Here is a 112,607-nt window from a genome sequence, read left to right on the forward strand (position 1 = left end):
CGGGGGTAGGACCACAGGTGTAACCGGGAACAACCCGGCTTTCCCTGCGCGATGGGTTACGGCTTACTTCGTGCTCTCCCCGGCGAGACTTGGCTTGTTTGTCACCGTCTCCGCAATGCGCACCGCGCAATTCGAGAGACACCTGCCACTGGGGCGTCAGGACCACACGACTTCACCGTCCGCTTCTTGCGCATTCGTCGACTGCGCAATCCACGTCCACCGCATCTCGACCCACGTTCGTGACGACCGCGAAGCGCCCCTCGTGTCGGGCGAGACGGGTCATTCATACACTGAGTTGGGCTACTGATAAACCGAAGTATTTTTCCACCGGGGGATTGACGCGTTTCGCTGAGTTGCCCGTCGTGTCGATTGAGCAACACGTGTCGAGCGGAAGATGCCGAGCGTCCCCGTCCAGCCTCGCTTGACGGCCGAGGTATATTTCGATATTCGTTGAAATATGAAAATAACAGATGCTGTCGCTGCGCTGGCCGCGCTCGCACAGGACAATCGGCTCGATGTATTCCGCCTGCTGGTGCAGGCGGGCCCCGGCGGGATGCCAGCCGGCGCCATAGCCGAGGCGCTCGACCTTGCACCCAACACGCTGACCTTTCACTTCGATCGGCTACGAACTGCCGGCCTGGTGACGGTACGTCGCGAAGGCCGTTCGATGATTTACGCCGCGCGGTTCGAGACCATGAACGATCTGCTCGCCTTCTTGACCGAGAATTGTTGCGGCGGCGCTCCCTGCGCGCCCGCCAGTACCTGTAAACCTGCGCGCAAGCGCGTCAAAACGCCGGCTTGAAAGGAAATGCCATGAAGCGCCTGCACGTTCACGTCTCCGTCGAGGATATCTCGAAGTCGGTTGGCTTCTATTCGGCGCTGTTTGCATCCAAGCCTTCGGTACTCAAGACCGACTATGCGAAATGGATGCTGGAGGATCCACGGGTGAATTTCGCGATCTCGACCCGTGGCCGACAGCCCGGTCTCGATCATCTCGGCATTCAGGTTGAGAACACGGAAGAGCTGCATGAAGTCTACGCGCGGTTGCGGGACGCCGGCGGCGACATCATTGAGCAGGGCGAGACTGCCTGCTGCTATGCCAACTCGGAGAAATCCTGGATCGACGATCCGGCCGGCATCGCCTGGGAGACGTTCCATACCACCGGCGAGAGCACGACCTATGGCGACGGGACGGGTGAGAACCGCGCACGCGTCGCGCATGAGAAGGCGGTCGCTTGCTGCGCGCCGAAGCCGGAAGCCAAATCCTCCGCCTGCTGCTGACGGACAGGCATGATGGACGTCATCATCTATCACAATCCGGAGTGCGGCACGTCGCGCAACACACTGGGCATGATCCGCAATGCCGGCATCGAACCGCACGTGATCGAGTACCTGAAGACACCGCCGTCGCGGGCGCTGCTTCAGCAATTGATTGTGCGGATGGGAATCCCGATACGCATGTTGCTGCGTGAAAAGGGCACGCCGTTCCCAGAGCTTCGGCTCGGAAATCCGGAGCTTTCGGATGACGATCTGCTGGACGCCATGATGGCGCATCCGATCCTGATCAACCGCCCGATCGTCGTGACGCCGCACGGCGTGAGGCTGTGCCGACCATCGGAGCAGGTCATCGCCCTCCTCCCACCGCAGCGCTCCGACTTCGTCAAGGAGGACGGCGCGCGGATTGCCGCGGCGGACCGTCAGGCAAGCTGATGCCGTCGCGTGGCCGCCAGCTCGTCGCCGAATCGCTCGGCACGATGCTGCTGCTCACGGCCGTCGTCGGCTCCGGAATCATGGCCGACAAGCTCGCGGACGGAAACATCGCGCTCGCTTTGCTATGCAACACGATTCCGACGGGCGCCATCCTCGTCGTCCTCGTCCTGATCTTTGGACCAATCTCCGGAGCACACTTCAACCCGGCCGTGACGCTCGCATTTGCCTGGCGCGGCGAGGTATCCCGGACCACAGCCTGCACCTACGTCGCTGCGCAGGTTGCCGGCGGCGTCGCCGGAGTATGGCTTGCGCATGCGATGTTCGAGCTTTCGATACTGCAACTCTCGCTGACCCAACGCGTGGGCCCGGGTCAGTGGCTCGCGGAGGCGGTGGCAACATTCGGCCTGCTGCTGGTGATCTTCGGATGCACCGCGCGAAACGCAGCAGCGACGCCCTACGCCGTCGGGCTCTATATCACATCGGCCTACTGGTTCACCGCCTCGACATCGTTTGCCAATCCCGCAGTGACAGTCGCTCGCGCGCTCTCCAACACGTTCGCGGGTATCGCACTCAATGGAGTCGCCGGATTCATCATGGCCCAGTTGCTGGGCGCCGCGCTTGCGACCGCATTGTCCGGCTGGCTATGGAACGAGAACAATCAAGCCGCCTGACGAATGCCGTCAGGCGGCCGACATGATGTTTGCGCATGATCTTTTCGGAAAACCACTTCGCAGTTCTCCGGATCATGCTTTAGTTCGCCGCCGCGTTGACCTTCGGCGCCGCGACGTTGTCCTGCTCCAGCTCCTCGGGCAGTCCGGCGAAGCGACGCAACGCTTTTGCCATCTTCACCCGGCCGCCGACGCCGGTGATGATGACGTCGACCATCACGAACGACGAGTGGAAGTGGCCGTTGCCCTTGAGCTGCTCGACCTTGACGCCAGCCTTGGCGAGCGCGTCGCCATAGGCATTGCCCTCATCACGCAGCGGATCGAATTCCGCGGTGGCGATGAATGCCGGCGGCAGGCCTTCGAGCTTGCCGCGCAGCGGTGCTGCGCGCGGATCGGTGCGATCGGCTGGCGAGCAGTACAGGTCCCAGAACCAGAACATCAGCCCGCGGGTCAGGAAATAGCCGATCGCGTTCTCGATATAGGACGGACGATCATAGGTGCTGTCGGTCACCGGACAGATCAGGAGCTGGCCCGCGATCTCCGGCCCGCCGCGATCGCGCGCAAGCTGGCAGGTGACGGCCGCGATGTTGCCGCCGGCGCTCCAGCCCGCGACCAGCACCGGCCCTGCCCTGCCGCCGAGCTCGGCGGTGTGGGCCGCGATCCAGCGGGTCGCCGCATAGCCGTCCTCGGCCGCCGCCGGGAAGCGATGCTCGGGCGCGTGGCGATAGCCGACGCTGACGATGATCATGCCGGTGCGCCGGCACAGGTCGCGGCAGAACGGATCGTCCGACAGCTCGTCGCCGAGCACCCAGCCGCCGCCGTGGAAATACACCACGATCGGATGCGGCCCCGGCGTCGCCGGCCGGTACAGCTTGTACGGCAGCGGGCCGTCGGCGCCCTGCAGCACGCCGGTGCCGACCTCGCCGACCGGCCGTCCCGCCGGACGGCCCTTGTTGAACTCGGCGAGGAAATCGCGCGCGCCCTGCGCGCCCATCGTCTCGATCGGCGGCAGGTTCATCCCGCCGAGCATGTTCAGCACCAGTCGCACATCCGGTTGCAGGCGCACGACCTCGCCGTCATTGCACTGCGCGGTGACACCGGGGCCCGAGAGCCTGAAACCGAGCATGCCGCGGCCGACGACCTCGTCGCAGATGCTGCGATATGGCCCGACACCGCCGGTGTAGGGCATCACGCCCTGCGGCTTGCCGGGCACGTTGGCGCCCGTGTACCAGGTGTTGGCGAGCCGGTGCAGCGTCAGCGTCGCGCAATCGGCCATGTGGCGCTCCCAGCCGGCCTGCGCGGTCTCGGTCGCCTCCATCGTGGTGAAGCCGGCGTCGCGCAGCGCGGCGATGCGCTCGACCACCCAGTCGACATGCTGCTCGATCGACACCGCCATGTTCGACAGCACCGACGGGCTGCCGGGGCCGGTGATCATGAACAGATTGGGGAAGCCCGCGACGGTGACGCCGAGATAGGTCTGCGGTCCATGCGCCCAGACATCGGACAGCGACTTGCCGCCGCGCCCGGAGATCGGATGCACTGCCATGATCGCGCCGGTCATCGCATCGAAGCCGGTGGCGAACACGATGACGTCGACATCGAAGCTGCGCTTGTCGGTCACGATGCCATTCGCGGTGATCGCCTTGATCGGCTCCTGCCGCAGATTCACCAGCGTCACGTTCGGACGATTATAGGTCGCATAGTAGTTGGTATCGAGGCAGGGCCGCTTGGCGCCGAACGGATGATCGTGCGGGGCCAACGCCGCCGCCGTCTCCGGATCCTTGACCGCGGCCGCGATCTTCTCGCGGATCAGGTCGGCGACCAGCCTGTTGCCGTCAACATCGACGGCCTGATCGGCCCAGAGCTGGCTCAGGATGTGGACGAGATCGCCCGCCGCCCACGCCTTCTCGAAGCGCTCGCGGCGCTCGGCATCGCTCAGCTGCCAGCTCACAACCGTCTGCTGCGGATACGGTACGCCGGCCATCGACTGGCGCGCCTGCTCGCGATAGGCCGCGCGATCGCTCTCGAAGAACGTCTTGCGATCCTCAGGTGCCGGGCCGTTGCCCGCCGGCAATGCGAAATTGGGCGTGCGCTGGAATACGGTGAGTTGCGCGGCCTGCTCGGCGATCAACGGGATCGACTGGATGCCCGACGATCCCGTCCCGATCACGGCGACGCGCTTGCCCTTGAGGTCGACGCCCTGATGCGGCCAGCGGCCGGTGAAATAGATCTCGCCCTTGAAGTTCTTGACGCCGTCGATCTCCGGCGGCTTCGGCGACGACAGGCAGCCGGTCGCCATGATGTAGTAGCGGCACGAGACGTTGGCGCCATTGTTGGTCGCGATCAGCCAGCGTTCGCTCGCATCGTCCCACGTCGCCTGCGTGACCTTGGTGCCGAACCTGATGTCGCGGCGCAGATCGTAGCGGTCGGCGACGAAGCCGAGGTAGCGCAGGATCTCCGGCTGGGTCGCGTATTTCTCCGACCAGGTCCATGCCCGATCGAGCTCGGGATCGAAAGTATAACTGTAGTCGATGGTCTGGATGTCGCAGCGCGCGCCGGGATACCTGTTCCAGTACCAGGTGCCGCCGACATCGGCGCCCTCTTCGAGCGCAACGGCCGAGAGGCCCGCCTTGCGCAGACGATGCAGCAGATAGAGACCGGCGAAACCGGCGCCGACGACGGCGACGTCGACTTGCTGCGTGGTCCCGCTGTGCGTGGAGTCCGAAGCGCGTGCTGCAACTGCTGCGTCTGGCATGCCAATCCTCCCGTATGTTTTGATTTGACGGAAGGCTAGTCCTGCGTTTTCAGTTTGTCATCACGACAAACGCAATCCGAGGTCGCCGCAATTGTGACACGCGCGGCCTGGAACGAAACGCGCAGCGCGTAGACGCAAGTGGCTTGGCCGCGGGCCAAGTTGCGGGAGCCGCCGCTGGCACCCGATCCGCTTTCCCGTGCTTGCGAGCAGGAGGCCGCGCAAATGCGCGCCCGATGACAGACTCTGCCAAGCAATCCGGTGGCGCCGCATCTGTGCGATATTGCTTTGCTGCCCTCAGGCGCCGACAGGAGGCGCGCAGGAATTGCCGTCCAATGCAGCTCTCCCGAGGCCCCAACGGTTTAGGTGGATTTGCGCCATGGCAGCAGCATCGACACACGCTCTCGATAGCGGCGATATTCGTCACCGAAGACGCCGATCAGGTCGCGCTCCTCCAGCCAGATGCCGACGAAGATGTATGTCGTCGTCACCGCCGAGAACAACAAATGGCCGACGGACATGGTCGGCGCCGCCCAGAAGGCGATGATGAATCCGAGATAGATTGGATGCCGCACGAAATGATAGAATAGCGGTGTACGAAAGCGCGGCGCCGGCATCTCGCGGCCGACCAGATTGACCGCTACTTGGCGCAGTCCGAACAGCTCGAAGTGATTGATAAGAAACGTCGAGGTCAACACGATCAGCCAGCCGACGAATGACAGGCAAGTCATTGCCGTCGCAATACGCGCGTCGCTGATCTGCCACACCACCTGCGGCATTGGCCGCCATTGCCAGAACAAGAGCGCGAGCGCCAGGCTCGCCAGCAGGACGTAAGTGGTGCGTTCGACGGGAGGAGGAACGAATCTTGTCCACCATCTCTTGAACTGCGGACGCGCCATCACGCTGTGCTGAACGGCGAAGATGGACATCAGCACCAGATTGACGATGAGCGCCACCGTCGTCGGTCCTGTCGATCCGCTGTCGATCGTCTTTGGCACCAGCAAATTTTCGACGAAACCGATGGCGTAGAGGAATGTGACGAAGAATACGACGTAGGCGACGACGCCATAGAGGAACGCGATAATTCGTCCGACGACGTTGCCTCGATCCGTGTCGGCGTTCTGGATAATCTGGGTCATGGTCTCCTCCATCGGGAGCAAAGGGATTGCGATTTGGAAAGCGCGCAGCATGACCAGGCCGGGACCGAAAAGCCTTGTCCGGTCCTTGATTTTTCCGTGAGATAGGCGTGATTATTTCGCGAGCCGGTTGACTTGGCAGGCAGCAGGACGGCGACGTGTTATTTCGATTTTCGGATCATCGACTTGATACCGACCTTCGGGAGCTGCGCCGCGGCACCGAGGCTGTTGCCGTGGAACCGCAAGTGTTCGACCTGCTGGTTTACCTGGTGGAGAACCGCGATCGCGTCGTCAACAAGGACGATCTCCTCGCCTCGATTTGGGGCGGCCGAATTGTGTCGGATTCCACCTTGACCAGTCGCATAACCGCCGCGCGCAAGGCGATTGGCGACAGTGGAGAAGAACAAAAACTGATCCGCACCATTGCGCGCAAGGGTTTTCGCTTCGTCGGCGAGGTACACAGCTCGGAGACAGGTCAACCGGCGCGTGCCGAGCCGGCTGAGAAGGGTCACGAGCGGCCACGCCCCGCCTTGCTGCTCCCTGACCGGCCCGCCATCGCCGTATTGCCCTTCACCAACATGACCGACGATCCGGCGCAGGACTATTTTTCCGACGGCATCAGCGAGGACATCATCACCGCGCTGTCTAAGCTGCGCTGGTTCTTTGTCATCGCGCGCAATTCGTCCTTCATTTACAAGGGCAAGTCAGTCCACATGAAGCAGATCGCCGACGAGCTTGGCGTCGGTTATGTGGTCGAAGGCAGCGTGCGTAAGGTCGGCGATCGTGTGCGGATCACGGTGCAGCTCAACGACGCGACGACCGGCAGTCACGTCTGGGCCGAGCGCTATGATCGCGACTTGGCCGACGTTTTCGCGGTGCAGGACGAGATCACCGAAGCGATCGTGGCGGCGATCGAACCGCAGCTCTTTGCCGCGGAGAATTTTCGTGCCAGACGCAAGCCCCCGGACAGCATGGATGCCTGGGACCTCGTGATGCGAGCGCTGTCGCATTACTGGCGGGTGACGCGTCAGGACAATCTGGTCGCGCAGGCCTTGCTGGAGAAAGCGATCGCGATCGATCCAAACTACGGGCAAGCGTTGGGGGTGCTCGCCACGAGCTATATGTTTACCGCTCATATGGGCTGGCAGGAAATGGCTCCGGCAACGGAAATCTCGGAGCGGCTGGCCAAAGCCGCAATTCGCGCCGACAGCGAGGATCCGTGGGCTCACAGTGCCCTGGGTTATGCCTATCTCTTTGTTCGCCGCTTCGACGATTCATTGGCGGAACTTGAACTGGCGTTGCGGCTCAATCCGAACTTCGCATTTGCGCAGGGGATGTTCGGCCTGTCGCTGTGCTATAGCGGCCGCTGGGAAGAAGGCGATCTGGCCGCAGGGCGCGCGCTGCGGCTGAGCCCGCGCGATCCGTTTTCAGCTGTCTACTGTGGCATTGCTTCCTACGCCCAATTTCTCGGCTGCAACTATGATGAGGCGATGAGGTTCGCGCGTGAAGCCGTCCGTCAGCGCGATGATTTCGTTGGTGCGCACCGGGTGCTGACCGCGGCCGCGGGTATGGCCGGACAAGGCGATGTGGCCAAGTCCTCCTTGCAAGAGCTTCGACGCGCGCAGCCCAACATCTCGCTAGCCTGGATCGCGAGCCAAATGCCGATCAAGCTGGACGCAGACCGCCAGCGCTATCTGGAGGGCTTTCGCCGCGCGGGACTGAATTGACTGCTGCGGATGCGGAGTGGACGTCCAAGTCCGTCCGGCACCAGATGTCATCGGTCAGTCGAGCAGAGCTCAGACACGTGTGGCTCGGCCGCGAGCGGATCTGCACGAGGCGCCGCTTGTTCTCGGTTGCGGACCGAGGACAGAGAATTGAGTTATTGGACCTCGGCCACCTTCGGTCCGGATGACGGCATCTGCGCGTTGGTTGCCGAGGGCCGGTTCGGCGGCGATGTCTGGTCAGGCGATCGCAGCGCGGCGTCGGGCGCTGGCTGGGATGGTCGACGAGCCGAGGTTGCCGGGAGCACGATCACTTTCGCGCCGACCTTCACCCGATCATAGAGGTCCGAGACGTCCTCATTGGTCAGCCGGATGCAGCCGGACGACACCCGCTTCCCGATCGTATCGGGCTTGTTGGTGCCGTGAATTCGATATTCGGTATCACCCAGATACATCGCCCGGGCGCCGAGCGGGTTGGTGGGACCGCCCGCCATGAATCGTGGCAGATAGGGCTGACGCACGAGCATCTCGGCAGGCGGGCGCCAATCCGGCCATTCCGTCTTGCGGGCCACGGTCTGTTCACCGGACCATGTGAAACCTTCTCGGCCGACACCGATGCCGTAGCGCATCGCCTGGCCGTCGTTCAGGACGAGATAGAGGAATGTGTTTCCGGTATCGATGATGACGGTGCCGGTCGGTTGGCGACTGGCGTAGTCCACCACCTGCCGAGCAAATCTTCCGGGACCATCAGCGGCTTTGGGCGGCTCGACCAGAGGCGCCGGGGCCGGGGCTGGAACCGACACCGGTGCCGCGACCGGAGCCGGAACTGAGGCTGCGACACGAACCGGAGTTGATATGTGAGCTGGCGTTGACGGCGCCGCAGCCTGCTGCGCGGACGGCTTGCGTACCGGTTGAACGCTGGCCGGACGAGACAGCAAACCGTACCCCAGGGCGGCAGCGGCGATGACGCCAACTGCTACTCGTCCAGCCACCGGGAGCGCGAGCGCTTCTGTCTTTCCACGTTTTGCCCGCTTGGCCATATCTTTCCCCGGATTGCTCTATCCGGCGGAGGTAACCAGCAGATTTTAATAAACTCCGAACCGATTTTGCCCAGGCAGGAAATCGCCAAGCGTCGTTAACGCCAACTCTTGCCCGGAAGATTGAGGGCCTCAGATCGACCGCATCAATCCGCCATCGACGCGGATGTTCTGGCCGGTGATGTAGCCCGCGCCGTCGGAGACGAGGAAGGCGATGGTCGCGGCGATCTCCTCCGCCTTGCCGTAGCGCTTCATCGGCACGCTGTCGCGGCGTTCGCCGGTTTCCGGCAGGCTGTCGATCCAGCCCGGCAGCACGTTGTTCATGCGGACATTGCTGGCGGCGTAGCTGTCGGTGAACAGTTTGGTGAACGCGGCGAGCCCGGCGCGGAACACGGCCGACGTCGGAAACATCGCGCTCGGCTCGAACGCCCAGGCCGTGGAGATGTTGACGATCGCCCCCGACTTCTGCGCCTGCATGTGAGGCGCGACCAGACGCGTCGGGCGGATCACATTCATCAGATACACGTCAAGGCCGGTGTGCCACTGCTCATCGGTCAGTTCTAAGACGCCGGCGCGCGGGCCATGGCCGGCGCTGTTGACCAGGGCGTCAATGCGGCCCCAGCGCGCCATCACGCCGTCGACGGCGCGCTTCAGATCGTCGTTCGACTGGTTCGAACCGGTGAAGCCGATGCCGCCGAGTTCGCCGGCCAGCGCCTCGCCCTTGCCGGACGACGACAGGATCGCGACGCGAAACCCATCGGCGGCCAACCGCCGCGCCGCCGCCGCGCCCATGCCGCTGCCGCCCGCAGTGACGAGTGCGACCTTCTCCGAAGCCATGATCTGATATCCCTGTTGATGACGAAACTAACATCTATCATCAGGAATTGCGCGGCGCGACACCCGGCGAGCGGAGCTACTTGCGGAACACCTGCTTTGACTCGGCTTCGAACCTGGCGACAGGCCGGTCCATCTGCCACAGTTCGATATCGTGATGATCGACAAGACGGCTGGCCGACGTGATCGCCGCATCGTCGTCGCTGCAATCCATGTTGACGACGCCGATCGATCGGCTGTGCGGTCCAACGATATAGGCGCGGTAGGTCGTCATCTTCGTTCTCCGGCTGCCGCGGATGTCGTCCGCAGGAATACCCGGCGCGAACATGAGCACGAGCGCGTATGAATGCGAGATGGGTTGCTTCGTGATCTTATAGAGATGGAATAAGCGCCTGCTGCGTACCCTGGCACCACGCAAGGGGCCGATCAAAAAGCGCTCAGGCCTGTGCGCCGCCCTTGACCAGCTTCGCCACGGCCGCGACCAGTTCGTCCGGCGAGAACGGCTTGTTCAACAGCACGCTATCCGGCACGCCCCGGGTCGGCCACTCGTCGCCGCCGCCGCCGGTGATATAGAGCACCGGGAACGACGGATCGATCTCGCGGGCACCACGCGCCACACGCCAGCCGTCGAGCCGGCCGAGCAGGCGGATATCGGTGACGAGTGCGCTGTATTTGGTGCGAAACGCCTTCAGCAGCGTCAACGCCTCCTCGCCGGAGCCCGCGATCGCCGGCTCATAGCCGCCATCCCTCAGGGCGTCCTCGACCATCATCTGAAGATCACGATCGTCTTCGATGACGAGAATGATCGGCGCGTCTTGCAAAGCTATCCCCCAGAAATCAGCCGGGTGCGCCCGGCTCAGCGAGCATATGCAACAAGAAAATGGCTACCGTTTGCACGGCGCCACCCAGTAAAAATACGGGTATCAGACGCGTCCTATTCGTCGGCGAATTCGTCTTCTTCGCTGCCCCCCGCTTTACCCCGCGGAGCCGGCTTTCTGCCGCCAAGCGATCCTGTGACATAAGGTTCGCGCGTTGCATAGGGGTTACGTCCGCCGCCAGCGCGCGCCGCGACCTCCTCGCCGGAGACGGCGGCCGGCTGGCAGATCAATCGCCGGCTGGCCCGGCGCATCAGGTCTACATGGATGTGGTCGTAGTGGTAGACATTGGAGCCCGGCGCCAGCACCGTGGTGAAGTGCTGGCAGGCAGCGGCCTGCACGTCGCGCAGGAAACCCTGCTCTTCCGGCAAGCCCTTCCAGCCATCCTTCACCGTGATGCGGCGACCGTCGGCGAGCGTGAACGCCGCGATGTCGAGCGCATTGCCGAAGGCGTGCTCGGAGATATGCGCGTGCGAATTGCCATTCATGCCGCGGCAGGAATAGGCCGAGATCTGCTTGATCTCGACGACGCGCGCACCGAACCAGCGCTGCGCGGCCGGCTGCACGGAATCGGCGAGCCAGCGCTCGAGCACCGAGACGATCGGACACGCCAGCGTCGCCGCCGGCTTCACCGCAACCGGGCCGACCGCCATCACCGGATTGCCGCCCGACGGACCGAGCCGTGGCGGCTGCTGCGAATAAGGCGCCGGTGAATACGGCGCGGCCGCGCCCTCACGCTGCGGATTGGAAGGCAGGCCGGGATAATAGGGTCGCTCGCCGCGCGCATCGGGCGAGCCATCGGGCGGCAGGTCGATCTCGCCCTGCTGCGGTGGCACGCCGGGCGCCGACAGCGACACCGGCCCGCTCGGCTGACTGCCATAGTTCGGCTGGCCGACGGCCTGATCGGAATATGGCCCCTGCGCGGGCGGCGGGCTCGGCTGCCGGTTGATCGGCCAACGCGGCTGATTGCCGACCGACGCCGGCGGACGCAGGCTGTCGTCGGCAAATCCGTAAGCTGAACTGGCTTCGCCGAGTGCGGCGACCTTGAGCGGGAACTCGGCGCCGCAAACGCCGGGGCCGGAGATCGGATCGATGCGGACCAGGTCGGCGCTTTCCTTGACCGCACCGGATTTCAGGCATGCGGCCTCAGCCTCGGCCCGCCACGGTTCACGCTCGGCAGTCTGGAACAGACCGCGGCCACAACCAGCCAACGACACAAGGACAAGGGAGCCGACGAGATACAAACGAACTCCACGCGTCATGGCGCGGAGGTTCTGCGAATTTGATTAAAGACTCTTCAACGCATTTCGACTGAATGATTTCAGGCGTTCTTAACCATGCGTTGGAACCGGGCGATGCGTCCTGCCCTGCGATGCCCGCGCTATTCGCCGTCGCCGGTTTCGTGACGATACAGGTCGGGCAAAAAATGCTCGAACAATCCGACCTCCTCGATGTTGTGCCGTAGCCACGCAAGCCCGTGGGCGTGATCGAAGCCGAAGCGCTGGATCAGCGGATTGATCAGCCGCATCCAACCCTCCGCAGCACCCACCAGAAGCCGATTTTCATATCGCGTGCCTTCGCTCACGCGGGTGAAGCTGTATTCCATGCACACGACGCCGCGAATACCGTGGACGGTCGGATGATGGATGAAGCCGTCTTCATCGAGCTTCTCGATGGTGGTCACGGTATCGACCGCATAGCGCGCGTTGGCGCCGAGATATTCGCGTAACCGGATCCGCGCGCCCGGACCGATCGAGCCATCAGGCAGCCGTCGCGCGTAGCTTGCATGGACGTGATCGTAAGGATGCCAGGCACGGTAGCGATTGATCCGCTTGTTGCCGACGATCACATCGCCTTCGAGATGCGAGAACCACCACACCAGCATACGCGGCGTCACGCCTTTGATGATCTGGTGGCGGATCCAGTAGGACAGCCGCCCGTCGGCCAGCCGCTCGGCGCCGCATTCGGCAGATCCCATCGGCTTCATCGGCCAGGGCACGAGCGAGGGCTCGGCCGGACGCGCGTGGCTCGCCGGATACGCTTGATAGTCGCGTTGCTCGGAAGGATCGAGGATCAGGGGCAACGAGGACATCGCGTCTTGCTCTCGGATTTAAACTATATAGCAAATACTATATCTTTTTCCAACGATCAAGCAACTGCTATACAGTTGCTTATGAGCGAAAGATCATCCGCACGGCGCGGACCGGCACCAACCAAGCACCTCGACATCCTCTGGACGGCAGTCGAGCTGTTCGGCCGGCAGGGCGTCGGACAGACCACCACCCGGCAGATCGCCGCAGCCGCCAACACCACCGAGCGAACGCTGTTCAAGCATTTCGCCAGCAAGGACAGGCTGGTCGAAGCCGTGATGCGCGAGGCCGTGATTGCGCAACTGGCGCCGGCATCCCTGAACGCGCTGCGTCAGGCGATCGGCGAAGCTCAGGACGGTCTGGTGGCCTGGCACCGATCGCTGCTGCACGAACGCATGCAGGCGACCGGCAAGGCGACCGAACTCACGCGGCTGCTGCTGGTCGAATTGCTGCGCGACGAGACCGTGCGCAAGCAATTCGGCAAGCAATGGCAGTCTGCGGCCTGGAAGCCACTCGTCGCACTGTTGGTCAAACTGCAGGGCGAGAACAAGCTGCGCACGGACCTCGACGCCGCTGCGCTCGCGCGCATGTTCCTTTCATTGAACGTCGGTCACCTGGTTGGCCGCTTCATCCTCGCGCCCGGGGCACGCTGGAACGATGAGCAGGACATCGCGGCGATTGCCGAGCTGTTCGCGCACGGTGCACGTCCGGCCAATGGCTGAACAGCAACCGTGCGCGGACCTTGTCTCCATCACCACGTATAGCGGACGACGCCCTTGCCGCCATAGGACGAGGTGACGTCGGAGAATTCGCCTTCGAAGGTGAGTGCTGCCGACCAGCCGCTGGTCCAGTTCATCGCCGCCGTCGCGGTGGTGAGGACTGCGTCGCTTGCCGGCGCCGCGCCGTTGACGACAAAGGACGCGCCGGGCAGCGACTGGAAGGTCGCGGCAACGGCGCGATCGGTGTTGTAGTCATGCGCCCAGGCAAGGCGTCCGCGCAGGCTGAGAACGCCGTCCTGTAGCGCGATCGAGCGGTCGCTGCGCACGCCGAGTTCGCTGCGCGTGGCGGTGACGGTCTTCGCCGCATAGGCCAATGCGAAGGCGCTCGAACCGGACAGCACCTGCTCGGCATAGCCGGGCAGATCGTAACTCGTGACCTGTCCGGCGGCGTAGGGCGTGAGCGCGAGTTGCCACGGCGTGATGAAGCGATAGCCGCCTTCGATCCGTCCCGACACCGCATTGGCATTGAACTGCGCGCGCAGCCGGTCGACGCCGGCGATCGTCACGGTGCGATCGGTGGTGACGTCCTGCCAGCCATAGGCCAGTGCGCCGGAGAGATAGGCCGGGCCGAATCCCTGCCGGATGAAGGCGCCGGCCTGGAACAGGTCGGAACGTCCACCGCCGAGCGCGTTGGCCACGGTGAAGTTGGTGCCGCCGCCGGCAAGTGCGAAGCCCGCGACCGTCTCGGGAGCGATCCGGTAATCCGCACCAACCGCCACACCGAAGATCCGGCTAGCGGTCGAATTCGATCCGGTGACTGTGTTGCCGTCGGTGTTCTGCCCACCGCCGAAGCCGGCAGCCCAGATGCTCCAGCGCTGCTCGAAGGTCTGCGCCGCCGGCGCCTTGCGGGAGATCGCGGCATAGGCGTCGCGCGCGCCCTTCGCACCCGACAGGCCGGTCGACGCGTAGCTCATGGCGTCGTCGGCGAATTGCGATGCGCCGCCATTGGCGGCGATGCCGCCGCCGCGGCCCTCGGCGAAGGGATCGGTCATGACGCCGAGGAACATGTTCATGGCGTCGAACGTGGTCTGCTGCGAGCCGGCGCCGAGTTCACCCGATGCCTGCGTCAGCCCCGCCGGTGCCAGCGCGCCGAACGCGGCAGCGATGCCACCGGTGCGGCTGAAGGCGCTGGCGATCGCATTGCCGACCGCAGCCTGATTGCCGTTGAGCTTCGCGGTCGCGGCAAAGTTCAGCGCGAGGTTGAGGTAGACGTTGTTGGCGTCATAGCTCAGGCTGGACGAGAAATTCGATGGCAGGTTGCTGTTGACCGGACCGCCGAACGTACCGCTGACGCCGCCGGCCGCATTGAGAATGGTGTACTGTTTCTGGAAGGTGTTGCCGGTGAAGGATGCGTTGACCGTGGCGCCGCCGAGCGTTGCCGCGCCCGTGACATTGGTGCGATCGGAAGCTACCGCCGACACTTCGACGAGATAGGTCGATGCCGCGGTGAAGGTGAGGCTGCCCTGCACCGTCAGCGTGCCGATCGAATTGCCCGGCGACAGCGTGCCGCCGTTGATCAGCAGGTTGCCGACGCTGCCATTGCCGCCGAGCGTGCCGCCGGCATTCACGGTCACCGCATTGCCCAGCGAGCCATTGACCAGGAGCGTGGCGCCGGAGCCGACGGTGGCGCCGTTCTGGTAGCTCTGCGCATCGGTGATCGTCCAGACGCCGCCCTGCACGTTGAGCACCTCGAAATTGATCACATTCGAGAGCGTGCCGGATCCCGGACCGAACAGGTTGATGGTGTCGGTGCCGACACCACCGTCGATCCGGCCTACGATGCTGGAGCCGCCGTAGAGATTGAGCGTATCGTCGCCGCCCTCCATGCTGATCGCGCGTCCGCTGTTGCCGATGATCGTGCCGTAATTGGAGAGAACGTCATTGCCTTCGCCGGTCTGGATCGCGGCGCCGTCACCGCGGATGAAGCGCGTCGAGCCGGTGCCGGTATAGGTCACGCCGTTGAGCGTGCCGACCGAACCCGGATCTGGCGTTCCGTTCTGCAACAACGTGACGCCGTTCGGATCGGGAATCGTGCCGTTGCCGATGATGGTGCCGTAATTGACGATCCTGTCGTTGTCGGCGGCAGTGCCGGTCTTGTTCTCCGAGCGGATCGCGTAACTGTTGTTGCCCACGATGGTGGCACCGGCATAGTTGACCAGATCGAGCGCCGCCGTGCCGCCGCGTGTATTGTCGGGATTGGAATCGTTGTTGACGACGATGCCTGCCGCGGCGCCGCTGATCAGGCCGTAGTTGCGGATGGTGCCGCCGCCGATCGCGAGGCCCTCGCTGTTGTTGAGCCGGCCGCCCGCATCATAGCCTTTCGCGCCGGTACCCTGCACCGTGCCGTAGTTCGTCAATGTCAGGACGAAGTCGGTATCGATGCCGTCGCCATCGCCCCGCGCCGAGGTCGAGTCGATCGCACCTGTGATGGTGCCGTAGTTGATGACGTTGGCGTTGCCGCCGGAGCCGACGCCGGCGCCGTCACGGCCGATGATGGTCGCGCCGGCGTAGTTGTTGACGGTGATGTTGCTGCCGACGTCGCCCGACGTGCCGTTCTTGGCACCCGAGATCAGCCCGCCCGCATAGTTGTTGACGGTGCCGGAATGGCCGAGTTGCAGATCGATCGCATCGGCTCCGGGCCGGTCGGCGGGGACCGGCGCCGAGTTGGCGATGATCTGTCCGTAGTTGTCGATCGTGAAGTTCTGTCCGGGACGAATCGCGTCGGCATTGTCGGCGGTGATCAGGCCGCCGGCGCGGTTGGTGATCTGAACCGTCGCGCCCGTCGAGGTGAGATTGTCGAAGTCGATCGCCTGGCCGGTCGCCGAGCGGATGGTCCCGGCATTGTCGATCGAGAACCTGCCGGTCGTGGTGCTGTTGGTCGAGCCGGAGCCGTTGATCTGGATGGCGTCGTCCGCCGACTGGATCGTCGCGCCTGATTTGTTGACGATCGACAGCGAGACGACGTTGTCGAGATTGGTGGTGGCACGGATCGCGCGCGAGCCTGCCGTCGTGGTCGCGTCGATCAGGCCCGAATTCGTGATCGTGGTGGTACCGCCGCCGATCCGCATCACGTCGCTGCCGGAAGACTTGATCGTACCGCCGCTCTCGTTGGTGATCGAGAACACCGTGGTCTTCGAGGTCGCGTTGACGAAATCGAACACCCGGCCGTTGCTGGTCGCCTGGATGGTGCCGAAATTGTCGACCGTGACGGTGCCGCTGCTCAGGCCGCCATTGATCCGGAATGCATCGTTGGCCGCGGTGAAGACCGCGCCGGCATTGTTGATCAGCGTGAGATTGCCGCTGATGGCGCTGGACGAGGTATCGATGCCGCGCGACGTCGCCGAGATCGTGCCGTTATTGGTGATGACGACGCCGGGTGATGCGAGGCCGGTCACCCAGCTGATCGCCGTGCCAGTCACCGACAGGCTGCTGCCGGCGGCGACCGAGCCGGTGTCGTTGTTGGAAACGGTCTGCGCCGTCGTGCTGTTGGGTGGTGTACTGAAACTTGCTGCAAGTGCCGGACAGGAGAACCCCAAAGACGTCGCAGACATAGCCAGCGCAAGCCGGCTTGCGCGGCTCAAAAACTCGGATTTCACGTAACGCCCCCAGTAACTTATTACCGGGATGACCCGGTCATTGCCGGGCGGCAATCTGGGTAAAGATTGTAACAACCTTACAACAAGCTGACAGATTGCCTGCGGCGCAACGACACAGCAACGTCAGGCGTGCGGCGCGGCAAGACGGCAACTGAACGGAGATTCCGACGCGCGCGGCCGGGCATCTGCGCGATGCTCGCCTCGCCGCGAAATATATTTGCCGCCTCTCCAACATCTTGATCCGATGCCAGTTTGCTTCGACTATCGCAGCGCGGCAGAGGCTGTGGACACCGAGCCGGACAGCTAGGCTGACTTTTTCGACCGGGAACTCGTTGCTAGCTTTGGCGTTAATGCGGGCAGCGTTGTGAACCAAGGGAGCGTCCCAATGGATTTCGCGAGTCCTCTGCTGAGCAAGCTGAGCATTGTGGCCGCGTACATCGCGTTCGCCTTTGTCGGCGCCATCATTCTCGGCGTGTTCTGACCCATTCGATGAGGCCCTGAAGCCCACGCCCGGCGGCTGTCCCGCCGGGCGTTTTGCGTGAGCGCGGCGAGAGACCAGCTCAAAAATTCGAGCAACTCGATCCGGTGACCCCGGCGATCGTGAAATCGTGGCAGACGAGGCCGGGATTGTCGGGATCGGGATAGCCGTCGTCGCGACGGCGCGGCTCGCGGATCGTGTGGCTGAAGCGCCAGCCACGCGCGCGCATGCAGCTCTTGTATTGCCGCGAGGTCACCGTGCCGTTCTGCGGCGTGCCGAACTGCGCATCACAATACGCGGTATCGACATGCAGCGCGTCGTCGCCGCGCCGCTGCTTCAGCATGTTGGTGTAGATGTCGTTGTCGGCGTGCGCGGCAACGACGCTGCTTGCGAGCAGCAGTGCGACCAGGCTCAGGCGTTTCATGTTGCCTCCATTGCTTGCGAGAATGGCATCGACCTCCATCGGTCGCGCGTGACGGGACATCCGGTTCGAAGGCGTTCAATTACAAATTGGACATCGACGCGTTCAGGAGCGCGGTGCGTGCTCGAGCGCTCCCTGGGTGATCACGCGATGTCGCGCATGCGAGACGCGAACCCAATCGGCACCGGTGCAGTAGAAGCTGCCGAACGCGCAGGCCTCGACCCGCATCTTGTCCGCGCCCTGCAATTCGATCGTGCCGTAATGGATGCGGTCGCGGCCCTGGTCGTAGACGCTGCCGTTCCAGCGCGCGTGCCTGCTCGGCTTCATGTTGATCAGCACCGCTTCACCGAGATCGCGCGTGGTCTTGTCGAGCGCGTAGCCGCACAGCGCCTCGCCGCAGGAACGAACGCGCACCAGGCTGTCGGTGTCGGTCTGCCAGTCGCCGACCGGACCATCGTCCGGTTCATCAACGGTCTCACGCGCGACCGGCGGCCGCGGCGCAACAGCCGGCGGCGGCTCGATCCTCATCACCCGCGGAGGCGACGGCGCCGCTGACGGCGGCGACGCGGCAGCCGGTGGCGGCGCGGCTGGTGCGGGCTTGTAGACGATGACCGATGGCGGCGCAGGAGCTCCCGCCGGTACCGGCGCGGGGACCTTGCTCGAAGATGCGGCGACAGGGATCGCTGCGGTCGGCGCCGGCTCCGGCTGGAAAGTCCGGCCAGCGCCGTCGTCGCGCCTTGATCGATCCGTCACCGAGACACAGGACAGCGCGCGGCAGCGCGTGGAATCGAGATGGATGCGGTGGCCGCCAATCGAGAACGAGATGCCCTCACCGGCGTGAGCCAAGGGCGCGGCCAGCATCAGCGCGACGAGCAGGCAGAAGCGCTTCATCGAAGTCTCCAGGATAACAGGACGAAGCTAGGAGGCGATGCGCTCACGGCGCTGTGATTTGGGTCACCGTCGCCGGGTCATGCGGTCTGGCCCGCCACCGTGATGTCGATCACAGAGGTCGGCGCCGGCGGTGCGTAGGGTCGGGGTCGATCGGTACACCCGCCGCCCAACGCCCACGGAGACCCTCATGAAGAAGCTCTTTGCGATCGCCGCGCTGCTGATGGCCAGCACATCGGCGCATGCCGGCGGCACCGGCATCACCTTCCAGATCGACGGCCAGCGCATCCATGTCGAGGCGCCGCGCAATTGCAGCGCGCTGTCCTGCATCCGCATTTCGGCGCCGGGCTACAAGGGCACGATCGGCGACATCAATCTCAAGGGCCTCGGCACGAAGTCCGATGATAATGACGATGTCGCATCGACGGCTGCGCCGCCCCCTGCGCCTGCGCCGGTTCAGGCCGCCGCACCCCAGCTCCAGCCAGCCGCGCCGGTTGCCGCCGCCGTTGCACCACCCGCACCTCCCGCCGCGCCATCCACCGTGGTTGCGACCGCGGCCGCCGCGCCGGTTGAAGCCGCGGCAGTTGCGGCGGCGCCGTCCGTGGTTGCCGCACAGCCTGCGCCGCAGCCGCAAGCTGCTCCCGTTGCCACAGCACCGGCGCCGACCGGACCGGTCGGCGTCTGGGCCACCGAGGAGAACAAGGGCAACGTCCGCGTCGAGGCCTGTGGCGCCAATCTCTGCGGCTATTCCGAGAAGACCAACGAACGCATCCTGATCAACATGAAGCCCGACGGCAGCAAGTGGAGCGGCCGCATCCACGATCCGGACTCCGGTCGCAACTACGACTCCACGATCGCGATGAAGGGCCCGAATGCGATGCGGGTGCAGGGCTGCGCCTTCGGCGGCATGTTCTGCGGCGGCCAGACCTGGAAGCGGATCAGCTGAACCGCAACCAGCATCAGATTTTTGTGGTTGCCCCGGCGGTCGCTTCATGCGGACCGCCGGACGCGCTATAAGCGGTGCTGTGTCGAGGTTGATTTGAACCTGCGGGCGGCTTGCGATGGCGATGACGGCTCTTGAACTCGGTCTGCGGGGCGCGGTGGTCGCACTGTTCCTGGTGGTTTGCGCGATGCTGCTGTTGCGCTATGCGGCAGTCCACCGCGCCGCGAGCCTCGGCGCTGCGATGGGCGCGGCCGGTGCGGCCTACGCGATTACGACGGCGCCGTTCTTTCCCGCTTCGTCATTCGGCTGGAGCTCACCATTCGTTGCCTTCGCGATGGGTTCTCCGGTCGTGTTCTGGCTGTGGGCGCGCGCGATGTTCGACGAGCGGTTTGCGCTGCGGCCCTGGCACGCGGCCGTATGGATGCTGGTCGCCGGCCTCGGCGTCGTGAGCCATGTCGTGAGCTATGGCGGCTGGGCGATGCCACCCGGTCTCGGAGCAAGCTGCGGCCGCACGCTGGCGCTGGCGACGATTGTGTTCGCGCTGCTCGGCATGGCGCAGCTACCGAAGGGATGGCGCACCGCGGTGACGACGGCGCGCGGCCGGCTGTTGATCGCGCTGGTGGTGGGCATCGGCCTTCAGATGACGTTCGCCGCCGCCGCAGGTTGGGCAGCGCTTCCGGCCCGCTCCGTCAACCTCAGCGCCGCGCTCGCCCTTGCGGCATTCGCGCTGATCGCGATCTGGATGATGCTGTTCGATCCGCCCGAGAGCCGGCCGGTAGTTGCCCATGCCGGCAGTGGCCAGCCAGCCCGCGCCGCCGCGCCGCTCGCGGATGCCGGCCGCTCGGCGTCCGACCAGGTGGCGCTCAATCACCTCAAGCGCCTGATGGCGACCGAGCGGACCTACCGGCAGGAAGGTCTGACCATCGGCGTGCTGGCGGTCAGGCTCGGCATGCCCGAGTACCGGCTGCGCACGCTGATCAATGACCGGCTCGGTCACCGGAACTTCAACGCCTTCCTCAACCGTTACCGGCTCGACGAGGCCAAGGCGGCGCTTGGCGACGCCAGCCAGGCCGAGGTGCCGGTGCTGACGATCGCGCTCGATGCCGGGTTCCAGTCGCTGGCGCCGTTCAACCGCGCCTTCAAGGCGGACACCGGGCTGACGCCGACCGAATTTCGCCGCCGGGCTGCCGCGCCATCCAATGACCAGGTGGAATCCCCGGCTCCGGGAGAGAATTCGCTCCTCGATTTCGGAAATCGATAGGCTTTCGTCCGCGCGATCCGCCTAGTTTGCGCCGGCGCATGCGCCGACAACGCGGCGGCGCGACGCGGACAGCGGAGTTTTGACGGCACATGAAGCATTTCCTCACCGCAGCAAGGCTGCTGGCGCTCGACCTGGCGTCGACCCTGGTCTTTCTCGTTCTGTTCTTGCTGACCCACAACACTGCGCTGTCCGTCGGCCTCGGCATCGCATTCGGTGTCGCGCAGATCGGCATTCAGGTCGTGCGCGGCAAGACGATCGACACCATGGAGTGGCTGAGCCTGTTCCTGGTGGTCGCCGCCGGCACCGCCACGCTGCTGACCCATGATCCACGCTTCGTGCTGTTCAAGCCGAGCGTGATCTACGCGATCATCGGCGTCGTGATGCTGCAGCCGGGCTGGCTCAACCGCTATCTTCCCGAGATCGCGCGCACCGTCGTCCCCGATGTCGCGATCATCGTCGGTTACGTCTGGGCAGGGCTGATGTTCGTCTCGGCCGCCGTGAACGCCTTCGTCGCGCTGACCTGCGAGGTCACCACCTGGGCAGTCGTGATGCCGGTCTTCGGCATCGTCAGCAAGGTCGTGGTGTTCCTCGGCGGCTTCGCCGCGCTGCGCCTGATGGCGAGGCGCAGGATCCGCGCCATGCCGGACGCCCAGCGCGAGGCCGTGCTCGCGCTGGAGGGGACGCCCGTGACGGCGACACCGTAGGCGCCGACATTGCCCTCGGCGTGGGGTTAACGAAGCAAACCGGCGCGCGACGAAACCATTTTGCCGTGCGCACGAAGAAGCGCTGAAACCCGGCCGTCCTACTGATCGCTCCGCACCAACGCGGCTGACGAGACCCGTTCCACGCCATCGAGCACCGCGCCTTCCACAGGAGGACGCGGTGCTTGAACGTTCCGGACCGCCATGACAACAAGGCAGGACCGTTCATTCGGCATTCAGCCTGACGCGGCTCAATTGCCGGTCACCCTAGCCTCCGGGGAATCGATGGTGATGCGCCGCGCCTTCCTTTTTGCGCTTTTGCTTGGTGCCGGCGTCACGATGGGGTGGCATGCAACGGCCGATGCCGCGCCACAACTGACGCAGCTCGCGCAAGCGCAACCTGCGCCGCGCCCCTCACCTGCCCCGGCGCCGGGCGCGACACCGGCGGCGCCCGCAACCGCTGCGCCGGCCGCGGCACCCCAGGCCGCAGCGCCCGAGCCGATCGGCAACGTCGCGACGTTGACGGGCACCGCCACGGTCACGCGCAACAACACCACGACCCCGCTGCAAATCCGCGACGACATCTTTGCCAATGACGATGTCGCAACGTCGGCGACCTCCTCGCTCGGCATCACCTTCAACGACGGCACCACCTTCAACCTGCGCGCCAACGCCAGAATCACGATCGACAATTATGTCTATGAGGATGGCGGCCAGCAGAACAGCGCGCTGTTCAACGTCGCCAAGGGAACGGCGGCGTTCGTCGCCGCCGCCGTCGCCAAGACCGGCAACATGAAGATCTCGACACCGACCGCGACGCTCGGCATCCGCGGTACGACAGGCCTTGTCGAGGTGCCGGAAGGCGCGAATGCGACCGGCAACAATGTCGGCATCAAGCTGTATCCGGACGCGGACGGACATGTCGGGCGCATCGAGGTCAACGACCGTAGCGGCGCCTCGCTCGGCGTGCTGACGCGCGGCGCCAGCGGCTTTGCGATTCGTCCGGGCACCGGCGGCGCACGCTTTGCCGCGGTGCCGCTGACCATCTCGCCGCAACAGATGACGCGTGACCAGGGTTTCGTGCGCGCGGTGCATTCCACGCAGACGCTGGGTCGCCAGGTCGTGACCGAGCAGCGCGACTTCCGCAGAGCCAATCCCGATTTCCGCCGCGCCAATCCGGCCGCGCCGTACCCGAACCGCGGCCAGCCGGTGCAACCGAACCCGCAGCGCCAGAACGGCCTGCCGGGCCAGAACCGCAACGGTCCGCAGCAGCCGGGTCAGCAGAATCGTCCGGGCCAATTGCAGCAGCCCGGTCAGCAAAACCGTCCCGGCCAGCCGCAGCAACCCGGCACGCCGGGCCGCCAGGGCTCGCAGCAGCAGCCGGGCAACCAGCAGCAAGGCGCCGCACAGCACGCGCTGCCCGGACAACCCGGCGGCACCACGCTGCCGCACGCGCCCGGCGTCCAGACGCCGGCCGGACAGCAGCCCGCGGGGCAACAGCCGACGCGTCAAGGCGGCGCGACGCAGCCCGGCGGACAACAGTCGCCGGCCCGTCAAGGCGGCCTGCAACCCGGTCGCACACAACAGCCGGGCGGCGTGCGACAGCCGGGACAGCAAGCGCAACCGGGCGGGCCGCGGCAGGGCACGGCGCAGCCGGTTCCTGGCCAGATGCGTCCCGGCATGCAGCAGGCCGCACCGGGTGCGCGTCCCGGCATGCAGCGGCCCGCGGCGCAGGCACGTCCGGCCTTCCAGCAACGGCGCGCACCGCCACCGCGCGCGGCAAAGCCGCCGCCCAAAAACAAACGTCACAATTGATTGGAAGCGCGCTGCGTCACGCGGCGCGGCGCAGCCAGTCGCGCACGCGCTCGATCAGGTTCTTGCGCGGAATCGATTGGACGGCCGGCGCGACCGGTTCGGCCTCGTGCGCGGATGATGGCGTCTGTTCGGATGCAGCCGCCACGACACGACCCGTCGCGACGACTTCGCCGGTATCGACAGCAGCATGTTCCGCCACCATGGCAGACTGATCCGGTCCGGCATCCACTGCCGGTGTCTCCAAGACATCCGGCGCTTCAGCCGTGAGTTGCACCTCAACAGGCGAAGGCGCTTCAATGGCCGCAGGCATCTCCGCGGCAACGGGCTGCTCCGCGATCGCAGGCGCATCGGCAGCCGGCTCTTCGGCGAGGCGCGCCCGGCGTCGGTCCGCGGCAGCAACGCGCAAGCGCGCGCGCCGCTCGCGCTCGGCGTGTGCCGCGGCCTGCAACGCGATCGGGCCAACATTCTCCAGGAACGCGCGTTCGTAGCCGCGCGACAGGCGCTCGAGGGCTTCATCGAGCGGCAGCCAGTCGACTTCCCTGATGTCGCTCATCAACTCGCGCACCGGCTTGCCGCCGGCATCCATGCGCCAGTAATGCACCACCTTCGAGCGCCCGCCTGAATCATAGACCAGCGTGCCGAGGAATTCGTGGACCTCGACGTCGTGACCGGTTTCCTCCAACACCTCGCGTTCGGCGGCGGCGCGCGGCGTCTCACCATCGTCGAGCTTGCCCTTGGGCAGCACCCATTCGTTGCGCTTGCGCAGGCGCACGACGGCAAAGCGCGGCGGTGTCTCCCGCCGCAGCACAATGCCTCCCGCCGCCAGAACAGGCGTCCGCGCCATCACGTATCCATCAGGTTTGCGATTTAGGATCGTCGCACGACGATCCCGAACATTCTAAAGCATGATCCAGAAAACTGGAAACTGGTTTTCCGGGCAAATCATGCTCAAACAACGACACGCGAAGGACAAAGCCGCATCACATCACAGGTTTTCGCAACAGCGGCTCGCCGCATTTGATCCGCGTTCCCTCCGCGACATTGTCGCAGAACTCGAAATTGCCGGGCGCGAGCACGATGATGGTCGAACCGTGCTCGAACCAGCCGAGTTCATCGCCCTTCTTCACATGTGCGTCACAGGGAAAATCAACCGGCCCCCGCGACTGCGCATTCAGCGTGATGTCGAGGAAATGCAGCCGAAGGCTCGCGACCAGGATCGCGGCGACCGGAACCAAGGTCAGCAGCTCGCCGGTCGACAGTTTCGCGCGCAGCACCGCGCGCTCGTTCTTGCAGAACAGCCGCTCGACCCGCTTCAGCGCGATCGGATTGACGTTCCAGACGTCGCCATGGATGAACGTCACCTTGTCGATGGCAAGATCATACGGCGCGTGAAAGCGATGGTACATGCTCGAGGTCAGCCGCAGCGTGACGAAACGGCCGTTCCTGTGCTGCTCGACCAGCGCAGGATCGCCGAGCAGATCGAGCAGCGAATACGGCGCGCCCTTGACCTGGAACAACTGCCCATCCTCAATCCGTCCATGCGCGCCGATGATCGCATCCGACGGGCTCGCGATGATGGCGGGATCGGCCACCGCCGGGCGCAGGCCGGGCTTCAGCTCGCGGGTAAAGCAATCGTGCAAGCTCTTGAATTCGGTCTTCTTGGCTTCCGACAGGTCGAGGTCGGAAAACAACTTCCAGCAGGCGATCGAGGCGTCCCGCACCAGCGGGTTCTCTACCTTGGAGAACCAGCCCATGAAGCGGGTCACCGCAGCCCGTGGAATCCGGTTGGTCAGCAGGAAATTGAGGTCCTCCTGCTGGGTGAATGCCGAGATCAGGCCCTTGACTGTCATGAATTTGTTAGGTGCCGAGGCTAGCGCTTCTGTCATGGAAACATCCCTTCCGATTCTCTCGCTGTCCGCCGCCGCACTTGCCGGCGCCGCCGCAGCCTTCCCCAAGATTCAGGCCCGCATCGCGTTGTCGCGTGCCAAGCACCGCTCGCTGACCGGACATTCCAAGATGTCCAAGATGGTCGCGCGCATGGTCCCGCACTACGAATTCGACATCGACGAGTTCTTCTGCTCCGACGGCGCGCCGAAGGACATCGCGATGCAGCGACAGGACGGCTTCTTTCGCCTCGCCGGCCTCTACCAGGATCGCTACCCCAAGGGCCGCGCGCTCACCGCCGAGGTGACGGAACGCATCTCCGACCTGCAATTCACCGAGAACTACCGGGTGCCGTTCCAGTACAGCCGCCTGGTGCGCGAGCATCTCGGCACCTCGGCCTTCGTGGAAGCCTCGCGCGGCGTCACCGTCACCGATGTCGACGGCAATGTGTCCTACGACCTGACCGGCTCCTACGGCGTCAACATCTTCGGCAACGACTTCTACAAGGAGTGCATTGCCGAAGGTGAGAAGCGGGCGCACGCGCTCGGCCCAGTGCTCGGCCCCTACCACCCTGTTATCGCCGATAACGTCAAGCGCCTGACCGAACTCTCCGGCCTCGACGAGGTCTCGTTCCACATGTCCGGCACCGAGGCGGTGATGCAGGCGGTGCGGCTGGCGCGCTACCACACCAAGCGCACGCATCTGGTGCGCTTCGCCGGCAGCTATCACGGCTGGTGGGGTGAGGTGCAGCCCGGCGTCGGCAATCCGGTGTCGCCGCACGAGACCTACACGCTCGCCGACCTGTCGGAGAAGACGCTGCACGTGCTGCGCACCCGCAAGGACATCGCCTGCGTGCTGGTCAATCCGTTGCAGGCGCTGCATCCAAACTCCAACGCGCCCGGCGATTCCGCGCTGGTCGATTCGTCGCGCTCGTCGAAATACGACCGCACCGCCTACACCGAATGGCTGAAGAGGCTGCGCGAGGTCTGCACCGAGCGCGGCATCGTGCTGATCTTCGACGAGGTGTTCGTCGGCTTCCGTCTCGCCGCCGGTGGCGCCCAGGAATATTTCGGCATCAAGGCCGACATGGTCACCTACGGCAAGAGCCTCGCCGGCGGCCTTCCGGTCGGCGTGGTGTGCGGCCGCAAGGACCTGATGCGCCGCTTCCGCGATGATCGTCCTGCCGACATCTGCTTCGCCCGCGGCACCTTCAACTCGCATCCCTATGTGATGACGGCGATGGACGAGTTCCTGAGCCGGCTCGCCAGCCCGAACTTCCGCTCGATCTACAACGGGCTGGATGAGACCTGGAATGGCCGCGCCAAGGCGCTCAACGACCGCCTCACGGCCGCCGGCCTGCCGGTTCGCGTCGGCAACATCTCGTCGATCTGGACCGTCTATTACACCGAGCCGTCCCGCTACAACTGGATGCTGCAATATTATCTGCGCGCCGAGGGACTGGCACTGAGCTGGGTCGGCACCGGCCGCCTGATCTTCACCCTGAACTACACCGACGCCGACTTCGCCGAGGTCGGCGACCGCTTCGTCGCGGCCGCCGAGAAGATGAAGCGCGACGGCTGGTGGTGGCACAAGGAAGGCCTCACCAACAAGAACATCAAGCGGCAGATCCTCAAGGAGATGGTCGCTGTGAGGTTCGGACGCTGAGGTCTGGCGCGACTCCCGCGCTCCCTCGCCCCGCTCTTGCGGGGAGAGGGTTGGGGTGAGGGGCTTTTTCCACATTGTCGGTAACGGATGGATTCGCGGTGAGCTCCCCTCACCCGGATTGCATCTATCGATGCGATCCGACCTCTCCCCGCAAGCGGGGCGAAGTGAACGAAGTGCGCGGACAGAGTGATTCAACGCGAAGCCGTCTTGTTGCATAGCCCTAAGAACGGTGATGCCCGGGACAAGCCCGGGCATGACGCAAATTTGAAGACGCTGGAAGCAAACGATCAGGCGTGCTTGACGTGCTTCTCGAGGCCCGGATCGATCAGCTCACCCTTCATCAGGAACAGCGGCGCCTTGTGATAGAGCTTCAGGTCGTGGAACGGATCGGTGACGATCTTGGTCATCCAGACCAGACCGGTCTCGACGTCGCGAATGAAGAACAGGTGGACGGTGCGGAACAAGAGGCCGCCGATACCGACCACGAGCCAGATCTTGGCGACTTGGCGGGTGAAGTCACCCATCGTGACCCACGGCTTGAACAGACCGAACAGCGTCGGATCGAAGTACAGCACCATCGGCGACAGCGCCCAGATCGCCATCAGCACGACCTTGCGCTGTAGATTGTAGCCGACCTTGATGTCTTCCTTGTGCTCGTGGGTCGCCTGGTTGACGTGGTCATAACCCTTCGGCTCGAAGAAGAAGTGACCGGCCTGGCGCGAGGTCATCGAGACCAGCCAGCCGACCAGCGCCGACACGACCGGATCGAAGAACAGCATCACATAGGCGAACAGGAAGCTCAGCGCGCTGACGAAGTGCAGGCTCTGGTTGATCCGGCTGTGATGGTAGAAGCGATGGTCATCCCAGCGCTGGGTACGAAGCTCTTGCAGGAAGTTCTTGATCATTGGTTCCCCCAACATCTTTCGGGACAGGATTTACAGGGATTCGATGTATCGCGTGTGACATCATCATAATGACATATGACAATGCGCAGCGACGCCTTGACGCAACCGGAGCTTGGTCTCGCCTCATCCGGCGCCGTTGCCGCGACGCGGGAGGATGAGGCCGAGGGAGTGGCCTCCGGGTTGGCGATGCGCAGTGCGCTGGCTTACCCGGAGGGGATGGCGGCCACGATCGGCCGCCGCAGTGGGCGCTTAGGCCGCTTTGGCCACGTCCACCTTGCGGAAGCGGACCAGCGAGAAGTGACCGAGCGGCGGTATCAAGCGGCGTTCCGCGAGCTCCATGCCGTTCGCGCCGGCGAGCCATTTGGTATAGCGCGACCAGGCGAACTCGGCGGTGCGGAAGCCGAGCGGACGCACCACCGGCTGTAGCGTCTGCTCGATGAAGCGACGCACGCCGGCATCGGCGCTGACGCGGGTCAGGATGATCAATTCGCCGCCGGGCCGCACCACGCGCGCGAACTCGTCCATCGCGGCTTCCGGGTTAGGCACCGCGGACAGCACGTACTGCGCCATCACCACGTCGAACGAATTGTCGGGGAATTCGAGTTTCTCGGCATCCATCACCGCGAGGCCCTCGACATTCTTCAGGCCCTGCTCGGCAACGCGCTTCTTGGCCTTCTCGAGCATCGCTTCGGAGATATCGGTGCCGAAGATACGAACGTTCTGGCCATAGAGCGGCAGCGAGATGCCGGTGCCGACGCCGACTTCGAGCACGCGGCCGCCGATCTTGTTGGTGGCCTGGATCGCGGCCTGCCGGCCCTTGCTGAACACGCCGCCAAACACGAGGTCGTAGATCGGCGCCCAGCGGTCATAGGCCTGCTCGACCGTTTCGCGGTCGAAGTCCATGGAACGGTCGGCGCCCAGCTTGATGATTTCAGCCATAGAGAGTCTCTCGTCTTTCGTTCGATTGAGCTGTTTAATTCGGAACCGCACTGCGGCCGGCGACGCGGCGGGCGGGCCGCGGCGCGCGGCTCGGCTGCAACGTGGCCAGATTGCCGATGAACTGACGCGCACTGTTTTCCCAGGAACGCTCCAACGCAAAATTGCGGCAATCTGCGCGCGACATGGTCAGCGCGCGCAGACAGGCGTTGCGCAGATCGTTGTCGATCGCTCCGATCGGATGGTCGGCGATGACGTCCTTCGGGCCGGTGACCGGGAACGCCGCGACCGGCGTGCCGCAGGCCAGCGCCTCGAGCTGCACGACGCCGAACGTGTCGGTCAGGCTCGGGAACACGAAGACGTCGGCGGCGGCGAGGTGCGAGGTCAAATCCTGCCCCTTCTTCTCGCCTAGGAAAATCGCGTCGGGATATTTCTGTTCCAATGCCGCCCTTTGCGGGCCATCGCCGACCACGACCTTGGAGCCCGGCAAATCGAGCGACAGGAAGGCGTCGAGATTCTTCTCCACCGCGACGCGGCCCATGGTCATGAAGATCGGCCGCGGTAGATCGAGCACCGCCGGCTGGTCGGGATTGAATATCTTGGTATCGACGCCGCGGGTCCAGAAGCCGAGGCGGCGGAAGCCACGCTCGGCAAGCTCCGACCGCAGCGAGTCGGTCGCGACCATCGTCATTGAGCCGGCGGCGTGGAAATGGCGCAGCACCGCGTAGCCGACGCTGTCCGGAATGCCGGTACGTACGGAAACATACTCGGGAAAGCGCGTTGTGTACGATGTGGTGAACGCGAGCTTGTTGCGCTGGCAATAGCCGCGCACCGCCCAGCCGATCGGCCCTTCGGTCGCGATATGGATCGCCTCGGGCGCGGCGTCCTCGATCCGGCGCGCGATCTCGCGGCGGTTCGGCAGCGCCATCCGCAATCCCGGATAGGTCGGCACGCCGACCGAGCGGAAACCGTCGGGGGTGAGGAATTCGATCTCGGCGCCGAGGGTCGCGGCGCTGCGCGCAAGCGACGTCAGCGTCCGGACCACGCCGTTGACTTGCGGATGCCAGGCATCGGTCGCAACGAGTATGCGCATTGCAGGAGATCCAAATCGTTAATTGTCGATTCTGCTCGCACGACGTTCTGACATGGATGTTTCAAACGTATGACGTCATCGAAATGTTAGGTTGTTTTTCACGGCAAACGCCCGGTTTTTCGTGTAAGATGACAACCAGATGTCAGAGCAGAGCGAAAACCCCGGCAGCGCGCGCCGCAGGCTCAGACGGCGAAACTCGTCGCTCCTGGTCCTTGCGACCGGCATCTTCGTGTTCGGCGCCGCCGCAGGCACACTGTTCTACGCACTGCGTCCGGTCACGCTCACGATCGCGGTCGGCCCGACCGGCCGCGACGACGTCAAGCTCATCCAGGGTTTCGCGCAGGCGTTTGCGCGCGAGGGAAGCTCGGTGCGGCTGAAGCCGATCACGACACAGGGCGCCGCCGAAAGCATCGCGCTGTTCACCGCCAACAAGGTCGACCTCGCGGTGGTGCGCGGCGATCTCGATCTGCCGGCCAGCGCCGAGTCGGTTGCGATCCTGCGCAAGAATGTCGTGGTGCTGTGGGCGCCCACCGGCGCCAAGGGCACGCGGCGCTCGGCGAGGATCAAGAGCGTCAGCGATCTCGCCGGCCACAAGGTCGGCGTGGTCGGCAGCACCCAGGCCAACGTCACGTTGCTGCGCGTGATCCTGACCGAGTCCGGCGTCAACCCCGACAAGGTCACGATCGGCCAGTTCGCACTCAACAAGATCGCCGACCTCGCGCGCGATCCCTCGCTCGATGCCTACATGACCGTCGGCCCGCTCGACAGCAAGGTGACGTCGGACGCGATCACCGCGACCGCCGCCGCACGCGGCGAACCGGTATTCCTCCCCATCGACGTCTCGGAAGCGATCGCGCAGAAGCATCCGCGCTACGAATCCGAGGAGATCGCCGGCAGCATCTTCTCGTCGTCGCCGGCGCGCCCCGAGGACAAGGTCGAGACCGTCGGCGTCAACCATCTGATCATCGCGCAGCATGCGCTGAACGAAGCAACTGTCGGCACGCTCGACCGGCAATTGTTCACGCAGCGCCTCCAGGTCGCCCGCGACATACCGGCCGCGGCCAAGATCGAGAAGCCCGACACCGACAAGGACGCCGCGCTGCCGGCGCATCAAGGCGCGGCCGCCTATATCGACGGCACCGAGCGCACCTTCCTCGAAAAATACTCCGACTACATCTGGGGCAGCATCCTGCTGCTCTCCGGCCTCGGATCGGCCGGCGCCTGGCTGCGGCATTACCTCAAGCGCGACGAGCGCGAGCACTACATCAGCCACCGCGACGATCTGCTGACCTTGATCGCGCGGGTGCGCGGCGCCGAGACGCCGGAACAGCTCGCGGCGATGCAGGGCGATGCGGACGCGCTGCTGCGCGAGGCGCTCGATTGCTACGACGACGGCGCGATCGAGGAAGGCGACCTCTCGGTGATCGGGCTGACGCTCGAGCAATTCCATCACGCCGTCGCCGACCGCCGCGCCGCGATCAGCGGCGACCGGCCGGGTGTACCGAGGATGCGCGCCGGCTAGAGCGGTTTCGACCGAAGAGCCGGCCGTCGCGCAGGGAGCGAAGCTCGATATCGCAAGCAAGCCGGCTTCGATTGCACCGAGAGCAATGTTTGGATTGCGTGCGGATGGACGCACCGCCATGTTGCGGCAATCGCAACGCCAGCCACGACACCAAGATGATCGCCGCCATCATGTCAGACCTGCCTGCACCATACGTGCTCGCGGTGGCATTGGCCGGCGTGTTCCTGATCGCCTTCATGAAGGGTGCATTCGGCGGCGGCTTTGCCATCGTCGGCATCCCGCTGCTCTCGCTGGCGATGGATCCGATCGCGGCGGGCGCCCTGCTCGCACCGTTGTTCGTCGTCATGGATCTCACCGCGCTGCGGTTCTGGCGCCCCAATACGTGGTCGCGCGTCGACCTCGCAATGTTGCTGCCCGCGCTCGTGGTCGGCATCGGCCTCGGCTATTTCGCGCTGCGCGATCTCGACCGGCATGCGGTCGAGATCGTGATGGGCGTGGTGACGCTGGTGTTCGCTGCGCTGTGGTTTCTCAGCGGCGGCGAGATCAAGCAGCAATCGCGCTCGACGCTCAAGGCGACGTTCGCCGGCCTCTCCTCCGGCGTCACCACGATGGTCGCGCATTCGGGCGGGCCGCCGCTTGCGATCTATCTGCTGCCGCTCGGCATGTCGAAGGCGCTCTATGCCGGCACCACCAGCCTGTTCTTCACGGTCGGCAATCTGCTGAAGGCCGGTCCATGGCTCGTGCTCGCCACGCCGTCGCGCAGCCTGTGGGTGCTGATGGCGCTGTGCGTGCCGGCCGTGCCGGTCGGGGTCTGGGCCGGATGGCGGCTGCACGAACGGCTCGACCAGCGCGCGCTCTACCGGCTCTGCTATGCCATCCTCGTCGTCACCGCGGCCAAGCTGCTGTGGGACGGATTGGCCGGATACGTCCACCTCTGAACGGTGCCGGCGTTGTTGCTTCGCGTCAGCAGGATCGCGCGCTCCGGCTGCCGCTCACGCTGACGACGAGCGGCCCGATCCCTTCGAGCGGTGTGCCCATCGCGTCCGGCTCGAGCCGCTGGCGTGCCACGAAGGAGAAATGGCGGCGCAGCTTCAGGACCGGTTTCTCGATGCAGTGCCAGGAGAACGCCGCGAACGCCGTGATCAGCACCAGCGCGACGGTGAACTGGACGGTCAGCGACGCATTCGGCAGCCACACTTTCACCACCTGCTGCATCGGGAAGCCGTACAGATAGATGCCGTAGGAATAGTCGCCGTTCGAGAACAGCGGCAGCCGCGGCAGATTGGAGACCCCGAGGAACACGGTGATATAGACCAGCGCCGGCGCGATGACCGCATTGAGGACGGGCTGGGTCATCCATGCCGCCGGCCCGAGCAGTATGGCGCCGAGACACAGCGCACAGCAGGCGGCGAGAATGCGCCCGTCATAGGGAATGCGGTCGCGGTAGAGATAGGCCGCGATTGCGAGCAGGCAGGCGACCGGCAGTTTCGCACCGCGCCCGAGAAACAGCGCCGTGCTGAAGATCTTGTCATGCAACGTGCCCGCGACGCCGGCAGGCAGCTGGGAAGGAGCAGCGACGTGCCCCGTGAAGGTCAGCGCGAGGCCGAGCCCCACCAGCAGTACGACGCCGGACACGATCAGGCCCGGTCTGCGCAGCAGCCCCAGGGCCATGATGACCGCCATCACCGCGTAGCAGCCGTATTCGAACGGCACGGTCCACAGCGAACTGTTGACCTCCGGCGCGGGATTGCCGCTGAACACGCCCGGCAGCGTGTAGTTCACCAGGCCGACGACGTTGGTGAAATATCTCCAGGTGCCGGCGCTGGTGAAATAGTCGGAGAGCGGCAGCGTCGTGAAGATCGGCCCGAGGATCAACGCCGACAGCACGATCTCCACCGCCAGCGCCGGAATGATCCGCAAGCCGCGGTTGATCAGAAATTCCTTAACGCTGAGCCGCAGCCCGCTCGCGGCGATCAGAAACCCGCTCAGCGCGAAAAACATCACCAGGATCGCAAATTGAGGAAACCAGAGGATCCACGTCGGATCGGAATCGCCGCGCCCGGTGGCGACATAGGGCGTATGCCCGGCGACGACCGAAATCGCGAGTGCAACGCGGAGAAAATCGAACCCGGGACCAAAGCCCTTCTGCCGATCCAGCATGCTCCCGATCGAAGGCGCTGGCATGATTCCACTCCATTCCAAACCACGCCTGTCGGACAGCAAGCGCCGTGCCGAGATCGATGTCCTGATGCGGCACAGCGCTCCGGCAACCTGCCCTTAACCCTCGACGAAACACGCACGAAACAAATCCCTAACGGCACGAAACCATTTTGGCGATTTCGTGCAAACGTCCTGAAACGCCTCGCCTGTACTGGTTTGGGCCAACGACGCGCCGGAACTGGCGCGCAGGGCGCAAACAACAGGGGTCGACAATGTTCAATTCCATCAAGCTGAACGCACGTCTCGCTGCCGCCGCCTTCGGCGCGCTGGCGATCGGCACCGTCGCTTTCTCGAATTCCGCCGCGGCCGCGCCGCTGCCGATCTTCCCCTTCATCCTGACGCCGCCGACCGAGGCGGTGCAGCCGCCGGTGCAGTCGATGCCGCAGGCGCAAGAGGAAGACCGCTCGGTTGAACTGCCCGCCCGGCTCCGCCGCCAGGTCGTCGCCTATCCGACCCGCGAGGCGCCCGGCACCGTCATCATCGATACCCCGCACACCTATCTCTACCTGGTGCTCGGCAATGGCCAGGCGATGCGCTACGGCATCGGCGTCGGCCGCGACGGCTTCACCTGGTCGGGCACCCAGACCATCACCAAGAAGGCGGAGTGGCCGGATTGGACCCCGCCGCCGGAAATGATCGCCCGCCAGCCCTATCTGCCGCGCCACATGGCCGGCGGCCCCGGCAACCCGCTCGGCGCCCGCGCGATGTATCTCGGCGGCACCGTGTACCGCATCCACGGCACCAACGCGCCGGAGACGATCGGCACCCACGTCTCCTCCGGCTGCCTGCGGCTCACCAACGAGGACGTCACCGACCTCTATTCACGGGTCAGCGTCGGTACCAAGGTGATCGTGCTGCCGATGACCGACCGCCGCGCCGACCTCGGCACGGCCGTCCGCTGACAAAAACCCGACTTCCCCAAGCCTCCTCCAAGGCTCAGACAACGGCTCCGGCACCCCGCCGGGGCCGTTGTCGCGTTCACAATCGTTAACGTCCCCGTCAAGATCGGGGCGGCGGCGGCACTGTGCCCCCGAACCAGCTTGATCCGGCCACACTGGCGCCCTGCTCGGGGGGCCTGTACAACCCGTCAAAGTTGATTTTCATCCGGGGGAATGATGCGTCTACCGATGCATCCAAGGACCATCGCGCTCGGGATCACCGTGGTGCTGGTCTCGTTCGCGATCAGCCTCAAGGCCATGGATTGGCTGGCGCCGAGCGCCACCTTGCAGAAGCCGCAGCTCGCGCAATTGCCGCCGCTGCCGACGGCGCCGCGCTCCTCGACGGTCGTGGCGCAAGTCTCGGTCGCACTGGCAGCGATCCGCGATGCCGCCGAACGCGGCGCACCGAAGACTTTTGGCGGCAAGGCCGACAATCCGGTCCAGCAAATCCTGCAAAATGCCGACATCGGCTGGACCGCGTCGCGCGGCCCGATCGCCGCCACCGGTGCGCAGGACGTGCTGACGCTGACGACCCCGATCAACGGCACGCTCAAGGTCACCGGCTCGCTGTCCGCGAAGGCGACCGGCGCGGTCACCGACGCACTCGGCAGCCTGCTCGGCGGCAATGTCGCCAAGCAGATTGGCGCCGTGAACATCAAGAACATCAACGCCAACGCCGAGATCAAGGGCAACGTCACGCTGACCGCACGGCCGAAGCTCGGCGCGTCCTGGCGGATCGAGCCGAACCTGCAGGCGCAGGTCAATCTCGGCGACACCAGCCTGTCGGCCGCCGGCGTCCGCATCAGCGTGCCGGCCCAGGTCAAGCCGGTCATCGACAAGGCCGTCGCCGACCAGATTTCCGCGGTCGAGGCGCGACTGCACAATGACCCGCTGTTCCAGAACACAGCGCGCGCACAATGGGCCAAGGCCTGCCGCTCGATCCCGCTGCAAGGCACCGGCGGCACCGCGTCGATGCCGCCGATGTGGCTCGAGCTGCGGCCGACCCGCGCGATCGCAGCGCAGCCGAAGGTCGACGCCTCGTCGTTGATCCTGACAATGGGAATCGAGGCCGAGACCCGGATCACCGAGACACAAACCACCCCGACCTGCCCGTTCCCCGACAAGCTCTCGATCGTGCCGCCGATGCCGAGCCAGGTCTCGGTCGGCCTGCCGGTGGACATGTCCTTCACCACGCTGACCCAGCTGGTCGAGGCCCAGCTCAAGGGCAAGACCTTCCCCGAGGACGGTTCCGGTCCGGTCGACGTGACCGTCAAGAGCGCGAGCATCGCCGCCTCCGGCGACCGGCTGCTGATCTCGCTGTTGGTGCACGCCAAGGAAAAAAAGAGCTTCTTCGGCTTCGGCGCCGAGGCGACCGTGCACATTTGGGGCCGGCCGCGGCTCGACGAGCAGGCGCAGACGCTGCGGCTGGCCGATGTCGAGCTGGCGGTCGAATCCGAGGCCGCGTTCGGCCTGCTCGGCGCCGCCGCACGCGCGGCGATCCCGCACATGCAGCAGGCGCTGGCCGACCGGCTGGTGGTCGACCTGAAGCCGTTTGCCACCAATGCGCAGCGCAAGATCGCCAGCGCCATCGCCGACCTGCAAAAGAACGAGGAAGGCATCCGCGTCGATGCCGACGTCAACAGCATCCGCCTCGCCGGCATCGCCTTCGATTCGAAGACGCTGCGGGTGATCGTGGAAACCGACGGCACCATCAAGGCCGCCGTCACCGCGCTGCCGGCGCTCTGACCGGCGGCGCCCCCCTCGCGCGCTGACGGACGGGACGAGGTCGAAGGCACTCCGCCCGGTCCCGCCCCTTCACCATGCCCAAAAAGTCGTCTTTGCGACAGCTTGCCGCACCGGATAGAAGGTGCCCCGTGGAAGCGACCCGAACGAAAAACAGGGAGAGAACACGATGAAACTGCTCTTGGCCGCAGCCGCGGCCAGCCTCGCGCTTGCGGCCTCCGGCACCGCAGCCAACGCCCAGATCTCCGACGACGTCGTCAAGATCGGCGTGCTCACCGATATGTCGAGCCTCTATGCGGACGCCACCGGCAAGGGTTCGGTCGCCGCCGTCGAGATGGCGGTCGCCGATTACGGCGGCAAGGTGAAGGGCAAGCCGGTGCAGGTGGTCGCGGCCGATCACCAGAACAAGCCTGACGTCGGCGTCAGCATCGCGCGCAACTGGTACGACAACGAGAAGGTCGATGCGATCCTCGACGTGCCGACATCCTCGGTGGCGCTGCCGATCTCGGCGCTGACGCGCGAGAAGAACAAGATCAACATCAACTCCGGCGGCGGCTCTTCCGACATCACCGGCCCGGCCTGCTCGCCCAACACGGTGCACTGGACTTACGACACCTATGCGCTGTCGAACGTCGCCGGCAAGGCGATGGTGAAGCGCGGCGAGGACACCTGGTTCTTCGTCACCGCCGATTACGCCTTCGGCATGGCGCTGCAACGCGACGCCGCCAACGTCGTCAAGGAAAGCGGCGGCAAGGTGCTCGGCGAGGTCCGGCATCCCCTGAACTCGTCGGACTTCTCGTCCTTCCTGCTACAGGCCCAGGCCTCCAAGGCCAAGGTCGTGGCGCTGGCCAACGCCGGTGGCGACACCACCAACGCCCTGAAACAGGCCTCCGAATTCGGCCTGACCCAGGGCGGGCAGAAGATGATCGCGCTGCTGATGGAAATCACCGACACCCACGCGCTGGGCCTGAAGGCAACGCAGGGCCTGATCGTCACCGACGCCTTCTACTGGGACATGAACGACGAGACCCGCGCCTTCTCGAAGCGCTTCAACGAGAAGGTGGGCCACATGCCGACTATGATCCAGGCCGGGCTCTATTCGGCGACCATGCATTACCTCAAGGCGATCGAGGCGATCGGCAGCGACGAAGCGCCGAAGGTGATGGAGCAGATGCGCAAGACGCCGATCAACGACTTCTTCGCCAAGAACGGCCATATCCGGATCGACGGCCGCATGGTGCACGACATGTATCTGTTCGAGACCAAGAAGCCCGAGGAATCCAAGAACGAGTGGGACCTCTACAAGCTGATCGCCACCGTGCCCGGCGACGAGGCGTTCCGCCCGCTCGACAAGGGCGGCTGTCCACTGGTGAAGTGAGCTGACGCGCCGGCCGCGGTCCGTGGCCGGCTCCCGATAGGAGAACCAGAACGCGCCCGGCCCCGCCGGGCGCGTTCTTCTTGTCCTCCTGCGCGTGATCGCCGCGTCGGCCGGGCTACTCGCCGCTCGCGCCCGGGATCATCCAGGTCGCATACGTCTGCCAGACGCCGTCGCCCAGATTGCGCTGATAGGCGATGAAATCGGCATGGTCGCCGTGCACGAGCTCGTAGCGATAGTACCTCGAGAGGTCATTGATCTGCTTGGTCATTGCATCTCTCCGTGGTCAGGGAAGTCTCTTTATTCGACGTAATCGAGGCGCGCCCGCGATCAATGGCATGATCGACATCATTCAATCACAGGCACGCGAGCACCTTTAGCGGCCGGCACGATGCGACCTGTGGCGCGGCGTACGGACGACACCGATGCCGCTCTCCTGGGCTTGCAGCGCTTGCAGCACCGCGGGCGGCTCCAGCACCAGCCGCGCCGCCGGCGTCGGCGCGCCATTGTTGAGCACGTCGCGATAGGGATACAGCGCCTGATAGGCGGCCGGCTCGGAGATCGCGGCCTGCGCCGAGGCTGCCGTGGCAACGACAGCGGACAGCGCCGCAGCCAGCGCGATGGTTTTGAACGCCGTGACGACGTGAGAAATCCTGGTAGCCATGATCACGCTCCCGCGATTTATATCGCATACGATTAATTCGTTCGCGCCTGATAAAGGCATGGCGCGGCCGCGCTTCAAGTATCCCGATTTAATCGGATGCGATTTATTCGGGCGCGCGGCTTCAAATGTCCGTGTGATCGGTGCGATCATGCGCGGCCGGTAACGCCGACTTGTTCGCACGCTGCGCCAAGCGCGGACCGATGCGAACCATCGAAATGCGATATCGCCCGCGACGGCTACGCCGTGCATTCGGAACCGGACAAATCGAGGCAAATTCGGACACGCCACCGTGGTTGGCAGGGTCTAACATCCACGCCATAGTGAATGACTGGGTTGCAAGCCAATGTGGGGTCGCCATGGACGTGTCGCCTTCCGGTAACGAGAGCCACAGCCCGCCCACACCGGCCACTGCACCACAACAGGAGACCGCGCACCCGGCCACGCGGATGCCGGCCATCGTCGTCGGCCTCGTCGCAGCCGTCATCATTGCGCTGTCGGTCTATTATCTGCTGCGGCCGGAGCCGCTGCTGGTGCAGGGCGAGGTCGATGCGACCCGGCTCGACATCGCGGCGCGCGTCGACGGACGGGTCAAGGACATCCCGGTCGAACGCGGCCAGAACGTGGCCTCAGGCGCCGTGCTGGTGCGCATCGACAATCCGGAGACGCTCGCAAAACAGGACCAGATGCGGGCCGCCAAGGCCGTCGCCGACGCTCAGCTCGCCAATGTGCTGGTCGGAACGCGGGTCGAAACCATCGCCGCGCGCAAGGCGGAGATGGAGCGCGCGCAAGCAGCGCAGGTGCTGGCGCAGAAGACCTTCGACCGCGCCAAGACATTGACCGAGCAAGGCAACGCGCCGCAGGCCCGGCTCGACCAGACCACCGATGCGCTGCACGAGGCCGAGCGCGGGCTCGACCAGGCCAAATCGGCCTATGAGCAGGCGGTCAACGGCTACACCAAGGAAGAACGTGCGATCGCGAAGGCAAACGTCGAGAAGGCCGAAGCGGACATTCAGAGCGTCCAGTCGGTGATCGATCAGCTCGCGGTCTACGCGCCGGTCGCCGCGCAGGTCTACCAGCGCAATGTCGAGCCGGGTGAGTTCGTCTCGCCGGGCGTGCCGCTCGTGACGCTGATCAATCTGGCCGATCTGTGGATCCACTTCGATCTGCGTGAGGATCTGGTCAAGGGGCTCAAGGTCGGCGACAAATTCGACGTCCGGATTCCGGCGCTCGACGATCGCCATGTCACGGTCGAGGTCAAGCTGATCGCGACCAAGGGCGAATATGCGAGCTGGCGGGCGACCCGCGCCACCGGCGATTTCGATCTGCGGACATTCTCGATCCGCGCCTATCCGGTTCAGCCGGTGCCCGAGCTGCGGCCGGGAATGAGCGCTTATCTCGACTGGAAGACGCGCCAATGAGGCTGGCCTCGAAGCCCGGCTTCTGGCTGGTCGCGCAGCGCGAGTGCCGCTGGCTGCTGCGCGATCGCGTGGCGCTGCTGCTGATCTTCGGCGTGCCGCTGTTCGCCTTCGTGGTGCTCACGGCGGTGTTCAGCCAACCGGTGATCCGCGGCCTCGGCGTCACCATCGTCGACGCCGACAAATCGGATACTTCGCGCGCGCTGACCCAACATGTCGCGGCGTCGCCGAGCCTGCGGATCGTCGATGATTCCGGTTCGCTGTCGACCGCCGTGCAGGACATCCGCTCCGGCAAGGCGATCTCGGCGATCTTCATCCCGCCGAATTTCGAACGCGACCTGAAGGCGGATCGCCGCCCGCAGGTCGTCGGCTTCTACAACCAGCAATTCCTCACCGCGGCCGGCATCGCCTCGTCCGGCCTGAACGATGCCCTGTCGGCTGCTGCGGCCGCCGCCGCGCCCGCCAACCGCGCCGCGCCTGCCCCGGCGTCGATGGGAACGCTCAGCGCCGAGACCATCGCACTGGTCAACCCGCAGAAGAACTACGCCCAGTTCCTGCTGCGTGCACTGCTGCCGACCATCATCCACGTGGTGATCACGCTTGCCGCCGGTTACTCCGTCGGCTCCGAATTCCGCCGCCGCGACGCGCGGGCCTGGCTCGAAAGCGCAGGCGGCGATCCGGTCGCAGCCCTCGCCGGCAAGCTGGCGCCGCTGTTCGTGATCTTTGCCCTGATCATGCTGGCACAGACGCTGGTGCTGGAGGGCGTGCTGCAAATCCCCTTCAAGGGCGACGCGCTCCTGATGATCGCCGCGGGATCGCTGCTCATCATCGCCTATCTCTCGCTCGGCGCGCTGTTGCAGCTCTTGGTCCGCGACCTCGCAACCGGGCTCGGACTTGCCGGCCTGATCGCCTCGCCCGCCTTCGGCTACGCCGGTGTCGGCTTTCCGACCATCGGCATGAACACCTTCGCGCAGCTCTGGAGCGCGATCCTGCCGCTGCGCTGGTACATGGCGGTGCTGATGGGACAGGCCGCGCGTGGATTGCCCGCCTCGGAATCGGCGATGCCGTTCGCGGCGCTCGCGGGTCTCACGTTGCTGTTCGCCGCGCTGGCGTGGCTGCGCATGGCGAGCCTGACGCGCAGCGGCTGGTTTGTGGCGCCGCGGCCGGCCGAACCGGTCGTCGTCGAACCGGCACCGCGCGGCGTCGGCGGCGCGTTCGTTGCGGAGTGGCGGCGGGTGCTCGGAACGCGCAGTGCCTTGAGCCTGCTATTCGTCGCGCCGCTGGTCTACGGCATCTATTATCCGCAGCCCTATCTGAACCAGATCCTCCGCAAGCTCCCCATTGCCGTCGTCGACAATGATCTCAGCGATCTCTCCCGCCAGGTCGTCGAGACGCTGGATGCCAGCGGCACGTTGAGCGTGACGGTCCGCGCCCGCACGCTTGCCGAGGCACGCACCGTGATCGATCGCGGCAATGCGTTTGCCGCCGTGCAGATCCCGCCCGGCACCGAGCGCGACGTGCTCAAGGGCCTGACCGCGCACATCCCGGTCTATGCCGACGCCACCTATCTGTTCATCTTCAGGTCCACCGCGAGCGCCGTCGCCACCGCGATCGGCACGCTGACAGCCGAGCTGGTGTCGCGCGGCGCCCGCTCCGACGGAAGCCTCGTCAAGGCAAAGCTGGCGAGCATCAGCCCGGCCAACGTGCTGCTGCAACCGATCTTCAACCCGGTCGGCGGCTACGCCAGCTACATCGTCCCGGCAGCCTTCATCCTGATCCTGCAACAGACGCTGCTGATCGGAGCGGCGATGCTGACCGGCACCGCGCTGGCGAACGCCGGGAATGCCTTCGCCGGTGTGTTCGGGCGCGGCATCGCCCATCTGACCATCTATCTGCCGACACTGGCGCTTTATCTGATCGTGCTGCCGCGGATCTACGGTTTCTCGACGCTCGGGCATCTGCCGCAGATCTTCGCGCTGGCGACAGTATTCCTGCTGGCGACGAGCTTCCTAGGACAGGCGATCGGCGCCTGGTTCACGCGGCCGGAAAACGCCACCATCCTGCTGCTGGCAACCAGTCTGCCGCAATTCTTCACCGCCGGCTTCGCGTGGCCGCGCGAGGCCATTCCAGATGCCGCCACTGCGCTTGGTCGCCTGTTCCCGGCAGACTCCGCGATCGACGGCCTGGTGCGGATCAACCAGCTCGGCGCAAGCATCTGGGAGGTCTCGCATGACTGGGCCAGGCTGTGGTGCCTGGCCGTGGGCTACTTCGTGCTCGCCGTGCTCTCCGCACTGGTGTTCAAGAGGGGACAGCAACATGCCCAACGCTAGCCGCGTCGCCATTATCGCAATCGCGCTCGTGCTCGTCGCGGGCGTGCTGGTCTACGCCGAGAGCCGCGCGACGTCTGCTCCCGCCATCGTCGGTGTGGTGCGCTCGACCGAGGTCCGCATCGAGCCGGAGGTGAACGGCCAGCTGCTGTCGGTCGCGGTCGAGAAAGGCGCGCAGGTGCACGCCGGCGATGTCCTCGCCAAGCTCTCCGCCATCGAACTCACCGCGCAGGCCGACCAGGCGCGCGCCGCGCTCGCCGCTGCGGTCGCGAGCCGCAACAATGTCTATGCCGGCGTTCGCCGCGAACAGGTCGAATCCCTGAAGGCCGCGATCTCCAAGGCCAATTCGCGGCTCGACTATGTCGAGACCCAACTCAAGCGGATCAGCACGCTGGCGGGACAGAATTTCGAGACCCAGCAGGCGCTCGACCAGGCCGAGAACGACGTTGCCGCGGCGCGTGCCGGCGTGACCGCTGCCCAAGCCAATTACGATGCCGCGGTGGCGGGACCGACCAAGGAAGAGCGCGCCATCGCCGACGCCCAGGTGCAGGCGGCCGCGGCCGCCGTCGCGGTGCTCGACCGCCGGCTCGACAAGATGGTGCTGCGCGCGCCGGTCGACGGCGTGGTCAGCGTGATCGCCGCGGAAGTGGGCGAGAACGTCCGCGCGGGCCAGCCGATCCTGACGATCGCGGCGGCGGGCCAGCAATGGCTCTCGTTCAATGTGCGCGAGGACCACCTCAACGGCCTGGCCATCGGCAAGACGGTGAATGTGGTACGCAGCACCACCGGCGACGCGACCAAGGCGCTCGTCACCGAGATGCGGCCGCTCGGGGTGTTCGCCACCTGGCAGGCCGAGCGCGTGATCGGCGATCACGACCGCAACACGCTGCGTCTGCGTCTCGACCCCGCCGGCGCGGGCGGCGGCCTCGAACCCGGCATGAGCGTGCGGATCGAGCATTGAGGCGGAGCGCCCGGCCATAAGCGGCAATGACGCGCGTCTCAACGCTTTGCCCTGCCCTCCCGCACCACAGTCATCCGCTTGTCAGAAGATTGAGACAAGAAGACCACAGCGTCGGCCGCATTCGGCTCGCCCCCGCGGCATGCCAGCCCGGACGCGATATGGAAGATGGAGGCTTGGCCGTCATGCAGATTCGTTCGCGACGAAACGTTCATGTTGGAGCGATGCTGCTCGGTGCGGCTGCACTGGCGGTCCTGCTGCCGTCGATGGCATTGGCACAAAGCGGTGCGGCGCCGGCCGGTGCCAAACCCTTTCTCACCGTCGATGGAAAAATGCCGCTGGTGATCGGACATCGCGGCGTGCCCGGCCTGGTGCCCGAGGAGACCGAGGCATCGTATGAATTGGCCGCCGATCTCGGAACGGACGCGCTCGAAGAGGATTTGCACCTCACCAAGGATTGTATTCTGGTCGCGCGTCACAACCCGTGGCTTGGCGACAACACCAACGTCGCCGAAGTCGCGAAGACCAATCCGGAAGTCGCGGCCCGCAAGCGCACGGTGCGCGGCGTTCTCGTCAAGGCTCCCGCTTCGAGCGGCGGCCCGGCTGAGTATCCCATCGATCTCGTCGATCCGGCCGATCCCAAATCGGTGCTGAAGGCGTTGATCGTCGACGGCGACGACCACACCAACGACTGGTCGATCACCGATTTCACCATGGCCGAGCTGAAGCAGTGGATCGCCGGCACCACCTATGATGCGGCGAACGAACGGCCAAAACTGTTCAACGGCAAGTTTCCGATCATCAGTTTCCAGGACATCATCGACATCGCCAAGGCCAAGAGCAAGGCGACGGGCCGGACCATCGCGGTCTATCCGGAAACCAAGAACCCGACCTGGAACAACGCCCAGGCCATCGCCAATGGCTGCGGCGCGCCGGGCAGCCATCCGCTCGAGGATGCCCTGATCAAGATCATCAGGGATAACGGCCTCAACGCGAAGGACGCGCCGATCATCGTCCAGAGCTTCGAGCCCGGCAGCCTGAAATACATGCGCAGCCATGGGTTGGAAACGCGGCAGGTCCAGCTCGTCGACGGCAACGGCGTCGACTTCAAGACCGGCAAGGTGCTGCTCAACAACATCGCGAATTCCCGCCCGTATGACTGGACGGTTGCAGGTGACAGCCGCACCTTCGACGCGATGCTGACGCCTGCGGGCCTCGCGGAGATCAAGACCTATGCCGACGGCGTCGGTCCTTGGAAGGCCTATATCGTGCCGTACAAGATCTCGTCCTGGAAGGACGCTGGCGCCGACGGCAAGCCCTACAAGGGATCGACCGCAGAGGCTTCGACGCAGGACGCCACCAGCGTGATCGCCGACGCGCACAAGCTCGGCCTGTTCGTGCACGTCTTCACGTTCCGGAACGAGAAGAAATATCTCGCGGCCGACTATCGCGGCGACCCTGCCCTCGAATATCTGAAGTTCTTCCGCCTCGGCGTGGATGGCGTGTTCACGGACTTCACCCACACCGGCGTCGCCGCCCGCGCGGCTTACTTGCGCGAACTCGGCTGGTGACACCATACGCGACCTGAACCGAACGCGGGCCGGCCCGACGATGACAGCGGCTCGGCTCGCGACTGAAAAAGAACAAAACAACCGGTATCGCGGCCGCAGCGATTGAGATGTTGCGCGAATTGACTTCATAACAGCAACAATGCGCTGATCCGCCTCGCTTAAGATGCCCCACGAAGCGAAAGGCGGTGCATCATGAAGGTGCGGTCGGGTCTGCTCGAAGCGATTGGCAACACGCCCCTGATCAGGCTCCGCGGAGCATCTGACGCCACCGGTTGCGACATCTACGGCAAGGCCGAGTTTCTCAATCCCGGCGGCTCGATCAAGGATCGCGCGGCGCTCGCCATCATCGACGACGCCGAGCGACGCGGCGAGCTCCAGCCGGGCGGCGTGATCGTGGAAGGCACCGCCGGCAATGTCGGGATCGGCATTGCGCTCGTGGCCAATGTCCGCGGCTATCGCTCGGTCATCGTCATGCCGGACACCCAGAGCCAGGAGAAGCAGGACATGCTGCGGCTCTACGGCGCCGAACTTCGCCTGATGCCCGCCGTGCCCTCCTCCAACCCCGGGCACTACGCGAACTATTCCGGTCGCCTCGCCAAAGAACTCGGCGCGTTCTGGGCCAATCAGTTCGACAACGTTGCCAACCGCGACGGACATTATCGCACGACCGGTCCCGAGATCTGGCAGCAGACCGACGGCAAGGTAGATGGCTTCACCTGTGCCGTCGGCAGTGGCGGGACATTGGGCGGCATCGCCCGCGCGCTCAAGGAATGCAATCCGGACGTGAAGATCGCGCTCAGCGACCCGATGGGTGCCGCGCTCTACAACTGGTTCACCAAAGGCGAGCTGACGGCCGAGGGCGATTCAGTCACCGAGGGAATCGGCCAAGTGCGGGTGACGAGGAATCTCGACGGCACGCCGATCGACATGGCCTACCAGATCACCGACCAGGAGGCCTTGCCCGTGCTGTTCGACCTCATCGCACATGAGGGATTGGTGCTGGGAGGCTCCAGCGCGATCAACATCGTCGGCGCCATGCGGCTGGCGCGCGATCTCGGCCCGGGCAAGACCATCGTCACGATCCTGGCGGATGGTGGCCAGCGTTACCAGTCCAAGCTGTTCAATCCGGATTTCCTGCGCAGCAAGAACCTGCCCGTGCCGCCTTGGTTGAAATGAGGATTCGCGCGCCGTCTGCGCAGAACAAAAGCGCGCCCGGCAATACCGGGCGCGCCTGTTTTCCTCACGATGCGATGCGCGTTACTCGGTCGAATATTTGAACTCGGGCATCGCCTTCAGCTCATCCTTGGTCGCGCTGAACACGGCGTGATCCGGGTACCAGGGATTTGGCTTCGACGCCGTAGCGGCGGGTGCCGCGCCCGTGGTGGTGGTCTTGGTCGTGCTGCCGGTATTCGACGCGCCGGCGGCGCCGGTGTAGGCGATCGGCTCGCTGACGAACTTCACCTTGTCGAGCGGCACGGCGACCAGATGCTCGCCGACGCCGAGGAAGCCGCCGACGCCGATCACGACCGCCTTGACGGCACCGCTCTTGTCCATCAGCAGATCGTTGATCGAGCCGACGCTCTCATTGCTGTCGTTGTAGACGCTGAGGCCGACCACCTTCGATGCGCGCCAGTTGCCTTGATAGGACGTCGGCGATGTCGTTGTCGTCGACGCCGCAGGAGCCATCTTGTCGCCCTTGTCGGTTGGCGTCTGTGCAATCGCGACAGTTGCAAGCAGGGCGGAGCCGGCCACGCCTGCGATGATGGATTTGACCAACATTGTTGCGCTCTCCTCAGTTCACAAAATCGATGCTGGGAGAACCCGTCATCTGCGCAACCGTTCCTACCGAGGCTGCGGTCAAACGCCGCCACGGCGCGGAGGAACGTCATGGCGACGAGGCAAGCTTCGGTTTGCGACGGTCCGGCGCCGGGAACGTTGTGGTGCTTGACGAAGGCAGTCGCCAGCTTTCAATTGGGCTGCGGTTGAGCCTCACGACTGCGCCGGACGCGCAGTCCCCGATTTGACGATGTTTGGCTCACTAAGTCGTCCCGGCGAACCGCGCTCGCGACAGGGCTCTCGATCGAGATGCGCCGATCGACCGCGCGATCAGAAGCCGCCCCAATAGGGCGGCACGCCATAGAAGCGATGCAGCTCGGCTTCCTGCGAGCGGTCGCCCCAATCGAAATCCTTGTCGGCACGGAACGACGGTGCGCGCTTCAGCTCATCATCCTCGATGTCGAGCTCGTAGGCCTCGAATTTGGTGTTGTAGTGCAGCCGGCCCCAGGGCAGCGGGATCAGGTTGGTTCCAATCCCGAGGAAGCCACCGAAGCTCAGCACCGCGTACGACACCCTGCCCGAGATCTTGTCGATCATCAGCCGCTCGATGTGGCCGATCATGTCGCCATTGGCCCGGCGCACCGCGGTGCCCTCGACCCGATCGCTTGCAATGAGCTGATGCGGTCTGGTCCGGACGTCGACAGCCATCTCACCCTCCCTCGCCTTAAAAGAGAAACAACGCGTTGCCGTCGAAACCGGTTCCGGCCCCCGATAGGACAGTCGCGCTTCCCTTTTCCGGGCCGTCGGACCGCTTCCGGCACCGCATCGCGGCCGGCGGAGTTCTATCCGTATTTCAACGGGCTACGCTGGATGACAGAACGATAACTTTTCTCCGCCGCGCCGACCTGTTAACTCGTTATGCCGGGCAAGATTTCAGAAATACACTGAAACAAAAATCCTGAGCCGCTTTCCCCGAATCACGGACAAAAGAGTCGGTATGACCCAGGCTGCGCCCAATATCCTAGTCGTCGAGGACGACCGCGAGACGCGGTCGCTCATCGCGAAATATCTCCGCACCAATTCCTGCCATGTCACGACCGCCTCCGACGGCCGCGAAATGGCCAAAGCCATGACCGATCACCGGGTGGATCTCCTGGTGCTCGACGTGATGCTGCCCGGCGAGGACGGTCTCAGCCTGTGCCGCAAGGTACGCGCGGAGTCGCAGACGCCGATCATCATGCTCACCGCGCGCGGCGAGGACGTCGACCGCATCCTCGGCCTCGAGATGGGCGCCGACGATTATCTGGCCAAGCCGTTCAACCCGCGCGAGCTGCTGGCACGGATCAACGCGGTGCTGCGCCGGCAGGCCGCCGCCCGCAACGCCAGCGCGATCGAGGGTGCCACCACGCTGACCTTCCTCGGCTGGCGCATCGACATCCGCCTGCGCGAGCTGCGCAACCCCGAGGGTGCGCGCGTCGCCATGACCAGCGCCGAGTTCGACCTGCTGCGCACCTTCTGCGAACGGCCCGGCCGCGTGCTGTCGCGCGACAGCCTGCTCGACCTGACGCAGGGCCGCAGCGCCGGCTCGTTCGAGCGTTCGATCGACGTGCTGGTCAGCCGCATCCGCCGCAAGATCGAGCCCGATCCGCAGGAAGCCACCATGATCAAGACCGTGCGCTCCGGCGGCTATGTGTTCACCCCGCGGGTGGAGGCGGCTGCCGCCCCGAGCAACTGACGATGAGACTGCTGCGCGTGCTGAGTCTGCGGGGGATCGGCGCCCAGATGGCGGCGCTGGTCGTCGTCTCGATCGTCGCGCTGCACTTGATCATCACCGCAACCTTCCTGATCCATCGCCCCGACCGGCCGGAGCCTTCGGATCGCTGGCACACCCAGCTCGCCGCCGCCGCGCAACTGCTGGGGCATGCCCCGGCGTCCGAGCGGCCGCGGCTGCAAGCCGATATTGTCAGAGCCTTCCCGCAACTGGCGATCAGCGACCTGCCGGCCAATAGCGGCGCGCTCACCGACGCCGACCCGCCCAGCCTGCACGCGCTGCGCCGGCTCGGCGCCGGCTATCACGTGTTCTCGGTGCCGCGCGAGGCGGGCAGCACGCCGCACGATGGCGAGGTCCGCCGAGTCGCCATCCGCTTGCCCGACGGCGCCATGTTCGCGGCGAACCTGATGCCGGATCAGCACATGCGGCCGTTCTGGGGCGGGCCGTGGATGATGACGGTGCTGTTCGCCGTCATCAGCGTCACCCTGCTCGGCCTGTGGGCGGCATGGGCGCTGACCGCGCCGCTGTCGTCCTTCGTCAAGGCTGCCGAGACCTTCAGCCTGAACGGCGCCGCCGCGCCGCTGCCGGAGCGCGGTCCCGAGGAGATCCGCTCGCTGGCCAAGGCGCTGAACCGGATGCGCGAGCGCATCACCACATTGATCGACGACCGCACCAAGATGCTGGCGGCGATCAGCCACGACCTGCGCACGCCGATCACCCGGATGCGGCTGCGCGCCGAATTCATCGAGGACGAGACCCACCGCCATCGCATGCTGCGCGACCTCGACCAGATGCGCTCGATGCTGGAATCGGTGTTGTCGTTCCTGCGCAACGACCGCAAGCTCGAGGCGATGACGCTGGTCGACATCGCGAGCACGCTGCACCTCGTCACCGACCAGTTCGTCGACATGGGGCACAAGGTCAATTACGAGGGCCCGCAGCACGCGATGGCGACGGCGCGGCCGGCCGACCTGCATCGCTGCATCACCAACCTGGTCGACAATGCCACGCGGTTCGGCGGCGAAGTGACCGTCCGCCTCGACGTCAGGCCCGATCGCCTCGTCGTCGACATCGAGGACGACGGCCCCGGCATTTCCGACGCGCACAAGGCGACCGTGCTGGAGCCGTTCGTGCGTGGCGACCAGGCGCGCAACATGGATGAGGCCGAAGGCTTTGGCCTCGGCCTGTCGATCGCCAACGCCATCGTGCTGGCACACGGCGGCACGCTGTCGCTGCACGACCGCAAGCCGCACGGACTGGTGGTCCGGATCGAGCTGCCGGGACGGCAGCAGCAGTTGCAGCCGCCGCAAAAATCCGCGGCCTGATCACAACCAGCGATTAGGACATCAGGCCGCGAGCGGCGTGAGCTGTGCGTGCTCGTAGATCGCGATGGCTTCGAAGCGATAGTTGCAGGCGCGGCAATTCCACAGATACGAGGTGCGGCCTTCGCTGTGCTCCACCCAGTCGGGACGAGCGATCGGCTTGCCGCATTGCGCGCAGGGATTTTCGCGAGGCATGTAGCCAGTGTCCTGTCGGACCGAATCTTGACGATTCACGGCGCATCTCCCGAATGTTGTTTTTGCGTGCTTTGGAATGGACAGACGTGCTGACTGAACACGCGCGCTCTGTCGTGCACGGAGTCTAGACCTTGATCGAGTCGTTTGCACGACAAACCGCTGTGGATTGTGTGCGGCAAAATCGGGTCAGACATTTTGGCGCATCGATCGATTGCATCGTCCGGAACACCCGGCGGCCGGACGGTCACGGACGCAGAACCTTCGCTGATGCGAAGGCTTTGCCACATTCCTGCCCGCTCGGCGTACCAATGAGACCGCAGAACCGACGCGCGTTGATCACCCGGGCGACCCGACATGAAGACCGTTCAGACTCTCAGCTTCCTTGCCGCCGCCGCGTGGCTTGCATCCTGCGCCGGCGCGCAGGCGCAATCGCGCGCGCAATATGAGGCGATGGTGACGGCCGAGGCCCAGGCGAACCTGGTGCCGGAAGAGCTGGTGCATCGCGTCATCGTGCGCGAGAGCAAGTATCAGCCGCATCTGATCGGGCGCGGCGGCGCCATCGGCATGATGCAGATCAAGCTCGCGACCGCCCGCGGGGTCGGCTACACCGGTACCGCCGAAGGCCTGCGCGACGCCGCGACCAACCTCCGGTATGGCGTCAAATACCTCGCCGGCGCTTACCGGGCCGCCCATGGCGATTTCGATCGAGCCGTGCGTTATTTCGCGGGCGGGTATTACTACGTCGCAAAGCGGCAGCGTGGGGATCGCCTCAAGGAAGCCAAGCTTGGCGGCACGGGTGCACCGCCAAAAGAACTGGCCAAGCAGGAACAGGGAACGGCCGATACCGCCGAGCCGAAGCCGGAACCGGCTGCCAAATAGCTGATTGCATGTCCCGGACGCGGTGCGTTGCGCCGCAGAGCCGGGACCTCCGTTTCGAAAGACATGGGCCGCGGCTCGGCAGGGCACCGCCGCGCGCTGCGCTGCGTCCGGGACACGAGCGCCCTGCACACACCGGGGTGCGGCATCGGGCATACACGTTGACACGTCAGCCCATCCGCTTACATTAGAGGCGTTCCGAGGGGTGCTCCGAAGGAGGAGCTGAGATACCGCAAGCTTGGACTTCGCCACTTTGTCATCGACGAAGTTGCGAACAGTCCGGGACCGCGGTGACCCTTTGAACCTGATCCGGGTCATGCCGGCGAAGGGACAGGGATGTATCAGACGTCAAGACCGCGGGGGGATTCCCCCGTCTCCATCATCGGCGCAGGCATAGCCGGCGCCTGGCATGCGCTGCTGCTCGCAGAGGCCGGACGTGCCGTCACCCTGCACGAGCGCAGTGACGCCGGGATGACGGAATCCACAAGCCATTGGGCCGGCGGAATGCTGGCGCCGTGGTGCGAGGAGGAGGCCGCCGAGCCGGTGATCACCCGACTCGGCATCCGCTCGCTCGATCTGTGGCGGCGACATTTCCCTGAAACGCCGTTCAACGGCTCGCTGGTGGTGGCGCATCCGCGCGACCGCACCGATTTCGAACGCTTTGCCCGACTCACCACCGGCTACCGCCGGCTGGACGCCGAGGGCGTTCGCGCGCTGGAGCCGGCGCTCGAGGGCCGCTTCGGCTCTGGCCTGTTCTATCCGGACGAGGGTCATGTCGAGCCGCGCCGCGTGCTGCCGCGGCTGCATGCCGCGATCGCCAAGGCCGGCGGCGCCATCAAGTTCGGCAGCGACGCCGAGGCTGACGATCTCGACGGCCTCGTGATCGACTGCCGCGGGCTGGCTGCGCGCGATCGCGAGCCGAGCCTGCGCGGCGTCAAGGGCGAGATGATCATCATCGAGACCTCAGAGGTCGAATTGTCGCGCCCGGTGCGGCTGATCCATCCGCGCTGGCCGCTCTACGTGATCCCGCGCGGCGATGGCCGCTTCATGCTGGGCGCGACCTCGATCGAGGCCGAGGACAACGGCGTCAGCGTGCGTTCGGCGCTGGAGCTGTTAGGGGCCGCCTATGTCGTGCATCCGGCGTTCGGCGAGGCCCGCATCGTCGAATTCGGTGCCGGCTTGCGGCCGGCATTTCCGGACAATCTGCCGAAAATCAGGATCGAACAGGAACGCATCACGGTGAACGGACTCTACCGTCACGGCTTCCTGCTGGCGCCGGCGCTGGCCGAGCTGACGCTCGCCTATCTCGCGCGCGGCGAAATCGACAACGAGGTGATGCAATGCGCGTGATCGTGAATGGCGAGCAGCGGGAGATCGCGGCGGCAAGTGTCGATGCGCTGCTGGCCGAACTCGACTACGAGGGCACGCATTTCGCGATCGCGCTGAACTACGACGTGGTGCCGAAGAGCCGCTGGGCCGAGACAGCATTGAAGGCCGGCGACGAGATCGAGATCATCACGCCGCGGCAGGGAGGATGATGTGATGCGTGCAGACGAGCCCCACAGTCAGCCGTCATCGCCCGGCTTGACCGGGCGATCCAGTACGCCGCGGCTTCTCCGTATTACGGCGCGGCCTCTGGAATACTGGATCCCCGCTTTCGCGGGGATGACGAGTTGTATGCGCGGCAGCGAACAGGGCCACGAGGCATAGTCACCATGGTCACCTTCTACGGCAAATCCTTCCCGTCCCGCCTCTTGATCGGCACGGCGCTGTATCCCTCGCCGGCCATCATGCAGGGCGCGATCCGCGCCTCCGGCGCCAGCATCGTCACGGTGTCGCTGCGCCGCGAGGCGGCCGGCGGCAAGACCGGCGATGCGTTCTGGTCGCTGATCCGCGAGCTCGGCGTCACCGTGCTGCCGAACACCGCGGGCTGCCGCAGCGTCAAGGAGGCGGTGACCACCGCGAAGCTGGCGCGCGAATTGTTCGGCACGCCCTGGATCAAGCTCGAGGTGATCGCAGACAACGACACCTTGCAGCCCGACGTGGTCGGCCTGGTCGAGGCCGCCACCATCCTGATCAAGGACGGCTTCGAGGTGTTCCCCTATTGCACCGAGGATTTCTCGGTCGCCTCGCGCCTGGTCGAGGCCGGTTGCAAGGTGGTGATGCCGTGGGCTGCGCCGATCGGCAGCGCAAAAGGCATCACCAACCGCGACTCGTTGAGACTGCTGCGCGATCGCCTGCCCGACATCACGCTGGTGGTCGACGCCGGGCTCGGTGCGCCGTCGCATGCCGCCGAGGCGCTGGAGCTCGGCTATGACGCCGTGCTGCTCAACACCGCGGTCGCCAAGGCCGCCGATCCCATTGCAATGGCCAACGCCTTCCGCCTCGGCGTCGAGGCCGGCCGCATCGCCTATGAAGCCGGGCTGATGGAAGCCCGCGATTTCGCCTCCCCCTCCACCCCTGTCGTTGGGACCCCGTTCTGGCATGCCGTATCCTGATCCATTTTATCCCGTCGTCGACAGCGTGGCCTGGGTCGAGCGCCTGACCAGGCTCGGCGTCGGCACCATCCAGCTACGCGCCAAGGAGCTCGATGACGCCGCGGCGCTCAAGATCGTCCGCGATGCGCTGGCGGTGACCAAGGGCACGCCGACCAAGCTCGTCGTCAACGACTACTGGCGCGCGGCGATCGCAGCCGGTGCCGAGCATCTGCATCTCGGCCAGGAGGACCTGGTCGATGCCGACCTCGCCGAGATCCGTAAAGCCAAGCTGACGCTCGGTGTCTCCACCCATGACGACGCCGAGCTCGCGGCGGCGCTCGCCGCCAGGCCCGACTATGTCGCCCTCGGCCCGATCTTCTTCACCACGCTGAAGTCGATGCGGTTCGCGCCGCAGGGCATTCCGAAGATCACCGAATGGAAGAAGCGGGTCGGCAACATCCCGCTTGTCGCGATCGGTGGCATCAAGTTCGAGCACGCCGCCGAGATCTTCGCAGCCGGCGCCGATTCAATCGCCGTCGTCAGCGACGTCACCCAGAACGCCGACCCCGACGCGCGGGTGCGGCAATGGCTCGGCCTCAACGCGGAGGCCGCGTGATGCAGACTCTCGTTCCACACACCCTGCCGTCATCGCCCGGCCTGTGCGCAATTGCGCACATGGACCGGGCGATCCAGTACGCTGCGGCTTCTCCGTATCACACCGCGGCCTCTGGAATACTGGATCCCCGCTTTCGCGGGGATGACAGCAGTAATCACCTCTCGCGCAGCGACGCCAACGAATTGAAGTAAGGAGGATCCCTCATGAACATCCGCTCCAACCCCGACACGACACTCCCCGCCGTCACCACCGGATCGCTGCCCGCCTCGCGCAAGATCTTCGCGACGCCCGCCAGCGCGCCCGACGTCCGCGTGCCGCTGCGCGAGATCATCCTCTCCGAAGGCGCCGGCGAGCCGAACCTGCCGGTCTATGACACCTCGGGTCCCTACACCGATCCCAACGTCACGATCGACGTCAACGCCGGCCTGCCGCGCAATCGCCTCGCCTGGGTCAAGGAGCGCGGCGGCGTCGAGGAGTATGAGGGCCGCACCATCAAGCCGGAAGACAACGGCAATGTCGGCGCATCTCACGCCGCCAAGGCGTTCACCGCGCACCACACGCCGCTGCGCGGCCTCGACGGCCACAAGATCACCCAGCTCGAATTCGCCCGCGCCGGCATCATCACCAAGGAGATGATCTATGTCGCCGAGCGCGAGAATCTCGGCCGCAAGCAGCAGCTTGAGCGTGCGGAAGCAGCGCTTGCTGACGGCGAAAGCTTCGGCGCATCGGTGCCGGCCTTCATCACCCCCGAATTCGTCCGCGACGAGATCGCGCGTGGCCGCGCCATCATTCCCAGCAACATCAACCATGCCGAGCTGGAGCCGATGATCATCGGCCGCAACTTCCTGACCAAGATCAACGCCAATATCGGCAACTCGGCGGTGACCTCGTCGGTGGAAGAAGAGGTCGACAAGATGGTGTGGGCGATCCGCTGGGGCGCCGACACCGTGATGGACCTCTCCACGGGCCGCAACATCCACACCACCCGCGAATGGATCCTGCGCAACTCGCCGGTGCCGATCGGCACCGTGCCGATCTACCAGGCGCTGGAGAAGTGCGACGGCGATCCCGTCAAGCTGACCTGGGAGCTCTACAAGGACACCCTGATCGAGCAGTGCGAACAGGGCGTCGACTATTTCACGATCCACGCCGGCGTGCGCCTGCCTTACATCCACCTCACGGCGAACCGCGTCACCGGCATCGTGTCGCGCGGCGGCTCGATCATGGCGAAGTGGTGCCTCGCGCATCACAAGGAGAGCTTTCTCTACACCCATTTCGACGAGATCTGCGACCTCATGCGCAAGTATGACGTCTCGTTCTCGCTCGGCGACGGCCTGCGTCCCGGTTCGATCGCCGACGCCAACGACCGCGCGCAGTTCGCGGAGCTGGAGACGCTCGGCGAGCTGACGAAGATCGCGTGGGACAAGGGCTGCCAGGTCATGATCGAGGGCCCCGGCCACGTGCCGATGCACAAGATCAAGATCAACATGGACAAGCAGCTCAAGGAATGTGGCGAGGCGCCGTTCTATACGTTGGGCCCGCTGACCACCGACATCGCGCCGGGCTATGATCACATCACCTCGGGCATTGGCGCTGCCATGATCGGCTGGTTCGGATGCGCGATGCTCTGTTACGTCACGCCGAAGGAGCATCTGGGTCTGCCCGACCGCAACGACGTCAAGGTCGGTGTCATCACCTACAAGATCGCGGCCCACGCCGCCGATCTCGCCAAGGGCCACCCCGCCGCGCAGCTCCGCGACGACGCGCTGTCGCGCGCCCGCTTCGACTTCCGCTGGCAGGATCAGTTCAACCTCGGCCTCGACCCCGAGACCGCGAAGAACTTCCACGACGAGACCCTGCCGAAGGAAGCCCACAAGGTCGCGCATTTCTGCTCGATGTGCGGCCCGAAATTCTGCTCGATGAAGATCACCCAGGACGTCCGCGACTACGCCGCGACGCTCAATGATCCGACCGGCGTCGGCGCATCGATCTCCGGCACCATCGAGGACGGCATGGCGACGATGAGCGCCAAGTTCAAGGAAATGGGCGAGAGCCTGTATCTCGACGCGGAGAAGGTGAAGGAGAGCAACAGGGTGTTGTGAGGCGTCAGCCTTCCGCGCGTCATGCCCGGGCTTGCCCCGGGCAGCTATCAGGAATGCGAAGCCGGGCGAGAGCCCGGCTTTCTTGTTAGTGGCGCCCGGATGCGAAGCAAATCCTGGATTCCTATTCGTCCCACATATCACCACACCATGTAGGCTAAGTGCTACTGCGCCCCATCTTGGAACGGTTGCCGACTACAATTTGCACGGTAGACCTTCCAGGATCGAATCGTAAGAAACGAAAAGGCGATAAACATCACGAATACAATCGCACCAACGACCTGATTTTCGTAAAGAAAGCAAAGTAGTGCGATGCCGAGGGCGGCGCAGCAGAAACCCACCAGGGATTCCACATAGTCTGCTTGCGTCGGCAAAGGCGTCGTTGACCTAAGAACGTACTCCGGAAAGGCGAACTTCGAGTTCAATCCATCCTGAAATTGCGGAGGCAATGCATCAATGAGCGCGACATAGGCTGGCTGGTATTTATAAGCTGACCAGACGACCGCAATGGTCGATGCAATTGCAAGAATCGGGACAACAATCATCTTGCTCGCCTTGCCACATGTGCTCTTCCGCCTCCGCACCAAACGCAATCTCCTGATACCCCTTCTCCGCCACCCCGTTGATGATCCCCAAGAACTTCGGCGTGCCTCCGTTGTAGACGAAGTAGCGCACCGTGCCCTCTTCATGTCCGGGGACGTTGGAGTTGTAGCCGGTGAACCAGCCCTTGGCTTTGCGCATCAGCATGATCTCGTACATCTTGACGACATGCGCGGTCCAGCGCTGCTGCGCCTCCAGCGTCGCGTCGGCGCGGGTCAGGTTGCGGGCCCACATGTATTGCAGCAAATTGGTGCACCAGTTGACGCCGTTCTCGATGCCGCGTGGGAAGTTCGTGGACGCGGATGCGCTTTGCGGGCCGGTCGGCATCAACAGGTTCGGGAAGCCGTGCACCAGCATGCCGAGGAAGGTCGACGGCGCCTGCTTCCATTTGTCGGCGAGCTTCTCGCCGCCGATGCCCCGGATGTCGATCAAATCATAGGCACCAGTGATGGCGTCGAAGCCGGTGGCGTAGACGATGATGTCGAACTCGTAGTCGCGCGCCGTGGTGCGCAGACCGGTCTCGGTGATCCGCACCAGCGGCGTCTCGCTGAGATCGACGAGATGGACGTTGTCGCGGTTGTAGGCTTCGAAGTACCGCGTCTCCAGCGGCAGGCGCTGCACGCCAAAGCCATGATCTTTCGGGATCAGCTTTTCGGCGACATCAGGATCATTCACCCGCCCGCGGATGCGGCCGGCGATATATTCGGACAGTTCGGCATTGGCGGCCTCATCCATGAAAATCTCGCGGAAGTTCGCGAGCCAGATACCGAAGCCGGGCTCGTCATAGAGCTTGTCCCACAGCGCGAGCCGTTCCTCACGGCTCACCTCGTAGAAGCCGCGCTTGTCGGGGCCATGGACGAAGCTGCCCGGCGTCAGCGCGCAGGCAGCGAAGATCTCGTCATAGCGCGCGCGGATGTCGGCCATCTCCGCGTCCGAGATCGCAGAGTTGTTGAGCGGCGCGCTCCAGTTCGGCCGGCGCTGGAACACGGTGAGCTCGCTGACCTTGTCGGCGATCTCGCCGATCAACTGGATGCCGGTGGCGCCGGTGCCGATCACCGCGACTTTCTTGCCGGCGAGATCGACCGGCTCGTGCGGCCAGTAATAGGTATGGAACGAGCGACCCTTGAAGTCGTCGGTCCCCGGCACACGCGGCATGGTCGGCGCCGACAACAACCCGATCGCGAGCACGACGAAGCGGCAGGTCAATTCGCGGCCGTCGCCGAGCTTCAATTGCCAGAGGTCGCGCGTCTCGTCGAAGACCATGGTCTCGACCTTGCAGTTGAACTGCATGTGCTTGCGCAGGTCGAACTTGTCGGCGACGTAGTTGAGGTAGCGCAGATTCTCCGGCTGGCCGGAGAAGCGCTCCTTCCAGTGCCATTCGTCGAGCAGCTCGCGCGAGAACGAGAAGCCGTAGGTGTAGCTCTCGGAGTCGAAGCGGCAGCCCGGATAGCGGTTCCAGTACCAGGTGCCGCCGAGATCGGGCGCGGCTTCCAGCACGGTGGCGTCGATGCCGAGATCGACCAGCCGCTTGATCTGGTAGATGCCCGCGACGCCGGCGCCGACGACGATCACCTCGTAATGGGTCTTCGCCTCTGCTGTCATGAGTCTCGCTCCCGAAATTCTTCTTGATCTGTTGGGCTGGATTACAGACCGTTTTGCCCGATCAGGCAACCGCTCGCAGCCGGGACAACGCGACGCGTTCCATCACGGACAGCCGCGACATTTGCGTTGAGACGCTGCATGCCGCACATTGGCCGGCGGCGATATCGCCCGGGATGAGAGCATCGAGGTGGTCAGATGATTTTCTGGATCGCGAGCGTGGCCGGATTGGCAGTCGCCTACCTGCTCGGCTCGACGCCGACCGGCTATCTGGCGGGCCGGCTGCTCAAGGGCATCGATATCCGCGAGCACGGCTCCAGATCCACCGGCGCGACGAATGTGCTGCGCACCCTCGGCAAATGGCCGGCACTGATCGTGCTGCTGGTCGATGTGCTGAAGGGCGTGGCGGCGATCGTCTTTGCGCGCTGGTTCTATCCCTGGCTCGCGACCTTGCCGTCGATCGCGCCACCGAGCGCGCTCGATCCACAAGCCTGGCTGCCGCAAAGCTGGGTCCCCTGGGCGGTTTGCCTCGCCGGCCTTGCCGTCCTGCTCGGGCATGGCCGTTCGATCTGGCTGAATTTCACCGGCGGCAAATCCGCCGCGACCGGGCTCGGCGTGTTGCTGGCGATCTCCTGGCCGGTGGGGCTCGGCGCCACGGCGGCGTTCGGCGTCATGCTCGCCGCTTTCCGGATGGTGTCGCTCGCGTCGCTGTCGGCGGCGCTGACTGCGACGATCCTCGTCTGCTGCCTGGAACAACCATGGCCCTATCGGGTGCTGGTGATTGCAGGCAGCATCTACGTGATCGCGCGTCACCGCGCCAACATCCAGCGGCTGCTGGCCGGCACCGAGCCGCGCCTCGGGCAAGCCAGCCCGGATGCCAAGGCGGCATAGACGCAAGCTCCCGACGATATGAGGCGACCATGACCGACAATCTCACCGGCGTCTGGGACGGCAGCTATGTTCAGCCCGGCGCCGGCATGGTCACCTTTCTGGCGACGCTGATCGACGCCGGTGGTTCGCTCGGCGGCAGCGTGACCGAACCGTGCGTGATGCCCGGCTGCCCGCACAGCATCCACAACGCCTCGCTCGCAGGCCAGCGCTCCGGCAGCGCGGTCTCCTTCGTCAAGCGTTACGAGCCGCCCGGCTACGGCTACGACACCGTGCACTATGAAGGCACGGTCAATGCCGACGCGACGGAGATCGACGGGCGCTGGAGCATCCGCGGCACGGCGTTCTCGGGCAACTTCCTGATGGTGCGTTCGAGCGGACCGGCACAGGCGGTCACGACGGACGAGGAGATCAAGGCACCAGTGCGCTGACGCGTGACGAGATCGGTCGATCTCAGCCCAGCGACGCCAACTCCCGCGCCAGGTTGTCGCGGGCACGGCCATCATAAGTCGCCGCGAAGCCGGCATCGGGGAAGATCACCGGGCGAGCCGCGAAGTGGCGGAGCACGCGGCCGCGGCCGGCGCGATAATCGGCATCGCCGACATGGATGAACTCCTGGCGGATCGCCGCGGCATAGGCGTCGTAGCGCGCGGGCTCCGCGCCGAGAATGCTGAGGTCGATCGAGATCAGGATCGCGCCCAGGCGATCGCCGGGCTGCACGTCGTGCGTCTTCGTCAGGCGGATCAGGCGGCCGACCTCGCGGCTGATATCGGCGCGGACATGCTGCTCGGCGAGCTGCGCGCTGAGTTCCTCATTGTCCGGCCGGGTCGCGTCGTACACGACATCGTGCCACCAGATCGCTTCCGACAGGATCTCGCGCTCGGCCGCGGACAGGCCCTCCATGCGCGCGAGCGCCGCAAGGCAGTCCTCGATATGCGCCAGGTTGTGATAGTGGCGGCCGGGCGCCGTATAGGCGGCGACCAATTCATCGCGGGTCATTGCCGAGGTATAGGACGCGGACGACAGAAATGGTAGCGCTCGGTCGCAACAGCCCGGCGCACGCCGGGCAAGTCATCAGCCCGATCGAAATGCCCGACAGCGACAGCCACCGCCTCCCCGACCAGCTCCGCGCCGGGCTCCGCCTTGTGTTCGTCGGCACCGCGGCCAGCACGCGCTCGGCCGCGGTCGGGCATTACTACGCGCATCCCGGCAACCGGTTCTGGCGCGCGCTACACGAGGCCGGCATCACGCCGCGGCGCTACCGGCCGGATGAGTTCGCGGCCCTGCTCGACCTCGGCATCGGCTTCACCGACTTCTCGAAGACCGGCGCCGGCATGGATCATGCGATCGCGCGGCAGTCCTTCGATGTCACGGGATTCAGGACGAAGATCGAAATGTTTCGGCCGAACACGATCGCCTTCACCAGCAAGAAGGCGGCGAGCCTGTTTTACGACAAGCCGACCAGCGCGCTTGCGCTCGGCCGGCAGCAGAAGATGGCCGGCTTCCCCGATGTGTTCGTGCTGCCGTCGCCATCGGGCGCGGCGTCCGGGCATTGGACGTTGCAGCCGTGGCGTGAGTTGGCGCAGTGGATCGCAGAACCGTAGGGCGGGTTAGCCGAAGGCGTAACCCGCCATCTCCACTGGCGAAGACGAGTCGGTGGATTACGCTTCGCTAATCCACCCTACCGACCAACTATTCCTTCAACGTGATCGCAAGCCCGCTGAGATCGACATTGGCCATCAGACCGACCTGCTTGCCGCTGAGCTCCAGCACCGCGCCGTTCTGGTTGGTCAGCAGGATGCCGCGCACGCCGGCGCCGAGCGCAACGCCCATGCCGGCCGCGGCGTAGACGCCGGCGATATCCTGGGCCCGGCGGATGTTGCGCACCCGCCCCTGCAGCGTCGTCTGCGAGCCGCCGAACACGAGACCGTAGTCCAGCCCGCCGGCCGTGAGGCCGTAGGTCTTGCCCTTGAAGGTCAACACGCCCTTGCCGGCGGAGCCGCCGAAGATCCAGCCGCCCTTGAAGATCACCAGCGTCACGGCCCCCTCGTCGGCCAGCGCGGCGGACGATCCGGCGAGCAGCGTCAGCGCGAGCAGCGCGGCGCGGGCAACGAACGACAATCTCATGGGAGTTCTCCGAACGACGTGAAAGCGAGACGCGAATCGCGGCAATCCAGCCGGCGGGCGGCACGCTCGAAAGGCCAACAAGACATGCGGGATTGCGCTTGTTCCTGATGGCCCGGAGTCTATCATCGCCGGTGCAGTCGCGCGACGTCGGCTCGGGCGCGTCCGTCGTTTTAAGGGATCGCTGAGGAGTCCGCGCAACAGGGATCGGCATCGATGCACAATTTCACCCCAATTTCCGGCTTCGCCGGCGGCGCGCTGATCGGGCTCGCCGCGGCACTGCTGATGCTGCTCACCGGGCGGATCGCCGGCGTCACCGGCATCGTCGGCGGCCTGCTGCGGGCCGATACCAGCGACCGGCTGTGGCGCATCGCGTTCGTCGCGGGCTTGATTGCGGCGCCGTTGATTGCGGCGCTGTTCGGCGCGCCGCTGCCGCGGCCGGCGATGAACGGGAGCCTGGTGGTGGTCGCGATCGCGGGCCTCCTGGTCGGATTTGGCACACGGATGGGCAATGGCTGCACCTCGGGCCATGGCGTCTGCGGCTTCGCGCGGCTGTCCAGCCGTTCGATCGTCGCGACGTTCATCTTCATGACGGCGGCGATCGCGACGGTTGCGATCGCAAGACACGGGATCGGAGGCTAGCGATGCCGGTTCTCGCGAGCTTCGTCTGCGGCCTGATCTTCGGCGCCGGCCTTCTGATCTCGGGCATGACCGATCCGCAGAAGGTGCTCGGTTTCCTCGATCTGTTTGGTGCCTGGGACGCGACGCTCGCCTTCGTGATGGCCGGCGCGGTCGCGGTCGCGGCATCGGGCTTTGCGATCGCGCGGCGGCGCGCCGCGCCCGCCTTCGCGGCGCGCTTCCTGTGGCCCGACCGCAACGACATCGATGCGCCGCTGGTTGGCGGCGCCGTGCTGTTCGGCATCGGCTGGGGGCTCGCCGGCATCTGCCCCGGGCCGGCGCTGGTCAATCTCGCCGGGCTCTCGCTACCGATCGTGGTGTTCGTCGCCGCGATGATCGTCGGCATGATCGGCCAGAATCTGTTCGGCGAAAATTTCCGGCGGCGCGGAACGCCGGCGCCGCGCATCGAAACCTCTCCTCTTCCATCTCGCGCAGACGGGTGATCCAATGACCGCGATCAAGCACTTTCCTCCTCCGCCCGGCGTCAAGGCGCCGCCGCTCTCGTTCGGCGCCCGCGTCGGCGATCTGCTGTTCATCTCCGGCATTCCCGGCTTCGACGCCAACCGCGAACTGCCCGACGGCTTCGAGGCGCAGTTCGCCAATGTCGTCACCAATTTCAGCCGCGTGCTGGAGGAAGCCGGCGCGACGATGCGCGATCTCGTCAAGGTCAACGTGCTGCTGACCCGCGCCTCTGACGTCGTCACGATGAACAAGCTCTATGCCGAAGCCTTCGGCCCGGCGCCCTATCCCGCGCGCACCACCTGCGTCGTGGTGGCGCTGCCCGATCCCAAGATGCTGATCGAGATCGAGGGCGTGGCGTCGCTGAAGGGATAGCGGTCCCTCCGTCATCCGCATCTGTCATCGCCCGGCTTGACCGGGCGATCCAGTACGCCGCGGCGCCTCGGCTCAAGCACAACTGTCTCTGGAATACTGGATCGCCCGGTCAAGCGGGGCGACGACACCGTGTATTCGGCATCTTGATCGCGAACCATCAACATCGTCGTCCTGGCTTTCGCCAGGACGACGATGTGGAGATAGCCGTGCCTGTATGCGTGCACTCACTGCGACGTCAGTCCCCTAAAACAACGACCCCTGCCCGTCGTCTTCCCGCACAGCCGCCTTGCGCGGCGGGGACTTCTTCGCCGCGGGCACGTCCTCCGCGGCGATCTCGTCTGCGGTCATCGGCAGCAGCAATTGCGCGTCGTCATTGGCGACGGCATTGACGCGCATCGTCACCTGGTGCCAGGCGAACTCACCGACATCGGGCCCCTTCAGCATCGGCATCACGTCGTCGACATCGTTGGGCAGGCAGTCGAGCCAGCGCGCGAATTGCTCGGGCCGGATCGTCACCGGCACGCGGTGATGCAGTTGCGCGAGATCGGGGCTCGCCGGTGCGGTGACGATCGCGACCGTGTCCTGCTCCTCGCCGTTCGGCCCCATCCAGGTCTCGGCGAGCGCCGCGAAGGCGAGCGGATGGCCATCGCGGCGATGGATGAAGAACGGCCGCTTGCGGCCGCCGGCATCCTGCCATTCGTAATAGCCGTCGGCCGGGATCAGCGCGCGGCGCCGCTTGATCGCGTTCTTGAACGCAGGCTTCTCCCGCACCGTCTCGGAGCGCGCGTTGATCAGAAGCGAGAAGGTGCGGGGGTCCTTGACCCAGGACGGGATCAGGCCCCAGCGCATCAATTGGAAATGCCGGCCGCCATTCTGCAGCAGCACCACCGGGATCGGCTGGGTCGGCGCAACATTATACCGCGGCGGAAAATTCGGCTGCTCGATATAGCCGAACATCTCGCGCAAGGCCGCCGGTGGTGAGGTAATGACAAAGCGTCCGCACATATCCCGTCCAGAATGGTATCCGTTTATTCCGCCTTAACTTCGACCGTTAAAGACTGCGACCAATGACCTCAACGGCCGCCATAGCGGGCCCTTCCCCGCGACCGACGTACCCCGACGAGGCGCGGGCGGCGCTGTTGCGCGCTGCCAACATCAACCCCCGCACCGGGCTTGCGACCGACTACCTCAATCACTTCAACGAAGCCATCATGCTGCTGGAGATGGTGCCGGACATGCCGGAATGCGCCAGCGATTTCCTGGAATGGCAGCCGCTGTCCTACGCCGAGCATTTCACCGCGTCCAATTTCAAGGCGCGCGATCTCGCGATCGAGTCCTATCAGACCGCGGATGCCGCGATCCGGGCCGAATTCGACCAGCTCACCGACAGCATGACCAGGATCCTGACCGAGGTCGGCTCCGCGATGCGGCAATTGCAGCAGGACAAGAGCCGGGTCGCGCTCGCCGAGCAGGCGATCGTGTGGGTCAAGCCGCTGGTAATGCTGACCGCCGGCGTGATCAATGGCGCCGCCGAGGCCGATGTCGACAGCATCATGGCGAGCGCCTGATTTATCGGGCATGATGAAGTCCTGAAACCGGTTACGCATCGCCTTGACCTCTCCCGAACCTCCGATCCGCCCGCAGCTCGCCGTGTCAGGCGTGATTTTCCGCGACGGCCAAGTGCTGCTGGTGCGCCGCGCCCGCTCGCCCGGCAGGGGCTTCTATTCGCTGCCCGGCGGCCGGGTCGAGTTCGGCGAGACGCTGCACACCGCCCTGCACCGGGAGATCGACGAGGAGACCGGGCTCAGGGTCGATATCCTCGGCCTCGCCGGCTGGCGCGAGGTGCTGCCGACCGGCCCCGGCACTGGGCACTATCTGATCATGACGTTCGCGGCGCGCTGGGCCTCCCGCGAGCCCGTGCTGAACGACGAGCACGACGATTTCAGATGGCTGTCGCCGGAGGCGATCGGCGATCTCAAGGTCACCGGAGGCCTGCACGAGGTCATTGCGGCCGCAAGGCGGCTGGTTTGAGGCCGGTTTTGACGGCCGTGGCGGGGCCTGGCGCCTTGCCTCGGGCGCATTGAGGGGGCATACCACGGCCATTCCGGAACCCCTGATGATCAGAGCCTTTCTCGCCGTCGTAATCCTGATATCGGCCTGCCTTACGGCGCCTGCCCGGGCGCAGGACGCGGCCGCGCCGTTCGACGGCGATTTGCAGCGGCTGGCCGAGATCCTCGGCGCCCTGCACTATCTGCGCGGCATCTGCGGCTCCAACGAGGGCGCCAAATGGCGCAACGAGATGCAGGCGCTGATCGATGCCGAGACCCCCTCCGGCGACCGCCGGGCCCGCATGGTGGCGGGCTTCAACCGCGGCTACAACGGCTTCCAGCAGACCTACCGGACCTGCACGCCGGCGGCTTCCGTGGCGATCCGCCGCTACATCGAGGAAGGCTCGAAAATCTCGCGCGACCTGACGGCCCGCTATGCCAACTGACCGCGCGATCTTCTTCGACCTCGACGGCACCCTGACCGACCCGAAGCCCGGGATCACCGGCTCGATCCAGTATGCGCTGGGCAAGCTCGGCCGGCCGGTTCCCGCGCAGGACGAATTGACCTGGTGCATCGGGCCGCCGCTGCGGGCGAGCTTTGCGATGCTGCTCGGCGGCGAGGAGCTCGCCGATCGCGCGGTCGAGCTCTACCGCGAGCGGTTCGGCGATGTCGGCCTGTTCGAGAACGCGGTCTATCCCGATATCGCCGACGTGCTGGCGGAGCTGCGCCAGCAGCCCGGCCGGATGTTCGTAGCGACCTCGAAGCCGCATGTGTTCGCGACGCGAATCATCGCGCATTTCGGCCTCAGCGGCCATTTCGACCACGTGTTCGGCTCGGAACTCGACGGAACCCGGGTCAACAAGGCGGACCTGCTCGCCTACGCGCTGGAGCAGACCGGAGCCGATTCTGCGCAGGCCCTGATGATCGGCGACCGCAGCCACGACGTGATCGGCGCGAATCGCAACGGCATCCGCGCGATCGGCGTCACCTATGGCTATGGCACCGCCGACGAGCTGATCGAGGCCGGCGCCAGCCATCTGTGCGCCTCGCCGCGCGCGGTGCTGGACCATATCCACAGCTCATTTGGCTGATCCCGGCCGGGATATCCCGAATTCCCCTTTAAATGCCGAAGGGCGCGTTAACCTTTCCTAAAGATGTGGGCTAGGCGGCTCTCAGATGCGTGATAAGTCTCGGCGGTCTCGCAGTGGTTCGCTCCTCGGACCGCGCGCATCCATTTGCAGAGTTTCATGCGCCATCCAGCGTCTTTCCCCCTTCACCAAGAAGACCCGCGTCCCGATCACGAGCAGAAGCAGGCCGCGCTGAGTTATCTGAACGAGGCGTGGGCGGAAGCGCGTCACGACGGCGTCGACGGCGATTGCCTGGCGCAGGCCAGCCTGTTCGCGGCGCTGGCGGAGCTCGTCACCACCTATGGCGAGGACGCGGTGGCGAAGTTCGCCGAGGGCCTCGCCGCGCGCGTGCGCAACGGCGAGTTCTCGCTGGTGCTGGCGAGGCAGTAACCCCAAAGCGTTCTCGAGCGAAGGCTGTCCCGCACTTGATGCGGGATGGGCACCGGCTCGGCGCGATCCGGTCCACCTCGCCCCGTCGGGGAGAGGTGCACCTTCGACGCCGCACCATCTCAACCTAGTCTCATCATGCCGTAGCGCACGCTGTGCGCTAGGCCTTCAGCGTCTCGAGAAACCGGACCGGCTCGCCGGTCGACGGCGTCGCGAGTTCGCCCTGCCACATCACCCGCTTGCCGCGCACGAAGGTGCCGACCGGCCAGCCCTGCACCCGTACGCCGTCATAGGGCGTCCAGCCCGCGCGCGAGGCGATCCATTTGTTGGTGATGGTCTCGCTGCGCTTGAGATCGACCACGGTGAAATCGGCGTCATAGCCCGCCGCGATGCGGCCCTTGCAGGCGATGTTGAACAGCCGTGCCGGCCCGGCGCTGGTGAGATCGACGAAGCGCTGGAGCGACAGCCGCCCCGCATTGACGTGGTCGAGCATCAGCGGCACCAGCGTCTGCACGCCGGTCATGCCCGACGGCGAGGCCGGATAGGTCTTCTGCTTCTCCTCCAGCGTATGCGGCGCATGGTCGGAGCCGAGCACGTCGATGATGCCCTGCTCGATCCCATACCAGATGCCGGCGCGGTGATCGGCCGAGCGCACCGGGGGATTCATCTGCGCCAGCGTGCCGAGCCGCTCATAGCATTCGGGCGCGGCCATCGTCAGGTGATGCGGCGTCGCCTCGCAGGAGGCGACATCCTTGTGGTCGCGCAGATAGAGGATCTCCTCCTTGGTCGAGATGTGTAGCACATGGATGCGCTTGCCGGTCTCGCGCGCGAGATTGACCAGCCGCTCGGTCGCCATCAGCGCCGCGGTCTCGTCGCGCCACACCGGATGCGAGCGCGGGTCACCCTCGACCCGCAGCGGCTTGCGCTCGTTCAAGCGATACTCGTCCTCGGCGTGGAACGCGGCGCGGCGCCGGATCACCTGGAAAATCCGCCGCAGGCTCTCGTCGTCCTCGACCAGGAGCGCGCCGGTGGAGGAGCCGATGAACACCTTGACGCCGGCGCAGCCCGGCGCCCGCTCGAGCTCCGGCAGGTCCTGCACGTTCTCGCGGGTGCCGCCGATGAAGAACGCGAAATCGCAATGCATGCGATGGTGGCCGCGCTTGATCTTGTCGGTGAACGCTTCTTCCGTGACCGTCAGCGGGTTGGTGTTCGGCATCTCGAACACGGCGGTGACGCCGCCCATCACGGCGCTGCGCGAGCCGGTCTCGAGATCTTCCTTCTGCGTCAAACCGGGCTCGCGGAAATGCACCTGGGTGTCCATCACGCCGGGCAGGATGTGCAGGCCCTTGCAGTCGATCACCTCGCCGGCGGAGGCCTGACCAAGCGAGCCGATCGCGGCGATGCGGCCGCCCGCGATACCGATATCGCGTACGCCCTCGCCGTCCTGATTGACCACGGTGCCGGATTTTAGAATGGTGTCAAAATGCTGATTCATAGGTCCTCGGCGCCCGCTTTCCACAGTCGCGCGGGCCTTGTTCGGCGCACTCTAGCGCCTTAGCTTGGCAGGGGATATCCGCGACGACAGCGATTCCCAAGGAACTTGAAAAAAGAGCCAATTTTGCGCATGAAAGCAGCGTTTCTTCCAGATCGGGGCGTGATCAAGGTCTCTGGCGAGGACGCCCGCAACTTCCTCAACGGGCTCATCACGACTGATGTCGACCAGCTCAAACCGGGGCAGGCCCGGTTCGGCGCGCTGCTGACGCCGCAGGGCAAGATCATCGTCGATTTCCTGATCACCGAGGTGCCAGCTGGCCATGGCGGCGGCTTCCTGATCGACGCGCCGCGCCCGCTCGCCAAGGGGCTTGCCGACAAGCTCGGCTTCTACAAGCTGCGCGCCAAGGTCGTGGTCGAGAACCTCTCCGACAGCCTCGGCGTGCTGGCGGCCTGGGATGGCGAACCGGCCGCGACACCCGATCTCGCGTTCGCCGATCCGCGCAACGCAGCGCTGGGCTGGCGCATCCTGATCCCGGAAGACTTGAAGCAGAAGCTCGCTGAGCTGATCGGCGCCGATCTCGTCGACAGCAATGCCTACGAGGCGCATCGGATCGCGACCGGCGTGCCGCGCGGCGGGCTCGACTTCATGTATGGCGATGCCTTCCCGCACGAGACCAACATGGATCGCCTCAACGGCGTCGATTTCGACAAGGGCTGCTATGTCGGCCAGGAGGTGGTGTCGCGCATGCAGCACCGCGGCACCGCGCGCACCCGCACCGTGAAGATCATCCTCGACGGCCCCGCCCCCGAAGCCGGCGCGACGATCCTGGCCGGCGACAAGCAGGTCGGCACCATGGGCTCGACCGCTGCCGAGAAGGGTCTCGCACTGGTGCGGGTCGATCGCGTCACCGACGCGCTCGACGCCGGCCTGGCACTGACCGCGGGCGGCCTGCCGCTTCGGCTCGCCGATCCCGATGCCGTCCGCATCACACCCAAACAGACCGTCGCATGAGCCGTACCGCAAGATTGCATCCGGACGGCAAGACGCGCTGCCCGTGGCCGGGCGAGGACGCGTTCTATGTCGCCTATCACGACAATGAATGGGGCGTGCCGGAATATGACGACCGCGCGCTCTACGAAAAGCTGATCCTCGACGGATTCCAGGCCGGCCTGTCCTGGATCACGATCCTGCGCAAGCGCGACAATTTCCGCAAAGCCTTCGACGATTTCCAGCCCGAGAAGATCGCGCGCTACACCGACAAGAAGGTGCATGCGCTGATGAACGACGCCGGCATCGTGCGCAACCGCGCCAAGATCGAAGGCTCGATCTTGAGCGCGAAGGGCTACCTGGAAATCATGGAGAAGGGCCCGGGCTTCTCGAAATTCCTGTGGGACTTCGTCGACGGCAAGCCGAAGGTCAACCAGTTCAAGACCACCGCGAGCGTGCCGGCCTCGACGCCGGTCTCGATCAAGGTCTCCAAGGAGCTCGGCGCACGCGGCTTCAAGTTCGTCGGCCCCACCATCGTCTACGCCTTCATGCAGGCGACCGGCATGGTCAACGATCATCTCGTCACCTGCTTCTGCCACGAGAATTGCAGCGGCAAGCTCCGCACGCCGCGGCTCAAGAAGAAATGACGGCGCGCAAATCGACGGAGACCACCCGCGCCTGGCAGCGGATGTTGTCGGGACGCCGGCTGGACCTGCTTGACCCGTCACCGCTCGACATCGAGATCGTCGATATCGCGCACGGACTGGCGCGGGTCGCGCGCTGGAACGGGCAGACCTCGGGCGCGCACATCTTCTCGGTGGCGCAGCACACGCTGCTGGTCGAAGCCGTGATGCGCCAGCAGACCCCGCGCGTCGATATCAGCCATCGTCTCGCAGCATTGCTGCACGACGCGCCGGAGTACGTCATCGGCGACATGATCTCGCCGTTCAAGGCAGTGCTCGCCGGCGAATACAAGGCCGTGGAGAAGCGGCTGCTGTCGGCGATCCATATCCGCTTCGGCCTGCCTGCCGTGCTGGCCGACGAGATCACCCAGCAGATCAAGGCCGCCGATCGTGGCGCGGCCTATCTCGAGGCGACGCATCTGGCGGGATTCTCGCAAGCCGAGGCCAAGCGGCTGTTCGGCCGCGATCCGGAATTGCCCGAGGCGACCGAGCGCGACTATCTGACGCCGTGGACCGCGGCGCGGGCCGAGAAGCAGTTCCTCGAACGCTTCGCGACACTGCACCCATCATAGGTCCGGCACGGAGAACCATGCCCTCGGTTGCGCCGCAAAACGAATGACGGCACCGCGCTGGGCGCCTTTGCCCGCCCGGACGCAGCCGTTATAGTCGGGCGTAACCGATCGCCCAAGGACCATCATGCTTCACGTCTGCTCGCTTGCTGCGCTTCCCGACACGGTTCGTGCCACTGGCGCCAGCCATGTGCTGACCGTGATGGCCAATGTCGACCAGGTGCAGCGGCCAGCCTCGGTGCTTCCGGCCAACCATCTGAAAGTATCGATGGACGACATCACCGAGCAGATGGACGGCTTCGTCGCGCCCAACGAGACCCATATCGAGCGTGTGCTGACCTTCGTGCGCAGCTGGGATCGCCGCGCGCCGATGGTGGTTCATTGCTACGCTGGCATCAGCCGCTCGACCGCAAGCGCGTTTGCCACCGTCTGTGCGCTCAATCCGCACCGCGACGAAATGGCCATCGCCCGGCTGATCCGCGATGCCTCGCCGATCGCGGCGCCCAACCGGCTGATCGTCAGCCTCGCCGACAAGGCACTGGGACGCGACGGCCGGATGCTGCGCGCACTCGATGCGATGGGCCCCGGCAGTATGAGCGTCGAAGGCCGGCCCTTCCGCATCGATCTGGAGTAGCACGGACATGCCACGCCCGGTGGCTTGAACTTCCAGACCCCTCAACTGCACTACTGGGTTGCGACGGGTGGCCGGCTGGCCGAAGGTCCGGCGCGCCCTGCCGGAGGCCCAATGTTCGATTCGCCGTTCGACTTCCTGACGCTCGTCATCGCCATTGTCGCGATCATCTTCGCGCGCAAGGCGCTGGGCCAGATCGCAGCGCTGCAACGGCGGCTGGATGCGATCGAGACCGCGGGGGTAGCCGCCGCGCGGACGGCCGTGCCGCCGCCGCTGGCGCCGCTTCAGCAGTTCGAGCAGACACTTCCGCCGACGCCTCCGAGCGCGCCGCCGCCGCTGCCCGAGGTGGCTGCAAGCGCGTCGGACGCGCGGATCGAGCCGACCGCGGAAGCTCTGAGCCCTGCCCCACCGCCGTTGCCGCAACCGGCGCCTTTGCCGCAGCCAGCGCCCGGCTTCGAGGAGACGCTCGGCACCCGCTGGGTGGTGTGGATCGGCGGCCTGACGCTCGCGCTCGGCGGCTTCTTCATGGTGCGCTATTCGATCGAGGCCGGCCTGCTCGGCCCCGGCGTGCGCACCATGCTCGGCGGGTTGTTCGCGCTGGCGCTGCTCGGCGCCGGTGAATGGACGCGGCGCAAGGAGAGCATCTCCAACATCGCAGCACTGCCGATCGCGAACATTCCGGCGATCCTCACCGCGGCGGGCACCGCCGTGGCGTTCGCCACCGTCTACGCCGCCTACGCGCTGTACGACTTCCTCGCGCCGGCAACCGCCTTCATCCTGCTCGGCATGGTCGCGCTCGGCACGCTCGCGGCCGCGCTGTTGCACGGCCCTGCGCTGGCGGGGCTCGGCATCGTCGGCGCCTTCGTCACGCCGCTGCTGGTCTCATCCGACAAGCCCGACTACTGGTCGCTCTACGTCTATCTCGCGATCGTCACGGCGGCGGCGTTCGGCCTCGCGCGCATCCGGCTGTGGCGCTGGCTTGCGGCGACCACGATCGGCTTCGCTCTGCTGTGGACCTTCCCCTGCCTGCAATGCGGGCCGGAGCTGATCGCGCCGCACGTCTTCCACGTCATCGCGGGCTTCGTGCTGGCGGCCCTGCTGGTGGTCTGCGGCTTCATGTTCGGCCCCGACGCCGATGGCGAGGAGATCGAGCCGATCTCATCGGGCTCGCTCGCGGCCTATCTGTTCGGCGCGATGCTGATCGTGCTCAACAGCGCGCATGCCGACATCGCAATGATCGGCTTCGCGCTGCTCACAGCCGGCAGCCTTGTCGTCGCCTGGCGCGCGCCGGCTGCCACCGGCGCGATCGGTGCCGCGGCGGTGTTCGTCTTCGTCGTGTTCGGCGAGTGGGCGGTCCGCCGCAACGTCGACATGCTGGTGCTGCCGGGCGGCGCGATGCCGGGCATCGGCCCGTCGGCGACCGATGGCTCGGTCTCGCTGCATCTCGTCACCGCGGCGCTGTTCGCGGCCGCCTTCGGCATCGCCGGCTATCTCGCGCAGCTGCGTTTTGCCGCCACGAAGATCGCGGTGACCTGGGCCGCGGCGGCCGTGTTCACGCCGGTCGCGCTGCTGGTCGCGCTCTATGCACGGATCGCGCATCTCGATCGCTCGATCCCGTTCGCAATCCTCGCCGTGCTGCTCGCCGCAGCCTACGCCGCCGCGACCGAAGCACTGAGCCGCCGCGGCGAAAGGCCGGAGCTGTCGCCCTCGATCGCGCTGTCGGCGACCGGTGCCCTCGCCTCACTCGCGCTTGCGCTCACCTTCGCGCTCGACAAGGGCTGGCTCACCATCGCGCTGGCGCTTGTGTCGATGGGCACGGCGTGGCTGTCGGTGCAGCGGCCGATCCCGTTCCTGCGCTGGCTCGCCGCAATTCTCGCCGCCATCGTGGTGCTGCGCATCGGCTACGAGCCGCGGATCGCGGGTGATGCCGTCGGCACCACGCCGATCTTCAACTGGCTGCTGTGGGGCTATGGCGTCCCGGCGCTGTCGTTCTGGGCCGGCAGCCATTTCCTGCGCCGCAACGCCGACGACGTGCCGCTGCGCATGGTCGAGTCGGCCGCGATCCTGTTCACGGTGCTGCTCGCCTTCATGGAGATCCGCCACGCGGTCAATGGCGGCGACGTCTATCGCGACAGCGCCGGACTGACCGAGGTCGCATTGCAGGTCGGCGTGACGCTTGCGATGGCGATCGGGCTGGAGCGGCTGCGCCTGCGCAGCGGCAGCATCGTCCACAATGTCGGCGCGGTGCTGCTGACCGCCTTCGCCGGGCTCGCCAGCCTGTTCGGGCTGCTGGGACTGGAGAACCCGATGCTGTGGTCGCAGGACGTCGGCGGCAGCTTCATCAATCTGCTGCTGCTCGGCTATGCGTTGCCGGCCGTGCTGGCGTTGCTGCTGTCCTATGCGGTGGCGAGCCACCGTCCGGCAAGCTACGCCAACACCATCGCAGCCGGCGCGCTCGTGCTTGCGCTTGCCTACGTCACCTTCGAGATTCGCAGGCTCTATCACGGGCCGGTGCTGGCGCAGGGCGAGACCACCGGCGCCGAGCAGTACACCTATTCGATCGCCTGGCTGATGTTCGGCGTCGCGCTGCTCGGCATCGGTATCGTGGTCAACTCGCAGCGCGCGCGGCTCGCATCCGCCGCAGTCATCGGGCTCACGATCCTGAAGGCATTCCTCGTCGACATGTCGACGCTCACCGGTGTCTACCGGGCGCTGTCGTTCATGTGCCTCGGCGTCGTGCTGGTGGCGATCGGCTGGCTGTATCAGCGAATCCTGTTCCGCAGGCGCGCCGCTCCGCCGCTCCCGCAGACCGAGGTGTGAAGCTTGCAGTCCTGAACGGCGAGAGCCTCAGTCGACGGATTCGGCGACCAGGCGAATCCGGAACACCGGCTTTCTGCCTTCGTCGAGCAGCTCCATGTGCCACTCGCTGTTCTGCTTCATGTTGCGCGAAATGCTGCCGAGGAAATTGCCGCAGACCTTGGTCATCTCGGCCCAGGCCACGTCGCGGCTTTCAAACTCGGTCGCGTGATCGGATGCGCCGGCGTAATCGCCGTCACTGATCCGGAAAAAATATTGCGCCATATCACTACTCAAATCGGTGTCCCCACCATTCCGCCTCGCGGCGATGAACGCTAGGTATTGAGTAGCTATCAAGGCGTGGCGACCGCCATCCGTATGACTACGGCTTGGCGTCTATTCCCGCTGGCGCGCAGATGAGCAATCAGTCGGTCGAGCGGCGCAATTCCGGGGGGCTCTCGACCTTGGCGGGCTCCGCCTTGACCGGTTCGAGCTTGGCGCTTCCGACCTGCGGTGTCTCAACCCGCGACACCACTTCGGTCTGCGAGGCATCGGCGGATCGGGTGCGCGGGTGGAGCGAACGTGGACGGGCCACCGCGCGCGCCATCAGCATCTGCTGGCCGCCCTGGTGACGGAAATCGCAATAGGCGAAGCCCATGCCGGAGACCGAGCCCCGGAACGAGCGATCGTCCTGCTTGTCGAGATTGAAGCAGGGCTCGAACGGAATGCCTTTCAGCGAGGCGCAAACGCTGGCGCCGCGGATTTGCAGCGTATTTCCAGGCAAACGCACGTGGCGGATCGGGCCGGAGCCGGAGAACTGGATCGAACCTGCCGCGCCGAGATCATCGAGGATGCGGCCGGCACCACGGGTGCCATCGAAACAGGTGAAGGCGAAGACCTTGCCGGCAACGAACTTGCGGGCCTCATCGGCGTTCATCATGCCTGCGAATGCCGGCACGACCATTGCTCCGGCCGTGACGGCCCCCAACACCAAACGCGCAAGCATGAGCTACTCCACTTACGAGCGCGGGCACCCGCTCCTTGTTGAGCATGACCCCCGCACCGACGCTTCTCGACGTCTGCGCGAGGAAACCCGGCCCCCCGGGATCACGCTGCAAGTCTCTTTACCCGCTGCTTACCATACCAACAGTGGCAACATTGGAGCAGCTTGGTTGGTAAAGTCTGAACGTCCTCAGACTATTTTTACCACGATGCGACCGCGGACCTGGCCGCCGAGGATTTTCGCGCCATAGGGCATGACGTCGTCCAAGGCGATTTCATGAGTGATATCAGCCAGTTTTGCCTTGTCCAAATCGCTGGCGAGGCGCTTCCAGGCGGTCCTGCGCAACTCGATCGGGCACATCACGGAATCGATACCGAGAAGGCACACACCGCGCAAAATGAAGGGCGCGACCGACGACGGCAGATCCATACCGGCCGCCAGACCGCAGGCCGCGATGGCGCCTCCGTATTTGGTCATCGACAGCAGATTGGCGAGCGTGGTGGAGCCAACGCTGTCGACGCCGCCGGCCCAGCGCTCCTTTGCAAGCGCCTTCGGGGCACCCGACAGTTCGGCGCGGTCGATCACCTCGGAGGCGCCGAGACCCTTGAGGTAGTCGGCCTCCGACACCCGCCCCGTCGAGGCGATGACGTGGTAGCCGAGCTTCGACAGCACGGCGATCGCGACCGAGCCGACGCCGCCGGCGGCGCCGGTCACCACGATCGGGCCGCTCTTGGGCGTGAGCCCGTGCTTCTCCAGCGCCAGCACCGACAGCATCGCGGTATAGCCGGCGGTGCCGACCGCCATCGCATCGCGCGCTGAAATCCCGTCAGGCAGCCGCACCAGCCAGTCGCCCTTGACGCGGGCCTTCTCGGCATAGGCGCCGAGATGGGTCTCGCCCATGCCCCAGCCGTTGCAGACGACCTTGTCGCCCGCCTTCCAGTCCGGATGGCTGGAGTGCTCGACGGTGCCGGCGAAATCGATACCGGCGATCATCGGAAACCGGCGCACCACCGGTGCCTTGCCGGTCAGCGCCAGACCGTCCTTGTAGTTCAGCGTCGACCATTCGACGCGGACGGTGACGTCACCGTCCATCAACTCGGCTTCGTCGAACTGGGTGAGCGCGGCGGTGGTACCTTTGTCCGCCTTGTCGATCCTGATTGCCTTGAACGTTGCCACGATGTGCACTCCCCGTAATCTTGGTTTCGGGGAGTTTTTATCTCATCAGGCGGGCTGCGCAACCGGGCGCGCCACCGGCGCTTCGACGATCGGCAGGTTGATCAGCGCCGACAGCACGCCGAACACCACCGACAGCCACCAGATCGGCGTGTAGGAACCATATTGCTCGAATACGATGCCGCCGAGCCAGACCCCGAGGAAGCCGCCGACCTGGTGGCTGACGAAGGCGAAGCCATAGAGGGTGGAGAACCAGCGGGTGCCGAACATCAGCGCCACCAGCGCCGAGGTCGGTGGCACGCTCGACAGCCACAGCAGCCCCGAAACCGCACCGAACGCGATCGCCGAGAACGGCGTTACCGGGAATGTGATGAACGCAATGGTCGCCAGCGCCCGCGAAAGGTAGATCACCGAGAGCAAATAGCGCTTCGGAAAGTAGTTTTGCAGCCAGCCGACGCTGAGCGAGCCGACGATGTTGAACAGGCCGATCGCAGCGACCACCCAACCGCCTGTCGTCGCCGGGATGCCGCGATCGGCAAGATAGGCCGGCAAATGGATGGTGATGAAGGCGAGTTGGAAGCCGCAGGTGAAGAACCCGATCACCAGCAGCACGTAGGAGCGATGACCGAACGCTTCGGCCAACGCCGTCCTGAATGACTGTTGATCGGCGGGCGCCGCGTCCTTCGTCGCCGCCGGCGGCGTCGCCAGCGCGAGCGACAGCGGCAGGATCAGCAGCATCAGCGCACTGAACACCACGAGCGCGGTCTGCCAGCCGAAATTGTCGATCATGGCGACGCCGAACGGCGCAAACAGGAACTGGCCGAACGAGCCCGCGGCGGTGCCGGCGCCGAGCGCGATGCCGCGCTTTTCAGGCGGCAACAGCTTGCTGAACGCGGCCAGCACCAGATTGAACGACGAGCCCGACAGGCCGAAACCGATCAGCACGCCGGCGCTGATGTCGAGCGACAAGGACGTGGTCGAGTAGCGCATCAGCAGCAGGCCGGCAGCGTACAGCAAGGCGCCGACGAACATCACGCGCAGCAGCCCGAAGCGGTCGGCAATGGCGCCTGCGATCGGCTGGCCGAGGCCCCACAGCAGGTTCTGCAACGCGATGGCAAGGCCGAACACGTCGCGGCCCCAGGCGAATTCGCGGCCCATCGGCTGCACGAAGAAACCGAGGCTGGAGCGCGGGCCAAAACTCAGCAGCGCAATCGCGCAGCCGCAGACGATGATGACCAGCGGCGTGCGCCAGGTGCCCGATGTCGGTCGAAGATCCCCTGTCGTGACGGCCATGTTGCCTTCCCCCGCACTGCCGCGCGGGGAACCGGCCCCGCCGAACGTTACGGGGAGTTAATGCATATGCATGAAGAGCCCAAGAGGCGCCGGAGAAAAATATTCGCCCGCAGGGCTGCCTTGCAGAATCCGAGAGGATGATGGGCGTCATTCCGGGGCATGGCGACCCCGGCTTGGGCGCTCGCTATCGCTTGGCGCTGGCCATCTCGGCCGAGCTCTGGGCCGCCTCGGCGAGCTGCGCTGAGATCTTGGCGGTCTCCGCCGGATTGCCCCAGCTCGGCGCGTCGCTGCCGTCGCCCCAGGCGCGCGGGCGATAGAAGGTATGGACGCCGAACTTGTACATCTTCTTCATCTCGCTGACCCAGGACGGCCGCACCCAATAGGCGTGGTAGTGGGTCGAGCGGTCGACCTCGGGCAGCCACAATTTGCCGTCGAGCATCGCCTTCGCGATCTTCCTGGCGCGGTCCCACATGTCGGGCTCGCGGACGACGTCGGGGATGTTGTCGCAGGCGAAGGTGAATTGGCAGGCGTAATGACGGTTCTTGTTCTGGTAGACCACGCCGCACACCGTCTCCGGATATTTGCCGGAGAAGGCGCGGTTCAGCACCACCTGGGCGACCGCGATCTGGCCGCGCACCGCTTCGCCGCGCGCCTCGAAGTAGACCGCCTCCGCCAGGCACTTCTCCGACTTGGCGCGCGACTTCTGGTCGAACAGGGCGAGCCGTTCCGCCGGCGTCTTGGAGTGCTGGTCGTCGGCGTTGACCTCGCCCTTCGGCGCGACGCTCTCGCCCATCTCGCCGGCCTTGACCGGCCCGTCCGCATCGACCGGCAGTGATGCCATCACCTTCATGTCGGGATCGGGCTGAGCGGCCGGCGTCACCACGACCGGCGCCTCGCCGGGCTGCCAGTGCTCGAGATTCTCGGGCGTGCCGAGCGACGAACCGAAGAACAGGCTGGCGGTCTGGAACGCGAACGGGTCGCGCTCATGCGTTGCATCGACGGGCGGCGCAGCGGCAGGCTTCGCGGGCGACGGCTTCAGGTCGTCGAGCGGGTTGGCCTCGAGCGACATCGAGACGTCGTATTGCTGCGGCGACGGCTTCGTATACTGCGGCAATGGCGGCGCACGCAGCGCCTCCTGCAATTCCGGATCGAGCGGCGCGCTGTCGGCAGGTGCGCTGCCACTCACCGCGGTCGCGGTCTTCATGCCCTTGACCGACGAATTGGACGTCGCGGGGTCCTCGTTCGCCGGCAGCGTGTTTGCTGGCTGCACCGGCTCGACCTGATCGGGCCGACTGACGACGAGCCGATCGCCCTTCTTGGTGCGATCGACCTTGGGAAAATCGGAGGCCTGGTAGCGCGGCGGCGGCGTGGTGATCGGATTGCGGGTGACGGCGCCGGTGACGTCGGCGCTGGAGTCCAGCCGTGCGAGCAGGAGCTGCGGATCTTGCGGCGCCGAGGTTCCGATCGGACGGCCAAAGCTGTAGGTCGCGACCTGGATCGAGCCGACGGCGGACGCGAACACGCGCTTCTGCCAGCGCTCGGCGACGCCGGGCTGCCGGGCCAACAGCGACGCGATATCCTGGTATCCGAGCTCGGTCGGCATCAAGGAGAAGATGCAAAGACCGAGACCGAAGAGCGCAAACCGTGCGCCCTTCGGCTGGTTACGCGACACAAACATCGTACGCTCACGCAACGCTTACTGAGTGCAATCGAACGCGCACCATCCGCGCAAATCGACCTTCTCCGTTGCTAATCTGTTTAGGTTGCCGCGGAGTTAATCGGCGTTGCCCGCGCGCTACACTCAAGCGATCGCAGCGGCTTCGCGTATTGCATCGCGCGCGTTGGTAAATGCGCGGCGCACGAAAGTCGTAAACAACAGGTCAACGAGGATGGTGAACGAGACGTTACGTGCAGGACCGCCCGCTATCGTCATTGCGAGGAGCGAAGCGACGAAGCAGTCCATCGGTCCGCATATGCCGCTCGCTGTCATCACCCGCGAAACCGGGCGATGACATCATCGGGCGCGCGTTCGCACGACCCGTTCGTTCGCAATGACGAAGTCTTCAAGCGCAGCCGACGAAAACGAAAATGCCCGGGACCAGCCCGGGCATGTCGTCGTGTGAATGATGTGCTCACGCCTGGCTGGCGATCTCCTTGCCGAGCGCGGCCTGCGCGGCGGCGAGGCGCGCGATCGGCACGCGGTAGGGCGAGCACGAGACGTAGTCGAGCCCGACCTCGTGGCAGAACGCGACGGAAGCGGGGTCGCCGCCATGCTCGCCGCAGATGCCGACCTTCAGGTTCGGCCGGGTCTTGCGGCCGCGGGTGACGCCGATCCGGACCAGCTCGCCGACGCCATCGCGATCGACCGAGATGAACGGATCGATCTCGAGGATGCCCTTGGCGACATAGGTGCCGAGGAAGCTCGCGGCGTCGTCACGGCTGATGCCGTAGGTGGTCTGCGTCAGGTCGTTGGTGCCGAACGAGAAGAACTCGGCGGTTTCGGCCACCTGGCCGGCCATCAGGCAGGCGCGCGGCAGCTCGATCATGGTGCCGACCTGATAGGTCAGCTTGACGCCGGTTTCCTTCATCACCGCGTTGGCGGTGGCATCGATCCGCGCCTTGACCAGATCGAACTCGGCCTTGGTCGCGATCAGCGGCACCATCACCTCGAGGCCGACCGGCTTGCCGGTGCGCTTGCCGGCTTCGACGGCGGCCTCGAAGATCGCGCGCGCCTGCATCTCCGCGATCTCCGGATAGGCGATCGCGAGACGGCAGCCGCGGAAGCCGAGCATCGGGTTGAACTCGGACAGTTCGCGGGCGCGGTCGGCGAGCTTGCGCGGATCGGTGTTCATGGCGCGCGCCACTTCCTCGATCTCGGCCTGGGTGTGCGGCAGGAACTCGTGCAGCGGCGGATCGAGCAAGCGGATCGTGACCGGCAGGCCCTTCATGATCTCGAACAGCTCGACGAAATCGGCGCGCTGCATCGGCAGCAACTTCGACAGCGCCGAGCGGCGCGACTGCTCGTCCTCGGAGAGGATCATCTCGCGCACGGTGCGGATGCGGGTCTCCTCGAAGAACATGTGCTCGGTGCGGCAGAGGCCGATGCCTTCGGCGCCGAACTTCACCGCGGTACGCGCATCGTCGGGCGTATCGCCGTTGACGCGGACGCCGAGCTTGCGGACCTCGTCGGCCCAGCCCATCAGCGTGCCGAACTCGCCGGACAGTTCCGGCTCGATCATCGGCATGCGGCCGGCCAGCACCTGACCGACCGAGCCGTCGATGGTGATGACGTCGCCGGTCTTGAAGGTGCGCTGACCCACGCTCATGGTGCCGCGGCCATAATCGACGCGGATGGTGCCGCAACCGGAGACGCAGGGCTTACCCATGCCGCGCGCGACCACCGCCGCGTGCGACGTCATGCCGCCCCTGGTGGTGAGGATGCCTTCGGCGGCATGCATGCCGTGGATGTCTTCCGGGCTGGTCTCGATGCGGACCAGGATCACCTTGCGGCCGTCGGCCTGCAACTTGGCCGCTTCGTCCGACGAGAACACGATCTCGCCGGAGGCGGCACCGGGCGACGCCGGCAGGCCGGTCGCGATCACGTCGCGCTTGGCGGCCGGATCGATGGTCGGGTGCAGCAGTTGGTCCAGCGAGGCCGGATCGATCCGCGTCACCGCGTCCTTGCGCGAGATCAGACCCTCATTGGCGAGCTCGACCGCGATGCGCAGCGCCGCCTTGGCGGTGCGCTTGCCGCCGCGGGTCTGCAACATCCACAGCTTGCCCTGCTCGACCGTGAACTCCATGTCCTGCATGTCGCGGTAATGCTTCTCGAGCAGCGTGTAGATCCGCGTCAGCTCCTTGAACGCGGCCGGCATCGCGGCTTCCATCGACAGCTTGTCGGACCCGCTCTCCTGGCGGGCCTCCTCGGTGATGTCCTGCGGCGTGCGGATGCCGGCGACGACGTCCTCGCCCTGTGCGTTGATCAGGAACTCGCCGTACAGCTTGCTCTCGCCGGTCGACGGGTTGCGGGTGAACGCGACGCCGGTCGCCGAGGTCTCGCCCATGTTGCCGAACACCATCGCCTGCACGTTGACGGCGGTGCCCCAGGATTCCGGGATGTCGTGCAGCTTGCGGTAGGTCACCGCGCGCGCGTTCATCCAGGATGAGAACACAGCTCCGATCGCGCCCCACAGCTGGTCGTGCGGATCCTGCGGGAAGTCGTGGCCGGTCTCCTTGGCGACCGCTTCCTTGTACTTGCCGACCAGCTCGACCCAGTCGTCGCCGGTGAGGTCGGTGTCGAGCGAATAGCCCTGGCCGTCCTTGAAGGTGTCGAGGATGTCCTCGAAATGATGATGCTCGAAGCCGAGCACCACGTCCGAATACATCGTGATGAAGCGGCGATAGCTGTCATAGGCGAAACGGCGGTCGCCGGAGAGCTCGGCGAGCGCTTCGACGGTCTGGTCGTTGAGACCGAGATTGAGCACGGTGTCCATCATGCCCGGCATCGAGGCGCGCGCGCCCGAGCGCACCGAGACCAGCAGCGGGTTCCGGGCGTCGCCGAAGGTCTTGCCGGTCAACTTGCCGACATAGTCGAGCGCCTTCTCGACCTGCGCTTTCAATTCCTTCGGATAGGTCTTGTCGTGGTCGTAGAAGTAGGTGCAGACCGAGGTCGGAATCGTGAAGCCGGGAGGCACCGGCAGGCCGAGATTGGCCATCTCGGCGAGATTGGCGCCCTTGCCGCCGAGCAGATCGCGCAGGGTCGCCTGCCCCTCGGCCTTGCCGTCGCCAAAAGTATAGACCCACTTGCCGGCCTTGATCGCAACCGGAGCCACCTTCTTCGCAACAGCCTTCGGCGGTGCCTTGGCAGCCGGCTTCGCGGCCGGTTTGGCTGCGGCCTTCGGAGCCGCCTTCGGGGCGCTCTTCTTCAGCGCCTTGCGGACCGGAGCGGCCTTGCGGGCGGCGGCGGAGGGCTTTGATTTCGCTGCGGTTTTACCGGCAGTTTTCGCAGCAGTTTTCTTGGACTTCGCGACGGCTTTGGCCATGTCAGACAACAATCCGGAAGGAGGGGTCGAAGATGCGCGCCTTACACCATTTTGAGGGGTTCCGCGCAAGCCGCGAAACCCCGCTTTCCCGCTACAGGTGCAGCCAGCGCAGCAGGCCCATCCCTACCAGCCCGACGAAGATCAGGTAGATCGCGACGATGTAGTTGAGGAGCCGCGGCATGATCAGGATCAGGACGCCTGCAATCAGAGCGACAATGTGCGGCAAATGCCCAGCGGTGATGACCATTGAAGTTTCTCCGGCAGTTTTTGGAAGAGCGAATCGAGCGGCAGTTTATCCGCTGGGGAGGTTCCCGCATCAAGACGTCTGTCGCCGCAACAAGTTCCCGCAGCTCACGAAAATTGCCCCAAATTGCCGCGTATGTGGCGGCGGTTTTCCGGAACGTCATCACATCGGATGCATTGGCTCGCCATGCGCATCGGCGAAAGCCGGATCGCTTGCGTGAAAGAATGGAGCCAGCCATGCGAAACAGGTTACTTGCCGTTGCAGCGGTTGCGGCCGCGATCACGGTGCCGGCTGTTGCCGCACAGGCCCAGACCGTCGGCATCGTCCGCGGTGGTCCGCCGGTTGCAGTCGAGGAGGATGGAGGGATTGCGGTCGATCAGCGTCCCGCCTTCCGCGAATACATCGTGCGCGAGCGCGTGCCAAACTACAGCGTTCCGGACCGCGTCGTCGTCGGCACCGTGCTGCCCGACGCCGGCGTGACCTATTACGACGTGCCGCAACGGTTCGGCGCGACGCCCTATCGCTACACCGTCGTGAACGGCGAGACCGTTCTGGTCGAGCCGCGTTCGCGACGGATCGTTCAGGTGGTCGACTAGATCGACGTCAGCACGATCGCCTGAACGAACAGTCCGGACGTCGCGCAAGCGGATGTGCGCGAACATCGACCGGACCAGAAAGCCCCGCCCGGCCTCCCCTCCGGGTGGGGCTTTTCTGTTGTGATGCGATGAACTCTGGCGTGTGATGACATTGAGTTGGGCTGGGTCGACAGCCGTGGTTTACCTCTCCCTTGGGAGAGGTCGGCGCGTAGCGCCGGGTGAGGGGTTGCGGTCCCTCGTTGGAGTTGCGGCCCCTCACCCGATTTGCCGCGCAAATCGACCTCTCCCCGATGGGAAGAGGTGAAGCAAGTGCGTTGATCGAACCGGTTCAATCCAAGCTCATCTTCCTTTGGCGCCTGCCTACGATCTCAGGATCGAGAGCAGCGTCGAGGTCGATTTGTAGTTCTTGATCGCGGCGTCCTGGAAATCCTGGGTCCAGTTGGCCGCCTGGCGCTCTTCCGCGCTCATCGAGGAATATTGCTTGAGGATGCCGAGCGAGAACTGGCGGGGATCGCCGGCGGACTGGCTCTGCTTCAGCGCGTCGAGCACGGCAAGGCGGGTCCGCGTGTTGAGCTCCTGCTTGGCCGCGAAGATCTCTTCGCCGGAGAACTTCTTGTCCTGGTTCAGCGTGATCGCCGACAGCGAGCGATTGTCGAGCGACGACAGATCGGCGAGCTGTCCGGTCTTGCGGCGGGAATCGTAAACCAGTTCCTTGCCGTTCTTCGCCGCGTCGCTCTTCTGCCGATCAAGGAAGGCACGCACGTCGGTCGCCACGCTGGCGAAGTCGCGCGTATGGCCCGTCGTCGGTGACGTGGTCCCGGCCAGCGCGGCCGCGATCGGATCGCCCGTGATCCCGCTTGGCGCCTTGTTCGGATCCTGCTGCGTCGCCTGATAACCCTTCAGCACCGCGGCGCGCTGGCTGGCCCAGGTCGCGGTGGCCTTCTCCTCGTCGCTGGCACCATCGAGATAATCGAGCGCCGCCTTGTAGCTGACGCTGTAGTCGCCGGTCAGCCGCGTGGTCGCGAGCGACGGCGCCAAGGCCTTGTCGAAGCGCTGCTTCAATTCGGTCGCGGCAACCGCCTGCTCGTCCGGCGTGAACTTGCCGCCATTGTTGGTCGAGATCGCAAACAGCGAGCGGCGGTCGAGGGTCGAGAGATCAATCGTGGTCTTGCCGTCGACGATCGGCTTCTTGACGCCCGCGACCGTATAGAGCCGGTCGAGCGTCGTGCGCGCATCGCTGGTGACGGTCGCGAAATCCGGCAGCGGTGCCTTGGCGAGCTGCGCGCGGGCCGCGTCCGACAGCGTGAGGTTGGTTGCAGCGCCAGGGGTCGCGGACGCCGAGAGGTCGCTGGCGGTGCCGTCGCCCGACAGGGTCGCCGCCAGCGAGGGCGTCGCGGCAGCACGCGCATAGGCCGAGCCATATTGGGCGTAGGGATTGGCGGTGGTGCCGATCGAGGTCATCGGGCAGGTCCCTGCATTGGCGCGAGGGGCGATTTCTTAAGAAATCGTTGATCCGCCAGGACCTTCGCAGGGCATGGTTAATAAATTGCAAATTGTGTCGAAATATTTCCAGACGTGGCTAGCTGCGCTTGCGGGCAACGATGCGGTGGATGACCTTGCCGGAGGATGCACTGACGACTTCCGCGTCGAGCAGCAGTTCGGCCGCCGCCAGCTCAGTCCGCACCAACGCCGCATCGAAGGCGGCATAGAGCCGGCCATGCGCATCGCGCGCATCGTCGCCTCGGGTGACGCGCCAGCTCAGATAGAAGACGCCGCCGGGTCGCACGAGTTCGAACATGCGGCGCACCGACGGCGCGATCAGCGCGGGATCGAGATGCATGATCACGGTCTCGCACAGCACATTGTCGAAGCTGTTGGCGGCGATGCCGGATAGCTCGGGCAGTTCGGCCTGGGTGAAGCGCAGCTTCGGATAGCGGACACAGGCCTCGGCGAGCAGACCCTCGGAGGCATCAAAGCCTTCGGCCGGAAAGCCGTTGGCGTTCAGCCAGGCCACCTCGCGGCCGCTGCCGCAGCCGATATCGGCGGTCGCACCGCCCTTGATGAAGAACTGCGCGACGATCTCCTGGAGATCGATCGGCGCCGGCTGGTCGTGCCAGTCCTGCGCAAACGCCGCCGCCTCCTTGTCATAAGCGGCGAGCGTCGCGCGGTCCATCGATCAGCCCTCGATTTTGGAGAAGTCGGCAACCGCACGGGTGGCGGCACGGATTTCGTTGAGCAGCTTCAGGCGGTTTTCGCGCACCTTGGGATCGTCGTCGTTGACCTTGACCTTGTCGAAGAACGCATCGACCGCGGGGCGCAGCTTGGCCATCGCGCTCATCGCGGCGGCGAAGTCCTCCTTGGCGACGGACGCGGAGGCCTCGGTCTTCACCTGATCGATCGCCGCCGCCAGCGCCTTCTCTTCGTCGAGCTTGTAGAGTGCAGCGTCAGGCGCGCCGTCGAATGTGCGCTTGTCCTTCTTCTCCTCGATAGCGAGGATGTTGCTGGCGCGTTTTGTTCCTGCGAGCAGGTTCTTGCCGTCGTCGCTGTCGAGGAATTTTCCGAGCGCCTCCACGCGGCGAACGACCAGCAGCAGGTCGTCCTGACCGCCAAGCGAAAACACGGCGTCGACGAGATCGTGACGGGCGCCCTGTTCGCGGAGCTGGACCTTGAGGCGGTCGGCGAAGAACGCGAGCAGATCGTTCGGCAGCGTTTCGGCATCGGCCTTGACCGACAGTCCGAGCAGCGCGGACTTGGCGACCTTCAGGATCGGCAGACGCAGCGCGTTTTCGACGATCAGCCTGATTGCACCCAGTGCGGCGCGGCGCAGCGCGTACGGATCCTTCGAGCCTGTCGGCTTCTCGTCGATCGCCCAGAATCCGGCGAGCGTATCGAGCTTGTCCGCCAGCGCCACAGCAACGCTCACAGGATCGGTCGGCACGCGATCGGTCGGCCCCTGCGGCTTCCAGTGTTCCTCGCTCGCGGCGGCGACGGAGGCATCCTCGCCCTGCGCCAGCGCGTAATACTTGCCCATCAGGCCCTGCAATTCGGGGAATTCGCCGACCACTTCGGTCAGCAAATCCGCCTTGGCGAGACGCGCGGCGCGTTTGGTCTTCTCGACGTCGGCGCCGACCAAGGGCGCGATCTCGGCGGCAAGACGCTCGATGCGCTTGATCCGCGCAGCCTGGGTGCCGAGCTTCTCGTGGAACACGATCTGCTCGAACTTCGGCAGCCGGTCTTCGAGACTGGTCTTCAGGTCGGTCTCGTAGAAGAACTTCGCGTCCGACAGTCGCGGGCGAATCACACGCTCATTGCCGGCGACGATGGTCTTGCCGCCATCGGGCGCCTCGATGTTGGCGGTCAGCACGAACTTGTTGGTCAATTTCCCCGTCTTGGGATCCCTGACCACGAAGCACTTCTGGTTGTTGCGGATGGTGGCGCGGATCACCTCATCGGGGATGACCAGAAATTCCTTCTCGAACGATCCCATCATCACGACGGGCCATTCGACGAGGCCGGAGACCTCATCGACCAGCACCTGATCCTCGACCAGTTCGAGGCCCTGCGCGAACGCCAGCTCCTTGGCGTCCTCGACGATGATGTCCTTGCGCGCCTGCGGATCGAGGATGACTTTCGCAGCCTTCAGCTTCGCCTCGTAGTCCTCGAAGCGGCGCACCGGGATCGCGCTAGGTGCCATGAAGCGGTGGCCGTAGGTGGTCTGCCCGGCTTCGATGCCGTCGACCGAGAATTTCACGACATCGGGCTCCTCGGTCTCCAGACCGAAGGTCGCAATGATCGAATGCAGCGGGCGCACCCAGGTCAGCGAGCCTGACTTCGCCGAGCGCGCACCCCAGCGCATCGATTTCGGCCACGGGAAGGTCCGAATGATGACCGGCAGGATTTCGGCGATGACGTCGACCGCGGGGCGGCCGGGCTTTTCGATCAGCGCGATGTAGAAGTCGCCCTTGGCATCCTTCTGGATCTTGGCTTCATCCAGCGACGTGAGACCGGTCGCTTTCAGAAAGCCCTGCACAGCAGCGTCAGGGGCGCCGATCTTCGGGCCGCGACGCTCGGACTTCAGGTCGGGCTGGCGCGCCGGAATGCCGTGCACGGTCAACGCGAGGCGACGCGGGGTCGCGAAGGCTTTCGCGCCTTCATAGACGAGGCCTTCGGCGACGAGCTTGTCGGTCACCATGCGGCGCAGATCGTCCGCCGCCTTGGCCTGCATGCGCGCGGGGATTTCTTCGGAGAACAGTTCGAGGAGAAGATCGGGCATCAGACCGCCCTGCCCGTTTCGGTGTGGATCCAGGCCTCGCCGCACGCCTTCGCCAGATCGCGCACGCGCCCGATGTAGCTCTGCCGCTCGGTCACCGAGATGACGCCGCGGGCGTCGAGCAGATTGAACACGTGGCTCGCCTTGATGCACTGGTCGTAGGCCGGCAAGGCCATCAGATGTTCCTTTTGATTGCCACCCTCACGCCAACCGGCGGCGAGATATTTGCGGCAGGCGTCCTCGGCCATCCTGAACTGCTCGAACAGCATCGCGGTGTCTGCATATTCGAAATTGTGCCGCGAATATTCTTGCTCGGCTTGCAGGAAGACGTCGCCATAGGTCACCTTCTCGGCGCCCTCGCGGCCGTTGAAGTTGAGGTCGTAGACACGGTCGACGCCCTGCACATACATCGCGAGCCGCTCGAGCCCGTAGGTGAGCTCGCCCGCGACCGGCGCGCATTCGACGCCGGCGACCTGCTGGAAATAGGTGAACTGGCTGACCTCCATGCCGTCGCACCAGCATTCCCAGCCGAGACCCCAGGCGCCCAAGGTCGGGCTCTCCCAATCGTCCTCGACGAAGCGTATGTCGTGGATGGCCGAATCGATACCGATCGCGGCCAACGACTTCAGGTAGAGCTCCTGAAGGTTCGGCGGCGACGGCTTCATGATCACCTGGAACTGGTAGTAGTGCTGGAGACGGTTGGGATTTTCACCGTAGCGGCCGTCCTTGGGCCGCCGCGAGGGCTGCACATAGGCCGCATTCCAGGGCTTCGGACCCAGCGCGCGCAGCGTGGTCGCGGGATGGAAGGTGCCGGCGCCCATTTCCATGTCGTAGGGTTGCAGGATGACGCAACCCTGCTCGGCCCAGAACCGCTGGAGAGCCAGGATGAAGCCCTGGAACGAACGTTCCGGGCGCATGTGGTCAGGCAGGGCGTCCATCGTTGGAATCGATCTCGCGAAGGGGTGTGAAAACGCGCGGGACCGTATCGGCGGCAGCCAATGGAATCAAGGCGATGCCGGAAAATCCGGCACCGCCCTTTTGCGGTTTTGGGCGCTGGTTAGCCCGGGCGATAGGCCCCGGTCACGGGGTCGCGGCGCAGGGTCTTGATTTCGCTCGCGTGCGCGGTCTCGGCCACGCGCGACAAGCGCGCCTCTTCCAGTTCCTGGTTGATCCGGACGGCCGTCTTGTAAGCCCAGCGGACCACGGCCAGGCCACCCAGGACGCCTGCGAATGCAATCAGCGGCGGCATCGGTCGATCCTTGTCGTTCACGTCTGTCAGGCCCCCAATACCCCTATTCTCGCGCAACGCGGCCTGCGCCGCAATCGCACTTTTGGGGCTAAATGGCGCGCTCAAATCCCCGTGTTCAGAGCCCGAATCGGGCCCAGATCGCCCGTGTTTCCAACGCCGAGATCAGGTCGTCCGGCAGACCGGCAAGCCCGTCCAGCGCGAGCTGCCCCGCCCCCGGGGCCCGGCGGCCGAGCAGGCCGGACAATAGGCCGGTCGCGGGCGCGATCACCGGGGTCAGCACCTTCTCGCCATAGCGGGCCCGCAAGGTGGAGCGGAGATCGCCGATGCCATCGGCCAGCCCGAGGCCGATAGCGGTCTCGCCCGCCCAGTATTCGCCGGTGAACAGCACGTCATCGGCCGCCTTCAGCCGGCTGCCCCGGCTCTGCTTCACCAGGTTGATGAAGGTGGTGTGGATTTCGCGCTGGATCGCCTTGAGGCGGGCGACGTCATCAGGGTTTTCGGGCAGGAACGGATCGAGCATCGCCTTGTGGCTGCCGGCCGTGTAGAGCCGCCGCTCGACCCCGATCTTCTTGATCGCCTCCTGGAAGCCGAAGCTGCCGCCGACCACGCCGATCGAGCCCAGGATCGAGGACGGGTCGCAATAGATCTCGTCGCCGGCGCAGGCAATCATGTAGCCGCCGGAGGCCGCGACATCCTCCGCGAACACCAGGACCGGCAGCTTCTTCTCGGCCGCCAGCTGCCGGATGCGCAGATAGATCTGCCGGGATTGCACCGGCGAGCCGCCCGGCGAATTGATCACCAGCGCCACCGCCTTGGCATTCCTGGTGCCAAAGGCGCGCTCCAGCATCTTGGCGACGCCCGAGAGCGTCATGCCCGGCCGCAGCGGCGTCACCGCGCCGATCACGCCTGACAGCCGCACCACCGGGACGACGGCCGTGCCGCGCCGGAAGCGTGCCGGAAGCATTCCCTGCATCCGTTCGAGCAGTCCCGAACGTCCCTGGGAAAGTCCTTGGCGATCACTTCTTTGTTCACTCATGCCGTTACCTCGAATTAACCACTTTTTATCACGCCACTGTCATTGGATTCCGTGGAACGCGTTTTGCATTTTGTCATTGGGGTTGCAATTCGCGGCGGAGAGGGACCATGAAGATCTATCTGCTGATTTTGCTGATCGGAACACTCCTGACGGCGATCCACTTCACGTCGGCGCCGGAGCGTCAGTCGGAAACGGCCTCGCAGTAACTAAGTGCCAATCACGGCTGGGCAGCGTTGCTGCCCACTAACGCCGCGCCAGCGGCAATTCTCCTTTTCCCGCCAAAATCTCCTGCACCCATTTATTGGGCACGCCTGACCCTTCATTGAGCAACAGCGCGGCATGCAGCCGCGTCGGTGCCCGGCCACCCTTGGTGGCCCGCACCAGGATTCGGATCGCCGGCGAACTCGCCTCGCCGTGAACCGGCAGGATCTCGAGGCTGCCAAAGCCGCGATCCAGCGCGGCCAGCACCTCGGCGATCCCATCCGCCCGCCAGATCATCGCAAGCTGCCCGTTGGACCTGAGAATCCGCCGCGCGACGTGAACCCAGCCGGCCAGCGTGGTCGCGATCGCGACATGGGCACGCTCGCGCACGCCGTCCGGCGAGGCGCGGTGCCGCGCCGGATCGTTGAACGGCGGATTCATCAGCACGACGTCGGCACTGTCAGGCCCGAGGCCGGAATCGGCGAAAGCGGAGGCAGAGGCCTCGACATCGAGCACGGTCACCTCGGCCTTGATCGCATTGGCGCCGGCATTATTCCGCGCTAGGTCGGCCAAAGCGGGATCGATTTCAACTAGGACGAGATCGATGCCTCCCACCCGCCGCGCCACCGCAAGCCCGGCGGCGCCGACGCCGGCGCCGAGATCGACGACGCGGTCGCCCGGTCGCGCCGGGGTCGCGGCTGCCAGCAGGATCGCGTCATGGCCGGCACGATGGCCGCTGCGGGGCTGCCGCAGCCGCAACTGCCCGCCGAGAAATCCGTCCTCGGTGATCTCGATGGCCGGCGACTCCTTCTTTGGCGCGCGTTCTTCACGCGAACCGGGACCCACTTCGCTTGAAATCGCTCTAATCATCAGCGCGCAATTCGTGGCCCAGACCGGCATCGGTCAAAAGCTGGCGGGCCTCGAGGTTGTCGTCCTCATGCACCAGGATCCGCCGCGGCAACACGCCGAGCGAGCCCTCGATGATGCTCATGTTCTGGTCCAGCACCAGATGATGGATGTTAGCGCTGTCGAGCAACGCCCCGATGGCGGAGACCAGCACCACGTCATTGGTCCGTACCAATTCCCGCAAAATACGCTCTCCTGTCGGCCCGGCTGTGCGGCCAATGCGTCACATGTCAACAACTTCGTGGCCTTGCCGCTGCCCCGCGCAGTTTCTATTGTTATAGCTGAGCATAGTGCGTATTCGGCAAAATTGGAGACCAGCGTGGCGGTTATTGTACCCTTCGAAAGCCCGTCAAATGCTTCGATCGACGGGCTGGTGGGACTTGTCGCCGCCGACATGGAGCGCGTCAACGCGACGATCCTGTCGCGGACCGGCTCCGAAGTCACCATGATCCCGGAGGTCGCCAATCATCTGATCTCCTCAGGGGGCAAGCGGCTGCGCCCGATGCTGACCCTGGCGATGGCCCAGCTTTCGGAATACTCCGGCGACGGCCATATCAAGCTCGCCGCCGCGGTCGAGTTCATGCACACCGCGACCCTGCTGCATGACGACGTGGTCGACGAGAGCGAACTGCGCCGCGGCAAATTGTCCGCGCGGATGCTGTGGGGCAACGAGGCCAGCGTGCTGGTCGGCGACTTCCTGCTCGGCCAGGCGTTCCGGATGATGGTCGAGGTCGGCTCGCTGCGCGCGCTCGACATCCTGTCCGCCGCCGCCGCCACCATCGCCGAGGGCGAGGTGATGCAACTCGCCGCCGCCAAGAACACCGCGACCACCGAGGACGAATATCTCGCCGTGATCCGCGGCAAGACCGCTGAATTGTTCGCCGCCGCCTGCGAGGTTGGCCCTGTCATCGCCAACCGGCCCAAGGCCGAGCAGACCGCCTGCCGCTCGGTCGGCATGAATCTCGGCATCGCCTTCCAGCTCGTCGACGACGTGCTCGACTATGGCGGCAAATCCGCGAAGCTCGGCAAGAATGTCGGCGACGATTTCCGCGAGGGCAAGATCACGCTTCCGGTGGTGCTCGCCTTCCGCCGCGGCAACGACACCGAGCGCAAGTTCTGGATCCGCGCGCTGGAGCGCGGCGAGATCGGATCGGACGACCTCGACCACGCGATCGGGCTGATGACCAAGCACCGCGCCCTCGAGGACACGATCAGCCGCGCCCATCACTATGGCGCAATGGCCGTCGACGCACTGGCGCTGTTCCCGCCCTCGCCGATGAAGACCGCGCTGGAAGAAGTCGTCGCGTTCTGCCTCGCGCGCACGCACTAGGTTTGCAACCAGCTCAAGGCCGCCACATTCGTCGCCGTCATTCCGGGGCTCGCGAAGCGAGAGCCCGGAATCCATGTCTGCACAGGTGACGCGGCCTGATGGATTCCGGGCTCTCGCCTTCGGCGAGCCCCGGAATGACGGGATGAGAGCACCTACTCCCTCACCGGCACCCAGATCTCCAACCCGCCATTGCCGGTCGACGCATCGAACCTCTCGTCGTAGCGCTCGAAGTTCGGCGCGTCGGCCACCTTCATGCCGGACTGCGGCAGCCAGCGATTCCAGATCGTGTTGTGGGTGCGTCGGATAGTCGAGATGTGCTCTGAGTGGGTGAACACCACGTAGTTCTGCGCCGGGATCCGGACCCGTGCGAACTCGCGCGGCAGGTCGGAGAAATCGGCGACCTCGACGCCCGCGATGTAGTCGAAATTGCCGGCATCGTCGCCGTTGCAGCAGACGCCATAGGCACCATTGCCGACCTGGCGAGGAATATGCGCGCATTGCTGGTGGAAGCTACTCCACTGGTTCGGAATGCCGGCCGTGCTGTCATTGGTGTGGTTGTAGCGCTCGCCGATGCCGGCGACGAGGAACGCCTTGCCGGTCGCCATCCGCGGCGGGTCGATGTGATCGAGGGCCGTCGAGATCATGGAGATCGGCTCCTGGAGCTTGAGCTTGGTCAGGCAGGTCGTCGCGCGCACCGTCTCCGGCGTGACGCCGAAATGGTCACGGAACGCGCGGGTGAACGCTTCGTGGGAGCCGTAGTCCGCGTCCAGCGCCAGCGTGAGAATATCGGGCGCGCCGGCCGCGAGCTCGCGCGCGGCTTCGCTGAGCCGGCGCGCCCGCACGTAGCGCATCACCGAGAACCCGGTCGCCTCCGCGAATGCCCGCACCAGATGGAAGCGCGACACCCCGGCGACGGCCGCGATGTCGTCGAGCGTCAGCGACCTGCCGAGATGGCCTTCGATGTACCAGAGCGCTTTCTGGGCTGGGTTCATGGACGACGGCTTTCCTGCAAAGTTCGGGCATCATGCTCGGCCGCAGCGCCGGGCGTTTGACAATCCTTGCTGCGCAGCGGCGAAACCGTGATTTCGTTCCGCGGAAATTTATCCCAAAGGCGTTGCTGCCAACACCGTTGCAATCGTGCATACTCGCTAACGCATCGATCCGACGGCTCATCAAGCTGCCCGAAAATCAAGACTGCACGAGCCGCCGGCCAGCATGTCAGGGAGGACAATGATGCATCACCGACTGGTTAGCTATGCCAACTGTCTCAAGTCTGCGGCGCTCGCGGGGCTCTTGACCATCGCGGTCGCAAGCGCGGCCAACGCACAGAAGAAATACGACCCGGGCGCGACCGACACCGAGATCAAGGTCGGCAACATCATGCCCTATTCGGGGCCGGCGTCAGCCTATGCCACCATCGGCAAGACCGAAGCGGCCTATTTCAACAAGCTCAACAGCGAAGGCGGCATCAACGGCCGCAAGGTCAACTTCATCTCCTACGATGACGCCTACAGCCCGCCGAAGATGGTCGAGCAGGCCCGCAAGCTGGTCGAGAGCGACGAGGTGCTGCTGATCTTCAATCCGCTGGGCACGCCGGGCAATACCGCGATCCAGAAATACATGAACGCCAAGAAGGTGCCGCAGCTGTTCGTCTCGACCGGCGCCGCCAAGTGGAACGACCCGAAGAACTTCCCGTGGACCATGGGCTGGCAGCCGAGCTACCAGGTCGAGGCGCGCATCTATGCCAAATACATTCTGCAGAATTATCCCGGCAAGACCATCGGCGTGCTCTATCAGAACGACGATTTCGGCAAGGACTATCTCAACGGCCTGCATGACGGGCTCGGCGATCAGGCCAAGAAACTGATCATCGTCGAATCCTCCTACGAGACCTCGTCGCCGACGGTGGATTCGCAGATCGTGCAGATCAAGGGCGCCAATCCCGACATCTTCGTCAACATCGCGACGCCGAAATTCGCGGCGCAGGCGATCAAGAAGGCCGCCGAGCTGGACTGGCACCCGGTGCAATTCCTCACCAACGTCTCGGTCTCGATCGGCGGCGTGATGAAGCCGGCCGGCTATGAGGCGAGCCAGGGCATCCTGTCGACCCAGTATCTGAAGGACCCCGCCGATCACGAGTGGAAGAACGATCCAGCCATGAACGAGTGGCGCGCCTTCATGACCAAGTGGTATCCCGAGGGCGACCAGAACGACGCTTCGACCGTGTTCGGTTACGGCGTCGCCAAGGGGCTGGAGCAGGTGTTGCGGCAATGCGGCGACAACCTCACCCGCGAGAACCTGATGAAGCAGGCGGCCAGCCTCAACTTCGAGATCGGCATCTATCTGCCCGGCACCAAGATCAGGACCGGGCCGGACGATTATGCACCGATTGAGCAGTTGCAGATGATGCGCTTCAAGGGCGAGAGCTGGGAGCGGTTCGGCCCGATCATGAGCGGCGAGAAGAACAGCTAGGGCGCAGCTCCACAACTTGAGGCTTCATGATGCCCGGCCTTGCGCCGGGCATCCACGTCTTCGACACGATTCGCGCGCAAGCTATTCCACTGGCAAAACTTGGGACAGCAAGACTTGGGACAGCAAGACTTGGGACAGCATGCCTTGCAGGAGCCCGGACGGAAGCGATGGCGGACCCAGGCTGAAGTGTCCGGCCAGCACGACTCCAGGCACATCCTGCGACTGGAAGGACAACAACAATGAAAATCACCGACGTCCGCGCCCACCACATCCGCATTCCCTACGACGCGGGACCAGCGAGCTTCCGCCAGGGCGCCTCCGCGATCTCCGCGCTCGACATGGTGCTGGTCGAGGTGTCGACCGACGCCGGCCTGACCGGCTGGGGCGACGCCTTCGCCTATGTCTGCCCGAAGACCAGTTGCATGGCGGTCACCGAGATGATCGCGCCGCAGGCACGCGGCCTCGAAGTGCCCGACGCCGCCCGGATTCCCGCCGTGATGGAGCATATCCAGCGCAATCTGCACCTGTTCGGCCGCTACGGCATCACGATGTTCGCGATCTCGGCGCTCGACATCGCGCTGTGGGATCTCGCCGGCAAGGTGAAGGGCGAGCCGTTGCATCAACTGATCGGCGGCGCGAGGCGCAGCACGATCCCGGCCTATGCGAGCCTGATGCGGATCGGCAATGCCGCGCATATCGCCGCCGAATGCAAGAAGGCGATCAAGCTTGGCTATGCCGCGATCAAGCTGCACGAGACCACCGTGCCCGCGGTATCAGCCGCGCGTGAAGCGATCGGCCCCGGCGTGCCGCTGATGGTCGACATGAACTGCCCGCTGGATGGGCCGGCGGCGATCCAGTTCGCCCGCGACTGCAAGCAGGCCGCGCCGATGTTCCTGGAGGAGCCGGTCTGGCCGCCTGAGGATTTCGCCACGCTCGCGGAGGTGCGACGAGAAGGCCGGCTCGATATCGCGGCCGGCGAGAATGCCTGCACCGTGCATCAATTCCGCCAGATGATGACCGCCGGCGCGGTCAGTCACGCGCAGCCGTCGGTGATCAAGGTCGGCGGCGTCACCGAATTCCTGCGGGTGGCCGTGCTCGCCGACGAGTTCGGTGTCCAGGTGATTCCGCACTCGCCCTATTTCGGGCCGGGCTTCCTCGCCACCCTGCATCTGATGGCGATCCGCGACGAAGGGCTGATCGAGGTGTTCTTCATGAAGCGCCCTGCCTGCCTGTGGGGCGATCGCATCGCTGTCGACGCCCATGGCCATGTCGCCGTGCCGCAAGGCCCCGGCCTCGGCTACGAGCCGGATCGCGACGTGATGGAGACGTACCGGGTGGCGTAGAACGAATCCTTCGCTCCTCGCAATGACGGTGCGCTACTTCGTCCCATCCTTCGCGGCAGGCGCCCCATCCTTTGCCGGCGCCGCGTCGGCTTTCTTCTTCAGGTCCTCGGTCAGCTTGACCTGCGCGGCCTGCAAGTCGGTGACGAGCTTCTGCAAGCCCGCGACCGAAATCTTCAAGCTCTCGATCTGCCGGTTGGCAGCGTCGAGCTTCTGCTGGTGATCTGTCGTCAGCTTGGTGATGGTCTTCTGCAAGAAATCGACATTGCTCTGCAAGCAACTCGTGCGCCGCTCCATCGTCTTCTCGACGGTGCAGATCTCGATGCCGGGAACGTCCTGCGCATGCGCGGTTCCGACGGCGCCGAGCGCAAGCGGCATGAGCAAGACAAGTGCATAGCGAGCGATCATCGGCATCCCCAATCAAGCGCGTCATTCACAGATTTGTGCACGCGACGCAGAAAGCAAGGCACACATACCACACTGAAACCGCATTCGAGCGGTGTGCTTCATTTCATTACGGGGACTACTCGTGGGGACGGGGGCCTTCGGAACTTGTTTGGTTCGACCCCTTTTGGCTCGACCTTGGGCAGTGGAGACAGATCGCATGGCTACGCGCGAAAAACGGCTGGCGCAATTCGATGGCAATGGCGAACCTTCGCCGGAACAACGCGTGGAAGTGCTTTGCGAGGATCATAGCGGAACGTATCAGCTGCCGTTCGCGTGCCGCTTCGTCAACGGCCAGTGGCGGAATGACGCAACCGGCGGCACGCTGGAAGCCAATGTCATCGCCTGGCGCATGCCGCGCGAGAAGCAGGCGGGCATCGCCTGAGCCGGTCAGGCGCACTCAATACTCACGATCCTCGCACGAGCACGTCGCGTTCGTCGCGGGGATCACGGCGTGTGCTGTTTCAAAACGCGACGCGCACGCCGATCGTCTTAAGATTTGGAACGCGGATGGAACGAACCGCGTCCGAATCACTGATCGAGCGCTGTACTCCGTTGTTCACGGCTAGATGTGGTCATCAGCCCGGCGCAGCGCACCACATACAGAAGCATGACGATCGGCCGCACCCAGCGGCCGACCACAAAGGTTAATTCCTCCGCGGACGACATCGCGAGCCCCTCTCTGATTTTAAGTGGCGATCATTCCCATGGGGTGACCGGCGGCACCGTCTCGGTCGCCGGCGGCACATCGACGGTCTTGAAATCGGCGGGGCTGACGATCTCGAGATATTCCATGTCCTTCGAGTAATCGAACAGATAGTGGGTGATGCCGGGACGCTGATGGATGACGTCGCCGGCCTCGACCAGCGTCTCCTTGTCCTCGTACATGAAGCGGGCCCAGCCCTTGGTCATGATCACGATCTGAAAGTCGCACAGATGCTTGTGCCAGCCGGTGCCGTGCTCGGGCGGCAGATCGGGATTGGCCTTGACCAGATGGCAGATCACCTGCCCGCTGGTGGCATCGGCAATGCCAAGATCGCGATACAGGAAGAAGTCGCGCAGACCTCCGCCCTTGAACTCGGTGTCACCGGGTTTGACGTGGGAGAATTTGCTGACGACGGCGTGCTGGTTCATTTCAAGCCTCCACGGTTCTCGTGTTCGCGAGATCGCGGCGCGGCTCGGCGTCCAAATTTTCGGCAGCGTCGCATCGTCGCGGTCACAGCTCGAATCTTGCTATGCGAAATCCTTGCCAGCCCGCTCGCGCCGCGGCGATCGGTCTCGCCGCTCGCGGCCATCGCCGCGGAAGCATCTGGCACGAGACACGAATTCGCGTTCGGCGCGTGCTGCGCTCGATCGTCGCGCGGCGCCGATGCCTGGCGCCGGCGGCACGTCCGTTGAGCATTGCTTGCCCGCAGCTTGAGCCGCCGATGCGGGCTGCTCCTGGCATGCGCTGCCTAATATTCGACCTCGAGCTCCTCGACATCGGCAGGCTCGGCCTTCGCGGCCTCGATCCATTCCTGCATCTCGGGCATCGCTAGGATGGTCCTGGCATAGGCCGCGAGGCCGGGGTCGAGCTTCACGTCATAGGTCATGAAGCGGGTCACGACCGGCGCATACATCGCGTCCGCCATGGTGCGGCGTTCGCCGAACAGGAACGGCCCGCCGGACTTGGCCAGGCAATCGCGCCAGATGGTGCAGACGCGGTCGATGTCGGCCTGGGCCCGCGACCAGATCTTGAAGCCGGGAAAATGCCCCTTCAGATTGACCGGCAGCGACGACCGCAGCGTGGTGAAGCCGGAATGGATCTCTCCCGAGATCGAGCGGCAATGCGCGCGCTGGATCCGGTCCTCCGGCAGCAGTCCGGCGTGCGGCATGATCTCGTTGAGATACTCGCCGATCGCCAGCGTATCCCAGACCGTCGCGCCCTCGTGGCGCAGGCAAGGCACCAGGATCGATGACGACAGCAGCAGCAGTTCGGCCCGCGCCGAGGGATCATCAGGCGCGGTGACCACCTCCTCGAACTCCAGTCCGGCGAATTTCGCCAGCAGCCAGCCGCGCAGCGACCAGGACGAATAGTTCTTGCTGCTGATGGTGAGTGTTGCTTTCGCCATGTCAGTCCCTCACGCCCGAAACCGTCTCGCTGCCGGACGCCGCCCGCCGGTCCAACCGCCGCGCACCCCGGAGCCGGTCATTTTCGCAGCAAGCCACGTGCCAATTTGCCGGGCAGTGAGCCGACCTCTGGCCTCGATATTGCTTGGCAGACCGGGCCACCGGGTGGATGCGTATGATGTCGATGCTGTACCAGGCCTATCAGAACCATATGGACCTCACGGCGCCGTGGCGGACCGGCGCCGCGGCGGCATTGCGTTATCTCAACCTGGCGCCCCGGGGCGCGTCCGACCGGACGTTCGGCCGGCTCGCCGCCGCGCTCGAGCTGATCTCGCGCTCCACCTTGACCTACGCCCGCCCCGATTACGGCATCGGCAGCGTCACCGTCGGCAACAGGGAATTGCAGGTCACCGAGGAGGTCGCCTATGCGACGCCGTTCGGCTCGCTGCTGCATTTCAGGAAGGTGGACGGACCGGAGCAGCCGCGGCTGCTGCTGGTGGCGCCGATGTCCGGACATTTCGCGACGTTGCTGCGCGGCACCGTGAAGACGCTGCTACAGGACCACGACGTCTACATCACCGACTGGCACAATCCGCGCGACATCCCGCGCAGCGAGGGCCGCTTCGGGCTCGAGGATTACACCGACCATCTGATCGATTTCCTCGGCCAGCTCGGCCCGCGGGCGCACATGGTGGCGATCTGCCAGCCTTCGGTGTCGGCGCTCGCCGCCGCCGCCGTCATGTCGGAAGACAATCATCCGGCGCGGCCGGCGTCGCTGACCCTGATGGCCGGCCCGATCGACACACGGATCCTGCCGACCAAGGTGAACCAGTTCGCCAAGAGCAAGCCGATCAAATGGTTCGAGGACAATCTGATCAACTACGTGCCGATGCAGTGCAAGGGCGCGTTGCGCCAGGTCTATCCCGGCTTCGTGCAGCTCACGGCGTTCGTGTCGATGAACCTGGAGCGTCACATCAAGCAGCACATCGATCTCGCCGACCACCTCGCCAAGGGCGAGACCGACAAGGCCGAGGTGATCAAGACCTTCTACGATGAGTATTTCGCCGTGATGGATCTGCCGGCGGAATTCTACATCGAGACGGTGCGCGACGTGTTCCAGGAGCACCTGCTGCCGCAGGGCATGCTGATGCATCGCGGCCGCCCGGTGAACCCGGCGGCGATCCGGCGCATGGGCCTGATGACGGTGGAGGGCGAGAAGGACGACATCTGCTCGATCGGCCAGACGCTCGCCGCCCAGGACCTCTGCACCGGCGTCCGCACCTATCGCAAGGTGCATCACATGCAGGCCGGCGTCGGCCATTACGGCGTGTTCTCCGGCAAGCGCTGGAACAACGAGATCTACCCGCTGCTGCGCGATTTCGTGCATGTGAATTCGTGAGGGTGCGGACGCTCCCTCCCCGTCATTGCGAGAGTAGCGAAGCAATCCATCGATCCATGCATGCGGAACGATGGATTGCTTCGTCGCTACGCTCCTCGCAATGACGAGTGGCGGCTAGTCACGCCTCTTCCCGAGCTATAGTCTCCCCGGCCACGACGACCCCGCTCTCGAAGAATCGTCCAGGGAGAAACTCCATGCGCGTCCTCACCGGCCTCCGTGCCCTCACGCTCGCCTTGATCGGCGCCGTCGCCATCACATCAACGGCAAGCGCCGCCGAAGTCCATGTCATGATCTCGGGCGGGCTGAGCGCGGCCTACAAGGCGCTGGTGCCGGAGTTCGAGCGCAAGACCGGGCACAAGGTGGTGACCGCGTTCGGACCGTCGATGGGCACCACGGCCAACGCGATTCCGGCGCGGCTTGCACGCGGCGAGCCGGCTGACGTGTTGATCATGGTCGGCTACGCGCTCGGCGACCTGATCAAGCAGGGCAAGGTGGTGGCCGACAGCCGCGTCGACCTGGTGAAATCGCCGATCGGCATCGCGGTCAAGTCAGGCGCGCCGAAGCCCGACATCGGTTCGGCGGACGGCGTCAAGCAGGCGCTGCTGGCGGCGAAATCGGTCGCCTATTCCGACAGCGCCAGCGGCGTCTATGTCTCGACCGAGATGTTCGGCGAGCTCGGGATCGCCGACCAGATGAAGGACAAGGCGCGGATGATCCCGGCGACCCCGGTCGGCGAGATCGTCGCCAAGGGCGAGGCCGAGATCGGCTTGCAGCAGATTTCCGAGTTGAAGCCGGTCAGCGGCATCGACATCGTCGGTCCACTGCCGGAGCCGTTGCAAAAGATCACGGTGTTCTCCGCCGGGATCGCGACCGTCTCGAAGCAGCCCGAGGCCGGCAAGGCGCTGATCAGCTTCCTCGCCTCGTCAGATGCCCGCGACGCGCTGGTGAAGAGCGGACTGGATCCAATTGCCTCGGGTGCCACGCATTAGCGACGTCCATCCATCTCTCTCCCCGTCATCCTGAGGAGCGCGCAGCGCGTCTCGAAGAATGAAGCGGCCACCGGCGGGGCCGTCGACCCGTCGAGACGCGCGCAAGTGCGCGCTCCTCAGGGTGACGGGGAAAGGTCGACGACTCGGCTTCCTACCGCCAATGATGCGCGCCATAGGCCAGCAGCAGCAGCACGACGAGCGCCAGCAGCAGCGTGGTCGACTTCCAGAACAGCACCGGGTTGCGCTCGATCAGCGGGGTCGATGACGTCGCCAGATATCTTGCGTTGGGATTGCGCAAGTCGAACAGGAACTCGGAAAAGCTGTCGTAGCGCTTGAGCGGATTGACATGCACGGCACGCTCCAGCGTGCCGTCGACCCAGCGGGGGATCTCGCGGCCGCCATGTGCGGCCGGACGATAGAGCAGCCGGTTGAACTCGGATCGGGTGCGGGCGCGCGCGATCTGCGCGCCATAGGGCAAGCGGCCCGTCAGCATCTGATAGGTGACGACGCCAAGCGAGAACAGGTCGGAGCGCGCGGTGCCGCCCTCGCCCAGGAAATACTCCGGCGCGGTGTATTGCTGGGTGCCCAGAATGTCGTCGACGCCCGCAGCCACCGCCTCCGCGACGCCCGCGATCCGGGTCGAGCCGAAATCGATGATCTTCACCGTACCTGTTTTGTCGATCATGATGTTGTCGGGCCTGACGTCCTGGTGCAGCATCTCCTTGCGGTGGAACGCGCGCAGCCCTCGCGCGATTTGCTCGGTGATGTCGCGCGCCGTCTCCAGCGACGGCGCAGGGTTGTCGATCATCCACTGCGTCAGGGTCTGGCCGTCGATGTACTCCATCGTGACATAGAGGAAGTTGCGCCTGCGGGGCGGCAGAAACGGCTTCAGCACATGCGGACTGTCGATCCGCCGCGCGACCCACTCCTCCATCATGAAGCGCTTCAGATAGGCGCCATCGTCGCGCAGATCGATCGAGGGGATCTTGATCGTGACCGTGGTGCCGCTGTCCTCGTCGACCGCGAGATAGATGTGGCTGCGGTGCGACGCGTGCAGCTCGCGCACGATGCGGTAGCCGTCGAACAGCATCCTGGCTTCGAGCAGTGGCGGCAGCGGCAGCCCGGTGGGCTGACCGAACACCTCGCCAGCATCGCCGTCCGGCAATTCGTCGATCCGGATGATCTGCGCGGTGAGATTGTCCGGGCTGCCGTTCTCATACGCCTGTTCGACGATCGATTTCGCGGCGGCGTCGAGGTCGGCGGCGCCGTCCCGGATCGTCCGCGCCAGCTGCCGCGCCGGGACGTGCTCATAGACGCCGTCGGTCACCAGCAGGAACGTATCGCCGCGCTCGAGCGGAAGGTTCTGGTAGTCGATCTCGAGCTGCGGGTTCACCCCGAGCGCGCGGCCGAGATAGCTTTGCTGCGACGAGACCACGACGCGGTGGTCGTTGGTGAGTTGCTCGAGGCTGTTGCCGGCGACGCGGTAGATCCTGCTGTCGCCGACATGGAACAGATGTGCGGTGGTCGACCGGATCACCAGGGCGCTCAGCGTGCAGACGTAGCCCTTGTCCTTGTCGTAGGGATTCTGGCTGCGCCGCGTCTGCGCATGCAGCCAGGAATTGGTCGCCTCCAGCACCCGCTGCGCCGAACTCTTCACCGACCAGGATTCCGAGGTGCAGTAGTAGTCGGTCAGGAAGCTCTTGACCGCGGACTCCGCAGCGATACGGCTGACGCTGCTCGAGGAGATGCCGTCGGCGAGCACCACGGCGATCCCCTTCAAGCCGAGCAGCGGCTCGTCGGGGATCAGCACGCCGTGGAAATCCTGATTGGTGTCCTTGCGGCCCTGATCAGAGAATTGCCCGACCGATATGTTCAGCGCGCGCGGCATCGCCTCATGCAGGCCCCAGGATCCCTCCCGACAGGAGAGACCCATAAGCCGGCCAGGATCAAGCGGCGAGGCGCTCGCGCTTCGGCGCGGTCTTCACATGCGTCGTGTAGAGCGTGAGCCCGGTGAAGGCGAGGCCGCCGGCGAGGTTGCCGAGCACGGTCGGAATCTCGTTCCAGATGAAATAGTCCATGATCGAGAACTTGGCGTGCAGCATCAGCCCGGACGGGAACAGGAACATGTTCACGACCGAATGCTCGAACACCATGTAGAAGAACACCAGGATCGGCATCCACATCGCGATCACCTTGCCGGGCACCGTGGTGGAGATCATGGCGCCGACGACGCCGGTCGAGACCATCCAGTTGCAGAGCATGCCGCGGATGAACAAAGTGGCCATGCCCGCCGCGCCATGCGCCGCGTAGCCCAGCGTGCGGCCCTCGCCGATGTTGCCGATCGTCATGCCGACCTTGTCGGGCTCCGTCGTGAAGCCGAACGTGGTCACGAACGCCATCATGAAGGCCACCGTGAGCGCGCCGGCGAAATTACCGATGAAGACGAGGCCCCAATTGCGCAGCACGCCGCCGAGCGTGACACCGGGGCGCTTGTCGAGCAGCGCCAGCGGCGAGAGCACGAACACGCCGGTCAAGAGGTCGAAGCCCAGCAGATAGAGCATGCAGAAGCCGACCGGGAACAGCAGCGCGCCGATGATCGGCTGCCCGGTGTTGACGTTGATCGTCACGGCGAACCAGGCCGCCAGCGCGAGGATCGCGCCGGCCATGTAGGCGCGGATCACGGTGTCGCGCGTCGACATGAATATCTTGGATTCACCGGCGTCGACCATCTTGGTGACGAATTCGGACGGTGCGAGATAGGCCATTCGTAAAATCCCCTTGCACAATTCGGCCGCGCCGGTTGCCTGCCGGAAGCGACGCAGGTTGATTGAAACGCTCATCCGTCCGGGGAGATGGGAGATCAACGATTGCTCGAGGCGCCCGGGTATGGCGCCTTGATCCCCTCGCCGCGGCCAGCACTGGCCTCGGCAAAATCCGGAGAACGGCAGTCGTCGTTGACTGGTGCAGTCAAAAGCAATGGATGTGCCAACCGAAGACGCTGGCCGCCAGGACCAAAAATCGTTTCTGCACAATAGCTTATCCAGTCGGCACGGAAGCCGGCCGGCGCAATGGCGTCGATTTATGCAGCTTGCACAGATGTCGCCCAAGAGATCTGCGCCTATCCATCTCCGTCATCCTGAGGAGCGCGCAGCGCGTCTCGAAGGATCGACGGCCCGCCGGTGGCCGATTCATCCGTCGAGGCTCGGCCAGCGGCGCAATTGCGCCGCAAGGCTCGCACCCCAGGATGACGGGGAAAGGTCGATGCGCGCTACTTCACCTCGGTGCGAACCGGCGTGTCCTTCAGCCCATTGTTGTCATAGGCCTTGCGTAACGTGCCGTTGGCAATCGCTTGCGTCATGAACTTGGTGACGAAGGCGGCAGCCAGCGGATGGTCAAGCGGCACCGCGACCGCAGTGACGGTCTGCTTGAAGGTCTCGTCCAGCACCCGCGTGCCCGGAATCTTCCTGGCCATCGCGTTGAGCTGATCGCGCGACAGCGCGAACGCGTCGATCTCGCCGCTGTTCAGGAGATTGAAGATCTCGTCATAGGTCTGATAGCCGGTGACCTTGGCGTGCTTGAGATGCGCGATCGCACCGCGCATCGTCGTTGTGGCATTGACGGCCGCGACCTTGACGCCGTCCTGGTCGAGCGCGGCGAAGTTCGTGATCGCGGAGCCCGGCTTGACGATATAGGTGGCGTCGGCGACCTCGTAAATCGGACCGAAGCTCATCTTGGTCTCGCGCTCGGCATCCTTGGGCAGGAAGGTGACGTCCCAGGTCTGCTTCGCCGCCGTGTCGGTGATCTGGCCGGAGTTCTGGTGCACGACATATTCGACGGGGACGCCGAGTTGCGCCGCCATCTCCCTGCCGAGATCGACGGGAACGCCGGCATAGCCGCTCGCGGTCCTGGTCGACCAGAACGCGCCACCGGCCGGACTGATCGCGATCGCGACCCGGAGCTTGCCGGTCGGCGCGATCTGATCGGTCAAGGCGTCGGCATTGGCTGCTGTGGCCATCATAGTCACTCCCAGAACGAGGCCAGCCAGACGCAGCGTGCGAAACGACATCGGACGTCCTCCACGCCGGGTCGCGCGCCCGGCCGGTTGTTGGTCCGGCGACTTGTAGCCCAGCCCTGCGACAGCGGCCAGCCGCCAGCCCCGCGCTGGCGGAGGGCCGCTCAGTGGAGCGACGAATAGCTCGTCAGCCGGCCTGCGAGGCCGGGGTGCGGATCTCGCGCGGCAGGATGATCGCGGCGGCGATCGCCAGCAGGCAAAGCGCTGCGAACGCACGCAACATCATCGCGAAGCCGCCCTGGTCGTACAGCCAGGCCACCAGGCCGACCGAGGCGCCGGCCGCGGTGAAGCCGACGAAATAGCGCACCGCATAGGCCCGCGAGCGCCATTCCTCCGTGGTGTACTTGCCGACCATCGCGTCATTCACCGTCACCTGGCCGAACGCACCCATCACGATGCCGATCGAGACCAGGATCAGCGGCAGATTGGACAGGCTCGCCGCCAGATAGAGGAACGGCGCCAGCAGGAACGACAGCGGCAGCGCCACCGTCTTCAGCGAATGCTTATCGAGCAGCTTGCCGATCGTGTACTGCGTCATCGCGCCGAATACATAGACCCCGGCCGCGATCACGCCGAGCAGCGCCGGACTCTTGGTCAGGTCGGCGAGCCGTTCAGCAAACAGTTTTGGCAGCGCCACCGTCACCGCGTTGAACGTGGTCGAGATCGCGATCACCACGATCAGCAGCGACAGCACCACCCGCCACATGTCTTCCTTGGCGACGCGCACCTGGGCGGCGGCCTGTTTCGAGCCCTTGCGGTCCTCATGCACCACCGTCATCGCGAACGCGATGCCGATCAGCACGGTGACGATTCCGGGGATGAAGAAGGCCCAGCGCCAGCCGAGATACTGGCCAACGATGCCGGTGACCAGCGCCGACGAGGCGACGCCGAGATTGCCCCAGACGCCGTTGATCCCCATCTGCGCGCCGAGCTTCTCGGCATAGGACACGATCATCGCGGTGCCGACCGGATGGTAGATCGAGGCAAAGATGCCGATCGCAAGCAACGCAGCGCCGAGTTGCAGCGGCGTCTGCACGAAGCCGACCGAGATCATCGACAGGCCGATGCCGACGAAGAAGATCACCATCATGTGGCGGCGGCTCCAGCGGTCGCCGAGCCAGCCGGTGATCAGCGAGCCGGCGCCGAAGGCGATGAAGCCCGGCGTCGCGTAGGGCAACAGCTCCGAATAGGCCATGCCGAGCGCCGGGCCCATGATGATGACGGCGGCGGCGAAGATCAGCATCGAATAGTGATCGATGAAATGGGCGGCGTTGACGAAGCAGATCACCCGGCTGGGACTGTTGGTCTGGCTATTCGCTGGACTGTTCATGGGCAGATCTTTCACTGGTCTCTCACGCGATTCTTCAATTGCTTGGAAATAGGTTATAGGTGCTTGTCCTGACGGGATGTCGCCAATGAATATCGCTAAACCGCCAATCAGAGCCCTCCACCAGGACCGGCGCGTCACCGGCGATGGCGTGCACATGGTCGCGCGCAGTTACCAGAAGGGCATCCGTCTCGAGGCACACATGCACCGCGAGGCCCAGCTGGTCTATGCCGTCAGCGGCACCATGCAGGTGACCACGCCGAAGGGGCGCTGGCTGGTGCCGCCGGACCGCGCGGTCTGGGTCCCCGCCCTGCTCGCGCACGCGATCGACGTGCTCGCCGACATCGAGATGCGCACGCTCTACTTCGACCAGACCTGGCTCGCGCGCGAGACGCGCAGCACAAGCCTCGACCACGAGTTCGTGGTGCGGGTCTCGCCGCTGGTGCATCAGGCGATCCTTGCGCTGTTCGACACCCCATGCGGGCGCGAGCGCACCGATCTGCTGATCAGGCTGGTGATGCTGGAACTGCACCAGGCCGAGGATTCCGCGACCTTCATCCCGCTGCCGCAGGAGCCGCGCTGCCGCCGCGCCGCCGACATCGTGCTGGCCGACCCGACCAAGGACCATGAGATCGATGCGCTGGCGCGCACGGTCGGCACTTCGGCGCGGACGCTGTCGCGGCTGTTCACGGCGGAGACGCAACTCTCGTTCAAGAGCTGGTGCCAGCGCGCCCGCATCGCGGCTGCGATCGAGCGGCTGTCGACCAACGCGAACGCGTCGATCAAGCAGGTCGCCTCCGACCTCGGTTATGCCAGCGTACCGGCATTTTCCCATGCGTTCCGCCAGGTGACAGGCAAGACACCGACCGCGTTCGCGGAGAAAACGTGAACGCGGTTTGTCACCGGGCGCAGCCAAGACGAATGATAAGGCGAATTATACCGTTGTCGCGCTGCGACATATTTCCGTACGATCCATGCGCTTGATTGCAGTCCTCCCGACCTTAAATCCCGTGTAAGGTCCGGCTTCACTGAATGCGACCCGCTGGATACGACCTGCTCATGGCCAACGCCTTCTTCTCCGATCTGCTCTCGACGATTTCCGAACGCGGCCGCGTCCTGCTCGGCCGCGCCAGTCCCGCCGACGACAAGCAGGATGCTTCCGAACTGCTGGAATTGTGCGAGGCGCTGCTGTCCGGACGCGGCGAGGCCTCCGGGACGGCGATGGCGCGCGAGGTGCTCGATCGCTACCACCACCTCGACGCCGCCGGCCGGCTGTCGTTCTTCCAGACGCTGGCGCGCGATTTCGGCCCCGATCACACCAGGCTGGCGCAGGCGATCGAAAGCTGGCGCGCCAATGGCAAGGACGCCAGCGACCTGCATTTCGCCTCCGAGCCGCGCCGCCAGGAATTGATCCGCCGGCTCAATCGGGCGCCGGGCGGCACCGGCGAGCTGGTGTCGATGCGGTCGGATCTGCTTTCATTGATGAAGGGCAACAAGGACCTCGCCGCGTTCGATCGCGACGTGGTGCATCTGCTCTCATCCTGGTTCAACAGGGGATTCCTCGTGCTGCGCAGGATAGACTGGTCGTCGCCGGCCAATATTCTGGAGAAGATCATCCGCTACGAGGCCGTGCACGAGATCCGCGACTGGGACGATCTGCGCCGCCGCATCGATCCGGTGGATCGGCGCTGCTACGCCTTCTTCCACCCGGCGCTGGCCGACGAGCCCTTGATCTTCGTCGAGGTCGCACTGACCGAAGCCATTCCGGGCGCGATCGCGCCGCTGCTTGCCGAAGAGCGCGAGCCGGTGCCGGTCGAGAAGGCGCGCACCGCGGTGTTCTATTCGATCTCCAACACCCAGCGCGGCCTTGGCGGCATCTCCTTTGGCAGCTTCCTGATCAAGCAGGTGGTCGAGGAACTGCGCCGCGAATTGCCCAAGCTCGACACTTTCGTGACGCTGTCGCCGGTGCCGGGCTTCATGCAATGGGTCAAGCAGGCCGACGACGTGCCGCTGTCAGATGAAGACCGGCAACTGCTGGAAAGCCTCGGCAAGCCCGACTGGTCCGAGAACGCCGAACTCGCGACGCAGCTGCGCGCCGTACTGGAGCCGCTCGCCGCCTACTACTTCCTGAAGGCGCGCACGCCGAAGGGACGGCTGATCGATTCGGTGGCGCGGTTCCATCTCGGCAATGGCGCGCGCCTGGAGCGGATCAACTGGCTCGGCGACCTCTCGCCCAAGGGGCTGCGCGAATCCGCCGGCGTCATGGTCAACTATCTCTATCGCCTCGACGACATCGAGAAGAACCACGAGGCCTACGCCAACAATGGCGATGTGATCGCCTCGAGCGCGGTGAAGAAGCTGCTGAAGGGCGAAGGCCGGCGGCTGCTGGATATGAGGTTGTCGTAAGCAGCAGCCGCACTTTCCACGTCATTGCGTGCCAACGGGTCGCGCGCACGCGCGCCCGATCACAGGCTCCGCGAAGCAATCCATAGTTCCGCACCGGCAGCATGGATTGCTTCGTCGCTTTGCTCCTCGCAATGACGATATAGCTTCTCGAGCCAGCACTTCCGTCACGCCACTGCGGACCGCGGCCGCAGCGTCGCCGGCACATGTGTGTCGATCCAGGCTGAGATCGCACGCTGGTTGCGATGGTAGAGCAGTCCGGCGGCGATCACGGCAATGCCGATCAGCGACAGCGAGAACGGAAACCATAACGAATCCTTGAACACGACGTCGGCGAGATGCCCGAGATAGAGGCAGATGCCGAACGCGCCGAACACCGCATAGGCGCGCCGCATCAGGATCACGGCGAGCGCGACAAGGCCGACATTGAACAGGCAGTACAGCGCCCTGCCGAGTTCGGTCGCGCTGCTCGACGCGGTAATCCCGCCCCAGAACGCCATCAGGCCGAACAGATGCAGCCAGAACGCAAAGTCACCGCTGCGGCTGCGATAGTCGACGATCCAGGCCACCGCGAGCACCGCCAATCCGAACCAGACCGACACCCGGCGCCGGGTCTCGAAATCGGCATACGCAGTGCCGCTGAACCACGGCGCCAGGTCCATCGACATGAACCACAACGCGACCGCGATGATCGCGACGATGAAGGCGAAGCGGAAGTAGCGCAGCGCGACGACGCCGGCGACGACCGTCGCGACCTCCATGAAGATCCAGCTGCCCTTCACCCAGACGTAGAAGTCCTGCACGGTGCCCGGCTTGCCGAATTTGCCCCACCAGCCCAGCTCGTCCTGGATGCCGTAAACCGCGAGCGGCGCCATCGAGACCGCGATCGCGATCAGCAGGCCGCCGGGAACCCGTAGATTCTTGTCGTGCCAGAGATAATGCCCGGCCACGGTAAAACCGACCGCGTAGGCAATCGCACAGGCCGTGAGCGCCCGGCCGCCCATCTGGGTGAAGGCCAGGGTCGAAAACAGACCCATGGCGCCGATCACGATCAGCGCACCGGCGTACCAGAGCACGTGCGCGGCATCGAATTTGGCCGGCGCGCTTGCATCACCGACGGCACCACCATTTGCCAGGAAGGCCAGCAAACGTTCCAGGTCGGCAGGGCTGATCACCCCAGCCTCGGCGGCTTGGCGGAGATCCTTCGCTGAATACGACATGGGGCTATCCCTTACGGCCGGTTCCCGCGCCTTCGCGACAAACCGAAGGCGTGCTTCTCCACATCAGTATACTCAGACATGAGCAACGTTCAATAATCATTTGAGCGTCGCTCAATAATCATGGTCCCGGATCGGCCAATTTACCTCGAACCGGCCGTTTGGGCATGGGATCTGCGGAGACCGACGCCCCGGCCAACCGTCGTATCGGGTGGCGCCGCTGCCCGATACGACGCCTCTATCGCGTGACGATATTGCGAGAGACACAAGACGATCGCGCCAAAAGGCGGCGACATGATCGTCGCGCAGACAGTGAACGAGTAGCTCGAGAGCGATGGCGGACGATCGTTCGGCAGGCCACCAGGGCAAATCCGAACGCGCGCCTCCGTCGTCTCGCATGTCCGAAGCTTGTCTCGAACATTGCGCTTTGCTGCTGACGACAGCGATCCGATGAATTGAGCTCGACGCGGCAGACAATGTCGACAGAGTTCACCACGGGAATTGCCGGCGTCGCCGTCGAATCCTGACACCGTCCTGACGACAGGAACACGCGCGTCGCGACACAGTTTTACAATCCGACATTCATCGAGCTTGCGACAATTTCACGATACATCGGCAGCGTTTTCCCTATGCTCGCTGGCGGGGTTGGTCATGAAACCGCATGGGGACTCATCATGAAACGAATTCTGCTCAGCGTTGCCAGCCTCGCTGCAATCGGTACGCCGGCTTTCGCCGCCGATCTCGCGCCACGCAGCTACATGCCGACCAAGGCACCGCCGCTGGTCTCGCCCGCATACGATTGGAGCGGCTTCTATGTCGGCATCAACGGCGGCGGCGGATGGGACAGGGACTGCTGGAATAACACCGCGCTGTTTGGCGTGCCCGTGAGCCCAAGCGCCGGCGAGGGGTGTGCCAGCAATTCAGGCGGCACGGTCGGCGGTCAGATCGGCTATCGCTGGCAGTCCGCATCGTGGGTGTTCGGCGTCGAAGCGCAAGGCAACTGGGCCGACATCTCCGGATCCAGCCAGAGCCTGGTTCTTCCCAACATCACGAACCAGAGCAAGATGGACGCGTTCGGACTGTTCACCGGCCAGATCGGCTACGCCTGGAACAACGTCCTGCTCTACGTGAAAGGCGGCGCTGCCGTCACCGACAATCAATATTCCGGCTGGTCGAACGCGACGGGCATCCAGCTGAGCTCGGCCAACGACACGCGTTGGGGCGGCACCGTCGGCGTCGGCCTCGAATATGGCTTCGCACCGAACTGGTCGCTGGCGGTCGAATACGACCATCTGTTCATGGGGACCAACAACGTCGCCTTCACCGGCATCGCGCCGGCCAATCTCGGCGTCAACACGCGCAACGAAGACATCAGCCAGGACGTCGATCTCGTCACTGCGCGCATCAACTACCGCTTCGGCTATGCCGCCAGCCGGTACTGAGGGAGATTGAATGTGACAATGGTGCGCCAGGCGATCATCATCCTGTCCGCTGCGATCTCGATCGGGATCCTTGCGCCGGACGCCGTCTGGGCGCGTGGTGGCGGTCACGGCGGTGGCGGATTCCACGGCGGCGGCGGCTTCCATGGCGGCTTCGGCCGCGGTGGGTTTTATCGCGGATATGGCTGGGGTTTCGGACCGGGCTTCTACTACGGGCCGGGCTACTACTACGGCTACCCTTACTACGGATATCCCTACGAGGGCGGCTGCTATCTGGTTCGACGGCGCGTCCACACCTCGCGCGGCTGGCGTATCCGCACCGTGCGGATTTGCGACTGATCGAGAGGTCACGGGGAAAGGTCGCAGGATCTTTCCCCGGCATGGCCGGGAGTGCAGCGACGACGGGCGCGTGCCCTACTCCGCGAGCGCCTTCATCTCTGCGTAGAGGTCCGACTTGCCCTCGAAGCCGATGCCGGGAAGATCGGGCATCACGATGTGGCCGTTCTCGACACGCACGCCGTCGGGGAAGCCACCATAGGGCTGGAATAGATCCGGATAGCTCTCATTGCCGCCGAGCCCGAGCCCGGCTGCGATGTTGAGCGACATCTGGTGGCCGCCATGCGGGATGCAGCGGCTCGGCGACCAGCCATGGGTCTTCAGCACCGCGAGCGTGCGCTGATATTCGCACAGCCCGTAGGACAGCGCGCAGTCGAATTGCAGCCAGTCGCGGTCCGGTCGCATGCCGCCGTAGCGGATCAGGTTGCGCGCATCCTGGTGGCTGAACAGGTTCTCGCCGGTCGCCATCGGGCCCGGATAGAACTCGGCCAGCGCGGCCTGCAACGCATAGTCGAGCGGATCGCCGGCCTCCTCGTACCAGAACAGCGGATACTCCCGCAGCATCTTGGCGTAGGCGATCGCGGTCTCCAGATCGAAGCGGCCATTGGCGTCGACCGCGAGCTGCGCGTCGCGGCCGATCTCCTTGAGCACCGCCTCGATGCGCTCGCGATCCTCGGCGAGATCAGCGCCGCCGATCTTCATCTTCACGACGTTGTAGCCGCGATCGAGATAGCCGCGCATCTCCTTGCGCAGCGCACCGAGGTCCTTGCCCGGATAGTAGTAGCCGCCGGCGGCGTAGACGAAGACCCGCGGATTGGCGCTCAAGCCGTGGCGCTCGGCGAGCAGCCGGAACAGCGGCTTGCCGGCGATCTTGGCCACCGCGTCCCACACCGCCATGTCGATGGTGCCGACCGCGACCGAGCGCTCGCCATGACCGCCCGGCTTCTCGTTCGACATCAGCGTCGACCACACCTTGTCCGGATCGAGATTGTCGCCGGTGGCATCGAGCAGCGATTTCGGATCGGCTTCCTTGAGGCGCGGCGCGAAGCGCTCGCGGATCAGCCCGCCCTGCCCGTAGCGGCCGTTGGAATTGAAGCCATAGCCGACCACCCGCTTGCCGTCGCGCACCGCATCGGTGACCACCGCGACCAGGCTCGAGGTCATCTTGGTGAAGTCGATATAGGCGTTGCGGATCGGCGAGGAGATCGGTTTTGTGA

General features: G+C 65.1%; 109 protein-coding genes and 1 riboswitch (1 of these 110 running past the window's edge). Of the genes, 56 read left to right on the forward strand and 53 right to left on the reverse strand.

Annotated elements, in window-relative coordinates; translation table 11 throughout:
* Window positions 1–457: 457 nt before the first annotated feature.
* The 4 genes from B2W55_RS23260 to B2W55_RS23275 are packed head-to-tail and all read left to right on the forward strand — an operon-like array spanning window position 458 to window position 2,381.
* Window positions 458–802 (forward strand): ArsR/SmtB family transcription factor, encoded by a 345-nt coding sequence (locus tag B2W55_RS23260; protein ID WP_024580031.1) that lies wholly within the window; start codon window positions 458–460, stop codon window positions 800–802.
* An 11-nt stretch (window positions 803–813) separates the two neighbouring features.
* Window positions 814–1,281, forward strand: coding sequence for an ArsI/CadI family heavy metal resistance metalloenzyme (locus B2W55_RS23265; protein WP_024580030.1), 468 nt, complete (start codon window positions 814–816; stop codon window positions 1,279–1,281).
* Between the two features lie 12 nt (window positions 1,282–1,293).
* Window positions 1,294–1,710: an arsenate reductase (glutaredoxin) gene (arsC, locus tag B2W55_RS23270; RefSeq protein WP_024580029.1), complete on the forward strand. Its 417-nt coding sequence runs from the start codon at window positions 1,294–1,296 to the stop codon at window positions 1,708–1,710.
* Entirely contained in the window at window positions 1,710–2,381 is a 672-nt protein-coding gene (locus tag B2W55_RS23275; RefSeq protein ID WP_024580028.1) for an aquaporin, read from the forward strand. Before arsC ends, B2W55_RS23275 begins: the two co-directional genes overlap by 1 nt.
* Before the next feature lie 79 nt (window positions 2,382–2,460).
* Here B2W55_RS23275 and B2W55_RS23280 read toward each other — a convergent pair whose 3' ends face one another.
* Both B2W55_RS23280 and mddA read right to left on the reverse strand, forming a co-directional pair.
* Complete coding sequence (locus B2W55_RS23280; protein ID WP_024580027.1) at window positions 2,461–5,133, reverse strand: flavin-containing monooxygenase; 2,673 nt, start codon at window positions 5,131–5,133, stop codon at window positions 2,461–2,463.
* Window positions 5,134–5,492: 359 nt separating this feature from the next.
* The gene (gene mddA / locus B2W55_RS23285; RefSeq protein ID WP_024580026.1) at window positions 5,493–6,269 is read right to left on the reverse strand and encodes a methanethiol S-methyltransferase; all 777 of its coding nucleotides are present in this window, start codon (window positions 6,267–6,269) and stop codon (window positions 5,493–5,495) included.
* Between the two features lie 155 nt (window positions 6,270–6,424).
* On the opposite strand from mddA, the gene B2W55_RS23290 reads away from it, so the two are divergent.
* Window positions 6,425–7,993: a winged helix-turn-helix domain-containing tetratricopeptide repeat protein gene (locus B2W55_RS23290; protein WP_024580025.1), complete on the forward strand. Its 1,569-nt coding sequence runs from the start codon at window positions 6,425–6,427 to the stop codon at window positions 7,991–7,993.
* Between the two features lie 152 nt (window positions 7,994–8,145).
* Here the strand turns inward: B2W55_RS23290 and B2W55_RS23295 are convergent, their stop codons facing one another.
* From B2W55_RS23295 to B2W55_RS23320, 6 genes are all read right to left on the reverse strand, one after another.
* On the reverse strand, window positions 8,146–9,027 hold the full coding sequence (locus B2W55_RS23295; protein ID WP_024580024.1) for a L,D-transpeptidase: 882 nt from the start codon (window positions 9,025–9,027) through the stop codon (window positions 8,146–8,148).
* Window positions 9,028–9,156: 129 nt separating this feature from the next.
* Window positions 9,157–9,861 (reverse strand): SDR family oxidoreductase, encoded by a 705-nt coding sequence (locus B2W55_RS23300; RefSeq protein ID WP_024580023.1) that lies wholly within the window; start codon window positions 9,859–9,861, stop codon window positions 9,157–9,159.
* A gap of 76 nt (window positions 9,862–9,937) precedes the next feature.
* Entirely contained in the window at window positions 9,938–10,132 is a 195-nt protein-coding gene (locus B2W55_RS23305) for a hypothetical protein (RefSeq protein WP_063830184.1), read from the reverse strand.
* Between the two features lie 163 nt (window positions 10,133–10,295).
* Window positions 10,296–10,679, reverse strand: a complete 384-nt coding sequence (locus tag B2W55_RS23310) for a response regulator (RefSeq protein WP_024580021.1) — start codon at window positions 10,677–10,679, stop codon at window positions 10,296–10,298.
* Window positions 10,680–10,792: 113 nt separating this feature from the next.
* Window positions 10,793–11,995: an extensin family protein gene (locus tag B2W55_RS23315; protein ID WP_024580020.1), complete on the reverse strand. Its 1,203-nt coding sequence runs from the start codon at window positions 11,993–11,995 to the stop codon at window positions 10,793–10,795.
* Between the two features lie 119 nt (window positions 11,996–12,114).
* Window positions 12,115–12,825, reverse strand: a complete 711-nt coding sequence (locus B2W55_RS23320) for a DAPG hydrolase family protein (protein ID WP_024580019.1) — start codon at window positions 12,823–12,825, stop codon at window positions 12,115–12,117.
* 6 nt (window positions 12,826–12,831) lie between these two features.
* On the opposite strand from B2W55_RS23320, the gene B2W55_RS23325 reads away from it, so the two are divergent.
* The gene (locus tag B2W55_RS23325; RefSeq protein ID WP_291532286.1) at window positions 12,832–13,545 is read left to right on the forward strand and encodes a TetR/AcrR family transcriptional regulator; all 714 of its coding nucleotides are present in this window, start codon (window positions 12,832–12,834) and stop codon (window positions 13,543–13,545) included.
* 29 nt (window positions 13,546–13,574) lie between these two features.
* Here B2W55_RS23325 and B2W55_RS23330 read toward each other — a convergent pair whose 3' ends face one another.
* The 3 genes from B2W55_RS23330 to B2W55_RS23340 all read right to left on the reverse strand — a co-directional run bounded on the left by B2W55_RS23330 (window position 13,575) and on the right by B2W55_RS23340 (window position 18,988).
* Window positions 13,575–17,153: an autotransporter outer membrane beta-barrel domain-containing protein gene (locus B2W55_RS23330; RefSeq protein ID WP_081725941.1), complete on the reverse strand. Its 3,579-nt coding sequence runs from the start codon at window positions 17,151–17,153 to the stop codon at window positions 13,575–13,577.
* A 605-nt stretch (window positions 17,154–17,758) separates the two neighbouring features.
* Window positions 17,759–18,100 carry a hypothetical protein gene (locus tag B2W55_RS23335; RefSeq protein WP_145987255.1) on the reverse strand — a complete coding sequence of 114 codons (342 nt, stop codon included), beginning with the start codon at window positions 18,098–18,100 and terminating at the stop codon, window positions 17,759–17,761.
* A gap of 102 nt (window positions 18,101–18,202) precedes the next feature.
* Window positions 18,203–18,988 carry a DUF2147 domain-containing protein gene (locus B2W55_RS23340; RefSeq protein ID WP_024580014.1) on the reverse strand — a complete coding sequence of 262 codons (786 nt, stop codon included), beginning with the start codon at window positions 18,986–18,988 and terminating at the stop codon, window positions 18,203–18,205.
* Window positions 18,989–19,175: 187 nt separating this feature from the next.
* Here B2W55_RS23340 and B2W55_RS23345 point away from each other — a divergent pair, with 187 nt between their 5' ends.
* From B2W55_RS23345 to B2W55_RS23360, 4 genes are all read left to right on the forward strand, one after another.
* A complete protein-coding gene (locus B2W55_RS23345) occupies window positions 19,176–19,931 on the forward strand; it encodes a DUF2147 domain-containing protein (RefSeq protein WP_024580013.1) in 756 nt (251 codons plus the stop codon).
* Window positions 19,932–20,052: 121 nt separating this feature from the next.
* A complete protein-coding gene (locus B2W55_RS23350) occupies window positions 20,053–21,189 on the forward strand; it encodes a helix-turn-helix domain-containing protein (protein WP_291532287.1) in 1,137 nt (378 codons plus the stop codon).
* Window positions 21,190–21,278: 89 nt separating this feature from the next.
* Entirely contained in the window at window positions 21,279–21,893 is a 615-nt protein-coding gene (locus B2W55_RS23355) for an inner membrane-spanning protein YciB (protein ID WP_024580011.1), read from the forward strand.
* Window positions 21,894–22,181: 288 nt separating this feature from the next.
* A complete protein-coding gene (locus tag B2W55_RS23360) occupies window positions 22,182–23,705 on the forward strand; it encodes a FecR domain-containing protein (RefSeq protein ID WP_371412489.1) in 1,524 nt (507 codons plus the stop codon).
* A gap of 16 nt (window positions 23,706–23,721) precedes the next feature.
* Here B2W55_RS23360 and B2W55_RS23365 read toward each other — a convergent pair whose 3' ends face one another.
* Entirely contained in the window at window positions 23,722–24,549 is an 828-nt protein-coding gene (locus B2W55_RS23365) for an NUDIX hydrolase (protein WP_024580009.1), read from the reverse strand.
* A 136-nt stretch (window positions 24,550–24,685) separates the two neighbouring features.
* Window positions 24,686–25,555: an archaetidylserine decarboxylase gene (gene asd / locus B2W55_RS23370; protein WP_024580008.1), complete on the reverse strand. Its 870-nt coding sequence runs from the start codon at window positions 25,553–25,555 to the stop codon at window positions 24,686–24,688.
* A 34-nt stretch (window positions 25,556–25,589) separates the two neighbouring features.
* Between asd and B2W55_RS23375 the strand changes: the two genes are divergently transcribed.
* Window positions 25,590–27,254, forward strand: a complete 1,665-nt coding sequence (locus B2W55_RS23375) for an aminotransferase class III-fold pyridoxal phosphate-dependent enzyme (protein ID WP_024580007.1) — start codon at window positions 25,590–25,592, stop codon at window positions 27,252–27,254.
* Between the two features lie 287 nt (window positions 27,255–27,541).
* Here B2W55_RS23375 and B2W55_RS23380 read toward each other — a convergent pair whose 3' ends face one another.
* From B2W55_RS23380 to B2W55_RS23390, 3 genes are all read right to left on the reverse strand, one after another.
* Window positions 27,542–28,159, reverse strand: a complete 618-nt coding sequence (locus B2W55_RS23380; RefSeq protein ID WP_024580006.1) for a hypothetical protein — start codon at window positions 28,157–28,159, stop codon at window positions 27,542–27,544.
* 249 nt (window positions 28,160–28,408) lie between these two features.
* Window positions 28,409–29,098, reverse strand: a complete 690-nt coding sequence (locus B2W55_RS23385; RefSeq protein WP_024580005.1) for a class I SAM-dependent methyltransferase — start codon at window positions 29,096–29,098, stop codon at window positions 28,409–28,411.
* A 34-nt stretch (window positions 29,099–29,132) separates the two neighbouring features.
* Window positions 29,133–30,188: a glycosyltransferase family 4 protein gene (locus B2W55_RS23390; protein WP_024580004.1), complete on the reverse strand. Its 1,056-nt coding sequence runs from the start codon at window positions 30,186–30,188 to the stop codon at window positions 29,133–29,135.
* A gap of 139 nt (window positions 30,189–30,327) precedes the next feature.
* On the opposite strand from B2W55_RS23390, the gene B2W55_RS23395 reads away from it, so the two are divergent.
* Together B2W55_RS23395 and B2W55_RS23400 are read left to right on the forward strand one after the other, a co-directional pair.
* Window positions 30,328–31,710: a TAXI family TRAP transporter solute-binding subunit gene (locus B2W55_RS23395; RefSeq protein WP_024580003.1), complete on the forward strand. Its 1,383-nt coding sequence runs from the start codon at window positions 30,328–30,330 to the stop codon at window positions 31,708–31,710.
* A gap of 155 nt (window positions 31,711–31,865) precedes the next feature.
* On the forward strand, window positions 31,866–32,648 hold the full coding sequence (locus B2W55_RS23400) for a sulfite exporter TauE/SafE family protein (protein ID WP_024580002.1): 783 nt from the start codon (window positions 31,866–31,868) through the stop codon (window positions 32,646–32,648).
* A gap of 25 nt (window positions 32,649–32,673) precedes the next feature.
* Here the strand turns inward: B2W55_RS23400 and B2W55_RS23405 are convergent, their stop codons facing one another.
* Window positions 32,674–33,894 carry an acyltransferase family protein gene (locus tag B2W55_RS23405; RefSeq protein WP_043855675.1) on the reverse strand — a complete coding sequence of 407 codons (1,221 nt, stop codon included), beginning with the start codon at window positions 33,892–33,894 and terminating at the stop codon, window positions 32,674–32,676.
* Window positions 33,895–34,142: 248 nt separating this feature from the next.
* On the opposite strand from B2W55_RS23405, the gene B2W55_RS23410 reads away from it, so the two are divergent.
* The 3 genes from B2W55_RS23410 to B2W55_RS23420 all read left to right on the forward strand — a co-directional run bounded on the left by B2W55_RS23410 (window position 34,143) and on the right by B2W55_RS23420 (window position 37,989).
* Window positions 34,143–34,832: a L,D-transpeptidase gene (locus B2W55_RS23410; protein WP_024580000.1), complete on the forward strand. Its 690-nt coding sequence runs from the start codon at window positions 34,143–34,145 to the stop codon at window positions 34,830–34,832.
* A 213-nt stretch (window positions 34,833–35,045) separates the two neighbouring features.
* Window positions 35,046–36,614 (forward strand): DUF4403 family protein, encoded by a 1,569-nt coding sequence (locus tag B2W55_RS23415; RefSeq protein WP_024579999.1) that lies wholly within the window; start codon window positions 35,046–35,048, stop codon window positions 36,612–36,614.
* A 166-nt stretch (window positions 36,615–36,780) separates the two neighbouring features.
* Window positions 36,781–37,989, forward strand: a complete 1,209-nt coding sequence (locus B2W55_RS23420; protein ID WP_024579998.1) for an ABC transporter substrate-binding protein — start codon at window positions 36,781–36,783, stop codon at window positions 37,987–37,989.
* A gap of 115 nt (window positions 37,990–38,104) precedes the next feature.
* Here B2W55_RS23420 and B2W55_RS23425 read toward each other — a convergent pair whose 3' ends face one another.
* On the reverse strand, window positions 38,105–38,257 hold the full coding sequence (locus B2W55_RS23425) for a hypothetical protein (protein ID WP_168200250.1): 153 nt from the start codon (window positions 38,255–38,257) through the stop codon (window positions 38,105–38,107).
* Window positions 38,258–38,362: 105 nt separating this feature from the next.
* Entirely contained in the window at window positions 38,363–38,650 is a 288-nt protein-coding gene (locus B2W55_RS23430) for a hypothetical protein (RefSeq protein WP_024579997.1), read from the reverse strand.
* Between the two features lie 356 nt (window positions 38,651–39,006).
* Here B2W55_RS23430 and B2W55_RS23435 point away from each other — a divergent pair, with 356 nt between their 5' ends.
* From B2W55_RS23435 to B2W55_RS23455, 5 genes are all read left to right on the forward strand, one after another.
* Window positions 39,007–40,068 (forward strand): HlyD family secretion protein, encoded by a 1,062-nt coding sequence (locus tag B2W55_RS23435; protein ID WP_024579996.1) that lies wholly within the window; start codon window positions 39,007–39,009, stop codon window positions 40,066–40,068.
* On the forward strand, window positions 40,065–42,395 hold the full coding sequence (locus tag B2W55_RS23440; protein ID WP_024579995.1) for an ABC transporter permease: 2,331 nt from the start codon (window positions 40,065–40,067) through the stop codon (window positions 42,393–42,395). The genes B2W55_RS23435 and B2W55_RS23440 overlap by 4 nt, the downstream gene beginning before the upstream one ends.
* Window positions 42,382–43,353, forward strand: coding sequence for an HlyD family secretion protein (locus tag B2W55_RS23445; RefSeq protein ID WP_024579994.1), 972 nt, complete (start codon window positions 42,382–42,384; stop codon window positions 43,351–43,353). Before B2W55_RS23440 ends, B2W55_RS23445 begins: the two co-directional genes overlap by 14 nt.
* Before the next feature lie 182 nt (window positions 43,354–43,535).
* Window positions 43,536–44,921, forward strand: coding sequence for a glycerophosphodiester phosphodiesterase family protein (locus B2W55_RS23450; RefSeq protein WP_051404262.1), 1,386 nt, complete (start codon window positions 43,536–43,538; stop codon window positions 44,919–44,921).
* 192 nt (window positions 44,922–45,113) lie between these two features.
* Window positions 45,114–46,097 carry a cysteine synthase A gene (locus B2W55_RS23455; RefSeq protein ID WP_024579992.1) on the forward strand — a complete coding sequence of 328 codons (984 nt, stop codon included), beginning with the start codon at window positions 45,114–45,116 and terminating at the stop codon, window positions 46,095–46,097.
* Window positions 46,098–46,178: 81 nt separating this feature from the next.
* Here the strand turns inward: B2W55_RS23455 and B2W55_RS23460 are convergent, their stop codons facing one another.
* Together B2W55_RS23460 and B2W55_RS23465 are read right to left on the reverse strand one after the other, a co-directional pair.
* Window positions 46,179–46,700, reverse strand: coding sequence for a PRC-barrel domain-containing protein (locus tag B2W55_RS23460; protein WP_024579991.1), 522 nt, complete (start codon window positions 46,698–46,700; stop codon window positions 46,179–46,181).
* Between the two features lie 327 nt (window positions 46,701–47,027).
* Window positions 47,028–47,405 carry a PRC-barrel domain-containing protein gene (locus B2W55_RS23465; RefSeq protein WP_024579989.1) on the reverse strand — a complete coding sequence of 126 codons (378 nt, stop codon included), beginning with the start codon at window positions 47,403–47,405 and terminating at the stop codon, window positions 47,028–47,030.
* A gap of 289 nt (window positions 47,406–47,694) precedes the next feature.
* On the opposite strand from B2W55_RS23465, the gene B2W55_RS23470 reads away from it, so the two are divergent.
* Together B2W55_RS23470 and B2W55_RS23475 are read left to right on the forward strand one after the other, a co-directional pair.
* A complete protein-coding gene (locus tag B2W55_RS23470) occupies window positions 47,695–48,432 on the forward strand; it encodes a response regulator (RefSeq protein ID WP_024579988.1) in 738 nt (245 codons plus the stop codon).
* Window positions 48,433–48,434: 2 nt separating this feature from the next.
* Window positions 48,435–49,793 (forward strand): ATP-binding protein, encoded by a 1,359-nt coding sequence (locus B2W55_RS23475; protein WP_024579987.1) that lies wholly within the window; start codon window positions 48,435–48,437, stop codon window positions 49,791–49,793.
* Between the two features lie 21 nt (window positions 49,794–49,814).
* Here B2W55_RS23475 and B2W55_RS23480 read toward each other — a convergent pair whose 3' ends face one another.
* Complete coding sequence (locus B2W55_RS23480; RefSeq protein ID WP_168200251.1) at window positions 49,815–49,985, reverse strand: hypothetical protein; 171 nt, start codon at window positions 49,983–49,985, stop codon at window positions 49,815–49,817.
* A gap of 354 nt (window positions 49,986–50,339) precedes the next feature.
* On the opposite strand from B2W55_RS23480, the gene B2W55_RS23485 reads away from it, so the two are divergent.
* From B2W55_RS23485 to thiC, 6 genes are all read left to right on the forward strand, one after another.
* Entirely contained in the window at window positions 50,340–50,864 is a 525-nt protein-coding gene (locus tag B2W55_RS23485; protein WP_024579985.1) for a lytic transglycosylase domain-containing protein, read from the forward strand.
* 188 nt (window positions 50,865–51,052) lie between these two features.
* A riboswitch (TPP riboswitch) is annotated at window positions 51,053–51,210 on the forward strand.
* Window positions 51,198–52,211, forward strand: a complete 1,014-nt coding sequence (locus B2W55_RS23490) for an FAD-dependent oxidoreductase (protein WP_024579984.1) — start codon at window positions 51,198–51,200, stop codon at window positions 52,209–52,211. Its footprint overlaps the riboswitch before it by 13 nt.
* Entirely contained in the window at window positions 52,202–52,399 is a 198-nt protein-coding gene (gene thiS / locus B2W55_RS23495) for a sulfur carrier protein ThiS (RefSeq protein ID WP_024579983.1), read from the forward strand. Before B2W55_RS23490 ends, thiS begins: the two co-directional genes overlap by 10 nt.
* Before the next feature lie 177 nt (window positions 52,400–52,576).
* The gene (locus tag B2W55_RS23500; protein ID WP_024579982.1) at window positions 52,577–53,359 is read left to right on the forward strand and encodes a thiazole synthase; all 783 of its coding nucleotides are present in this window, start codon (window positions 52,577–52,579) and stop codon (window positions 53,357–53,359) included.
* A complete protein-coding gene (locus B2W55_RS23505; RefSeq protein ID WP_024579981.1) occupies window positions 53,346–53,954 on the forward strand; it encodes a thiamine phosphate synthase in 609 nt (202 codons plus the stop codon). Before B2W55_RS23500 ends, B2W55_RS23505 begins: the two co-directional genes overlap by 14 nt.
* Before the next feature lie 203 nt (window positions 53,955–54,157).
* A complete protein-coding gene (gene thiC / locus B2W55_RS23510; protein ID WP_024579980.1) occupies window positions 54,158–56,056 on the forward strand; it encodes a phosphomethylpyrimidine synthase ThiC in 1,899 nt (632 codons plus the stop codon).
* A gap of 161 nt (window positions 56,057–56,217) precedes the next feature.
* Here thiC and B2W55_RS23515 read toward each other — a convergent pair whose 3' ends face one another.
* Both B2W55_RS23515 and B2W55_RS23520 read right to left on the reverse strand, forming a co-directional pair.
* Window positions 56,218–56,598 carry a hypothetical protein gene (locus B2W55_RS23515; protein ID WP_145987256.1) on the reverse strand — a complete coding sequence of 127 codons (381 nt, stop codon included), beginning with the start codon at window positions 56,596–56,598 and terminating at the stop codon, window positions 56,218–56,220.
* Window positions 56,537–58,255: a flavin-containing monooxygenase gene (locus B2W55_RS23520; protein ID WP_024579979.1), complete on the reverse strand. Its 1,719-nt coding sequence runs from the start codon at window positions 58,253–58,255 to the stop codon at window positions 56,537–56,539. The genes B2W55_RS23515 and B2W55_RS23520 overlap by 62 nt, the downstream gene beginning before the upstream one ends.
* Before the next feature lie 195 nt (window positions 58,256–58,450).
* Here B2W55_RS23520 and plsY point away from each other — a divergent pair, with 195 nt between their 5' ends.
* Entirely contained in the window at window positions 58,451–59,143 is a 693-nt protein-coding gene (gene plsY / locus B2W55_RS23525; RefSeq protein WP_024579978.1) for a glycerol-3-phosphate 1-O-acyltransferase PlsY, read from the forward strand.
* A 29-nt stretch (window positions 59,144–59,172) separates the two neighbouring features.
* Window positions 59,173–59,571, forward strand: coding sequence for a hypothetical protein (locus B2W55_RS23530; protein ID WP_024579977.1), 399 nt, complete (start codon window positions 59,173–59,175; stop codon window positions 59,569–59,571).
* A 22-nt stretch (window positions 59,572–59,593) separates the two neighbouring features.
* Here B2W55_RS23530 and B2W55_RS23535 read toward each other — a convergent pair whose 3' ends face one another.
* Window positions 59,594–60,139 (reverse strand): phosphohydrolase, encoded by a 546-nt coding sequence (locus tag B2W55_RS23535; protein WP_024579976.1) that lies wholly within the window; start codon window positions 60,137–60,139, stop codon window positions 59,594–59,596.
* A gap of 89 nt (window positions 60,140–60,228) precedes the next feature.
* Between B2W55_RS23535 and B2W55_RS23540 the strand changes: the two genes are divergently transcribed.
* Entirely contained in the window at window positions 60,229–60,744 is a 516-nt protein-coding gene (locus B2W55_RS23540) for a mismatch-specific DNA-glycosylase (RefSeq protein WP_024579975.1), read from the forward strand.
* Between the two features lie 88 nt (window positions 60,745–60,832).
* Here the strand turns inward: B2W55_RS23540 and B2W55_RS23545 are convergent, their stop codons facing one another.
* Window positions 60,833–61,267, reverse strand: coding sequence for a hypothetical protein (locus tag B2W55_RS23545; RefSeq protein WP_024579974.1), 435 nt, complete (start codon window positions 61,265–61,267; stop codon window positions 60,833–60,835).
* A 213-nt stretch (window positions 61,268–61,480) separates the two neighbouring features.
* Between B2W55_RS23545 and B2W55_RS23550 the strand changes: the two genes are divergently transcribed.
* The 3 genes from B2W55_RS23550 to B2W55_RS23560 are packed head-to-tail and all read left to right on the forward strand — an operon-like array spanning window position 61,481 to window position 62,776.
* A complete protein-coding gene (locus B2W55_RS23550) occupies window positions 61,481–61,906 on the forward strand; it encodes a YeeE/YedE family protein (RefSeq protein WP_024579973.1) in 426 nt (141 codons plus the stop codon).
* 2 nt (window positions 61,907–61,908) lie between these two features.
* Window positions 61,909–62,385, forward strand: coding sequence for a DUF6691 family protein (locus B2W55_RS23555; RefSeq protein ID WP_024579972.1), 477 nt, complete (start codon window positions 61,909–61,911; stop codon window positions 62,383–62,385).
* Window positions 62,386–62,389: 4 nt separating this feature from the next.
* Window positions 62,390–62,776, forward strand: coding sequence for a RidA family protein (locus tag B2W55_RS23560; protein WP_024579971.1), 387 nt, complete (start codon window positions 62,390–62,392; stop codon window positions 62,774–62,776).
* A 243-nt stretch (window positions 62,777–63,019) separates the two neighbouring features.
* Here B2W55_RS23560 and B2W55_RS23565 read toward each other — a convergent pair whose 3' ends face one another.
* Window positions 63,020–63,781 (reverse strand): SOS response-associated peptidase, encoded by a 762-nt coding sequence (locus B2W55_RS23565; RefSeq protein ID WP_024579970.1) that lies wholly within the window; start codon window positions 63,779–63,781, stop codon window positions 63,020–63,022.
* Between the two features lie 62 nt (window positions 63,782–63,843).
* On the opposite strand from B2W55_RS23565, the gene B2W55_RS23570 reads away from it, so the two are divergent.
* The 5 genes from B2W55_RS23570 (at window position 63,844) to B2W55_RS23590 (ending at window position 66,342) form a co-directional block, all read left to right on the forward strand.
* Window positions 63,844–64,344 (forward strand): hypothetical protein, encoded by a 501-nt coding sequence (locus B2W55_RS23570; RefSeq protein ID WP_024579969.1) that lies wholly within the window; start codon window positions 63,844–63,846, stop codon window positions 64,342–64,344.
* Window positions 64,345–64,387: 43 nt separating this feature from the next.
* Complete coding sequence (locus B2W55_RS23575) at window positions 64,388–64,807, forward strand: NUDIX hydrolase (RefSeq protein WP_024579968.1); 420 nt, start codon at window positions 64,388–64,390, stop codon at window positions 64,805–64,807.
* An 85-nt stretch (window positions 64,808–64,892) separates the two neighbouring features.
* Window positions 64,893–65,270 (forward strand): TIGR02301 family protein, encoded by a 378-nt coding sequence (locus B2W55_RS23580; RefSeq protein ID WP_024579967.1) that lies wholly within the window; start codon window positions 64,893–64,895, stop codon window positions 65,268–65,270.
* Entirely contained in the window at window positions 65,260–65,916 is a 657-nt protein-coding gene (locus tag B2W55_RS23585) for an HAD family hydrolase (protein ID WP_024579966.1), read from the forward strand. The genes B2W55_RS23580 and B2W55_RS23585 overlap by 11 nt, the downstream gene beginning before the upstream one ends.
* Window positions 65,917–66,072: 156 nt before the next feature.
* Entirely contained in the window at window positions 66,073–66,342 is a 270-nt protein-coding gene (locus B2W55_RS23590) for a hypothetical protein (protein WP_024579965.1), read from the forward strand.
* A 157-nt stretch (window positions 66,343–66,499) separates the two neighbouring features.
* On the opposite strand, the gene B2W55_RS23595 is transcribed toward B2W55_RS23590, so the two are convergent.
* Window positions 66,500–67,834 carry a dihydroorotase gene (locus B2W55_RS23595; RefSeq protein ID WP_024579964.1) on the reverse strand — a complete coding sequence of 445 codons (1,335 nt, stop codon included), beginning with the start codon at window positions 67,832–67,834 and terminating at the stop codon, window positions 66,500–66,502.
* A gap of 129 nt (window positions 67,835–67,963) precedes the next feature.
* Here B2W55_RS23595 and B2W55_RS23600 point away from each other — a divergent pair, with 129 nt between their 5' ends.
* From B2W55_RS23600 to B2W55_RS23620, 5 genes are all read left to right on the forward strand, one after another.
* Window positions 67,964–68,845 (forward strand): YgfZ/GcvT domain-containing protein, encoded by an 882-nt coding sequence (locus B2W55_RS23600; protein ID WP_024579963.1) that lies wholly within the window; start codon window positions 67,964–67,966, stop codon window positions 68,843–68,845.
* Window positions 68,842–69,468, forward strand: coding sequence for a DNA-3-methyladenine glycosylase I (locus B2W55_RS23605; RefSeq protein WP_024579962.1), 627 nt, complete (start codon window positions 68,842–68,844; stop codon window positions 69,466–69,468). Before B2W55_RS23600 ends, B2W55_RS23605 begins: the two co-directional genes overlap by 4 nt.
* Entirely contained in the window at window positions 69,465–70,076 is a 612-nt protein-coding gene (locus B2W55_RS23610) for a YfbR-like 5'-deoxynucleotidase (RefSeq protein ID WP_024579961.1), read from the forward strand. Before B2W55_RS23605 ends, B2W55_RS23610 begins: the two co-directional genes overlap by 4 nt.
* A 124-nt stretch (window positions 70,077–70,200) precedes the next feature.
* Window positions 70,201–70,707: a tyrosine phosphatase family protein gene (locus B2W55_RS23615; protein ID WP_024579960.1), complete on the forward strand. Its 507-nt coding sequence runs from the start codon at window positions 70,201–70,203 to the stop codon at window positions 70,705–70,707.
* Between the two features lie 111 nt (window positions 70,708–70,818).
* On the forward strand, window positions 70,819–73,524 hold the full coding sequence (locus B2W55_RS23620) for a DUF2339 domain-containing protein (RefSeq protein ID WP_024579959.1): 2,706 nt from the start codon (window positions 70,819–70,821) through the stop codon (window positions 73,522–73,524).
* 27 nt (window positions 73,525–73,551) lie between these two features.
* Here the strand turns inward: B2W55_RS23620 and B2W55_RS23625 are convergent, their stop codons facing one another.
* From B2W55_RS23625 to B2W55_RS23655, 7 genes are all read right to left on the reverse strand, one after another.
* Window positions 73,552–73,785 (reverse strand): DUF6894 family protein, encoded by a 234-nt coding sequence (locus B2W55_RS23625; RefSeq protein ID WP_024579958.1) that lies wholly within the window; start codon window positions 73,783–73,785, stop codon window positions 73,552–73,554.
* A 139-nt stretch (window positions 73,786–73,924) separates the two neighbouring features.
* Entirely contained in the window at window positions 73,925–74,506 is a 582-nt protein-coding gene (locus B2W55_RS23630; RefSeq protein WP_024579957.1) for a hypothetical protein, read from the reverse strand.
* 186 nt (window positions 74,507–74,692) lie between these two features.
* Window positions 74,693–75,679 carry an MDR family oxidoreductase gene (locus tag B2W55_RS23635; RefSeq protein ID WP_024579956.1) on the reverse strand — a complete coding sequence of 329 codons (987 nt, stop codon included), beginning with the start codon at window positions 75,677–75,679 and terminating at the stop codon, window positions 74,693–74,695.
* A 45-nt stretch (window positions 75,680–75,724) separates the two neighbouring features.
* Window positions 75,725–76,969: an MFS transporter gene (locus B2W55_RS23640; protein WP_024579955.1), complete on the reverse strand. Its 1,245-nt coding sequence runs from the start codon at window positions 76,967–76,969 to the stop codon at window positions 75,725–75,727.
* A 184-nt stretch (window positions 76,970–77,153) separates the two neighbouring features.
* Window positions 77,154–78,647, reverse strand: coding sequence for a cell wall hydrolase (locus B2W55_RS23645; RefSeq protein ID WP_024579954.1), 1,494 nt, complete (start codon window positions 78,645–78,647; stop codon window positions 77,154–77,156).
* Window positions 78,648–79,101: 454 nt separating this feature from the next.
* Window positions 79,102–82,011, reverse strand: coding sequence for a pyruvate, phosphate dikinase (gene ppdK, locus B2W55_RS23650; protein ID WP_024579953.1), 2,910 nt, complete (start codon window positions 82,009–82,011; stop codon window positions 79,102–79,104).
* Window positions 82,012–82,102: 91 nt separating this feature from the next.
* The gene (locus tag B2W55_RS23655) at window positions 82,103–82,258 is read right to left on the reverse strand and encodes a DUF3096 domain-containing protein (protein WP_080891118.1); all 156 of its coding nucleotides are present in this window, start codon (window positions 82,256–82,258) and stop codon (window positions 82,103–82,105) included.
* A gap of 233 nt (window positions 82,259–82,491) precedes the next feature.
* Between B2W55_RS23655 and B2W55_RS23660 the strand changes: the two genes are divergently transcribed.
* Window positions 82,492–82,851 carry a DUF1236 domain-containing protein gene (locus tag B2W55_RS23660; RefSeq protein WP_024579952.1) on the forward strand — a complete coding sequence of 120 codons (360 nt, stop codon included), beginning with the start codon at window positions 82,492–82,494 and terminating at the stop codon, window positions 82,849–82,851.
* 360 nt (window positions 82,852–83,211) lie between these two features.
* On the opposite strand, the gene B2W55_RS23665 is transcribed toward B2W55_RS23660, so the two are convergent.
* The 8 genes from B2W55_RS23665 to B2W55_RS23700 form a co-directional block, all read right to left on the reverse strand.
* Window positions 83,212–84,312 (reverse strand): hypothetical protein, encoded by a 1,101-nt coding sequence (locus tag B2W55_RS23665; protein ID WP_024579951.1) that lies wholly within the window; start codon window positions 84,310–84,312, stop codon window positions 83,212–83,214.
* 118 nt (window positions 84,313–84,430) lie between these two features.
* Window positions 84,431–85,024, reverse strand: coding sequence for a class I SAM-dependent methyltransferase (locus tag B2W55_RS23670; protein ID WP_024579950.1), 594 nt, complete (start codon window positions 85,022–85,024; stop codon window positions 84,431–84,433).
* A gap of 3 nt (window positions 85,025–85,027) precedes the next feature.
* Entirely contained in the window at window positions 85,028–87,124 is a 2,097-nt protein-coding gene (glyS, locus tag B2W55_RS23675; RefSeq protein ID WP_024579949.1) for a glycine--tRNA ligase subunit beta, read from the reverse strand.
* The gene (locus tag B2W55_RS23680; protein ID WP_024579948.1) at window positions 87,124–88,059 is read right to left on the reverse strand and encodes a glycine--tRNA ligase subunit alpha; all 936 of its coding nucleotides are present in this window, start codon (window positions 88,057–88,059) and stop codon (window positions 87,124–87,126) included. The genes glyS and B2W55_RS23680 overlap by 1 nt, the downstream gene beginning before the upstream one ends.
* Window positions 88,060–88,178: 119 nt before the next feature.
* The gene (locus B2W55_RS23685; protein ID WP_024579947.1) at window positions 88,179–88,370 is read right to left on the reverse strand and encodes a hypothetical protein; all 192 of its coding nucleotides are present in this window, start codon (window positions 88,368–88,370) and stop codon (window positions 88,179–88,181) included.
* A 115-nt stretch (window positions 88,371–88,485) separates the two neighbouring features.
* Window positions 88,486–89,406 (reverse strand): S49 family peptidase, encoded by a 921-nt coding sequence (locus tag B2W55_RS23690; protein WP_024579946.1) that lies wholly within the window; start codon window positions 89,404–89,406, stop codon window positions 88,486–88,488.
* A gap of 243 nt (window positions 89,407–89,649) precedes the next feature.
* Window positions 89,650–90,477, reverse strand: a complete 828-nt coding sequence (locus tag B2W55_RS23695; RefSeq protein ID WP_244442157.1) for a tRNA1(Val) (adenine(37)-N6)-methyltransferase — start codon at window positions 90,475–90,477, stop codon at window positions 89,650–89,652.
* Complete coding sequence (locus B2W55_RS23700; protein WP_024579944.1) at window positions 90,470–90,697, reverse strand: DUF2007 domain-containing protein; 228 nt, start codon at window positions 90,695–90,697, stop codon at window positions 90,470–90,472. Before B2W55_RS23700 ends, B2W55_RS23695 begins: the two co-directional genes overlap by 8 nt.
* Before the next feature lie 135 nt (window positions 90,698–90,832).
* Here B2W55_RS23700 and B2W55_RS23705 point away from each other — a divergent pair, with 135 nt between their 5' ends.
* Window positions 90,833–91,843: a polyprenyl synthetase family protein gene (locus B2W55_RS23705; RefSeq protein ID WP_024579943.1), complete on the forward strand. Its 1,011-nt coding sequence runs from the start codon at window positions 90,833–90,835 to the stop codon at window positions 91,841–91,843.
* A 152-nt stretch (window positions 91,844–91,995) separates the two neighbouring features.
* Here B2W55_RS23705 and B2W55_RS23710 read toward each other — a convergent pair whose 3' ends face one another.
* Window positions 91,996–92,835, reverse strand: a complete 840-nt coding sequence (locus B2W55_RS23710) for an AraC family transcriptional regulator (protein WP_024579942.1) — start codon at window positions 92,833–92,835, stop codon at window positions 91,996–91,998.
* A 238-nt stretch (window positions 92,836–93,073) separates the two neighbouring features.
* Here B2W55_RS23710 and B2W55_RS23715 point away from each other — a divergent pair, with 238 nt between their 5' ends.
* Together B2W55_RS23715 and B2W55_RS23720 are read left to right on the forward strand one after the other, a co-directional pair.
* A complete protein-coding gene (locus tag B2W55_RS23715) occupies window positions 93,074–94,315 on the forward strand; it encodes an ABC transporter substrate-binding protein (RefSeq protein WP_024579941.1) in 1,242 nt (413 codons plus the stop codon).
* 239 nt (window positions 94,316–94,554) lie between these two features.
* Window positions 94,555–95,658, forward strand: coding sequence for a mandelate racemase/muconate lactonizing enzyme family protein (locus tag B2W55_RS23720; protein WP_024579940.1), 1,104 nt, complete (start codon window positions 94,555–94,557; stop codon window positions 95,656–95,658).
* 33 nt (window positions 95,659–95,691) lie between these two features.
* Here the strand turns inward: B2W55_RS23720 and B2W55_RS23725 are convergent, their stop codons facing one another.
* A complete protein-coding gene (locus tag B2W55_RS23725; RefSeq protein ID WP_024579939.1) occupies window positions 95,692–96,063 on the reverse strand; it encodes a hypothetical protein in 372 nt (123 codons plus the stop codon).
* 196 nt (window positions 96,064–96,259) lie between these two features.
* Between B2W55_RS23725 and B2W55_RS23730 the strand changes: the two genes are divergently transcribed.
* Window positions 96,260–96,484, forward strand: a complete 225-nt coding sequence (locus B2W55_RS23730) for a hypothetical protein (protein ID WP_024579938.1) — start codon at window positions 96,260–96,262, stop codon at window positions 96,482–96,484.
* Window positions 96,485–96,798: 314 nt separating this feature from the next.
* On the opposite strand, the gene B2W55_RS23735 is transcribed toward B2W55_RS23730, so the two are convergent.
* Window positions 96,799–97,233, reverse strand: a complete 435-nt coding sequence (locus B2W55_RS23735; RefSeq protein WP_024579937.1) for a cupin domain-containing protein — start codon at window positions 97,231–97,233, stop codon at window positions 96,799–96,801.
* A gap of 320 nt (window positions 97,234–97,553) precedes the next feature.
* Window positions 97,554–98,210, reverse strand: coding sequence for a glutathione S-transferase (locus B2W55_RS23740; protein WP_024579936.1), 657 nt, complete (start codon window positions 98,208–98,210; stop codon window positions 97,554–97,556).
* Between the two features lie 173 nt (window positions 98,211–98,383).
* Here B2W55_RS23740 and B2W55_RS23745 point away from each other — a divergent pair, with 173 nt between their 5' ends.
* Together B2W55_RS23745 and B2W55_RS23750 are read left to right on the forward strand one after the other, a co-directional pair.
* On the forward strand, window positions 98,384–99,607 hold the full coding sequence (locus tag B2W55_RS23745; RefSeq protein WP_024579935.1) for a polyhydroxyalkanoate depolymerase: 1,224 nt from the start codon (window positions 98,384–98,386) through the stop codon (window positions 99,605–99,607).
* Window positions 99,608–99,801: 194 nt separating this feature from the next.
* Window positions 99,802–100,596, forward strand: coding sequence for an extracellular solute-binding protein (locus B2W55_RS23750; protein ID WP_024579934.1), 795 nt, complete (start codon window positions 99,802–99,804; stop codon window positions 100,594–100,596).
* Window positions 100,597–100,747: 151 nt separating this feature from the next.
* On the opposite strand, the gene B2W55_RS23755 is transcribed toward B2W55_RS23750, so the two are convergent.
* From B2W55_RS23755 to B2W55_RS23770, 4 genes are all read right to left on the reverse strand, one after another.
* Window positions 100,748–102,484, reverse strand: coding sequence for a bifunctional protein-serine/threonine kinase/phosphatase (locus B2W55_RS23755; RefSeq protein ID WP_024579933.1), 1,737 nt, complete (start codon window positions 102,482–102,484; stop codon window positions 100,748–100,750).
* Window positions 102,485–102,542: 58 nt separating this feature from the next.
* On the reverse strand, window positions 102,543–103,361 hold the full coding sequence (locus B2W55_RS23760) for a formate/nitrite transporter family protein (protein WP_024579932.1): 819 nt from the start codon (window positions 103,359–103,361) through the stop codon (window positions 102,543–102,545).
* Window positions 103,362–103,864: 503 nt separating this feature from the next.
* Window positions 103,865–104,611 carry a transporter substrate-binding domain-containing protein gene (locus tag B2W55_RS23765; RefSeq protein ID WP_035635461.1) on the reverse strand — a complete coding sequence of 249 codons (747 nt, stop codon included), beginning with the start codon at window positions 104,609–104,611 and terminating at the stop codon, window positions 103,865–103,867.
* Between the two features lie 184 nt (window positions 104,612–104,795).
* Complete coding sequence (locus tag B2W55_RS23770) at window positions 104,796–105,998, reverse strand: MFS transporter (protein ID WP_024579930.1); 1,203 nt, start codon at window positions 105,996–105,998, stop codon at window positions 104,796–104,798.
* 85 nt (window positions 105,999–106,083) lie between these two features.
* Here B2W55_RS23770 and B2W55_RS23775 point away from each other — a divergent pair, with 85 nt between their 5' ends.
* Entirely contained in the window at window positions 106,084–106,884 is an 801-nt protein-coding gene (locus B2W55_RS23775) for an AraC family transcriptional regulator (protein WP_024579929.1), read from the forward strand.
* A 170-nt stretch (window positions 106,885–107,054) separates the two neighbouring features.
* Window positions 107,055–108,401, forward strand: a complete 1,347-nt coding sequence (locus B2W55_RS23780; RefSeq protein ID WP_024579928.1) for a malonyl-CoA decarboxylase — start codon at window positions 107,055–107,057, stop codon at window positions 108,399–108,401.
* Window positions 108,402–108,565: 164 nt separating this feature from the next.
* Here the strand turns inward: B2W55_RS23780 and B2W55_RS23785 are convergent, their stop codons facing one another.
* Window positions 108,566–109,618 carry a hypothetical protein gene (locus B2W55_RS23785; protein WP_024579927.1) on the reverse strand — a complete coding sequence of 351 codons (1,053 nt, stop codon included), beginning with the start codon at window positions 109,616–109,618 and terminating at the stop codon, window positions 108,566–108,568.
* Window positions 109,619–110,289: 671 nt separating this feature from the next.
* Here B2W55_RS23785 and B2W55_RS23790 point away from each other — a divergent pair.
* The gene (locus B2W55_RS23790) at window positions 110,290–111,057 is read left to right on the forward strand and encodes an outer membrane protein (protein WP_024579926.1); all 768 of its coding nucleotides are present in this window, start codon (window positions 110,290–110,292) and stop codon (window positions 111,055–111,057) included.
* A gap of 18 nt (window positions 111,058–111,075) precedes the next feature.
* Window positions 111,076–111,393 (forward strand): hypothetical protein, encoded by a 318-nt coding sequence (locus tag B2W55_RS23795; RefSeq protein WP_024579925.1) that lies wholly within the window; start codon window positions 111,076–111,078, stop codon window positions 111,391–111,393.
* 75 nt (window positions 111,394–111,468) lie between these two features.
* Here B2W55_RS23795 and B2W55_RS23800 read toward each other — a convergent pair whose 3' ends face one another.
* Window positions 111,469–112,607 carry the 3' portion of a mandelate racemase/muconate lactonizing enzyme family protein gene (locus B2W55_RS23800; protein WP_024579924.1) on the reverse strand. Its footprint extends 31 nt past the window's final position, so 1,139 of the gene's 1,170 nt are visible here — the last part of the coding sequence; its start codon lies beyond the right edge, outside the window; the stop codon is at window positions 111,469–111,471.

The organism is Bradyrhizobium sp. UBA2491, from assembly GCF_002341725.1.
Taxonomy (GTDB): domain Bacteria; phylum Pseudomonadota; class Alphaproteobacteria; order Rhizobiales; family Xanthobacteraceae; genus Bradyrhizobium.

Coding starts and splice junctions, on each gene's coding strand:
- B2W55_RS23260 (WP_024580031.1), top strand. CDS start 458: ATGAAAATAACAGATGCTGTCGCTGCGCTGGCCGCGCTCGCACAGGAC.
- B2W55_RS23265 (WP_024580030.1), top strand. CDS start 814: ATGAAGCGCCTGCACGTTCACGTCTCCGTCGAGGATATCTCGAAGTCG.
- arsC (WP_024580029.1), top strand. CDS start 1,294: ATGGACGTCATCATCTATCACAATCCGGAGTGCGGCACGTCGCGCAAC.
- B2W55_RS23275 (WP_024580028.1), top strand. CDS start 1,710: ATGCCGTCGCGTGGCCGCCAGCTCGTCGCCGAATCGCTCGGCACGATG.
- B2W55_RS23280 (WP_024580027.1), bottom strand. CDS start 5,133: ATGCCAGACGCAGCAGTTGCAGCACGCGCTTCGGACTCCACGCACAGC.
- mddA (WP_024580026.1), bottom strand. CDS start 6,269: ATGACCCAGATTATCCAGAACGCCGACACGGATCGAGGCAACGTCGTC.
- B2W55_RS23295 (WP_024580024.1), bottom strand. CDS start 9,027: ATGGCCAAGCGGGCAAAACGTGGAAAGACAGAAGCGCTCGCGCTCCCG.
- B2W55_RS23300 (WP_024580023.1), bottom strand. CDS start 9,861: ATGGCTTCGGAGAAGGTCGCACTCGTCACTGCGGGCGGCAGCGGCATG.
- B2W55_RS23305 (WP_063830184.1), bottom strand. CDS start 10,132: ATGACGACCTACCGCGCCTATATCGTTGGACCGCACAGCCGATCGATC.
- B2W55_RS23315 (WP_024580020.1), bottom strand. CDS start 11,995: ATGACGCGTGGAGTTCGTTTGTATCTCGTCGGCTCCCTTGTCCTTGTG.
- B2W55_RS23320 (WP_024580019.1), bottom strand. CDS start 12,825: ATGTCCTCGTTGCCCCTGATCCTCGATCCTTCCGAGCAACGCGACTAT.
- B2W55_RS23330 (WP_081725941.1), bottom strand. CDS start 17,153: ATGTCTGCGACGTCTTTGGGGTTCTCCTGTCCGGCACTTGCAGCAAGT.
- B2W55_RS23335 (WP_145987255.1), bottom strand. CDS start 18,100: ATGAAACGCCTGAGCCTGGTCGCACTGCTGCTCGCAAGCAGCGTCGTT.
- B2W55_RS23340 (WP_024580014.1), bottom strand. CDS start 18,988: ATGAAGCGCTTCTGCCTGCTCGTCGCGCTGATGCTGGCCGCGCCCTTG.
- B2W55_RS23345 (WP_024580013.1), top strand. CDS start 19,176: ATGAAGAAGCTCTTTGCGATCGCCGCGCTGCTGATGGCCAGCACATCG.
- B2W55_RS23350 (WP_291532287.1), top strand. CDS start 20,053: ATGACGGCTCTTGAACTCGGTCTGCGGGGCGCGGTGGTCGCACTGTTC.
- B2W55_RS23355 (WP_024580011.1), top strand. CDS start 21,279: ATGAAGCATTTCCTCACCGCAGCAAGGCTGCTGGCGCTCGACCTGGCG.
- B2W55_RS23360 (WP_371412489.1), top strand. CDS start 22,182: ATGCGCCGCGCCTTCCTTTTTGCGCTTTTGCTTGGTGCCGGCGTCACG.
- B2W55_RS23365 (WP_024580009.1), bottom strand. CDS start 24,549: ATGGCGCGGACGCCTGTTCTGGCGGCGGGAGGCATTGTGCTGCGGCGG.
- asd (WP_024580008.1), bottom strand. CDS start 25,555: ATGACAGTCAAGGGCCTGATCTCGGCATTCACCCAGCAGGAGGACCTC.
- B2W55_RS23375 (WP_024580007.1), top strand. CDS start 25,590: ATGGAAACATCCCTTCCGATTCTCTCGCTGTCCGCCGCCGCACTTGCC.
- B2W55_RS23380 (WP_024580006.1), bottom strand. CDS start 28,159: ATGATCAAGAACTTCCTGCAAGAGCTTCGTACCCAGCGCTGGGATGAC.
- B2W55_RS23385 (WP_024580005.1), bottom strand. CDS start 29,098: ATGGCTGAAATCATCAAGCTGGGCGCCGACCGTTCCATGGACTTCGAC.
- B2W55_RS23390 (WP_024580004.1), bottom strand. CDS start 30,188: ATGCGCATACTCGTTGCGACCGATGCCTGGCATCCGCAAGTCAACGGC.
- B2W55_RS23395 (WP_024580003.1), top strand. CDS start 30,328: ATGTCAGAGCAGAGCGAAAACCCCGGCAGCGCGCGCCGCAGGCTCAGA.
- B2W55_RS23400 (WP_024580002.1), top strand. CDS start 31,866: ATGATCGCCGCCATCATGTCAGACCTGCCTGCACCATACGTGCTCGCG.
- B2W55_RS23405 (WP_043855675.1), bottom strand. CDS start 33,894: ATGCCAGCGCCTTCGATCGGGAGCATGCTGGATCGGCAGAAGGGCTTT.
- B2W55_RS23410 (WP_024580000.1), top strand. CDS start 34,143: ATGTTCAATTCCATCAAGCTGAACGCACGTCTCGCTGCCGCCGCCTTC.
- B2W55_RS23415 (WP_024579999.1), top strand. CDS start 35,046: ATGCGTCTACCGATGCATCCAAGGACCATCGCGCTCGGGATCACCGTG.
- B2W55_RS23420 (WP_024579998.1), top strand. CDS start 36,781: ATGAAACTGCTCTTGGCCGCAGCCGCGGCCAGCCTCGCGCTTGCGGCC.
- B2W55_RS23425 (WP_168200250.1), bottom strand. CDS start 38,257: ATGACCAAGCAGATCAATGACCTCTCGAGGTACTATCGCTACGAGCTC.
- B2W55_RS23430 (WP_024579997.1), bottom strand. CDS start 38,650: ATGGCTACCAGGATTTCTCACGTCGTCACGGCGTTCAAAACCATCGCG.
- B2W55_RS23435 (WP_024579996.1), top strand. CDS start 39,007: ATGGACGTGTCGCCTTCCGGTAACGAGAGCCACAGCCCGCCCACACCG.
- B2W55_RS23440 (WP_024579995.1), top strand. CDS start 40,065: ATGAGGCTGGCCTCGAAGCCCGGCTTCTGGCTGGTCGCGCAGCGCGAG.
- B2W55_RS23445 (WP_024579994.1), top strand. CDS start 42,382: ATGCCCAACGCTAGCCGCGTCGCCATTATCGCAATCGCGCTCGTGCTC.
- B2W55_RS23450 (WP_051404262.1), top strand. CDS start 43,536: ATGCAGATTCGTTCGCGACGAAACGTTCATGTTGGAGCGATGCTGCTC.
- B2W55_RS23455 (WP_024579992.1), top strand. CDS start 45,114: ATGAAGGTGCGGTCGGGTCTGCTCGAAGCGATTGGCAACACGCCCCTG.
- B2W55_RS23460 (WP_024579991.1), bottom strand. CDS start 46,700: ATGTTGGTCAAATCCATCATCGCAGGCGTGGCCGGCTCCGCCCTGCTT.
- B2W55_RS23465 (WP_024579989.1), bottom strand. CDS start 47,405: ATGGCTGTCGACGTCCGGACCAGACCGCATCAGCTCATTGCAAGCGAT.
- B2W55_RS23470 (WP_024579988.1), top strand. CDS start 47,695: ATGACCCAGGCTGCGCCCAATATCCTAGTCGTCGAGGACGACCGCGAG.
- B2W55_RS23475 (WP_024579987.1), top strand. CDS start 48,435: ATGAGACTGCTGCGCGTGCTGAGTCTGCGGGGGATCGGCGCCCAGATG.
- B2W55_RS23480 (WP_168200251.1), bottom strand. CDS start 49,985: ATGCCTCGCGAAAATCCCTGCGCGCAATGCGGCAAGCCGATCGCTCGT.
- B2W55_RS23485 (WP_024579985.1), top strand. CDS start 50,340: ATGAAGACCGTTCAGACTCTCAGCTTCCTTGCCGCCGCCGCGTGGCTT.
- B2W55_RS23490 (WP_024579984.1), top strand. CDS start 51,198: ATGTATCAGACGTCAAGACCGCGGGGGGATTCCCCCGTCTCCATCATC.
- thiS (WP_024579983.1), top strand. CDS start 52,202: ATGCGCGTGATCGTGAATGGCGAGCAGCGGGAGATCGCGGCGGCAAGT.
- B2W55_RS23500 (WP_024579982.1), top strand. CDS start 52,577: ATGGTCACCTTCTACGGCAAATCCTTCCCGTCCCGCCTCTTGATCGGC.
- B2W55_RS23505 (WP_024579981.1), top strand. CDS start 53,346: ATGCCGTATCCTGATCCATTTTATCCCGTCGTCGACAGCGTGGCCTGG.
- thiC (WP_024579980.1), top strand. CDS start 54,158: ATGAACATCCGCTCCAACCCCGACACGACACTCCCCGCCGTCACCACC.
- B2W55_RS23515 (WP_145987256.1), bottom strand. CDS start 56,598: ATGATTGTTGTCCCGATTCTTGCAATTGCATCGACCATTGCGGTCGTC.
- B2W55_RS23520 (WP_024579979.1), bottom strand. CDS start 58,255: ATGACAGCAGAGGCGAAGACCCATTACGAGGTGATCGTCGTCGGCGCC.
- plsY (WP_024579978.1), top strand. CDS start 58,451: ATGATTTTCTGGATCGCGAGCGTGGCCGGATTGGCAGTCGCCTACCTG.
- B2W55_RS23530 (WP_024579977.1), top strand. CDS start 59,173: ATGACCGACAATCTCACCGGCGTCTGGGACGGCAGCTATGTTCAGCCC.
- B2W55_RS23535 (WP_024579976.1), bottom strand. CDS start 60,139: ATGACCCGCGATGAATTGGTCGCCGCCTATACGGCGCCCGGCCGCCAC.
- B2W55_RS23540 (WP_024579975.1), top strand. CDS start 60,229: ATGCCCGACAGCGACAGCCACCGCCTCCCCGACCAGCTCCGCGCCGGG.
- B2W55_RS23545 (WP_024579974.1), bottom strand. CDS start 61,267: ATGAGATTGTCGTTCGTTGCCCGCGCCGCGCTGCTCGCGCTGACGCTG.
- B2W55_RS23550 (WP_024579973.1), top strand. CDS start 61,481: ATGCACAATTTCACCCCAATTTCCGGCTTCGCCGGCGGCGCGCTGATC.
- B2W55_RS23555 (WP_024579972.1), top strand. CDS start 61,909: ATGCCGGTTCTCGCGAGCTTCGTCTGCGGCCTGATCTTCGGCGCCGGC.
- B2W55_RS23560 (WP_024579971.1), top strand. CDS start 62,390: ATGACCGCGATCAAGCACTTTCCTCCTCCGCCCGGCGTCAAGGCGCCG.
- B2W55_RS23565 (WP_024579970.1), bottom strand. CDS start 63,781: ATGTGCGGACGCTTTGTCATTACCTCACCACCGGCGGCCTTGCGCGAG.
- B2W55_RS23570 (WP_024579969.1), top strand. CDS start 63,844: ATGACCTCAACGGCCGCCATAGCGGGCCCTTCCCCGCGACCGACGTAC.
- B2W55_RS23580 (WP_024579967.1), top strand. CDS start 64,893: ATGATCAGAGCCTTTCTCGCCGTCGTAATCCTGATATCGGCCTGCCTT.
- B2W55_RS23585 (WP_024579966.1), top strand. CDS start 65,260: ATGCCAACTGACCGCGCGATCTTCTTCGACCTCGACGGCACCCTGACC.
- B2W55_RS23590 (WP_024579965.1), top strand. CDS start 66,073: ATGCGCCATCCAGCGTCTTTCCCCCTTCACCAAGAAGACCCGCGTCCC.
- B2W55_RS23595 (WP_024579964.1), bottom strand. CDS start 67,834: ATGAATCAGCATTTTGACACCATTCTAAAATCCGGCACCGTGGTCAAT.
- B2W55_RS23600 (WP_024579963.1), top strand. CDS start 67,964: ATGAAAGCAGCGTTTCTTCCAGATCGGGGCGTGATCAAGGTCTCTGGC.
- B2W55_RS23605 (WP_024579962.1), top strand. CDS start 68,842: ATGAGCCGTACCGCAAGATTGCATCCGGACGGCAAGACGCGCTGCCCG.
- B2W55_RS23610 (WP_024579961.1), top strand. CDS start 69,465: ATGACGGCGCGCAAATCGACGGAGACCACCCGCGCCTGGCAGCGGATG.
- B2W55_RS23615 (WP_024579960.1), top strand. CDS start 70,201: ATGCTTCACGTCTGCTCGCTTGCTGCGCTTCCCGACACGGTTCGTGCC.
- B2W55_RS23620 (WP_024579959.1), top strand. CDS start 70,819: ATGTTCGATTCGCCGTTCGACTTCCTGACGCTCGTCATCGCCATTGTC.
- B2W55_RS23625 (WP_024579958.1), bottom strand. CDS start 73,785: ATGGCGCAATATTTTTTCCGGATCAGTGACGGCGATTACGCCGGCGCA.
- B2W55_RS23630 (WP_024579957.1), bottom strand. CDS start 74,506: ATGCTTGCGCGTTTGGTGTTGGGGGCCGTCACGGCCGGAGCAATGGTC.
- B2W55_RS23640 (WP_024579955.1), bottom strand. CDS start 76,969: ATGGCCGTCACGACAGGGGATCTTCGACCGACATCGGGCACCTGGCGC.
- B2W55_RS23645 (WP_024579954.1), bottom strand. CDS start 78,647: ATGTTTGTGTCGCGTAACCAGCCGAAGGGCGCACGGTTTGCGCTCTTC.
- ppdK (WP_024579953.1), bottom strand. CDS start 82,011: ATGGCCAAAGCCGTCGCGAAGTCCAAGAAAACTGCTGCGAAAACTGCC.
- B2W55_RS23655 (WP_080891118.1), bottom strand. CDS start 82,258: ATGGTCATCACCGCTGGGCATTTGCCGCACATTGTCGCTCTGATTGCA.
- B2W55_RS23660 (WP_024579952.1), top strand. CDS start 82,492: ATGCGAAACAGGTTACTTGCCGTTGCAGCGGTTGCGGCCGCGATCACG.
- B2W55_RS23665 (WP_024579951.1), bottom strand. CDS start 84,312: ATGACCTCGATCGGCACCACCGCCAATCCCTACGCCCAATATGGCTCG.
- B2W55_RS23670 (WP_024579950.1), bottom strand. CDS start 85,024: ATGGACCGCGCGACGCTCGCCGCTTATGACAAGGAGGCGGCGGCGTTT.
- glyS (WP_024579949.1), bottom strand. CDS start 87,124: ATGCCCGATCTTCTCCTCGAACTGTTCTCCGAAGAAATCCCCGCGCGC.
- B2W55_RS23680 (WP_024579948.1), bottom strand. CDS start 88,059: ATGGACGCCCTGCCTGACCACATGCGCCCGGAACGTTCGTTCCAGGGC.
- B2W55_RS23685 (WP_024579947.1), bottom strand. CDS start 88,370: ATGCCGCCGCTGATTGCATTCGCAGGCGTCCTGGGTGGCCTGGCCGTG.
- B2W55_RS23690 (WP_024579946.1), bottom strand. CDS start 89,406: ATGAGTGAACAAAGAAGTGATCGCCAAGGACTTTCCCAGGGACGTTCG.
- B2W55_RS23695 (WP_244442157.1), bottom strand. CDS start 90,477: ATGATTAGAGCGATTTCAAGCGAAGTGGGTCCCGGTTCGCGTGAAGAA.
- B2W55_RS23710 (WP_024579942.1), bottom strand. CDS start 92,835: ATGAACCCAGCCCAGAAAGCGCTCTGGTACATCGAAGGCCATCTCGGC.
- B2W55_RS23715 (WP_024579941.1), top strand. CDS start 93,074: ATGATGCATCACCGACTGGTTAGCTATGCCAACTGTCTCAAGTCTGCG.
- B2W55_RS23720 (WP_024579940.1), top strand. CDS start 94,555: ATGAAAATCACCGACGTCCGCGCCCACCACATCCGCATTCCCTACGAC.
- B2W55_RS23725 (WP_024579939.1), bottom strand. CDS start 96,063: ATGATCGCTCGCTATGCACTTGTCTTGCTCATGCCGCTTGCGCTCGGC.
- B2W55_RS23730 (WP_024579938.1), top strand. CDS start 96,260: ATGGCTACGCGCGAAAAACGGCTGGCGCAATTCGATGGCAATGGCGAA.
- B2W55_RS23735 (WP_024579937.1), bottom strand. CDS start 97,233: ATGAACCAGCACGCCGTCGTCAGCAAATTCTCCCACGTCAAACCCGGT.
- B2W55_RS23740 (WP_024579936.1), bottom strand. CDS start 98,210: ATGGCGAAAGCAACACTCACCATCAGCAGCAAGAACTATTCGTCCTGG.
- B2W55_RS23745 (WP_024579935.1), top strand. CDS start 98,384: ATGATGTCGATGCTGTACCAGGCCTATCAGAACCATATGGACCTCACG.
- B2W55_RS23750 (WP_024579934.1), top strand. CDS start 99,802: ATGCGCGTCCTCACCGGCCTCCGTGCCCTCACGCTCGCCTTGATCGGC.
- B2W55_RS23755 (WP_024579933.1), bottom strand. CDS start 102,484: ATGCCGCGCGCGCTGAACATATCGGTCGGGCAATTCTCTGATCAGGGC.
- B2W55_RS23760 (WP_024579932.1), bottom strand. CDS start 103,361: ATGGCCTATCTCGCACCGTCCGAATTCGTCACCAAGATGGTCGACGCC.
- B2W55_RS23765 (WP_035635461.1), bottom strand. CDS start 104,611: ATGGCCACAGCAGCCAATGCCGACGCCTTGACCGATCAGATCGCGCCG.
- B2W55_RS23770 (WP_024579930.1), bottom strand. CDS start 105,998: ATGAACAGTCCAGCGAATAGCCAGACCAACAGTCCCAGCCGGGTGATC.
- B2W55_RS23775 (WP_024579929.1), top strand. CDS start 106,084: ATGAATATCGCTAAACCGCCAATCAGAGCCCTCCACCAGGACCGGCGC.
- B2W55_RS23780 (WP_024579928.1), top strand. CDS start 107,055: ATGGCCAACGCCTTCTTCTCCGATCTGCTCTCGACGATTTCCGAACGC.
- B2W55_RS23785 (WP_024579927.1), bottom strand. CDS start 109,618: ATGTCGTATTCAGCGAAGGATCTCCGCCAAGCCGCCGAGGCTGGGGTG.
- B2W55_RS23790 (WP_024579926.1), top strand. CDS start 110,290: ATGAAACGAATTCTGCTCAGCGTTGCCAGCCTCGCTGCAATCGGTACG.
- B2W55_RS23795 (WP_024579925.1), top strand. CDS start 111,076: ATGGTGCGCCAGGCGATCATCATCCTGTCCGCTGCGATCTCGATCGGG.